We start from the raw sequence: 115,343 nt of genomic DNA on the forward strand, positions 1-115,343 counted from the left end.
CCCCTGCGTTATTCTTTCCAACATCCATCCACTTTGCCCCTCCTGGTCCATCAGAGATTAATGTTGCTAAACCAGAATTAGCATGTACACTATCACCTTCTCTTGTCCAGCCAATCACATCTGGATGATCAAAATAATCACGCTGCGTACCATATGCAAAGTTTTTTCGTGCCGTCAAAATCGGATCAATTTTGTCCTTTAACGCTGGAATTTCATAGTTACTATTTCCTTTTGTACCATAGTAATCACCATAGAAAACAGAAGGATACCCCTCTGCACGCGTTAAAATAAATGCATATGCCAGCGGCTTGAACCAAGGGCTCACTACAGATTCCAATGACTGACCAGGCTGTGAATCATGATTTTCAACTAGAGTAACCGCAAGTGTAGGATGATTCGCAACTACCGTTCCTTTTAAAATATTTCTCATATCATAATTTCCATTTCCTGTTGAAGCATAATGAAAATTATAATGAAGTGGTGCATCGAACACAGATTGATTATAATTAACCTTCGCTAAATAATTATTTAAAGTCTGGATATCATTTTGCCAATATTCAGCTACTGTAAACATTTCTTTCCCTGTTTGCTGTCTAACGTGATTTACCCAATCGCGCAAATATTCATGATCAATATGTTTAACAGCATCTAAACGAAAACCATCTAAATTTAATTCATTCGCATACCACGTTCCCCATTTTTTCATTTCATTCGCAACATCTGGATGACCAAAATCAAGATCCGCATACATCAAATAATCATAATTCCCATTCTCGCTAGACACTTCCCAGTCCCATGCTTTACCTATGCCCCTAAATTTATAAATTCGGTTTAATTTCCTTCCTTCATCCCAATCCGTTCCGTCAAAATGATACCATTTCCATTTGAAATTAGAATAAGAATCTCCACGCCCTGGAAAGTTAAATCCCGTCCACGCACTAATTTCATAATCACCTGATACTTCAATATTCCGATTGCTCGGGTCTACCTCAACTGCTGTGACAGTTTCTGTATAATCAGCCCCACCTTTATGATTCATAACTACATCACCGTATACATCGATGTTTTTCTTATGTAAAGCGTCAATTGCAGATTTCAATTGTGCTTTCGTCCCATATTTCGTCCGCACTGTGCCCTTTTGATTGAATTCCCCCAGATCATATAAATCATATGCTCCATATCCTACGTCATTTTGCGTAGTTCCTTTATATGCAGGTGGTATCCAAACAGATGTAATTCCTTTTTCCGCTAAATTTTCAGCATCAGTACGCAAACGATTCCAATGATTCCCATCATTCGGAGCATACCACTCAAAATACTGCATTAACGTTCCATTGTTAACTGTGTCTGCATATGCTTTACTCCCCTCATATATACTAGGTAAAAACATAAAAACTGACAATCCGACTATTGTTATTCTTTTAAACATCTGTACACCATCCCCTTCCAAGAAAGCGTTTGCATAGTTTATCAGAATTATTATAATATTCGTCCCACCGTTAGTAAAGTAGCAATCTCTCACTCTCCCATATTATTTTTAGTCTAATTTCAAATATTCAACGTAGTTTTAATTTCACATCCTATTCAAGATTGTTTACAATTTACCTATAAAAGCATAACGGAGGGATTTCGATGACAGACTTTCAAAAACAATTTTTCGCACGATTACATATAGAAGAAAAAGACACAGTTTCATTTGAAGATTTATCTAACATTATGTACGCAATGGCACAAACTGTTCCTTTTGAAAACTTAAATATTCTCGAAAAGAATTTTAAAGAAATATCAAAAGAAAATTTGAAAGAGAAAATTTTAGTAAATAACCGTGGCGGTCTTTGTTATGAACTCAATCCTACTATGTATTACTTCCTGAAAGATTCTGGATTCGATGTTCATCTCGTTTCAGGAACAGTTTATAACGCTGCAAACTCCATATGGGCTGTTGATTCTGGCCATATCGCAATCGTTTTAACACATCATAATGAACTTTATTTAATTGAAGTAGGATTCGGATCATACTTACCTCTTGCCCCTGTCCCTTTCTCAGGTGAAGTCATTCACTCTGTTACAGGAGATTATCGTATTCGTAAAGAAATGACCGAAAAGGGAAACTACATTTTAGAGATGCGGAAAAACAATGAGTTCTTGGATCAATCTTCTGCTGATGATTGGACGTTAGGCTATGCATTTTATATAGAAGAAGTGGATGAAGAAAAAGCAAATACAGCACAAAAAATTATCGTTGAACATGAAGGATCACCCTTTAATAAAGTACCTCTTATTGTAAAACTAACTGAAGATGGGCATGCCTCTTTAACGAAAGATAGCCTTACAGTAGCGAAAAATGGTAAAAAAACGAAAGAAACCGTTACAAACATGCAATATACAAACCTTTTACATTCAAAATTCGGAATTACACTATAAGTAAGTAAGCCTTGTTATTTTAGCAGGGCTTTTCAATTTTCAGCAGGGATTTTTTGCAATTTGTTGTATTTCATAGTTATATAGAAATATAACTACATGTTTAGAAAGGAAATGATTATGACAGAACTTAAAGATCGATTACAAGTAGCTGATATAGAAAAATGGGATTTAACAGACATTTACCATACAATTGAAGATTGGGAAAGTGATTTTCATAAAATTGAAGTATTAACGAAGGAATTACACGAGTTTAATGGAAATATTCACGACGGCAATAGTTTATTAGCTTATTTAACGAAGAGTGAAGAAATTTCTAGCATAATATCTTTAATGTTCGCTTATGCACGATTACAATCTGACCTTGATACACGCGATACTGACGCGCAATCTCTTGTCGATAAAGTATCACAATTACACGTGAAAGTAAGTGCAGCAAAATCTTTCTTTTCCCCCTTCTTACTTAGCATAGACGAAAACACATTACATTCTTACATAGAAGAAACAGAAGGCTTACAATATTATAAAGAAGACTTATTTGAATTATACCGTTATAAAAAACACGTATTAAATAAGGACCAAGAAGAAATTTTATCACAAATGGGTGAAGCTCTTTCTTCTCCACAGCACACATTTGGTATGTTAAATAATGCAGATATATTATTTGGTGAAGTGACGACTGACGATGGAGAGAAAGTGAACTTAACACGCGGAATGTATGCAAAGTTAATAGAAGATACGAATCGTGAAAAGCGTAAAGAAGCTTATAAAGCATATTACAAACCATATGTTCAGTTAAAGAATTCCATCGCATCTACTTTATCCGCTGCTATTAAAAATAATGTTACTGTTTCGAAATTAAGAAACTATCCATCAGCGCTAGAGAAATCATTATTTGGCGATATGGTTCCGAAAGAAGTATATGAAAACCTAATTGATACAACGAAAAAAAACATTCAAACATTACATACATACAATGAAATTCGAAAAGAAAAATTAAACGTAGATGAACTAAGACAATACGACTTAGGCGTCGATTTAGTAGAAGGTGCAAAACAAGACATCCCATATAGTGAAGCATTTGACATTATGATTGCATCACTAGCTCCTTTAGGAGAAGAATATATTGAGACATTAAAAAGTTTTAAAGATAAAAGATATATAGACGTAAGAGAAACACCAGGGAAACGTTCTGGTGCTTATAACTTTGGTGTATACGGCGTTCATCCTTTCATTCTTTTAAATCATCACGATGATTTAAACAGCCTGTTCACTCTTACTCATGAATGCGGTCACGGTATGCATACGCACTATTCACATGGATACCAACCAAGAATTTCTGCACATTATTCTATCTTTGTCGCAGAAGTCGCTTCTACAGTAAATGAAGTCTTATTAATTCACTATTTATTAAAAGAAGCAAAAGATACGAACGTGCGTAACCATTTAGTTAACCATTTTATTGAGAAATTTAAAGGTACTTTCTTTACACAAATTATGTTTGCAGAATTTGAAAAAATCACACATGAAATGGCTGAACAAGGTAAACCATTACATGCACAAGTCTTCAGTGAAATTTATGAAAAGCTATTTAAAGAATATAACGGTGATTCACTTGTATTTGATGAAGAAGTAAAATACGGATGGGCTAGAATCCCTCATTTCTATCGCCCGTTTTACGTATACAAATATGCAACTGGATTCGCATCTGCCATTCAAATCGCTGATAAACTATTAAGCGGTGATCCGAATGCTCAGAAAAATTATATTGAATTCCTTAAAGGCGGAAGTTCAGACTACCCATTAAACTTATTGAAAAAAGCTGGCGTCGATTTAACAACGCCAGAACCGATTGAAAGTGCATTGAAACAATTCACTCAACTTGTTGAGGAGTTTTCAGCTCTATAAAAAAGAGCCTCTCGCTAGAGGCTCTTTTTTATATTCCCTTTCCTTCTATTAAATCATTCGCCATTTTCCTAAATTCTTGATTAAATGCATCATTCATACCATTTTGGACGTTAGAAAATAATATGACAAACGTTCGTTTATCCCAGTTAAAATTATTAAAAGTGTTCCAGCCAGCTAATACACCGTGGTTATGATAATAATCTGGATAAATATAGAAACTAAATCCATATTTTCTTGCAGGTGATGCAGAAAACATATCTGATACACTTTGTTTAGAAAGTAGTTTACCATCCATAATAGCTTCATCTAACTTTTTCATATCTTCAACAGTCGTATACATTTCACCACAACCATACAGCCAGTTCATTTTTAAGCGAGGTGTGGCTATTAACTTATTATCTTTTTTCGTATACCCTTCTGCTAAGAAAATATCTTCTGGGAGTGTTGCGCCCATTCCAGATTCATTCATTCCAACAGGAGTCAAAATATTTTCTTTCACATATTCAGCAAGTGGTTTATTTGATATTTTTTCTACAATATATGCAAGCACCATATAATTATAATCTGTATATTTCCATCCTGTCCCTGCTGGAAATTGTAACGTTTGTGCCCCAATCCACGTTACTAATTTTAACCGTGATGCTGCGTCAACACTACCTTGTCCCTGTTCTGGTAATCCAGACGTATGTGTTAACAAGTTTCGTAACGTAATGTTTTTATCTGCTGGAAACGATGGGATATATTTATTTACATTGTCTTCAATGTTCAACTTCCCTTTTTCTTTTAGTTGCATAATAGATATTGCAACAACTGTTTTCGTAATAGAGCCAATGCGATATTTCGTTCTTGGCGTTGTTAATACTTGATCTTTCACATTCGCATAACCGTAGCCTTTTCGTAAAATGACATGACCTTTACTTGCTACAAGAACACTCCCATTAAATCCTTTATCTTTTAAGTACTGATCTAGTTTTCCAGCTGCAATTTCATAACGCTTTTTCTCATTCGCATCAATTTCCTGCTTAACATCTTTTTGCTTACTATTTACATTAGAAAATGCCTTTGCATCATATTTTTTTCCTTTATTTGCATGTATTAGTGTAACAACACTTCCACAAAAAACAGCAAAAATAAAGAAAATGATTAACCATTTCTTTAACATACTAGGAACCCTCTTTTATCTAGTTTCACTTAACGTATATCCATTCTATTTTATATCTTTTAATTATCAAGTATATTATAATATTATTTAATATTCACTCTGTTAAAACTAGATTCCTTTTTCTCATTTTCAATTTTGACTACTCTCTATTGTATTTCTTTCTTGCAAAATTTCCAACATACAATCGGATGCATTACACTATAATTTCAAATTCTTTTGTAACATTTGTTACATACTAAAAAGAATGGAGATGTACTATGAAAAACACCGATAAACGCAATCGTTTAGATGATAAGATGTTTCATTATCGGATAACAAAAAATAACATGTTATTAATTGAATATTACGGAAAATAGATTGTGATATTAAAAGGAAATGATGCTGAAAAATTTTTAAATAAAATAAATCATGCAAATAACGATAAAGAAAAACAGGTAATTATGGCTAAAATTACAGGTAATTTCAAAAGAGGCAATGAACGAAATTGAAAACGAATCTCATTTACATTTTGATTATACAACAAATAAAAAAAGAAATGTCGCTCATTCAACATTTCTTTAGACTTTCTTCATAAAAAATTTACATTGCTACCATTCCTTCATTTTCTATACTTCCTATATAAGCTGACCGCTGAAATAGTTAGTAATACAACTATGCATAACCACGCATACGTATATCCCTTCTTATCTACAATATAACCAAATAAAGCAGGCGCAACAATAATGGCAATTTGATTTAATGTAAGTGCAAAACTCACTGTCATCCCTACTGATTCTTCACTTGCTGATTCCGCAACTTCAGCTATATAAAGACTAAACCATCCAATTGAAAAGAAACCTAACAATGCACTTACACCATACAATACATTCGTTATTGTATGTATGCTCATTACTAATATTAGAATGAAGAAAATAGAAATACAAACAGTTATAAATAAGGGGATACGCCGATTTCCCTTATAAAACAAATCACTAGTAGCTGCTAATATAACCCTACCAACCATTCCAGAAAAGAACATAACGGAAAATACTTTTCCAGCTAAAATTGGCGTGATTGATTGTTTCAATACTAAAAATTTTATAAAGTGTGCAACTAACACCATTTGCAATGAAATCATACAAATGCCAGTTATATAAATTGCATACAACTCTTTTTTACACATCACTTCTTTTAACTGCATCCAAAAAGAAAGTTTACTACGTTCTTGTTTAACTTTCTCTTGAATATATGGTTCCTTATAAAATATAAAAAATAAAAACCCTCCAATTATACAAATACATGCAATGCTATTTACCGCGTAAGCCATATTATATTTTATTGTAAGAAACGGGATCAACACTCCCGCTAATGTACCACCAATCGGTATACCGGCTTGTCTAATTCCCATCGCTAACCCGCGATTTTCTTTTGAGAACCACTTCATTATCACCTTACTTCCTCCTGGCTGCGAAACACTATAAAACGTTCCTACTAATAAAAGTACAAAAAGTAACCCATTAAATCCATTGACCATATTAGTCAGTAAAAACGAACCTCCTAATAAAAATGAACTTATCGAAATTAACAACTTTTCATTGTATTGATCAAGTAGCCGCCCGACAAAAAGCATACAAAATAGCGGCCCTATATTTACAACACTTACTAACAATCCGATCTCCGTATTCGTAAGTGCATATTCTTCTTTCCAAAATAAAGCAAACGCTCCAACACCATACGTTATAAGTGTTGCTGTTGTTTGAGCAACCGTCGCAAAAATTAACATAACCCACTTATAAGTACTATTCACCCTTTCTTCCATTAACACAATGATCCCTCCATCCCCTTCCATTGTATGAAAGTTCTGATATTATATAAAATAAAGATTTATCATGTAATCCATCAAAAAAAATGATACCTTTTCTGGAGGGATGATACTTGGATATAAAAGATTTAACTGTATTTTTCGAAGTTGCGAAAGAAAAAAACATATCTCACGCAGCTCAAAATTTAAACTATGTACAGTCTGGCGTAACAATGCGTATGAAACAACTAGAAAACGAATTAGGTGTGCCTTTATTTTACCGAAACGGAAAAGGTGTAACTTTAACTTCTAACGGTGAGATTTTATTAACATACGCCAAACAAATTATCCACTTAATGGATCAATCTGTTAAAGCAGTTCAAAGTAATGGGATTGAACCAAGAGGCACTTTAAAAATTGGATGTACAGAATCTACAACCGCTGTAAGACTTCCATCTATATTAACGGCCTATTATGAAAAATATCCAAAAATCGAATTGATTTTAGAATCAAATACGACAGAACAATTGATTAGGCTTGTACTAGAACGAAAACTGGATGGAGCGTTTATAGCTGGCTCTACTCAGCATGCCGAACTTCATACAAATATATTTCGTGAAGAAGAATTAGTTCTCATTAGCAAAAAGCCTTTATCTTCCTTTAAAGACATAGGAGACATGAATTTACTTGCATTTAGTCACGGGTGCTATTATAGAAATTTATTAGAAGATTGGCTTCAAGAAGAAGGAATTTCACCTAAGCGAGTATTTGAGTTTGGAACAATTGAAGCGATACTCGCATGTGTAAAATCAGGTATGGGCATAGCAATTATGATGAAGTCTATTTTAAATGGTCATCAACATGACGTATCATTCAACCCTTTACCAAATAGCTTCAAAAAAGTTCCTACTACTTTTATTACTAGAAAAGATATATATCACTCTGCTGCATTACAAAAATTTATGGAGATGACTCACAATGCGTGAAAAGAAAATACGTGGTATGAAACGAAAAACAAACACTATGATAAAGCGAATTGAGGAACATACAAAAACGTTCCCTTCTACTTTCTATAACGATGAATATTGGAATATGCTATTGCCAGTTTCGCAAGCTTTTATTGACTCTCGTAAAACACCTAGAAAAGTAAAACGGTTATGTATTCAAACCTTATTAAATCAAGCAAATCATTTAATAAATATGAAACCAAGCGATACACATACATATCGAGTTGTTGTTTTAATTTCTATAAATAATTTGTGGGATTCGCAAATCATTATATTTAAAAATGAGGACTACTTTCATAATTTCTTTAATAGAAATAGTGAATTTCAAAAATGGATTCTTCTTTCAAATGAAATTGATTTTTGGGAGACATGGGAAATGTCAGTTTGTCATTCCTTCAAAACGCTTCACTCTCAAGAAATTATTTATGATGTAGATGAATGCTATGAAAAAGAGATTACATTTATCGGGGAGTTAAATTAAAAAGGGTATACCTAAAACACTGGTATACCCTTTTCCACTTATTTTCCCTTCAATACACTATGTAATCGATCCGGATAATTTGTAAACATTCCTGTAGCACCCCATTTGATTAACAGTCTCATATCTGGTTTCTCATTAATTGTATAAGGGTGAATTAACAGTCCATTTTTTCTAGCCATTTTCATATATGACTCATCAATAATTAGTTCTCCGTTATCATTACGTAAGTTTGGTCCAATACCAGCTGCATACTTTTTAATTTCTTGAAAATCATCATTCGTTACACTTTTCGGTTCATGTGTAATGCCAGACCATTCAACAATTTCATTGTTTTCATTTGGATAATACCAAAGCAATTGAACTAACGGAATATTTTCATTCATACTATGAATCTTTTTCAAACTATCTTTACTAAATGATTGAATCATAACACGGCTAGAAGACATGTTTTGGCCTACTAAATTATATTTTTGTAACAGCGCCAACAATTTCTCTTCCATTCCTGGATACACATCTGGTGATTTTGTTTCAATATAATACTTCATACTTCTTCCATACTTTTGGAAGATTTCTTCAAGAGTTGGAACCTTTTGCCCAACATACTCTTGCTTAGCCTTTTCTGGATACGCTTTATTAAACCATGATCCAGCATCTAAACTCTTTATTTCGCTTAACGTTTTATCGCGTACTTCGCCTGTTCCATTTGTAGTGCGATCAACTGCTGTATCATGCATTGCAATTAATTGGCCATCCTTTGTTAATTGAATATCTAACTCTAAATAATCCGCTTTCATTTTTTTCACTAAATCATAAGAAGCAAAAGTATGCTCAGGTGCATGTCCACTTGCTCCGCGATGTGCAATATTTAAAAACTTATTCGTATTCCATTCATGCTTTCCTTCTGCTTTCGCATGAACAGCTCCCCCAGCAAAGATGCTTCCCGTCATAAAGAAAATAACTAAAACGCTAATAATCTTTCTCATCCTTCAAACCCTTCCTACGTTGTAAATTTCAACAAGCTAATGAGATTTACACGAAATAGAAGACACACTTTCATTATTTTTATAAACCTATATTAAAATTCCAATCTTACAAATATACTTTCTCTATATTATTAATATAGAAAACTAGTATTATCCTATTTAATTCCTATAGCCCTCCTTTTCACATGTAACTCCCTATTTTGTACGGTTCATTCAATAAAAAAAGCCATAAATTATTTAGAATACACTCCTGTGTCCCTAAATAAATTTATGGCTTTTCTCAAATATCTCCGGCCTCTATTAACTTGTCGAATTTAATCATATCAAACCTATTGAAATTTGTGAATATTTTTTTCAGTACAGTGAAGCACATAAAACAATATTTCTGTAGTTACTTAAAAATCACATAATAAATTTCTCATTACCTCTTCCAATACTATATCTGGATTTACTACCGTTTTTTCCGAACGCCATCCTATAAAGCCATCTGGTCTAATTAATACAGCACCTCCATTCTCTATACCATATAATTTACTAAAAATATCTTCTGGAACAACAAAGTCTCCACTTAAGCCAACACGATACCCTTTTATATTTATTCCTAATTTAGCTGAAACAGTATGTGCTGCCTCAGCCCAAGAACTATTTTCTACTCCTGTAAGTAATACAAAACTGTTACCGAATAAGTCTAATGTAGAAACTTTCTTCCCTTCATACGTTCCCCATAAATGTGGCGCTCGCGTTCCAGGTCTTCCGTTCAACTCTATGCTATCCATTCTATGCGGAGTGACTGAATCATCTATAATCGCCTCTGAACAATACTGATATCCAACTGTAACAGCTAAACCATCCATATTATTCAAACTGCCTTCCTCTCTATTCGCAGCACGAAACAGTAAACTACTTGCATAAGCGGTCGTTAATTTTGCAACAGAGTGTCTCTCCTCATGATATGTTTCTAACAATTTTGGTTTTGCCTTCCCTTTTATAACAGCCGCTAATTTCCAAGCTAGATTATGCGCATCTTGTATTCCTGTATTTGAACCAAATCCTCCTGTTGGCGGCATAATATGTGCAGAATCGCCAACTAAAAAGGTTCGATTTCCTTGAAATTTCACCGCTGTACTTTCGGCTGCTTCCCACGGTAAAACACTTAATATTTTTGATTCAACATTTGTACTTCCAATTGCTATTTGAATAATTTGTTTACAACGTTCTATAGTGAAGTCCTCTAGCCCCTCTCCTTTTAATGGATCGTAGGCTACATGATAAATCCATTTTTTTACGTTATCAACCGGGATAAGTGCACCAAGAACCTCCGGATGAAGTACCATCGAAAAACCGAATGCATCTCCTTGTATAAACTCACTTAAATCAGCTTCAAAATAAATATTCATATAATAGCCACCAATGGTTCCACGACCCTCAGTTTTAATCCCTAACTGCTCACGTATTTTACTTTTCGCTCCATCCGCTGCAATTACATAGTCACAATGTATGACACTTTCTTTTTCTGTTTCACGATTTCGAATCGTTGCTTTTACCCCGTTTTCATTTTGTTCAAATGAAACTAATTCATGATAAAAAGATAGTTGCTCGCCTAATGTTTTCACTTCTTGTAACATCATCTCTTCTAAAATAATTTGATAACACGCAGTTTGTTTTGATGGACTAATCTTTTCTATTTTTTGAAGTAACTCTTCATCGTTTCCGTATTGCGTCGCTCTCATTTGTTCCAATTCTTCTTTATTCGCCTCAGCTATTGTATGAACCGCTATTCTTCCTCTGCAGTTCTCTAATGCTTTACCTGCCAATTTAATTCTTTTTTCCAAGCCTAATTCTCGAAATAACTCCATTGTACGTAAAGTAAGACCGCCTGCTTTCGGATGAATGGCAGTAGACGGATGCCTTTCAATAAGTAAGTACTCAATATTATGTTTTGCAAGAAATAACGCAGACGCTAACCCAGATAATCCCCCTCCAACAATTAAAACTGGTACATAATTCGATTTCATATATTTACCCTCCACATCATTGTTCTGAGCTCAGTGACATAAATATAATCAAAAAAAACATTAAAATATAGACTTATATTTCATTTTGAATTATCATATAGATAGATTACGCCCCAAAATTCCTTTTACCTTTTCATACATCTATAATCCACCTGAATTGTGTCTGTATGAAAGTGTAAAACAAAAGAATGTACTTTACGTTGAACCATGTTCTATCGTAAAAATCAAAAATAATACAAACATTATAAGCGGTCGTAACCTTATGGATTATACAAGGTTACGACCGCTTATTTTATTGTTACATCATTTTTTGTTTTTAAAACTTCATCTATTGTGTTATGTAATCCTTCCAATCCCTTTTCTATCTCCCTATAATTTTCAACAATAAAAAATTCATTCGTCTCGATTTTCTTTCTCAATATTGCACCTCATGCAACAATCATGTAGCATTACCGTATCGAAGTAATGGTTCATCATCTTAAACCTTTCGACTAATTACCTGGAGGCAAAGTGATTGAAATGAATAAACAAGAACAATTAAATATTATAAAAAAAGATTTTATTGATTCTCAAAAAGTATTATTGGCAATTGGTGATGAAACACGTCAAGCTATTTTATTAGTGCTAATGGAAACGGAATGTCAAACAGGATTACGTGTAGGAGAAATTACGAAGCAAACACACCTTTCCCGTCCAGCAGTATCACATCACCTTAAGATTTTACGAGAAGCTGGCATTATTTTAATGAGAAAAGAAGGTACAAAGAATTTTTATTATATTGATATATGTACAAAATTAGGTTTATTAAAAAATCTTGTATTAGATATTGAGAAGCTATTGCAAAACTTTTATTAAAACTTGGAGGTATAAGAAATGAAAGCAATGATAATTGATAGATATGGAAAAGTCCCAATGCGTATGGCAGAGGTACCTACTCCTGAAATTAATGAGTATGAAGTGCTCGCAGAAATTCATGCAGCTAGTATTAACCCAATTGATTTTAAAATACGTGATGGAAAAGTTAAAATGTTACTGAAATATGAAATGCCTCTAATCCTTGGGAATGACTTTTCCGGTGTCATCACGAAGGTTGGATCAAAAGTGACTCGTTTTAAAGTCGGTGATGAAATATATGCTCGTCCAAGAAAAAATAAGATTGGTACTTTTGCGGAGTATATAGCCATTCATGAAGATGATATTGCTTTAAAACCAAAAAATCTAAGTTTTGAGGAAGCGGCTTCGATTCCACTTGTTGGCTTAACATCATATCAAGCATTACATGACATCATGCAATTACAAAAAGGACAAAAGATTTTAATTCACGCTGGATCCGGTGGTGTTGGTACTTTCGCAATTCAGTTAGCAAAAATAATGGGTGCTACTGTTACAACGACTGCTAGTGAAGCTGGTAAAAATTTAGTAACGTCTCTTGGCGCAGATGAAATTATTAATTACAAAACAGAAAAATTTGAAGATATACTAAAAAATTATGATGCGGTATTTGATACAATCGGCGGTGCAACACTTGAAAAATCATTCAATATTATAAAAAGCGGAGGAAACATTGTTTCAGTTTCAGGTATGCCGAATGCTCGCTTCGGTAAAGAATTTGGTTCAGGCTTCTTTAAAACTCTCTTATTTTCATTAGCCAGCAAAAAACTTACTGCACTTGAAAAAAAGCATAATGCTCAATATTCATTTTTATTTATGAAGCCAAGCGGGGATCAATTACGTACTATTGCAAACTATATTGAAGCCGGAAAAATCAAACCGGTAATCGATCGAGTTTTCCCTTTTGAAGATGCTCAAAAAGCAATGGAATATTCAGAGTCTGGAAGAGCAAAAGGAAAAATAATTGTAAAAATTAAATAATAATAAAAACCTCCATTTTCTTAAAATGGAGGTTTTAAATTTGCTGTTAAATAGACATAGTGCAATGAAGTCCTTACAATAGATTGCAAGGGGAAATATTATATTATACTTTTAGTTAACTTTACAAAGAATACATACGTACAAATACATAACTTAAAATACAAAAAGGAGGAGATACAATGACTAAAAATAATGAAACAGGTTGGAATTTAGATAATAGTTATACGACTTTACCACAATCATTTTATACAGAAATCCCCCCTACTCCCGTAAGTTCACCGGAGTTAGTTAAACTAAACCATTCATTAGCGATATCTCTTGGCTTGACCCCATCGCTATCAAGCTAAGCCCTTACAACGTCAAGTATAGTAGAACTTGTTTCTTTTTTCTAAAAACTAGGTGTAGAGAATTTAAAGAGTTGCATGCGAAATAAACCCTATCGGGTTTCATTTTTTGAATTAGGCCGCTTGATCATCAGACATGGTACAATTGTAAACGACACCTAATATATCAAAGACGGTTTTTTTCTCATATCTATGGGATTTTCGCCCGTTCTGCTGTAGGAGGTTGAACAGGCGAATGAGAATCTTTGATAGTTCTTGGGTGTCTTTCTGTGTAGCTTGATAAATAAGAAGAAAATAATCTTTAATCATATATATGGCTTTATATTCACTCAGTTCTCGTTTCTTTTTCATAAGAAGTAAGTGTCGCATTTGAAACATAGTAGACGAACAGAGTAGAATGGCAATCAGTTGCCCATACAAATGACATTCCAATCTTTCTCGTTTTATCTTTTTACAATGCTGAATATGAAAGAATGATTTCCATGTTTTAAATAAAATCTCGATTTGCCAACGTAAAGAGTACCAATCATGTACTTGTCCCATCGGGACAATATCTGTAGAGGTATTGGTCATGTATACATTGATACCGCTAAGTCTTTTACTACGAGCAGAGTACTTCATTCCTTTCTTTTTTTCTCTTACAGTTTGATCTTGTAATCGTTTTTGTTGTTGTTCTTTTGTTAGCCGATGAACGATCACACGAGTTGGGATTTTATCAGTCATTCCTACATAAGCATCGGATATTTCATAGGTTTTTCCTGGTTGGAGAGAGTTCATTAATACCTCCATATCTATCTGTATATACTCTGTACCTTTCTTGATGCTTCCATCCTGAAAATAATCAGGTGTGAGATTTTTTTGATAAATACGTGTATTGGATTTAATACGAGAGATATAGTAAGCCTTTTTATCTTGTATATGTTGAAGATCTTTTAAATGAAAATACCCTAAATCACGGATACATAAATCATTTGGTGCTACAGTTGGAACACACAGAGAACCGTAGGTTCGATCATGTTGTTTCCCTGGACCTGTATGGATATGCAGGAATTGTCCGCTTAATAGGTCATATTCAAGTTGAATTTTCATCCCAGCAGTATGGCTACATCCTCCAGCCCCAGGATAAATGGTTGAAAATATATCTGGAAGCTGAAATGCAGTGGAATCTAAAATGCGAATACGCTTGAAAACAGAGGTGTATGGAGAAGAAAGTGGCATAGATGAAGTTAATTTTTTATTTAGAAGGTTAGTCAATATATGTTGTAAAAACTGAACGGCTGATGTATTAAACCGTTGATTCAGTCCTTCTGGACTGATAAGTACTTCTGTGGATGCTTCTAAACAGCTAGATAACTGAGCTAAAGAGGTTGTAGCGATATTTTGACTCATCCATATACATAAAGCGACTAAATCTTTTGCTTGGTATTTACTAGTTCGTTGTACAAAACCAACATCTCTAGCAAGATCCCGTAAGGTATTTGGAGATAAAAAACTTTGAATCTCTTGAGCAAATAGTTGTAATTCATCAGACACAGAAACAGACATAAAAAACGCCATCCTTTCCTATAATTCTACAGAAAGGATAACGCCTTTTTTGCTTTATGGATAGTGCAAAACCTTAGTTTTATATCGATGTAACGGTACCAAATAGCCGTTTAATAATTATTTATATCACCTTTATATATCTATATAATCAAACGTTATTAATTATTTTTAATTGCTCTAAAAGATAATCACAGACATTCACAAAAATACATTGTTTTTTTAAACTTAATAATAAGTATTTCAATTCAAATTCTTGATAAAAAATCTTAGTGATATATAGTTTAAACTCATCTAAATTAGGCTTTTCTGGGCTGTATAGCATATCTAAAGGAAGTTTAAATTTAGAAAATAAATGATCGTTTTGGGCAAAAATCGAAACTTCTTCTCTAGTTAATCGATCATGAAATGCAATTAAAATTTTTCTTAAGGCATTTACTTGTTCTTCTTCAAATTCATGATCTATAACAAATCTATAAAATGGGAATTCATCTGACTGAATCATACTTTGCATAAGTCTAAATTGATATCTTAATAAAGTCACTTCTTTGATTAAATCCATATTTCCCCTCCTTTATTTCCCTAAATTAACCAGTTTATCATAACAATTTATAACTCGAAATACAAATACTTATGATATATCACCCATACAATTTTTATTAACATAACCTATCATTATCAATAGTTAACGATGCATAAAATTTTCGTTATGGGGGTAATTAAAACTATTAGCTTGATGGGGATGTGGCTTGACCCCTGAAGAACTGAAAAAGGAAGCTGAAATTGCTATTTTCGCTGGTAATGCACTCCCAGAAGGAGCTCATCCATTAGCTCAAGCATATGCTGGCCATCAATTCGGACATTTTAATATGTTAGGCGACGGTCGTGCTCTTTTAATTGGCGAACAAATTACTCCTTCAGGTGAGCGTTTCGATATTCAACTGAAAGGTTCTGGCCCTACTCCCTATTCACGCCGAGGAGATGGCCGTGCTGCACTCGGTCCGATGCTACGTGAATATATCATTAGTGAGGCAATGTATGCACTTGATATTCCGACTACTCGTAGTTTAGCAGTTGTCACAACTGGTGAAGCAACATATCGTGAAACAAAGTTACCTGGAGCAATTTTAACTAGAGTAGCTAGTAGCCATATACGCGTCGGTACATTTCAATATGCTGCAGCTCGTGGTTCAATAGAGGACCTGAAATCACTAGCTGACTATACGATAAAAAGGCATTACCCAGAAATTGAATCCCATGAAAACCGATATACTGCATTACTACAAGCAGTCATTAAAAGACAAGCTAGTCTTATCGCAAAATGGCAACTTGTTGGATTTATTCACGGTGTAATGAACACTGACAATATAACGATTAGTGGCGAAACAATTGATTACGGTCCTTGTGCATTTATGGACAATTACGATCAAGGAACCGTATTTAGCTCTATTGACACACAAGGCCGTTATGCATATGGAAATCAACCATATATGGCCGCATGGGACCTCGCTCGATTAGCAGAATCTTTAATACCAATTCTGCACGAAGATGAAGAAGAAGCATTAAAAATCGCCCAAGACGAAATTTCGAAATTTAGCGTACAGTATGAAAACCAATGGTTCCTTGGAATGAAAAAGAAATTAGGACTATTTAGTAACGAAGAACAAGATCAATCACTTATTGAGCAACTTTTAAAAATGATGGAGAAATATAAAGCGGATTACACAAATACATTCCGTTCATTAACTCTTGATGCTATCGAAAATACAGCTCTATTTGAAAGTCCTGAATATAAAGATTGGTACAAACTGTGGCAATCTCGATTAAAAAGACAAGAACAATCGAAAGAAAACGCCTACGAAATGATGAAAAATAATAACCCATCAATCATCCCGAGGAACCATCGTGTAGAAGAAGCACTAGAAGCAGCTGTTACAAATGGAGACTATAGCGTAATGGAGAAACTTCTTGAAGCTTTATCAAACCCTTATGCGTATTCTACAGATCAAGAAGAATACTGCATTCCGCCTGCACCGACGAATCGCCCTTATCGTACTTTTTGTGGGACTTGATTGTTTAATATGTAAAAAGGTGCGTTCATATAAATTGTGTGAACGCACCCTTTTTATATCCCCCACTCAACTAAAACTTTAAAATGCACATCCCCCGATGCCATTTCTTTAATCCAAAACAAATTCTACACTATTCCAATAGACTTACTCGTAAGCTTGTTAAACAAATATTGAGAAATATAAAACATCATTTCTAAATATTTTTATTTTTGATACTATATTTTATAAGAATATTCAAAAAGTGAGGGGATTTCATGAACGTTCAACTACAAGGTAATGAACAAATTACAAAATTATTTAATGACTGGTATAGAGCTATGTTACAGCATCAAACTACCCATGCAACAAAAATAAAAAAAGATATTGAAAATATCATCTCTAATTCAGAAGAAGATACAAACCTACAATTGTATTATTCACTTTTTAATTTCAGATACAAAATTTTAACAGATGGTTTAAATATTAATAAAGATGATTTTAATAAAATTGATTCTTTCCCACTTCCAGAGAATGGGCTATTTTCTTATTATTATCATTTTTTTAAGGCTATTCACAATACAATTATTGGAAAATACAATACAGCAAAACACCTTTTCGAGAACGCTAAAAAGCTGCTAATACACGTATCTGACGAACTAGAGAATGCTGAATTTAACTACCGCTTAGCTTCCTATTATTATCAAACATATCAACCATTAGTAGCAATCCAATCTGCAAATGAAGCTAAAGCGATTTTTTCAAAACATATAAACTGTGAAATTAATGTTGCTTTGTGTGATAACATCTTTGGTTTATCTTGTATTGATTTAAAACAGTTTGAACAAGCTGAAATTAGACTTGATTCAGCATTAAATATTCTACAGAAGTATTCAGAGGAGACTTTATCATTAAGAGTACGACATAATTTAGCTTGGCTATATGCAAGTCAAAACCTTTCAGAGTTAGCAATGCGTCATATTTCAGAGGTTACAACTAAGCAACCAAATCACTTTAAAGCACTTTTTGTTGAAGCACGTGAATACTACAAGCTTGGAGAATATACCCAGGCTAAAGAACTTATAAAAAAAGGATTAAACATTTCAAATAAACTAGAAAACAAAGAGTTTCAATATCGTTTCATGATTTTAAGAGAACTAAATAATAAAACTTCTATAAATGATTTAGAAATGATAATTTTGGAAGGAATTTCTTACTTTAAAACAGAAAACCTTTGGGAATGTATACAAGAGTACACTGATGTTCTAGCAAATATGTTTTATGAAAAAGAAGACCATATAAAAGCTAGTCAATACTTTTACATGGCCAATCAAGCAAGAAAAAAACATGAAGAAAAGGGAGCTTTGATATAATGAAAAAGATTAAATTGAGCATCATTGGCTTAGCTGTTATTAGCATCACAACTCTTGGATTAAGCTTCACCTCAGAAACACCGAAAACACAGTTAGGATATGTAGCATTAAACATTGGGGACACCCCTGCACCACAAAGACCTGACCTTGTTCAATCCGTTGACGTAAGTAAAGACTACAACTCAACAACAACTGAAAAAGCACTTTAAAAAACGGAAGACCTTCAATTAAGAAGGTCTTTTTAAATACGCTTATTTAGAATATTTCCCTTTCATGTAGGCTTTATTTTCTCATCAACTCCGCAATCCTCTTACTCTCCTCACTACCAACTTTCTCAAGTTTCTCCACAACTAAATTCTGTCTCTCTACAGAATGATTTTGACTTAACTTCGCTTTTCCTTCTATTTTATTTATCTTTATTTTGAATCCAACTATTCCCTTACTTAATCCTCCCATATAATTCGGATCTACATCATTAAGTGAGTAGGTGCTCTCTGGATCTTCATATTTATTTACTAAATCTTGAAGAGAATCTACTAATGTCTTCTCATCTTCAACAATTTCTAATTCACCATATACATGCACTGCAACGTAATTCCATGTTGGTACTGCATTGTTTGTTTCATACCATGACGGAGAGATGTAACTATGTGGTCCTTGAAATATAGCTAGTACTTGCTGAGTCCCAATATCTTTCCACTGTTCATTCGGCCGTGCGAAGTGACCATGTAAAGTAAGGGTCTCCCTATTTAATAACAACGGCAAGTGCGTTGCATATGGTTCTCCGTTATGTTGAGAAAATAATGTCGCAAAGCTATTTTGTTCCATTATTTCGTACTTCATCTCTTCATCTTGTATTGCGAAATATTTTGGTATGTACATAAGCTCCCTCTTTTCCGCTCTTTTCTATTTTATTTCCTATTATATTTAGTAACCGCATCAATCAACAGGGCCAGTTTGTATTTGTTTTATAATGGCAGCTTTCTATTTCAAAACAATAGGCAGCATGTATTCCATGCTGCTTTAGTTTATTTTTTCTAATATATTTGTAATAAATACGGTCTTACCCTCAATATAACTAGATCGATTTTTCGACTCTCTTGCTAACTCTTCCTTCAAGTTTCCATACTCATTAGCTACTTCAGTATGTTCACGAAGGTAATCTCGAAACACTATATGCCTTCTCAACTCTTCACTATTTTTATCACACACATATAAATGATGTTCCATCCAAACTGTATTTCCCTCGTTCCATGGAACGAACGTATCCTTTCTTCCAAACGCCTCTCTTCCTTTAAAGCTCCATTCTAACTGATGATAGTACCCTATCTTCTCAAGTTTTTTTACTACCTCATGAAAAATTTCGTACTCTTCTATTACAACATCAATATCTAGTATTGGTTTTGATGCAAGCCCTTTAACAGATGTACTCCCAACATGTTCAATAGATACAATACTGTCTTCCATCACATCGTTAATGAGAGTTTGTAGCTTATTAAATTCACTTTCCCATTTGACATTATATTCTTCGATAGCAATTCTCTGCTTCAACGTACCCCTCTTCTCAAAACAAATTATAACCTCTGAATATGAGTATCCTTAAAATCCGTCTCATATTTCAATCCATATCCAAACATTCGATCCATTCCAATATGTGCTGTCCATATTAAGCCAATCATTATAACGGTATCTATCTTAAAATAGACACCTATTAGAACAATTAATATGGATATGATATATGTGTGACATACATTATATATTTTCGCACCAACGTGATTATTAATCCCATATGCTAACATTGATAGATCCGGCGCTAAAAGGAATACAAAAAATATAATCCAACTAAACTCATATATCGAATACATATAAATCGTGGCTAAAAATACAACCATTCCTTCAAAATGTACAATACGTTTTTGCATTATTTATCATTCCTATTTTTCTATATTTATTGATACATTTTCATCGCTGAAAGTATCCTTTGTATTTTTTGACCAGATGGTTGCTAATATTGGCCCTGCAATGTTATGCCATACTGCCGCTAATACACTTGGGAGTGCAGCAACCGGTCCAAAATGTGCTGTCGCCAGCGCAACACCTAAACCTGAATTTTGCATTCCTACTTCTATTGAAATAGCCCTTCTTGTCCCTTCGTCTAGTCCAAGTACGAACGCAGTTATATATCCGAGCAAAAAACCGAAAGCATTATGGAGCATCACCGCAATAAAGATAAGAAGTCCTGAAGAAGTAATGCTACTTACATTTGCTGAAACAACTGCAGAAACAATTATGATAATTGCTACAACTGATATTAAAGGAATAACAGTCATTCCTTTATTAACGATATGAGGGAAAAACTTTTTCACTACTAGTCCTAAAATAATAGGCACAATAATGACTTGTACGATAGAAAGAAACATGGACATAGCATTTACTGGCATCCATTGCCCTGCAAGTAATAGTAGAATGAGCGGTGTAGCAATTGGTGCTAGTAACGTTGATACTGAAGTCATTGCAATAGACAACGCTAAGTTCCCTTTTGCTAAATAAACCATAACATTTGATGCAGTGCCACCCGGTACTGAACCGAGCAACACTAACCCAGCTGCTAATTCCGCTGGCAGATTCATAACGTAGGCTAGTACGTATGCGACAAGTGGCATAATAATAAACTGAGCACATACACCGATAATAACTGGTAATGGTTTTGTAGCTATGATTTTGAAATCAACAGCCTTCAATGTTAATCCCATCCCAAACATGACAACCCCAAGTAAAATCGTTATGTAACTAGTTAACCCGAGAAATGGCGCGGGAATGAAATATGCAATAGCTGCAATACAAATAACCCAAAATGCAAAATACTTTCCAGCTATATTACTTATCGCTTCTAGTACTTTCATCCACTCAGCCCCTATCTTTTAATTGAAACACCTTTTTCGGATTCAAAATATTTTGCGGATCAAGAACTTTCTTTATTTTCTCCATTACAAATAATGCCGCCCCATGTTCTTCTTCTTGATACTTTCGTTTTCCGATTCCAACGCCATGTTCTCCTGTACACGTTCCTCCTCGTTTAAGAGCATACTGAACGATACTTTCATTTATTTCGTCTGCCTTCTTCACTTCCTCCTTATCATTTGTGTCAATCATTAAGAGTACATGGAAATTCCCATCCCCAACATGACCGAGAATACCGCCAATAAGCCCTACTTTATGTAATACCTCTTTCGCATGTTGAATCGCTCCAGCTAATTCCGAAATTGGTACACATACGTCTGTACTCATTAGCTTTTTACCAGGATAACTATGCACGTAAGAGTACGCTAAGTTATGTCTTGCATCCCACAGCTTATTTCTCGCTGCTGTTTCCGTCTCAAACGCAATTTCTATACATTTATGATCAAGAACGATTTCTTTCGTAAATTCAATATCTTGCTTTAACCCTGCTTCATTGCCGTGAAACTCTAAAAACAGTGTCGGTTCTTCTCTGTAACTTGTTTCATTGTAATAATTTACTTGTTTCATAGATAATTCATCAACGAGTTCAATTCTCGCGATTGGAATACCTGCTTGTAATATGTTAATTACAGCTTCTACTGCATCATTTATAGTTGGAAACGATGCCCTCGCAGCCATAACATGTTCTGGTATACCGTATACTTTTAAAGTTAACTCCGTGAAACATCCAAGTGTTCCTTCTGAGCCTATGAAAATACCATTTAAATGATAACCTGATGATGACTTCGCCGCTAAATTCCCGGTATGTATTACTCCTCCATCAGCAAGAACGACTTCTAAATCTCGAACTTGATCACGCATTACCCCATACTTTACCGCTGTCGTTCCGCTCGCATTTGTAGCAGCCATTCCTCCTAACGTTGCATCAGCTCCTGGGTCTACACTAAAAAATAATCCATACTTTTTCAATTCTTTATTAAGCTGAGAGCGCGTCACCCCTGGCTGTACTCTCACAAGAAAATCCTTTTCTCTTATTTCAAGTATTTTGTTCATAAGAGAAAAGTCCATTGTAATTCCTTTTTCGTAAGGAATTACATGTCCCTCTAAACTGGACCCTACTCCAAATGGAACGACAGCTGTTCCGTGCTGAATCGCTATTTTCATTATCGCGCTAACTTCTTCGGTCGTTTTTGGAAAAACAACTACATCAGGCAAACTACTACTATGGTAAGATTCATCTTTACTATGTAACTCTCGTACTGTCATATTTATTACTACTCGATCTTCAGGAAGTATGCCTTTTAATTCATTTACTACATGTTCAATTGTTATTTCCATAATCAACTCTCCTTTTTAATTTTAAAACAAGTATACCATCTTTATACGAAATAATTAGAAAAATAAGATTATTAAACCTGAACATACAAAAAAGAACCTGCAGCACACGCTACAAGTTCTTTTTCACTACATTTTAAACGATTTCTTTATTAACAACATAAACCAAATTAAAGTAACTGCCATCAACGAATGAGAAAATCCTACAATATAAGTTAACCCTTTAAAGTCAGCTCCATTTAACTGAAGAAGCCCTCTCGCTGCTAGCGAACCTAACATTAATGTTAATGCAATATTATGTAAAACAAACCACTTATTAAACCCTTGCACTTCATGAAACGCGAATACTTTTGCTAATCCTAAAGCAATTAAAAAGAAGAAAAAGCCAAGTACAAGTGTATGCGTATGCAAAAGATTTAACAAAGTAGATCCTAAAATCCCTTTATACTTACCATACTCCCTAGCGAAAATCCCTGATAATAAACCGATAATCAAATACGTAAACGATGCATTATATAATTTCTTCATTATGTACCTCCTTGAGTAGAATGTATAGTGTGTCATATTTAGTAATAATGATAGTTATATAGTAAAAACTCCTAGTCACCTAGGAGTCATTGTATAAGCATCTCACTCTTTACAATCAATCCTAATTATAAGATATCTCTCTATACAAAACAAACGAACTTTATGTGAACAAACACCCCCATTAAAATATGTTGCACTTTTGTTTTACACAATCCATACTAATTGTTATAACTTTTTAAAGGTGGTGTAATTATTGATAGTTCTTGAAACTGAACGTCTTAATCTTCGCTGGTTTGATATAAAAGACGCTCCTTTTATTCTTGAGTTAGTAAACGATCCTGCATGGATTCAGTTTATCGGTGACAAAGGAGTTAGTAACTTAGAAGATGCAAAAAATTATATTGTAAACGGTCCCATCGATATGTATAACAAACTTGGATTCGGCCTTTACTTAGTAGAACGAAAAAAAGATCTCACTCCACTTGGTATGTGTGGCCTTATTAAAAGAGATTCATTAGAAGACGTTGATATCGGGTTTGCCTTTTTAGAGACATTCCGTTCAAAAGGATATGGCTACGAGTCAGCTTCTGCGATAATCGAATACGGTGTACAAAAGCTCGGCATGAAACGAATTGTAGCAATTACTTCTGTAGATAACATCGCCTCAGGAAAGCTTTTAGAAAAAGTAGGATTACGATTTGAGAAAATCATTTCAGATTCAGGAGAAGATTTAAAATTATTTGGGTATAACGCATAGTAAAGAAGGTCGCCGTGAATGGTGACCTTCTTTACTATTTTACTGATCTCGTCATAATACTTTTAGTTCCATTTATAGTTTTGCAGTAATTCTTGTGATTACTACTATGCCTTTCATATCACATTTTTTGGAAATTCATAGAAATAAAACTTTCACATTTAAATAAATTATATTAATATATCAAATAAAGGAAGTGAGAATAAATGGAACAACCGCTATTTTTATTAGTTCTTCAATTCATTGCATTCATATTAATCATTTGTATCGTATATGGAATGTTGTACAATACCGTATTAAATTTAAATATGCCTAAATGGACTGCACATATAGTAGCTACGGTCTTTTCCCTTGGTATTACCTATCAAGCTTTTATAAATTTTATTTGAAAAACTTTTGTAGCAATTACTTCTATTGTTGATGCAGTAAAGCTTTTAGAAAAAGCAGGATTGCAATTTGAGAGGGTTATTTCAAGATCAGAAAACGTAACCATTTTTTATAAAGTCTTTCCAGCGCAAAATAGTGAAGAAGTTAGTTCCGCTGAAAGTGTGTTTGCATAAAAAGAAATGAATTTAATTGATGCTACAAAAATTTCATTTTAATTCTGGTTCTATTGTTTGGAATCGTTCTAGGGTACCATTTGTGTGGACTTTAAAAATTTTCATTTGCGCACCAAAATGTTGCGTTAAGTAAAATGTATCACCAGTTATTAAATTTCCAATCTTCCAATCAGGTTGATATGTACTTTCCATGGAACTTTCTAAATCCCCATTCATTATTAAATTGATATATAATGAAGATGAACTACTCAACATTTTCGTTAAAGATAGTCTATCAACCTCTAACTACCTAATGAACTCAAGTAAACACATCTTCAGTCATTTTAAGAGGTACAAAAGGCACCCTTTCGGGTGATTTTTGTATAAAAATTCTTTTTTTTATATTCGATACCAACCACGAACCTTTTTAAAATAATAGTATCATTATGTCTCCTTTTTAGAGATTATTTTTAATTACCTTTAATTTTTTGCACCAGAACCGGAAAATCCCTGACTACTCGAAATATCAACTATCAGGTGCTAATATTCAATAACGCGTACTGAAAATGATTAAACATTTTTATAAACCCGTGGAACATTTAAGAAATCAATTTTTCTCTTATCGAAATTTAATTAGCTTACAGTAATACAGTGGTCATATATTTTTAAGAATAACGGAAGAATATATAGAAATTGCTACAGAAATGTGAAGTTTAATTAATTTAGGAGGAACAAACTTGTTTAATCAGCTTGTAAAAGTTATACCGAATTTATTTACGATTGGAAATTTATTGTGCGGTGTTTTCTCAATCACCTTGAATATGAGTGAATATTTAGAAACAGCCTCCATTCTCATTTTCTTTTCAGCTGTTTTAGATTTTCTTGATGGAAGAATTGCGAGAAAATTAAAAGTGAACAGTGAGTTTGGCGTAGAATTGGATTCCTTGGCTGATATTGTTAGTTTCGGCGTCGCTCCTGCGCTTTTATTTCATACGATAGCAACACCTTCTATTTTAACTTCTTTGGCATTTATCCTATTCCCAACAATGGGTGCTTTAAGATTAGCTAAATTTAGTATTAAACCAACTATTGGATATTTTAAGGGATTACCTATTCCAGCTGCAGGATTATCATTGGCTGGTATGGCATTGTTTTCATATAGTAATGCATGGATTACTTTAATCCTCGCCCTCTTAATGGTAAGTCCCATTAGGTTTAAAAAATTTTAATGAAGGTCACGCCCAACGCCATTAAGGAGCATTTCAAATGGATTTAACGCGTCAATACGTATAAAAAAGCGGGACAATAATATTAAATTAGGTGCCCTTCGTAAAAATTAAAACCTTGTATTTATGGCTATTGGGTTAATCCATCGATATGTTATTCTGAAACGTCAGTCCACTTTTAACAGGAGCTCCCTTTATCAAGAGAGCTCCTGTTCTTATTTCTTCTTCTTTTCTGTCGGTTGGCTTTGTTTAGCAAAATTAGATGAATCATCAAAATTCGGTTGCTTTTTACCAGCATTATTACTTCTACCTTTTCCCATATGTAATGCACCTCCCCTCCCCCTTACTATTCCCAATAAAAAAATTCTCTTGCATCCAAGAGAATTTTAAATTGGGTTCTTATTGATAATACCTAAGTACTTCCAACACTGCCATTCCATAAAAGATGGATCCAATGTTAAATTATTTAATGCTAAAACAAATATTACATTTTCATATTTAACTGGATAATCAATTAATAATCCTAATGTATTTCCTGAATCTGCGACAATTATGATTCCCTTTTCTAACACGTCATCTATAACTTCTTTTAATTATTCTTACCTAGCATATAATATTTTCCTACACATTGAGATTGCATGTTGTATAAGGAAGCCCTTCTTCTTTCCATGCAAGAAATCCTCCCTTTAAATTCACTACTTCCTTTATACCAGCTCTTTGTAAAATACTAGCTGCTATAGCGGAACGTAATCCGGTTCGACATTGCAAAACTATTGGAAAATCTTTCGGTATATAATCTAGTTGTTCAAATAGATTACCTAAAGTGATATGTATTGCATCATGAAGGTGTCCTTCCTCCCACTCTTTTTTACTACGCACATCGATAACCTTAACGCTTCCAACTTTTATATGCGGATATAATTCAATCGATGTTTTTTCTTTGTAACTTTCAAATCTATCAAGTCTTTGTATTACTTTTAAGGGTGCAAAAGCAATAATATTATCTAACCCAATAGATTCAAATTCTCTAATAACCGCCTCTACTTTAACCTTTTCCTCATCTAGAATTATTAAAGTTTCTTTTTTATAATCTAATAACCATCCACACCAAGTTGTGAAAGAATTGTTATAAGGTATGTTAATTGACTTCTCGATATGACCTGCAGCAAAACTCTCTACATCCCTTATATCAACTATTTGATGAACGCTCTTCAAAATTTCTTGAAGTTCTTCTACTGTATTAATAGCAGTACTTTTTCTCTTCTTACGAATTGGCGGACCATACTTATTTAAATTCTTCATTAATGAAAAATACTTTGGAGGCTCTGGCTGTCCTGTCAATAAAGTCGATATAAAATCACTTTCTTCATTACACTGAAATGCCCAATTGAACATCTTTTCATAACCTAATGTAGAAGTTGGAATTGCTCCTAATGCTTTTCCACATGCGCTTCCCGCACCATGTGATGGCCATATTTGCAAATAATCAGGAAGTATTTTTATTTTTTGTATAGAATCAAATAATTGTTTCGCTCCTATTTTTGCAGTATCTTTCATACCGACAGCAGTTTCTAATAAATCCGGCCTTCCTATATCTCCTACAAATATAAAATCACCTGTGAATATCCCTATCGGCTTATCATTCGTATAATTATTTTGACTTGTATCCGTTACTAAAAAAGAAATACTTTCAGGCGTATGCCCTGGGGTGTGAATTACATCAAATTTTATATGACCTACTTTAAACTCTGTGCCCTCTCTAACCAATTTGTATCGACCTTCGTTAAGATATTGATATTTCCAATCACAATCTCCTTCATCAGATACATATAAATTTGCATGGTAAAGATTAGAAAGTTCTCTAGACCCAGAAAGAAAATCAGCATGAATATGAGTCTCAGCCGCAGCAATTACTTCCATCCCCTCTTTCTTAGCAAATTCTATATATTGTTCTATATAGCGACTAGGATCAATAACGATTGCTACGCCTTCTTTCTGACAACCGACTAAATAGGAAGCATGTGCTAATTTTTCATCATAAAAATATTTTAAAAGCATAGCTATTCCCTCCAATTAGTTATTTCAAATTAATTTTCAATTTTTGTAACCACTTTTTATCTTCTCCTATAGAATCCCTTTCAACATTAAATTCCAATACATATATGGCAACATATATCTTTTAAGTAAAAACATACTATACCGTTCTTTCGCTTGATTAAATGGAAACGTTTCTTGAGGCTCATGTTCATAGTTAAATTCAGCAAGTATAAGACTTTTATATCCTGTAACAATCGGACATGATGTATATCCATCATATTTAGCCTGTAAATCTCTTCCGCTAAGTACGTCCATAATATTTTGTTTTAAGACGGGGATTTGTTTTCGAATTGCTGCTCCAGTTTTAGAGGTAGGTAAATTGGTACAATCTCCAAGTCCAAAAATATTTTTATATTGCACATGCTGCAAAGTATAAGGGCTTATATCTACCCATCCCTGATGATTACTTATCTCACTCTCTTTAATAAAATTAGGTGGCCCCATTGGTGGAACAACATGTATCATACTATATGGTACGGTTTCTCTTTTTAGTGTTTGCGTATCTTCAAAAATTGCCTCTCTCTTTTCGGCGATAATTTCCACTAAATTTTTATTATAATTCGTTATAATTTGCTTTCTTTCTAGTACTTGTTCTAAAGTATTTGCATATCGTGGAACCTGAAATATGTTATTGTTTGCAGAATAAAACATTACTTCACTTCTGTTTCTTACACCACTATTACAAAAATACTCCTCTGCTAAGTACATAATTTTTTGTGGAGCACCACCGCATTTAATAGGAGTATTAGGGTGGGTAAAAAGCGCATTTCCTCCTTTAAATTTTTCGATTTCTCTCCAAGTAGAATCAACATATGTATAAGAATAATTACTACATACCCCATTAGTGCCAATAGACTCTTTTAAGCCTTTAATACTGTCCCAATTTATTTGTATACCAGCTGCTACAATAAGAATTTCATACTCAAGTAGCAGTCCGTCATCTAAAAGTATCTTATTTTCAGATGGAAATAACTTAACAACACTTTTAGGGATCCACGTTGCCCCTTTTGGAATAAGCGATTCCTGATTACGCATCGTACTTTCCTTTGAAACAATTCCTCCCCCCACTAAACTCCATAGTGGCTGAAAGTAATGTTTTTTTGATGGATCAATAATTGCTATACTTTCTTTCAATAGGGGTACATTTCGTAATAAATGTGCAGTAGAAGATAGTCCTGCTGTCCCAGCACCAATTACAATAATTTTATAACTATCTCTGGTCTTCATTATCCTCTTCCTATCTAAAATTGATTTTTAAATTAACTAATTAGTAGCCATTTTTTCATCGTAGTAACATTATTATAAGTTAAAAACATCATAGTTTTATCTGATTTAAATGAAAATTTTGTTAATTTTATCATTAACATTACTATATGCGTGAATCCCCTATGTTACTTCCATATTTTAGTTTTAATATTAAAACTAAATATTGTTATATAAAATAATACATTAAAATACTTTTCATGAATCCGGATAAGTAATGTTTAAAAAACAACAATTTTACTACAGTAATCAAGAACAGTTTTCTAAATTAAGTTACTGCAGAAAATATAACTCTGGCGCAATATCCCTACCAGCTTTCATTCCAATAGTAACTCCATGATATAACATCAAAGATGAAATCCCTCAACTTAGGTATTTGACTTTTTAAATTTATACAAATGTCTTAGCTCTATGTACTGTGATATATAGGTCCACATCAATATGTTATTGCATCATATACTGAACAGATAATTTAAATTACTTTTATAAAGGATGATGAGGATGAACCTAGAAGATATACAAAAATCCTATGGCGTAATTGTAAGTTTAGGAGGATTGTGTCAAGTCACCAACCAAATCAAAAGACACAATTTAAGAACATTTTCTGGACCTTTAGATTGGTTTTATTATCCATCACTTTCAGATGTAAACAGATTACTTCAAAATCGATTTAAAAAATTTATGAAGTTGGAAAATATGATTATAGAAGGTTCAGAAAGTTACGGTCTTATTGAATCAGAATTTGATAATCAAATTAAATGGGCAGAACGAATTACCTACTGTATAAAGGACACTTATTATAATTGTTTTTCAATGCATGATTTTCCTATTAATTCAGAAAAGGATTTGAAATCAACCTATCCTTCTTTTAAAGCTAAATTAGACACTAGAATTAATCAATTCCTTGAAAAAATAAATAGTAGTGAATCCATTTTATTCATTAGAATTTGGGGAAATCGAGATGAAGCGGTTGAATTACAAAACGTATTATCTAAAATTACAAATAAGGATTTTAATATCCTTATTGTTAATTTCAAGGAGGGTATATCTAATATTGTTGAACAAAATTGGGGAATATCGCGGGTTTGTTCAATTGAACTCCCACGTTATCAGGATAGATGGGAAGGTGATGATTCCGATTGGGATGTTATTTTAAACAAAATAACATTAACTTAATAATTTTCTTCTTACTTTTAACATGATTTGGCCCGTAAAATCAAATAGGTGTAGAGAAATAAAATTCCTGTCTAATTGATACACACTTAATTAACAAAACGTTCATATAATAATTCGTAAGTCCTTCTTTATTGAATAAATAGTTCTTTACAAAATTAGTTCTATCACTAGAGCACCTTTATGCGGTGCTCTTTTTTGAATTTATAAAATGTAAAAATAGTTGTTCCATTTTCCTTCAAATGGCTAATTCCCTTTGTTATTCTTCTGTTGATTTCTGTATAATCATTTATGCGATCAGCATATTCTGCTTATGTAGTGCATTCACGACTACTTACTTCCATACTTTATCTTATATTTTGTCTTCTTGGATATTTCATTATAAGCTTCTTCAATTCCCTTGATTTCCTTCCCCTTCTTTTATCTTAAGAACAAGCAATTTCTTTCATTAATATTAAATAAACTAAAGCATAGATTTTAAAAGAACCTAATTTACATATAATTAATGATAAACTACAATGTGTATTCTCCACGTTTAATCAGCATCTGAATTATAAATCTAACATATTTTTTTTAGTTGATTATCATTATGGTACAACCGTGTATACATTTACCAAACAAACTACATAGTTTAAATTAGTAAAATATATAGAGAGGAAGGAAATAAATCTATGAAAGTCATAATTTTGTGTGGCGGAAAAGGGCTTCGGATGCAAGGAATTTTAGAGGACATTCCCAAACCATTAGTTCGAGTTCAAGGAAAGCCTCTCCTCTTGCATATAATGAATTGGTATAGAAAATATGGACATTCTGATTTCATTTTGCCCTTAGGATATAAAGGTGAGAAAATTAAGGAATATTTTATGGACTTTAGCTGGAAAGAGAATGACTTTAGTTTGAATTTTAAAACCAGTCAATATACGCTACTTCAGAAATTAGAAAATTGGAATATACACTTTATAGATACAGGAATTGATACAATGACCGGGGCAAGACTAAAAAAACTTGAATCCTTTGTACAGGGTGAAACCTTTTTATTAACTTATGGTGACGGATTAGCCAATATAGATATTGATCAACTAATAGCATTCCATAAAGAAAAAGGAAAAATTGCTACATTAACTGGAATTAAAAAAAATAGTCAATACGGCCTATTGGCGGTCGAAGATGGAATTGCTATTGATTTTAAAGAAAAACCATTACTTGATGAAGTAATTAATGGCGGTTTTTTTGTATTTAACAAAGAAATATTCGATTATTTAAGTAATAATGATGATTGTGTTCTAGAAGAAGATCCTCTTCGAAATTTAATAAAAGACAATGAGCTCGCAGTCTATGAACACAATGACTTTTGGGCTAGTGTCGATACACCTAAAGATTTAAAAACTGTAAATGAAAGTTGGAATCTAAATAAATTTTAGTGGAGAGGACTGAATAAGCATTGAACTCTAATGATAAAAAAATAAGTTTACCTCGATTGTATATCCCCTCTAATGAGAAAATAGTTAACCCACTTTCAACAGGAATTAAAGCTTCAAATCTCTCCAAAAAAAATACTCAAAAAAGAATTGATCCCCAATTCTATAATCAACAACATGATCTAAATAATCATTTCTGCGTCATTGTAGGTAGTGAGTATGTCTTGAAAATTATTGCTTTACAGCAATCATTAATGCAGTACTCAGAAAAATTCACATTGTGGATTTGTTGTATAGATCCTTTTGTATATTCACTATTAAAAGAAATGAGTTTAATTAATGTAAACCTTTTACAAGTTGAAGAATTGGAAGATCGTGAATTAAAAGCAATTAAGAGAAAAAGAAAAGTAAATGAATATTGTTGGACTTTAAAATCTGTCTTGATAGAATATTTATTGGTCAATTATGATTTACCATCTATTCTATATTGTGATGGTGATTTATGCTTTTTCTCTGACCCTAATATTATTTTTGAGGAATGGGGTGACCATTCTATTTTCCTAACCCCCCAAAGAGATCGTGATTGGGTAGAAAAAATGTATGGAAAATATCAGGCTGGTCTAATTGGATTTAAGAATGATCTCTATGGACTAAAAAGTGTAAGATGGTGGAAAAATAAATGTATAGATTGGTGCAGTGCCGAGGCTGAGGAGGGGAAATTTGGAGACCAAAAGTATTTAGATTATATCCCTATATATTTTCCAAAAGTAAAAATTTCAAATAACTTAGGTATAAATGCTGCGCCTTGGAACTGTATATATAATAACGATTATAAAATTGACAAGACTAAAAACGATATATTTATTGAAAACGACAAACTAGTTGTTTACCATTTTGCATGTATTACTATCTTTACTGAAAATGATTTTGATCTTTGGTCTTTGGGAGAAATTTCAATACCCAATAATATATTAAACCATATTTACACTCCATATTTAGAGAGAATTCAATTTGTTTTAAAGCAATTAAAGGATAAATTCAATAAAGATACTAAACAATTTTTAAGTAAAAAAGATATAAATAAAGCTCAAACTTTATATAAAGATTCACAATTAAGAAGAAAAATGAATCAATCCAATCATTTTATGAACTTTTCCATGATTATAAGTAAAGAACGATTAATCCAAGGATTGACTTCTTATTATTCCTTAGAAAATTTCAACGCTAAATTTACTGTATGGATTTGTTGTATGGATGATCTAACGTATCAAATATTAGAGAAATTAAAATTAAAGCACGCCATACTAATTCCGGTAAAGGATATTGAAAATCATGAACTCCTCAGTATAAAAAATGATAGAAGTTTACAAGAATATTGTTGGACATTAAAAGCGCCCCTATGTCTACATGTCCTTAGTCTTTATCCGGAAGTTGATCACATTATATATTGTGATGCTGATATGTATTTCTTTACAGCACCTAATATCATTCTTGATGAATGGTGGAAGTACTCTGTATTCCTTTGCCCTCAAAGAAGCTCTACTGAAATTGAAAGCATACACGGTATATACCAAGCTGGTTTAGTAGGCTTCAAAAACGATCAAAATAGTAAAGAAATTTTAACATGGTGGAAAGATAAATGCCTAGAATATTGCAATAATCAATATGATGTTGAAATGAATAGATGGGGTGACCAAAAATATTTAAATCACATTCCTAACATCTTTTCTAATATAAAAATCATGACTCATAAAGGTATTGATGCAGCACCTTGGAATGTCATTTTAAATAGCAGTTCTATATCCAAAACAGATAATAAAGTTTTTATTGATCAAGATGAATTAATAGCTTTTCATTTTGGAAGTATGCAAATTATTAATCCAAATGAGTTCGATTTATGGAAACAAGAAACTTTAGAATTACCTCCAGCAGTTTTAGATTATATATACATTCCTTATATTGAACAATTGAACAAGACATGTCATACCCTTCATAATACTTTTCAAAAATCTCCCTCCTCTTTATTTGCTGACCAAATTGATACAACAACAATAAAAAATTATTTTAAATACCCCTCCCCTCATCACAATTAAGACTGATACTTTCCTTATTTAAAAATAAATCTATTTATTTCAGCAACTAAAAATACATCTTAATAAAGGATAGATTATCACTATGATTGCTTCATTTAAAAATAAAACTTTCCTTATTACTGGTGGATACGGTTTTATTGGTTCTCACTTGGCACGAAGACTTTTAAATTTACAAGCAAAAATTGTTCTTTTCATAAGAACACCATCAAACTCTTGGAGACTAAAGGATATTCTAAAATATATTGAAACCTATGAAATAGATATACGAGATAAAAAACAAGTACAAGATGCAATAAAGAAAATTAATCCCGATTATATCTTTCACCTGGCAGCCTATGGTGTAAATTCTGCCCATACAGATTACATCCATGCTATAGAAACAAATGTTATAGGGACTTGTAACATTATTCAAGCAGCAAAATTGGTGAATTGTAAAAAAATCATCAATTTTGGGAGTAGTTCTGAATACGGTAACAAGATGGAACCTATTCATGAAAATATGTTACTAACTCCTGTGGACATCTATGGAAGTACCAAAGCTGCTGCTACTATACTCGCCCATCAAATTGCTAGCGAAAACAATATTAATCTTATAACATTAAGACCTTTTGGCATATTCGGAGAAGGCGAAGAGCCGCATAAAATTTTTAGCTATATAATCTTGCGAGTATTACAAAACAAAGATGTAAATTTAACTTTATGTAATCAATTAAGAGATTATTGTTATATAGAAAATGTAATAGATGCCTGTATCCTAGCAGTAGAAAATACTACTGTACAAAATGAAATCTTTAATATTGGGAGCGGCACTATTCACCCCTTGAAACATTATGTAGAATTATTATTCAAACATTTGAAAACCAATTCCAGACCAAATTACGGTGCAATTTCCTCTAGAACAAATGAAAGATGGGTTCCTGAAGCGGATGTGCAAAAAATAAAAAACTCTCTTTCCTGGGAACCTAGAATTAATATTGAAGAAGGAATTATAAAAACTGTTAATTGGTATAAAAATAATAAACATTTATACCTAACTCCCTAAAAATAGGGTACTAAAGGAGGTGGACTAATTGTTAAACCAAAACTTTAATAATGCTTTTTACGGAAAAAGAATTTTAATTACTGGACATACTGGTTTTAAAGGTTCTTGGTTATCCCTATGGTTGAATGAATTAGGTGCTGCTGTAATCGGATATTCATTAGATCCTAAAAATAAAAATGATAACTTTAACATTACTAACCTTCAAAATAATATAATTGATATTCGTGGAGACATTAGAGATTTTAATAAATTAAATAAGGTTTTTACAGATTATAAACCTGAAATTGTATTCCATTTAGCTGCCCAACCTCTAGTTAAGTATTCATATGAATATCCTAGAGAAACATACGAGGTAAACGTTGTAGGAACTATGAATGTACTAGAGGTAATTCGATTACATGAATCAGCTAAAATAGGAATTATGGTGACAAGTGACAAGTGCTATGAAAATAAAGAATGGCCTTGGGGTTATCGTGAAATTGACCCTATGGGCGGCCATGACATATATAGCTCAAGCAAAGGATGCTGCGAACTTTTAATTTCTTCCTATCGTAATTCTTACTTTTCAGAAGAAAAATTTTCTCAACACAAGAAAATAATTGCAAGTGTTCGAGCTGGTAATGTAATTGGTGGTGGTGATTGGTCAATAGATAGAATTATTCCCGATTGTATACGAGCATTAGAATCAAACAAAAAGATTATTATTAGAAATCCTACTGCTATTAGACCCTGGCAACATGTACTAGAACCTTTAAGCGGGTATTTACTCCTTACAGAAAAAATTATAAATAATGGTATCCTTTTTTCAGGAGCATGGAACTTCGGGCCATCCCTAAGCAATATTGTTTCAGTAGAAAAATTAGTGACCAGTTTACTAGATATTTGGGGCTGCGGGGATTGGACAGCAGAAAATATAAGTCCAATAAATTTTCATGAAGCAAATTTACTAAACCTTGACATTAGCAAAGCAAAATTCAATCTTAATTGGCAGCCAAAATGGTCCCTACAACAGACTTTAGAAAATACAATAGAATGGTATAAACATTATAATTCTTACACCAGTTCTGAGATGAGAAATCTATGTATTAGCCAAATCAAACAATATTGCATGCTTTGAACTACTCCCACTTACCCATACTTGCTGTGAGTTCCTTATGGAGGGAGTCTTCTTGGTTAAAATAATAAAAGATACATTAATTTTTATAGTCTAAATTATAAACCTACTATACCTAAAATTATGTGATTGTCCATTAACAAAGATTTTATTTCTGCGGTTATTTCAAATCAACTATTGACATTATACTTAAGAATAAAGGAATCACATATTTTTCTAGTGATTTCCCTGTTCTGAGAAAATAATGTCTTGCTTTAACGACAATACAGTATATGCGATTATTAATTTATTTGTTCTAGTTATGAAAAAATCTATTCCTGTCAAAAGAGCTTTCTTCAAAGAAAAACTTCCTATTTTCTTCTACTTATCCTACCTGAAAAGTAACTAAGATGAAAATTTTGATAATTATATCTACTATTATAGAATTATCCCCTTCTTGTAGCTATTCCACTAAACTTCATGCTTATATATTGATTCTCTAATTTACTATCACCAATGTTGATGAATTCATGCATTGCTTATTCTATACACAAATTGCTTTTTGAATTATCTTTTCAGAATAAGTAAAGAAGGATTTCTCTTTTATGCACTTCTTCCCTATCAGTCTTTAATTTGCCTTTAATCAACAATAAGAACAGATCTTCAATATAGTACATCTTCTATAAAACAAAACCATAAGTAAGATAATTTCACTATTACAAATAATGAGATGTTCTGTTTCACCTTTTTACATTATCTAAAAAAAGAACTTGTAGGAATTCTTACAAGTTCTTTTTTTGTTTTCTTTATTCTCTTCTTATTTACATACGCAAGATTTATATATTTGGTGTTGATACATACTATATGTATCCGATAAAATAATTTGAAAATTAATACGTAATTAATCCGTTTTAAGAAAAGGAAATTTCATAAATCTTCAATCACAGTTTCTAAGTTCACCTGATAGAACGTATAAAGACTCATATCATCTTTTGATAATTTTTGGATGCTTTATTCTAAGCATATTCGACACGAATTGATTATTTTTTATGAATTTTCTTGAAAAATATTGTAATATCACTCCATTTTTTCTTCTATTTTGTTATGATGTTTATAATTAAATTGGATTAGGATTTTTTTAGAAAATGGGGGCGTATATTATGAGTGTCTCAGTAAAAGGAAATGAGCAATTAACCTCTCTATTGAACGACTGGTATCGATCTATGCTATCTCAGCAAGTTATAAAAGCTACTAATCTAAAAAAGAAAATTGATGAAAAAATTAATAAGTTAAGCATTGAACCGGATCAAGAGCATCAGGATCAAAATTTGTTACTATACTATTCACTACTCGAATTTCGTTACAAGGTCTTAACAGATAGCCTTGGTATTCAACAAAATAGTTTTGATACTATTAGCGATTATGATATGCCTACAGATCAATTTCTACAATTCTATTATCATTTTTTCAAATCCATTCATTCCACTTTTATATCAAATTATACTGAGGCAGAGGAACATTATAAACTAGCAGAAAAAATATTGGTAGCTATACCAGATGAAATTGAACACGCCGAATTTTACTATAGAATTGCTACTTTCTATCACCATACCTATAACAATCTCGCTTCTATCGAATACGCAAATAAATCGAGAGCAATCTTTTCAAAGTACGAAGGTTATGAAGTAAAAACAGCCTTTTGTAATAGTTTGCTAGGTGGTTGCTGCATCTATTTAAAACAGTACGAACAAGCAGAAGAATATCTACATTGTGCAATTGATTTACTACAAAAAAATAGGGAAGAAGATTCCTTGTTATACGTAAAAAATACTATGGGGTGGCTGTATTCTGATCAAAGTATGTCTACTTTAGCTATTCGTCACCTTTCAGAAGTAACAGAGAAAATCCCTACACACTTCAAGGCCATCTTCCTACAAGCTAAGGAACATTATAAGTTAGGAGAACAATCAACGGCCAGCCAACTCATTGATAAGGGACTACAGATTTGCAGAGAAATTCATAACGAAGAATACACACACCACTTCTCTATTTTAAAAAAATTAAACGAAAATATTCCATTGGAAGAATTAGAAAAAATCATTCAAGAAGGAATCTTATACTTTGAGGAAGAAGAATTATGGGAATATGTTGTCGAATACGCCGAATTATTTGCCACAAAATGTAGACAATTAGAGAACCACCAAAAAGTAAGTGACTATTTCCATATTTGTTATCAAGCAAGACAAAAATCAATCGCAAAAGGAGTGTTAAAATAATGAAAAAAATTAGTTTATTATTATCAGGCATTGCTTTTATTGGGGTATTAACGGTGGGAATTTTTCAGTTTTCTAAAACAGATCAGCTTGCTACTCATGGGCATTATCCTGCTCCTTCATATAGTGTTGGCGATTATAGTGGTGCACCACCACAAATTTAATGTAAATGTATTTAAAAACCCTCCAAATGGAGGGTTTTTAAATGGCTTATCTGCCTGTTCAATAAGCATAGAGAGTACATATTATACTTATTTACTATGTTATAAGATTTTTCATTTCCACTCTGTAACAAGATTCTAGCATTCTCTCCTAGAATCTCAACTTAAATCTTAAATCCACCAATTAACTCTTGAAGTTCTTCCGCCATCTGTGCTAATTGTATTGCTGAAGAATTTATCTCTTCCATAGAAGCATGTTGTTCCTCAGATGAACCAGCTATCGTTTGCATACTTGAAGAATTTTCTTTTACAGCCATAGCTATTTGATCAATCGATGTATCAACTTTCATTGCATCAGTTGTCATTTTATTTGATAGTTCTACCATACCATGCACTTTTGATACAATATCATTTGCAGATTTTGAAATCTCATAAAAACTTTGTTTTGTATCATTCGCAACCTTAATTCCCGACTGTACTTCTACGCCTACTTCATTCATAGCTTTTACAGTCTCATGTACGTCTGCTTGTATTTCCTTAATTAAACTTCCAATTTCCATTGAAGATTCGGATGATTGCTCCGCCAACTTTCTAACTTCATCAGCAACAATTGCAAACCCTCTCCCCTGTTCCCCAGCTCTAGCTGCTTCAATCGCTGCATTTAATGCTAATAAATTTGTTTGTTCCGCAATATTTTGAATCGCTTCTAATATACTGCCAATTTGCTGTGATTTCTTATCTAATAATTTTATGACATTATCGGATTGAGAAACAGAGTGATGGATAGACTGCATTTGTGTTACAGTTTGTTCTACTAATTGTTCACCTTCATTGGCTTTTTGTTTAGTGTATATGGATGAAGCCGATACTTCAGAAGCATTCTCAGCTACGTATTGAATATTTCGTGTTACCTCACCAATTAATTCAGCTCCAGACTCAACTTCATTATTTTGAACCTCTGCACTGTTCGAGATTTCTTCCATCTCTTTTGTAATTTGTTCTGTCGCAACACTTGCTTGCTCTACACTAGCAGTTAGTTCCTCAGAAGACGCAGCTACATGTCCTGCAGATGTGTTAATTTGAGAAATAATATTACGTAACGACTCTGCCATTGTATTGAAACTACCACCTAATTGACCAAGTTCATCCTTTGAACGAATATCTATTTTCTCGGTTAAATCTCCTTGACTAATTCTTTGAGCTGAAATGACTAATTGTCTTAGTGGAGTAATTATAGATTTGAGTATGAATAGAATTACAATTCCACCTAACAATAATGAAGCACCTATTATAGTGAGCGTTTTATAAAAAATAGGATTGGTAGCTTCTTCAATTTCTTTCGTAGGCATTACGCCAGCTATTTTCCAACCTGTTTTTTTATTTGTCTTAAAGCTTATGTTTCGATCTTCACCATTGAGGCTATAAGTAATTACTCCATCTTCTGTCTTGTACAATTCATCCACTAAAGTTTTATCTAATTTCTCTCCAGGTTTTAGTGATGGATGAACAACTATAGTTTTATCTTGACTAACTATAGATACAAATCCTTGCTTCCCAATTTTTATCATTTTGGATGTTTTTACGATATCTTTAATATTCAAATCTACGCCAATGACACCACTTTTATCTGCATTCTGCTTTGCAATTGCAATTACCATATTTCCTGTAGACTTTGATTTATAGGGAGATGAAACAATAATCTCTCCATCTGCTTTTACTGCATCCTTATACCAACTGCTTTCTAGCGGATTAAACCCTTCTGGTATTTTTCCAACAGGTGCATGAATAAATTGATTGTTACTGGATGCCGTATAAATCGTTTCTATCTCTGGATGTAACTGTATATATTGATCAAATTTATTCTGTACATTTTGCGATTGTTCAGGATTATAATCCCCTTGTGTGAGTACCTTTGCAAAATGAGTGATATCTGTATGCTTATTTTCTAATTCATCATCAACAATCTTATCTAAAATACTTATATTATCTTTTGCAGATTGTAGAATTGTTTCATTAAGATCTGTTTTTGCTTTATTATAAGATGATACTCCTACGATAAGGCTTGGTATAATTAATATTGCTATAAATGCCATAGACAACTTCGTTTTAAGCTTTATTTGCCCCAATCTTTCTTTTATATTAAACACTAGCTACTTCTCCTTTTCATTTTTACTACTTATATAGTTTATTTAAATTTTTCTCCTTTACTTTTCCACATTCATTTATGGTACCATTCGAAATGAAACCACAATTACATCCTATTATCCATACTTTATAATTTAAAGATTTAATTTTCACAGACAGAGTTTTATCTGTTCTCCTTTCGAATATGTTATTTTTCTAGATTCAGCAATTATTAGACTACGAATTATTCCAAATAAACTTGATGCAACAAATACTTCATTTAAAAAATAATTATTGGATTTGTTTGGATAAAAATCTAGTTTAGCGCTAATCCAATCGGATGAAATTCTTACCATAATACATTCACTAAACATAAATAAGTAAATTTATTTCTTTTAATACTTATATTTAACTGCCTTTTAACCATTCTAACTGTATTATTTCATCGTTTTATCTATTTATTACAACCACTTTTGTTTTATTAAATCACTAAACTATAAATTCTAAATAGGAAAATAAAATAAATTAGAGAATTACATTGTAACATATATATATAAGTTGTTAATATTAAAATTTAAAACTTTACTATTTTTCATATGCAATATTACACGCGAAAAGCCATAATTTTTTTGTTATACTATGCATGTGGATTTTTCATCCAAAATCCACCCAAACGCATATTTATGTATATGCCACCCTAATTGATGAAAGTGAGAAGAGTGTTTATCATTTTTCTCACTTTTTTATTTAGGCTCTGTTAATATTGATTATTGATAAAAAGTATTAAATAAGGGAAGACACCTTAGAGTTGGTGCTTCCCTTATTTGTTGATTATTCAAATCTAAAATAGGTATTTTCTAAACCTATTCTTTGCTTTAATGTTCTGCCCAAAGCATAATTATTTGGTAATTCTTTTTCAATGACACAAATAATATAACCTGCTTTTCCTGTTGTTAAATTAGTTAGTTGTAAGTAGTTAGTGTTGTCGTAGATATAAGAAATAATATATTCATAGAAATTATTTTCTTTATCTTCTCTATTCATACCAACATTGTACAACCTAACTCTTGCTCCTACCCAAATTTCCTCATCATCATCAACATTACTTAAAGGCATCCATTTCGAGTTATCCAATATTTCACCCTTTTCTTAATTCATTCGTTTATACACGAATGTTGCTAGACACAAACTATCATAAGCATCCGTCATTTCATTGATTAGACGACCACCGACAGAGAAAAAAGACTCAACATAGCTTTTTACCCATTGAAACACTTGCTCTTTTAGTTATTTTTACATTTTGAATCTAAGAAAATGAATTCCCTTATAAAAACTCTAACAGAGAATCTTCCTTCCAAATTTCACCTAGGGAATTATTTGTTTTCCAAAAAAACTACCAACATCTTTATCAACTCATTTTAGAATATTTAAACAATAATTCCATATACATTACCTGCATAAATTATTCATTTTCTTTTATATAAGACCTACCTTTTTACTTTTAATAGATTATTAGACATTGGATTATTATACATAAATCCCAAAAACATGCGGTATTTTGTAGAATTTTGTCTATCAATATGTATGTACACCCTTTTGTAGTGGATATAGACTGTGAGGTGTAAGGAGATACCTTACAAAATAATAAAAAGGAGATTATAGAATGAGTAGATTAACAAAATTCTCAAAGTTAGTATTTGCAACTTTAATCGCGGGAAGTAGTCTAAGCACCTTTGTTTCGTCACACAGTGTACAAGCTGACACCTTAGATCCTAATTACCAAGACAATATAAAATTCATACCACCTTCTAGTGCTAGGCCAAAATTGGAACAAAAAAACACTATTGTTCCAGAAGCAAAAGTTGTTAAAGACCATTATGTAAAGTACTCTAAAGCACATTTCCAAACTAAAGAAAGTATACCAAAAGAGATTTATTATTCTTCAGAAGGCTTTAAGGGCTATATACAGGCAAGTACCGTTTGGGATATGGGAGATCATTTCGCAACACTATATTCCAGAACCGTTATTCGATGTTAGACTTTTAATCCATTCTCCCCTAATGCTTAAAATGGTTAATAACTCACTGCCAATACTGTAATATCTATTGTTCATAAAATAAACCACAAAATCTTTCGATTTCATGGTTTATCAAATATAAAGATAATGCTAAACGAATACTCTAACATTACCTTCCCCAAAGTTAATTATAGAGTATTTTCAAAAAAAAGACACTCTTGTAGTGTCTTTTTTATAGTATTTTAAAAAGAATTCCACCTACTAACACCTTTTTGTTGCGCCTATTCGTTTATTTCAATATGATACTTTTCCATCTCGTATATGCAATAGACAATGATAGCTAAACTCCAACTGACACTATAATAATTATGTGTGTAGAAGTCATAGCCCGCTTTAATACCTTTCTCTATTACAACTAATGTAAATCCTAAAGCCACCCATCTGTTAATTTTCATCTTTATAAACGTTAAAGAGATAATTATTAAAAATAAAATATTTGTAAGATGATTTATCATTAGCTCATATTTTTGAATGTATACTGCCATTATACAAGCAACGATATTAGTCGCAATGCCAAAGGCAATCACCGCTCCCCAAACCCTGTCCGAAAGTCCCACTCCTGAGTCAGTCCCTTCCTAAACAAATATCCCTTTCTTTAATTCGTTCCTACACCCTATTCAAGATATGCTAAATTATCCTTGTCTGATGAATATCTATTTATCTTTTCATATAGAGCAAACAAAATCTTTACTCATAATTTTTTCTTTATTAGACAAACTATGTCTAAGCCGTTTGAACTAGCGGCTTCACTCTTCTGGTAATGGGATAGCACAATTTATTGAATTGACTAACTCATTCAACCCACTGGCACCGGCAGGCAACAAAATAGTTGTCTGCCATTTTCATGTATACTTTTTCTAATTTCATTTCAAACCAAGTGTGTGCTGTACTGATTTCAAAAGGACAGAATTTCATTTTTTAAAATGTAAAAAGATGAGGTCCTGTCTACTTTTGGTATAGGACTTTTTCTTTTCACACATACTATTTTTGAACCTGTTTACCAATACGTGTCCTAATGGTGTCTTGAATTCCTCCTAAAAAGGGCTGCAGATACGACTGCATGCCCTTTTATTTACGTTGTTTCTCTATATTGAATAAAATAATTAAAAACTAAAAATGTAATATTACATATTTTTTCTGTTCAGATTATGTTAGGATTTACTTCGTAGTCGAATTATGGTTTCGTATCTAATTCAGCAATATCTGAGCTGTATCTATTATAATTAACAACATAACAATTGAAGTACCAAGGCTCACACTCCCTTCTACTGTAAAAAAAGGTGATGTTCTTATTATTGAGTTTAGTAAATATGCAATTGATAAAAAGGAAACAGAAAAAAGCAGACGTGAAATTCAAAATTTATTGGATAAACTATTTGAATAGTAATATTAATTCATCAAACAAGAAGAGCTATCCAATAGGACGGCTCCTCTTTATTTCACATACACATAGGCTTTGTTCGCAATAATATAGCATGTTTTTCTTTTGCTGTTGTGAAATATACAATTAAAAAAGTGAGCAATATAGTTATATTGTTCACTTTTTTGATACATTTATGAAACATTCATGTGTTATCTTCATTACGTTTTTTCTTTTTATAAAACCATGTGCACTAGAAGCCCTAGAGCCCTAAACTCTAGGGCTTCTTCATTTACAATGAGTATATTTTGTCTTATTTACTATTCATTACCTTTATAAATAATTTCTAGCACTCCTTTGTGATTTCCATTTTAACATTAGAATAATTATGAGCAACTCAGAGTAGTCATTGAGCACTTTTTATGGCGCTTTTTATTTCTAACTAGATTAGGACTTTGTTAAAGAACTAAATAAAATCCAATATTCTACTAATAATCACAATACAATCTGTTTGTTACTCAAGTTTTATTAAAAAGAGCAGTTATTACAACTAACTGCTCTTTTTTATTTTGGTTTCTTGCATTTCTATATAAATTTTTTAATCCTATTCGTACTATTTTTGCAACTTAAAATATCACTAATACGTAAACCTGTATTGTATAACAATTTTACTACATTGTTTGGGACAAATTTTAATTTAAACCATATATTATCTATATTTATTAAACCTTTTCTGTTTTTGGAAAAGAGATACCAAAAACTGTTTTATTCCATGGACTACTTTCAACCCATATCCTGCCCTGATTTTTTTCTACTAAGGATTTAGCAATAGCAAGCCCTAATCCACTACCTCCATTAATAGAATTTCTTGATTGGTCACCACGATACATTCGTTCAAATACATGATCTAAATCATGTTCCGCGATTCCCTGTCCTTTATCCCAAACAAGCAATTGGAATTCTTGATTTGATTCCATGAGTTCTATCCCAAGTACTTTTCCTTCTTTCCCATATATAATAGCATTTTTTATTAGGTTATCTATAATTCTTATAATACTTAGATAATCAGCCGTGATAAAACATTTTGTTTTTGGTAAACTAAGCTTTAACTCCAAATTATTCTTCTTGATTTCAGGCAAATACTCAATTAATACTTCTCTGGTAATTTCAGTTAACTCTAGAAATTCAGGATTTATTAAAACTTCATCTGCATCTAACTTTGCCATATTAAATATTTCATTGATTAATTGCTTTAAGTTGCTGGATTTTTTTGAAATAATTTCAAGATACTCTTTTTTTTCTTCTCGAGAAACAGCTATATCATCTTTTAAAGCATCAATATATCCTATAATAGATGTAAGAGGAGTTCTGATATCATGAGAAATACTTGATAAGAGCCTTTTTCTCGCATTTTGAGATTTAATGGATTCGATTTGAACTCTCTCTAACTGTTCAATTAATTCATTCACAGAAAATATCATTTTATTAAATACATTATCTTCATTTACAATTAACCTTGTTGTTAAATTCCCTTTAATTACACGTTGTAACCCCTCAATCATTATTTTCAAACGATTAACGAAGTGAAACCTTATCAGTAAGAGAAAAGTCGTAAAGAAAAATAGTACTATGTACAAAACAAGTTTATTTATTCCTAATAGCTGATTATTTAAATCTGTAAAAAAAAGTCCTATAATACATAATAATTGAAGAATATTAAGTAAGATAATTTTATCGCTATACATTTTGGTCACCTACAAACTTATATCCTATTCCCCAAACTGTTTGTATTAATTGAGGATTAGAGGGATCCACTTCTATTTTTTTTCTAAGTTTTCGAATATGGACCATGACAGTATTATCATCTTCTAAATAGTTGTCCCCCCAAACATTACGGAATAACTGAGATTTAGTAAACACTTGCTCCGGATTTGAAGCAAAAAACCTTAGTAGTTCCATCTCTTTTGCAGTCAAAGGAATCTCTTTCCCCTCTTTGAAAACAGTATATTTTTTCATATCAATTGAGATTTCTTTAAACTCTATACGTGTTTGTTCTCTATCCCCTGCCTCACTTCCTAAAACTAAAAATCTCCTCATAAGAGCTTTAACTCTAGCTACTACCTCATTTATACTAAAAGGTTTTGTAATATAATCATCTGCGCCCATACTTAAACCTAATATCTTATCAGTTTCATGATTTTTAGCAGTGAGCATTAGAATAGGAACATTCGTTTTTTCTCTTAACTTTCTGCAGACCTCAATCCCATCAATTTTTGGCATCATAAGATCTAATATAAACAGATCATATTTGTTTTTATTAAATAACGAAAGAGCGTGCTCGCCATCTATAGCAACATCAACCTTATATAATTCTCGCTCCATATATTTTTTTAATAAATCTCTAATTTCTTTTTCATCATCCGCTATAAGAATTCTAATTTCTCGCAAAATAACACCTGCTTTCATAATTTCTATTATACATGTCCAAAATTATTGCGCTTATTCTCTTTAATTTACAAGTCATCAAAATAAGAAAATTGGCATTTCTTTAAAGAAATGCCAATTCTCAAAAATTAAACTGTTTCAAACGCCAATATGTCGTTTATTATATTAGCATTCTTTTTAAGAATATCTAGCTTTGAATTTGATAACATTTCCATATGGGTTCCGTACCCTTGAATTATCCTGAAATTCTTCGTAGTAGCATTCTCCCACAGTAAATTATTTTCATCTTCTTTTTCTTTTACTGATTTTATATAACTTATATTTCCATCAATACTGCCATTTGTTGTTGTACTCTGTACATACATATAAGACTTCATAATTAATTCTATCAAATAATCACTAGCTAATTTTTCTAAATCTTTATATTTTTTCAGATTGAATTTTTCATGAAGTTCTCTCTTACACTCTTCCTCTGTATAAAGATTCTGTTCTACAATCGTACGGTATTTTGAATCAATAAGAATAAGATTTTCTACTTCAAAACCTTGTCTATTCAATTCTTTTGCCACATCGAATGCAAGAATTCCACCAGCTGAATATCCCACTAATGTGTACGGTCCTTCTGATTGAATATCTTTTATTATTTTAACATATTGTGCAATTCTATTTTCAGATTTAATAAAATTAAAACTGTAAACCGAATATGACTCAATATGCTTTGCTAGCCCCATATATGCTATTCCTATTGAAGCAGCAGGTGGGAAACAAAATAGTTTTTTATTGGTGCTTGTTGAGCTACTAAGTTGAATACAATCCTCTGTATAATCCTTTAACATTTCTTTTGCACCTTCTAAGAACGCTGAAAAACTTCGGACTGTAGGTTTATCAAATACATCTTTAAACGGTACTCTAAAGTTTAACTCTGCAACTATCCTTGAAACAAATGTCATAACGTTTAAAGAATTCGCTCCGATATCAAATAAATTAGTATTCATACCTATTTTTTTGATATTTAAAATTTCTTCCCATATGCTAACAATTTTTTCTTCTAAATCATTTCTTGGCGGTTCGTATTCTAATCCATATTGGACATTTCCATCTGGTGCTGGTAATGAATTTATATCTATTTTACCATTTGTTGTCAACGGCAATTCCTTAAGCTGTGTAAAAAATGCCGGTATCATATAATTTGGAAGTTCTTTTGATAAATATCTTCTCATCTCTGTAACAGTAATTGCTTTTTCTTTATTCTCTAAAACAACATATGCACAAAGATACTGACTATTCTCACCGTCTATTCTTGCAACAACTTTTGTTTCTTTTATATTATCTAATTTTAGAATTTGATTCTCTATTTCTCCTAATTCAATTCTATAACCACGAATTTTGACTTGATGGTCAGTTCTGCCTATAAATTCGATATTTCCACTAGGCAACCATCTTGCAAGATCCCCTGTTCGATACATCTTTGCTCCAGGTACATATGGATTTGATATAAATTTTTCTGCTGTCAATTCAGGTCTATTTAAATAACCTGTAGCAACACCATCTCCACTTATATAAAGTTCTCCTTCTATTCCTACTGGTAATATCTTTTGATTATCATCCAATATATAAATTTGAACATTATCAATTGGCTTCCCAATAGGTACCGATATGTGTTTATCGTCATTAAGGCTATATTTATAAATCATACAGCCAATTGTTGTTTCTGTTGGACCATACTCATTATAGATTTCAACATTATGATTGAAACTTTTTAAAATCTCTCTTGCTAACTCAGTCTTTAAATCTTCTCCACCCACTATTAATCGTTTTATACTTGAATTGCTGTTATCAATATCTCTTATCAACCTTAAATGGGATGGTGTCAATTTTACTATACCTACTCTATTATCCTTAAAGATTTTTCTTATAATTGGTTCATCCCCATCATTATTGTAAATAACTATTTTATTTCCAGAAATTAATGGTGTGAATAATGATGTAATTGTAAGGTCAAATGAGAAAGATGAATACAAGGCAAAATCTAAGGCCTCTCCTTTGACATATTCCTTATTCGCCCATGTTATATAATTGACTAGGCCTCGTTGCTTAAGCATAGTTCCCTTTGGCATACCTGTAGAACCCGAAGTATAAATCATATAAGCCAGATTGTTAGTATTACTTGTTACTTTTATATTTTCAGTAGAATAATGATTATACTCTTCATCTAAAAATACTATTTCTTTGCTTAACCTCACTGCATCTTTACCTTTTGTAAGTATTATATTTGTTCCACTATCCTCTACTATATATTTAATTCGCTCTTCAGGATATTCAGGATCTATTGGTAAATATGCTGCTCCAGATTTTAAAATCCCCATAATTCCTATAATCATCTCTAGAGAACGTTCAAGCATGATACCTACAACTGTGTCTGGTTGAACTCCTTTATTCTGGAGTAGCCTAGCTATTTGGTTAGATTTTTCATTAAGTTCTTTATAAGTAAGTTGCTGCTTATCAAATACCACAGCTACCTTATTTGGAGTCCGTTCTACCTGTTCTTCAAATAAGCGATGAATTGTTTTTTCTTTTGGATACTCTGCCTTTGTTTCATTAAACTCATTCAAGAAATAATGCTTTTCTTCTTTTGAAAGGATTTCTAATTGATTCACATTTTTATTTTCATCTTGCACAACTTCGTCCATAATATTTTTTAGATGATTTGCTATGTTCTGGATGAGTTTTTCTGAATAGAGATTTCCATCATATGATATTTTGAGAACAAGCTGTTCACCTGGAACGACAACTATTGTAAATCCATAGTTGGTTTGTTCAATCCCTTTAATATCCTTAAACACGAAACTACTCTTACTTTCTTCTTCCTGAAGTAAACGTTCATCAAGTGCATAATTCTCAAAAATCATTACATGATCAATTAAATCCCTTTTCAAATCACTAAGAGACTGTATATCTGAAAGATTCATATAGTTGTATGCTTGGCTTTCTATTGCTTGTTGCTGTACCTCTTTTAAAATATTTTTAAAGCTCTTCTGTTCTTTTATATTAATTCTCGTTGGAATTGCATTAATGAATAATCCAACCATTTTTTCAATTCCAGCTACTTTGGCATCTCTACCAGAAACGACAGAACCAAATACAACATCGTCTGTATGATTATACTTGGCTAAAATAATCCCCCATAAAGTTTGTAGCACAGTGTTTAACGTAACATTATTTTGATTAGCCAATTCAGTCATTTTTTTCGTAAGTTCCCTTGAAAATTCAATGAGCGTCTCTTGTCCATGGTACTCTCTTGTACTATCAATTTTGAACGATGGAACTTTCGCAGGTTTTTGATATCCTGCTAAATATTGTTTCCAATATTGAATTCCCTCTTCTTTTTCCTGTTCTCCTAACCATCTAATATAATCACTATATGGTCTTGGCTCTTCTAAATTAGGATACTGTCCTACTTGTTTGTTTCCATAGATATGGAACAATTCTCCCAAAATAATACCTCTGCCCCATCCATCGAACAAGATGTGATGATTACTCCATATAATTGTATAAGCCTTATCATCAGTTTGAATAAGTTCCAATCTAATTAAGACATCTTTACTAAAATCAAAACCTTTTTCTCGATCTTGTTCAATGTAGGTTGTTATACTTTCTTTTTGCTGATCTATTCCTTGCTGTCTAATATCTCGATATCTAAAGCCAATCTTTCGACCTTTTATAATTACATTTTTTGGTTGTTCTGTAATTTCATATTCAATTGCTGTCCGAAGGATTTCATGTCTTTTCATAATATCGTTCAAGCTTTCCTCGAATAAGTTGACATCAATAAACCCTTTGACATCAATGACAAGTTGTTCAAAGTATGCACCTGATTGTGGATCTTCTAATGCATGGAATAGCATACCCTGTTGCATATTAGCTAATGGATAAATCTTTTCTATTTCTCCCCACCTATTTTTCGCCTTGATTTCCTCTAGTTGTTCGAAGCTTAATTCTTTGTCTCCATAGTCAAATGGTGTTTTTTCAGCCTGTTCCTTAGAAATGCAATGATGGATTACATCAAGAAGAGCAGCCTTGAAAGCTTCTGTAAACTCCACTACGACATCCTCTGCATATACTTTTGTATTATAAGTCGTATCAATAGTGAGCTTTCCATCTAAGACAATAGCATTCATTTCTATAGGTGTTTCTCTTGTATGTTTACCTCCAATCGACTCTCCTGCCGATATCCAAGAAGAAGAAAAGATTGTATTATTGAGATCTGCATCCATTTGACCTAAGTAATTAAACAAAATAGGTGGCTGTTCAATATTCCATAAATCTGGATCTCCACTCAATTGTTTTAAAACCCCATAGCCTATTCCCTTATTCGGAATTCTTCTAAGAGACTCTTTCACTGTTTTAATAGTCATTGAAAGGTCCTTTTCATCTCCTAAATTGATGTATACAGGATATTTGGTTGTAAACCATCCAACTGTTCGGCTAATATCTACATTTTTTATAATCCGTTCTCTACCATGGCCCTCTAGACTAATCCTAATTTTATTTTCACCAGTTACTCTCCTTGTAGCTATTAAAAGAGCACTAATCAGTAAATCATTGATTTCAGTATGATATGCTTGATTTGTTTCTCTTAACAATCGGCTTGTTTCCTCTATTCCGAGAGCGGTACTAAAAGTATCACTATCCTCATATCGGAATAGTCCAACTTCCTCTTTTTTCTCTAAAAAGTTAACATTATCCTTTAATGTGTTCACCCAATATTGCTTTTCTCTAAGGATTTTTGCACTCTTAGCATACTCGTTGAGCTGAGTAGCATACTCTTTATAAGAAGTCGTTTTTGGATAAAACGCTATTGGCTCGCCTTTCAGTAGCTGGCTGTATCCAAGTACAAAATCTTCAAATAGGATTCTCCAAGAGATTCCATCCACCACAAGGTGATGAATAATAAGTAACAGATGGTCTCCAACATTCGTCTTAAACTGTGCTACATTTACAAGAGGTCCTTCTTGTATATCAATTTTCTTCTGTAATATTGTCGCAAGTTCTTGAATTTTCACATCTGGATTATCTTCTCTCGAAACGTCATAAACATTAAAACCAAATTGATTTTTTTCCACTTCTCGATTGAATTGAAGTACTTCATTATTCTCCTCTTTATAAATCATTCGTAATGCGTCATGATGTACAAAAATTGCTTCCATAACTTCTTTTATCATTTCCTCACGGAATCCATCTTTTCTATACAACATAACTGCATGATTATAATGATTTACTTCTTCTTTTCCATTCATAAAATACGCTTTTTGAATTGGAGTGAGCAACACATCTCCTGTTTCAATTTCATAAGAGCCTTCTTGTATTGTCTCAATATTGACATAGTTGCTTAAAAACTTGATTTCCGGATAGGTAAATAGATCTTTCATCTCTAACGTGATACCTTCTCGTGATAAACGTGAGATAATTTGTAAAGCTTTAATAGAATCTCCACCCGAAGCAAAAAAGTTATGGCTAATCCCAATTGGCTTGACTCCTAATATATCTTCCCATACCTTCACAAGTTTTTCTTCTACCTGATTTCTTGGTTTTTCATAATCTACTCCCTTACTCACATCTGGCTCTGGTAAGGCTTTTTCGTCTACTTTTCCATTTGCCGTAAGTGGAATACGCTCCATCTGAACAAAATAAGATGGAATCATGTATTCAGGGATTTCTACTTTTAAGTACGCTCTTAATTCTTCAAATGATAGGTCCCTCTGGGACGTAATATATGCACATAGATATCTTCTTCCGTCCTGACCTTCTCGATCAATCACGAATGCTTCTTTAATTTGTTCGTGTTTAACTAAATGACGCTTAATCTCTTCTGTTTCAATTCGATAACCTCTTATTTTCACTTGACCGTCAATCCTACCTGCAAGCTCAATTCTACCATCTGATAGTCTTCGAGCAAGATCCCCTGTCCGATACATTTTTTTATTTGGTTCAAACGGATTTTGAACAAATTTTTCTTCTGTCAAATCTGCTCTGTTTAAATATCCACTTGCTACGCCATCTCCTGATAAGCATAATTCACCATAAATACCTTCTGGGACAAGTTTCATTTGTTGATCCACTACGTAAGCCTTCATATTCTGAATTGGTCTTCCAATCACAGGGCATTCTTTGAAAGCTGCCATTGTATCATATTCAATAACTTGATATACCGAACCAATTGTCGCCTCTGTAGGTCCATAGTGATTCATTACCGCATGATTTGGGTAATGTGTATAGAATTTTTCAACATCTATTGGATTGATTTTCTCTCCACCTAACGCGACTAATCTCAAAGTTTTACAGCTTTGATTATTTGAGAAACTCGGATCATTCACCAAGACGTTAAAGAGAGACGGTGTTAATTTCAAATAAGAAATCCCTTGTTCTTCTATATACTGTAATGCCTTCTGAGCATTAGTATATACTTCTTTTGTAACGAGATGCAGTTCACATCCATTTAAAAGTGATGAATATAGACTTGTATAGCCCAAGTCAAATGCATAGGAAGATACTAACATTGCCTTATCTGTTTCTTTTAGATTCGCTTTCTTTGTAAACCAAGTCATATAGTTTACAACGTTGTTGTGCTGAACACATACACCTTTAGGTGTACCAGTCGAACCTGATGTATAGATGATATACGCATTATGATTCCATTTATAATTGACTAATAAATTTGATGTATCCCTCTCTTTTATAGAATCATCTTCCATGGAGATTATTTCTCCATTAAATTGGAGAGTTTCTTTCCTTTCTCCTTTTACTATCAATAGGCTAGCATTACTATCCTTTAAAATGACATTCGTTCTTTTATCCAGTTGTTCAGGATCTATTGGTAAGTAAGTCGCTCCTGCTTTTAATACGGCCATAATTCCAATAATCATTTCAAGAGATTCTTCCACTAACATACCTACTGTTATCCCTGGATTTGCTCCTTTTTCTTGAAGCAACCTTGCCATTTGATTCGCTCTTTCATTCAGTTCCAGATACGTAAGTTTCTGATTTTTAAATATCACGGCTACATGGTGAGGTGTTCGTTTCACCTGTTCCTCAAATAATTGTGAAATTGTTTTATCTTTCGGATAATCAGCTTTTGTATCTTTATCATCCTGCAATAGCATCTGCACTTCTTCTTCTGAAAGCAACATAATATCCTGAATGCTTTGTTCTGGCTTCTCAATAATTTCTTTAAAAACCTGGATTAAATGTTTAGCTAATCTTTCTACAGTTTCCTTCTTAAATAATTTAGTTCTGTAATTTAATACACATTTGATACTACGCTCTTCTTCAACAGCGGTAAGTGTTAAATCAAATTTAGAAACATGCGCCTTCATTTGATATTGTGAGAAAGTTAAACCTTGTATTTCAAAATCATCATAGTCAAAGTTTTGTAAGACGAGCATTGTATCAAACAAAGCACTTCTGCTCATATCTCTCTTTAAATCTAATTTTTCAACTAATTCATCAAATGGATAATCCTGATTTTCATAGGCTTTTAAAGCATTCTCTTTAACTTCTTTTAAATAATCTTGGAATGAAACGTCTCGTTTTGGATAATTTCTCATCGCAAGAGTATTAACAAAAATACCCATAATCTGTTTCAAATCATCATGAGGTCTTCCTGCGATTGGAGATCCCACTACGATTTCCTCTTGCCCCGTATATTTTGAAAGCAGTGTTGTGTATCCCGCTAACAGAAGCATATACAGCGTCACACCATGTTCCTTCGCCATCTTCTTAAGATTAACATATGTGTCACTATCGATTTCAAAATGTACAAGGTCACCTTCTGTACTTTGAATTGGCGGTCTTTTATAATCTGTCGGCATATTTAGTACTGGTACTTCTTCTTTAAATACATGCATCCAATACTCTTCTTGTTTTTTCATTTCTTCTTGAGTAAACAATTCTCTTTGCCATACAGAATAATCTTTATATTGAATGCTTAATGGAGATAATTCTTTCCCGTTGTATAACTCAGCTAATTCCTGTGTAAAGATCCCCATTGATACACCATCTGATATAATATGGTGCATATCTAATACAATCACGTGCTCATCATCTGTAACATGTATGATTTCAACCCGTAAAAGAGGAGCCTTCTCCAAATCAAACGGTTTAACAAATCCATTGATCATATCATCTAGCTTATTGGTACCCATTTCTCTATACATCACTTGGAAATCTATGTCTTTTTCAATCTTTTGAACTGGTTCACCATCTACCATTACAAAAGAAGTTCTTAAAGCTTCATGTCTTTCGATTAATTTATGGAAAGCCTTCTCAAGTTGCTGAACATCCAAATCACCTTTTATCTTCATGGCGAACGGTATATTGTAAGATACTCCGCTACCCTCTATTTTGTTTAAAATATAGAGTCTTTTTTGTGCAGATGAAAGTGGATAATAATCTTGTTCTTCTACTTTTTTGATCGATGCATATACACTTTCTTTTGTAGAGTCAATAAATTCTCCAATCCCTTTTATAGTAGGTGTTTGGAAGATTTGTCGTAAAGGTATCTCCACCATAAGTTCCTTATGGATTTTAGAAACCATCGTAGTTGCTTTAAGAGAATGACCTCCTATTTCAAAAAAGTGCTGGTTGATACCGATTTTTTCCACTCCTAAAATTTCCTGCCAAATGGATACAAGTCTTTCTTCGACTTCATTCCTTGGTGCCTCATACTCTACTCCCACAACTGCACTTTCATCAGGTTCTGGTAAGGCCTTTCGGTCCACTTTTCCATTTGCTGTAAGTGGTAGTTTATCCAACTGAACGAAAAACGCAGGAATCATATACTCTGGAAGCTCTTGCGCCAAAACCTTCCGAATTTCTTGTAATATGGATTCTTTCTTACGTGTTTCAGACGTAAAATAAGCACATAAATATGGTTGACCATTATTATCCTCTCTTGCGATGACAACGGCTTCTTTAATCTCTTTCTGTTTCAAAAGTTGATTCTCTACCTCACCTAGTTCAATCCTGAAACCTCGAATTTTCACTTGATGGTCAATTCTACCTAAAAATTCGATATTCCCATTAGGCAATAACCTTGCAAGATCTCCTGTCCGGTACATCCTTTCCCCTGGAATGAATGGATTTGGAACAAACTTCTCCGCTGTGAGCTCTGGTCTGTTTAAATAACCACGTGCCAAACCTTCCCCACTTACACAAAGTTCACCTGCAACTCCTAATGGCAATAAATTATTTTCCATATCAAGGATATAAACCCTGTTATTACTTATTGGTTTACCAATAAGTACCTTCTGATCTTCCTGTTTTAATTCACATATTGTAGAACAAACACTATTTTCTGTTGGACCATATTCATTAAACAATTTTACGTGAGGCATTTTCTGAAAATGTTTTGTAATTAGATTTTCATTAAAACCTTCACCTGCAATTGTCACAAATCTCAAATCTACTAAAGGCTTATCAATAGTGTTTAATAGATTATTATAATAGCTTGGAACAGCTAACAAATTAGTTACTTTATTATTTTGAATAATATTTATAAATTTACTGAAATTCATTCTTATATCTTCTATTAAAATTAATTTACCTCCAGAAAGCAAAGTAGTAAAAATATCTTCAACAGAGCTGTCAAAAGAGAAAGAAGGCATCTGTAACGTAATATCACTTTCACTATATTGATATGATTCTATTCTCCAACATAACGTATTGAGAATAGATTTATGATTCACCATAACACCCTTTGGTTTTCCTGTTGAACCTGAAGTGTATATTATATAAGCCATGTCAGAGGACTTATTTAGACTAGGCAAGTTTTCTGTAAATCTATCCTTAATCTTTTGTACATTTATATCAATACAAGTTAAATCATAATCTACATGTTTATTTTCTTGTTTTAACAATATTTCTATACCACTGTCTTCTAACATATATCTTCTTCTATCCTCTGGATACTCAGGATCAATTGGAAGGTATGCTCCCCCGGCTTTTAATATCGCCATCATACCAACTATCATTTCAATCGAACGTTCAACCATAATACCAACCACAGTATTAGATTTCACACCTTTTTCTCTTAGCAGAGTAGCGACTTGATTAGATTTTTCGTTAAGTTCCCAATAAGTCAATTGTTGATTTTCAAACACAACTGCAATATTTTCAGGTGTCCTTTCTACCTGTTCTTGGAACAATTGATGTATCGTCTTCTCTTTTGGATAATCTACTTTTGTATCATTAAATTCATACAATAAAGTTGTTCTTTCTTCTCCTGAAATTATGTCTATTTCATTTATTTTCTTATTCTCATCTGCAATCACTTGTTCAGTTACTTTTTTAATGTGCATTTCGATATTATCTATTATTTTGTCATCATAAATATTGCCATCATAAGTTAAAACTAAATTTAACTTCTCACCTGGAGTTGCAGCAATACTAAAACTATAATTGCTCTGCTCTTCTGCATGTATATCTTCTACCTCAAAACCTATATCCATTTTTTCATTTCCGGCAATACGTTTATCAACAGCATAGTTCTCAAACACAATTATATGATCAATAAGATCATTCTTTAATTTACTCATTGCTTGAACTTCAGCTAAATTCATATAGTTATAATTATTGCTAGCTATAGCTTCACTCTGTACAACCGTTAAAACCTCTTTAAACTTCTGATTCTTTCCAAGGTTTATTCTAGTTGGAATGGCATTAATAAATAAACCAATCATCTTTTCAATTCCGTCTACTGGTGCTTCCCTTCCCGATACAATAGTTCCAAATACTACTTCGTCTGTATTATTATACTTCGCCAAAATAATACCCCAAATACTCTGGAATACTGTATTAAAGGTTACGCTATTCCTATTAGCAAGCTGTGTAATCTTATTTGTTAGTTCGTTCGAAAATTCAATTACTTTTTCTCTTCTTAAATACTCACTATTATTCTTAGTAATCTGTAATTTTGGTATTTGCGCTTTCTCTTCATAACCATCTAAATATTGCTCCCAATAACTTTTACCTTCTTCTTTATCTTGCTCTTCCAGCCATTTTATATAATCGCTATAAGGTTTCGTTTCTTCTAACTCATATTCTTCACCATTTATTAATTTTCCATATACAGTGAATAACTCACCTAATACGATTCCAAGACACCAACCGTCCAATAAAATATGGTGATGACTCCATACCAATTTATATAAGTTTTCATCTGTTCTAATCAAACATACTCTCATTAAAGTATCTTTACTTAAGTTAAATCCCTTTTCTGTATCTTCTTCTCTATAATTTTTTATGAATAACTCTTTTTCTATAGTTCCTCTTTCACTTATATCGCAATATTGAAAACCTATTTCTCTATCCGCTATTATTATTTGTCTAGGCTCCTCAACTATTTCATATTCAAATGATGCTCTTAGTATTTCGTATCTTTGCATGATTTTATTAAAACTTGTTTTTAATATCTCTACATCAACGTATCCTGTTATATCCATGACAGTTTGTTCAAAATATGCTTTTGAATTTTTGTTTTCCAAAGCATGGAACAGCATTCCTTTTTGCATATTTGCTAACGGGTAAATCTTTTCAATTTCGAAATCTTTATACTTTTCTTTAATATCCTTAAGTTCACTTAGAGTTAATTTAGTATCCCCATAGTCATAAGGCGTTTTTTCCACCTCTATTTGACTAACACAATGATCAATTATAGTTTCAAGACTTTCTTTAAACTTATCATTTAATTTCCTGATTGTTAGTTCATCAAACTCTAGCTCATTAAAGGTAGTATTTATAACCAATTCATTATTAATAATTATCGAATTGATTTCTATCGAATTATTTCTTGAAATCTTTCCTCCAATTGTTTCCCCATAAGAAAATTTTGATTCAGAAAATTCATTTCTGTTAACATCATTATCCATTTCACCTAAATAGTTAAATGAAATTGGTGCTTTTTGTTCATTTAATAGATACTTCTCTTTTGATAAATATTTTAGTATACCAAATCCGATTCCCTTGTTAGGAATTTTCCTTAAAGTTTCTTTTACCATTTTTATATTAGTAGCAAGATCGGTCTCATTGCCTAAATCTATAAGTACTGGATACATAGTTGTAAACCAACCTACAGTCCTACTAATATCTACATTTTCTAAGATATCTTCTCTTCCATGTCCCTCCATATTTATTTTTATACAATTTTCACTTGTTATCTCTCTAGCACCTAATAATAAGGAAGTTAACAATATATCATTTATTTCTGTATTGTATGCTCTATTGGATTTTCTTAATAAACTTATAGTCTTTTCCTTATTTAAAGAAATACTAACTGTTTTACTATTTTCGAATGTGTCACTTTTGAGCTCTTTTTTTCTAGGTATAAATGCAACCTCAGTATTTGCTATCTCTTGCCAATACTCTTTTTCCTTTAATAATTTATTGCTACTAGCATACTCCCTCAGCTTAGAGGAAAATTCTTTAAAGGATTCAGTCTTGAATCCAACGTCTAACTTCTCACCTCTTAAATCCTGAGAATATAGAGTTTCAAAATCTTCTAATATTATTCTCCATGATACTCCATCTACTACAAGATGATGAATGGTAATAAGCAGATGATCACCTTGATTCGTTTTAAATAAACAAAGATTAACGAGTTTACCATTTTTGATGGAAGATTTCTTTTGGATATTTGTCGCTAATTCATATATTTTCTCTTCCTTATTCTCTACTCCCTCAACATCATGAACGTATAAATCAAAGAGGTTATCCTTATAGCCTCTATTATACTGAATGATCTCTCCATCATTTTCTCTATAAATCATTCTAAGGGCATCATGCTGCTCTAATATCTTATTAAAGACTCTCTCTATTCTCTTTTGATCAAATCCATCTTCCCTAAACAGCATAAATGATTGATTAAAATAATCTAGTTCTTCTTTATTTTTCTCAAAATACCATTTTTGAATTGGAGATAATATTACTTCTCCTGTAACTATTTCATAAGGTTTTAACCGTTTGTTTTGCTTTTTTACATACTTACTAAGATCTTTAATTTTAGGGTTTGCAAATAGATCTTTCACTTCTAACTTAAGATTTATTCTAGACAATCTGGACACAATTTGCAGAGCCTTAATAGAATCTCCACCTGATACAAAGAAATGATGATTTATCCCTATATCCTCTATGCCTAGGATATCCCTCCAAATCTCAACAAGATGTGTTTCAACTTCATTTCTTGGTGCCTCATATTCTACCCCTGATTGACTACTTCTATCTGGTTCTGGAAGTGCTTTTCGATCCACTTTATCGTTTGATGTAAGTGGTAACTGGTCAAGTTGAACAAAATAAGAGGGAATCATGTAATCAGGAAGTTCCTTTTCTAAAAATTCTCTTATCTTGGCTGAAGATATTGCTTTTTCAGACACAATATAAGCACTTATATACGTATGATTTTTCTTATCCTCTTTTGCTACTACTACGACCTCTTTTATATCTTGATGTTTTAACAACTGGCTCTCTATTTCACCAAGTTCTATTCTATACCCACGTATTTTTACTTGATGGTCAATTCTTCCTATGAATTCAACATTTCCATCAGGCATCCATCTTACAAGATCACCTGTACGATACATTTTTCCCCCACTGACGAAAGGATTTCCCACAAAATTCTCGGCAGTTAAGGCTGGATTATTTAAATAACCTCTTGCCAATCCAACTCCAGATATACATAACTCTCCTGTTACTCCAATTGGACAAAGCTGATTATACTTATTTACTATATAAACTTTAGTATTATACACCGGTTTTCCAATTGGAATATTATCATCATTGTTATTCATTAAGAAACTTGTAGTTACTACTGTATTTTCGGTTGGACCGTAGGCATTTACAAGCTGATAGCGGGTATTCTTATTTAAAATTAACTTTTCACCACCGGATACTAACATTCTTAAAGAATGATTATCTTGTAATATAAATTGTTCACTTACCTTAGATGGGAATGTTGCAACTGTTATGTCTTTACTATTCATATATTCATTTAATTTATCTAGATCAAGCCTAATATCTTTGCCTAAAACGTGCAAAGTAGCTCCGGTGATTAAACAAGGGAAAATTTCTCCAATAGATGCATCAAATGAGAATTTCAAATAGTTTGTAATTCGATCTCTTTCTGTTATTTTATGAAAATCTACATACCAATTACATAAATTGACTAAGGAATGATGTTCCACTAACACCCCTTTTGGTAAACCCGTGGAACCAGACGTATAAATGACATAGGCTAAATCATTTCCATTATTACGCCTTTCCATATTAATTTGCTCTTGATTTTTTATTGTTTCATCATTAATTGAGATTTTAGTTATACATTCATTATTGATAAAATGAAGTTTATCGTATAAATGAGTCTGCGTTAATACGAATTTTGCGTTACTATCTTCTACCATATATTTAATTCGCTCTTCAGGATATTCAGGGTCTATTGGTAAATACGCTGCCCCTGATTTTAATATACCCATGATACCGACAATCATATCTAAAGAACGTTCCACCATAATTCCTACAATCATTTCTGGATGAACACCCTTATCATAAAGTACTCTAGCTACTTGATTGGATTTTTCATTGAGCTCCTTATAAGTAACTTGTTGCCCCTCAAATTCTACGGCAACCTTGTTTGGAGTTCTCTCTACCTGCTCCTCAAATAATTGATAAATGGTTTTATTCTTTGGATAATCCATATAAGTTTCATTAAATTCATTCAAAAGAATGTGCTTTTCTTCTCCCGAAAGCATATCTATTTGACCTAAACAAACTTCCTGATTATTAGTAATTTCTCTTAAAATACTAACAAAGTGCTCTGATATTTTATCTATTGTCTCTTTCTTAAACAATTTTGTACAATATTCTAAATCAAATTTTATGATGTTATTAGTTTCTACTGCTGATAATGTTAAATCAAAATTTGCTATATTAAGTTCACTATCATATGTTTCAAAACTTAACCCTTTAATCTCTTCATTAGAGGTATCTAAGTTTTGTAGCACAAACATCGTATCAAATAATGCACTTCTACTCATATCTCTTTGTAAGTCCAGCTTTTCAACCAGTTCATCCAAGGGATAATCTTGATTTTCATAAGCCTTTAATGCATTTTCTTTTACTTCTCTTAAATAATTACGAAATGTTTTATCTTCATTTGGATAATTTCTCATCGCAAGGGTATTCACAAACATTCCGACAATATTTTCAAAATCATGATGGCTTCTTCCTGCAATTGGAGATCCTACCACAATATCATCTTGACCCGTATATCTTGAAAGTAAAGTTGTATATCCAGCTAACAGAAGCATATACATGGTAACCCCATTTTCTTTTGCAATTCTATTAAGCTTCTTTGTCAACTCACTATCTATTTCAAAACTTCTTCGAGCCCCTTCAACACTTTGTGTCGGCGGCCTTTTATAATCTGTTGGCATATTTAAAATAGGTACTTCTTCTTTAAAAACATTTATCCAATATTCTTCTTGCTTCTTCATTTCCTCTTGAGTAAACAAGTCTTTTTGCCATACTGCATAATCTTTATACTGTAGGTCCAATGGGGATAACTCTTTCCCTTCATACAGTTTACAGAGCTCTCTATTTAAAATGTTCATTGAAACTCCATCTGAAATGATATGGTGCATATCTAGGACCATCACGTGCTCATCATCTGTGACATGTATAATTTCAACCCGTAAAAGAGGACCTTTCTCCAAATCAAACGGTTTAACAAATCCATTAATCATATCATCTAGCTTATTGGTACCCATTTCTCTATACGTCACTTGGAAATCTATCTCTTTTTCAATCTTTTGAACTGGTTCACCATCTACCATTACGAAAGAAGTTCTTAAGGCCTCATGTCTTTCGATTAGTTTATAGAATGCATTCTCAAGCTGATGAACATCCAAATCACCTTTTATTTTCATAGCGAAAGGCATATTATAAGATACTCCGCTACCCTCTATTTTGTTTAAAATGTAGAGTCTTCTTTGGGCAGATGAGAGCGGATAATAATCCTGTTCTTCTACTTTTTTGATCGATGCATATACACTTTCTTTCGTAGAGTCAATATATTCTCCAATTCCTTTTATAGTAGGTGTTTGGAAGATTTGTCGTAAAGGTAGCTCCACCATAAGTTCCTTATGGATTCTAGAAACCATCGTAGTCGCTTTCAGTGAATGGCCTCCAATTTCAAAAAAGTTGTGTTGAATTCCTATGTTTTCTATATCTAAAATATCTTGCCAAATGGATACAAGCTTTTCTTCGACTGTATGCCTTGGCGCCTCATACTCTACTACTCCTGCAACCGAACTTCCATCAGGACTTGGTAAAGCCTTTCGATCCACTTTCCCATTTGTAGTAAGTGGTAGCTTGTCTAGCTGAACAAAAAAAGCAGGAAGCATATACTCTGGTAACTCTTTTGCCAAAAACTTTCGAATTTCTTGAACCCTAGTCTCGCCCTTCGATGTTTCGGAAGTAAAGTACGCACATAAATATTGATGATTATTACTATCTTCTCTTGCGATAACAACAGCTTCTTTTACTTCCTTATGTTTTAGAAGTTGACTCTCTATCTCACCCAGTTCAATCCTGAAACCACGAATTTTCACTTGATGGTCAATTCTTCCTAAAAACTCAATATTTCCATCAGGTAGCATTCTCACAAGGTCTCCTGTTCGATACATTCTCTCTCCTAGAATGAACGGATTTGGAACGAATTTCTGAACTGTTAATCTCTCGTTATTTAAATACCCTGTACTTAATCCGTCTCCAGAAATACATAGTTCTCCAGGCACACCAAGTGGAAGCAGGTTAGAATTTTTATCTACTACAAAAACCGAAGTATTTGCTAACGGTTTTCCTATTGGGATAACCTCAGTTACTTCATTAACAAAATAATAAGTAGCATATACCGTGCTTTCAGTTGGACCATAAACATGAATAATTTTATCTTTGCCCAATTTCTCAAGGGCTTTGTTCACATGTGAAACTGAAACTCTTTCACCACCGAATAATATTTTTCTTATTTTATCTAAACAATCTATTTCTAAATCTACAAGCGCATTAAATAAAGCTGTGGTAATAAACATAATACTTATTTGTTCTTCCTTTATTAACTTAGCTAGTTTAACAAGACTTAATACAGTGTCCTTCTCAACCATTATTAACTTTGCACCATTTAGAAGCGCACCATAAATATCAAATATAGACCCATCAAAAGCATAATTCGAAAGTTGTAGTATCGTATCATTCTCATTAATTTCAATATAATTTGTATTCTTAACTACTCTAATTGCACTATAATGCGGAATAACTACTCCTTTTGGTGTTCCTGTTGATCCTGAAGTATAAATGATATAAGCTGTATCACTTGAATGATTTATCAAATTCAAATTATCTGTACTTAGCCTTAAAAAATTCTCTTGATCTAAATTAATTAACTCCACATTCAAATTAAGTTGATTTATACATCTATCTTGAGTCAATAAAAATTTTACATTACTATCTTGTAACATGTAGTCAATTCTCTCTTTAGGAGTCTCAGGATCAATTGGTAAATAAGCCGCTCCGGATTTTAAAATCCCCATAATTCCTATAATCATTTCTAAAGAACGGTCGACCATGATTCCTACAATTGTGTTTGATTGAACGCCTTTTTCTCGCAGTAGTCTAGCTATTTGATTTGATTTTTCATTTAATTCCCTATAAGTTAGGTTATTACTTTTAAAGCTAACTGCCACACGGTCAGGTGTCTTCTCAACCTGTTCCTCAAACAATTGATGTATCAACCTATCTTTAGGATATTCAACGGTTGTTTCATTAAATTTATAAAGAAGAATGTTTCTTTCCTCTTCTGAAATTAAATCTATATCGATCAATTTCTTAGCATCATTTTCGATAACTTGCTTCGTTACATTTTGAATATGACACTCTAGATTATTGATTAGTCTTTCTTCATATACATTTTCATCATATACAATTGTTAGTTTCAATTTCTCTCCTATTCCTACAGTAAGGCTTAGGCTATAATTACTTCTCTCTTCGTCGGTTACAGATACAACTTCGAACCCTAATCCACTTTCCTTTTCTTCCAATCCTTTTTCATCAATAGCATAATTTTCAAATACTAATATATGATCAATAAGATTACTTTTTAAGTTGCTAAGAGCTTGAACTTCGGCTAAATTAATATAATTATAATCATTACCCTCTATTGCATCATGTTGAGTTGCTTTTAAAACTTCTTTAAATGATTTTTCACTTTGCAGCTTTATTCTAGTTGGTATTGTATTTATAAATAAACCTAACATATTCTCTATACCTTCTACAGCTGCATCTCTGCCTGAGACAACTGTTCCAAAAACAACATCCTCACTATTGTTATACTTCGCTAGAATAAGCCCCCAAATACTCTGCATCACTGTATTTAAGGTGACGTTATTTTTATTTGCCAGTTGTGTAATCTTATCAGTTAACTCTTTTGAAAACTCTATCACTTTTTCTCTTCTCTGATACTTTCCAGCACTAGAGTTATTAAATTTAGGGAGGGTAGCATTTAACTCATACCCCTCCAGATACTTACTCCAATACTTCAATCCTTCTTCATTATCCTGATTATTTAGCCAATTTATATAATCACTATAGGGTCTAGGATCTTCTAATTGATGCTCTTCACCTTTCATATTATGTGAATAGATAGTAAATAACTCATCTAATATAATCCCAATACACCAACCATCAAGTAATATATGATGAAAGCTCCAAATTACTTTATATGAGTTATCATTTGTTTTGATCAAACAAATTCTCATAAGGGTTTCTTTTGTTAGGTCAAAGCCCTTCACCTTATCATCTACTATATATTTTTCCACATATAAATCTTTAGTGTTTAAATCTAAATCACTTACATCATTATAGCTAAACTTAATTTTTCTATCCCTTAATATTACATGTAATGGCTCGTCCAATTTATAATTAAATGATGCTCTTAACACTTCGTGCCGTTTCATAATCTCGTTGAAACTTTCCTCAAAAATAGTTTCATCTACATAACCTTTTATATCTAATATAATTTGTTCAAAATATGCATCTGAATTTTTATCTTCAATAGCATGAAACAGTATTCCCTTTTGCATATTTGACAATGGATAGATTTTCTCAACTTTATTAACTTTCATAAATTTATCCCCCTAAATAGTTTCCGTCGGAAAAGGCACAAAAATTATAAATATGATTTGTACAATTAAGTAGTCGCTATGATTGTGTTTTGCCTGCAGGCTTTAGTTATCGATGAATTCATATTCACCTAGTAACTCATCAAGCTCTTCTAGTGACATTTTATTGTAACCATAATCGGAAGCTGTTTTTTCTGATTCCGTTTGATTAATACAATGATCGATTATCATTTCAAGGTTCTCTTTATACTTTTGGTTAAAATCAGCGATTAAAAATTCAGAATATTCCCCTTCGTTGAAGGTAGTGTTTATTATTAATGTATCCTCTACAATTATTGAATTAATTTCTATAGAAGCATCTCTTGCATTTTCACCACCTATACTTTCGCCAGGTGATAGCCATGATGCAGAAAATTCTTCATTGGTCGCTTTTTTACTCATTTCTCCCAAATAATTAAATAATATAGGTGCCGTTTCATCATTTAACAAATCTTGATCCTTTTTTAGGTATTTTAAAACCCCATATCCTATTCCGTTATTAGGAATTTTTCTTAAAGTCTCTTTTACCAATTTTATACTCATAGAAATTTCTTTTTCTTTACCTAAATCAAAATAGACAGGGTATATTGTAGTAAACCACCCAATAGTCCTACTAACATCTATATTTTCAATGACTTCTTCTCTTCCATGACCTTCCATGAGAATTTTCAGCCTGTTTTCTCCTGTTAAATCTCTTACTGTTACTAACAAAGCCGCTAAAAGGATATCATTTATTTGAGTATTATATGTTTTGTTTGTTTCTCCCAATAACTTTTGAGTGTTCTCCTTATTTAGTGAAATGGTTAAGGTCTTGCTATTTTTATAATCGGTCACATCTATTTCTTCATTTTTCGCTAAAAAATCTACTTTCATTTTAGATATGTCTGCCCAATATTTTTTTTCTTTTAGAAGTTTATTACCTACCGCATAATCCATTAACTTTTCTGAAAACTCCTTAAATGAATCCGTTTTAAAACCTATATCAAGTTTTTCATTGAGATATGCTTGTTTGTATAACATTTCGAAATCTTCGAATAATATTCGCCATGATACTCCATCTATTACAAGATGATGGATAGTAATAAGCAAATGATCACCCTCATTTGTTCTAAAAATGCCAAGTTTTAATATTTTACCGTCAGTAATCGAAATTTCTTTTTGTATATTTGTTGCTAGTTGACCCACTATCTCCTGTTGATTATCTTGATTCTTAATATCATGGACATATAAATCAAAGAAATCCCCATTCAAATCACGATTATATTGAATAATTTCACCATTTTCCTCTTTATAAATCATTCGTAAAACATCGTGTTTTTCACAAATTTTACGAAACACCTTTTCTACAATCTGTTCTTCAAATCCATTTTTTCTATACAGCATAAATGATTGATTATAGTGATTTAGCTCTTTATTATTTAATGCTTCGTTTAATACAAAATGTCTTTTCTGTATTGGCATTAAAGGAACATTTCCCTGAATTATTTCATAGTTGTTCTTTACTCTCGATTCATTTTTTACATACTTACTAAGATTTTTAATTTTCGGGTTTTCAAATAAATCTTTAATTTTGAGTTTAAGATTCACTTTTGATAGTTTAGAAACTATTTGTAACGCTTTTATAGAATCTCCACCAACCTCAAAAAAACTATCGTTAATTCCAATTTCTTTAATACCCAAGACATCCTGCCAAGCTGATACAAGATGTTCTTCCACTTCATTTCGAGGCGCTTCATAATCTGTTCCCTTAGAAAGGTCCCCCTCTTGTACAAGAGGCAATGCTTTTCTATCTATTTTTCCATTCGGTGTAAGAGGCATTTTATCTAATTGAATAAAAAATGAAGGAATCATATAATCTGGTAAATAATTTGACAAGTAGTCTCTTAATTCACTTGTAGTTAGCGCCTCCTTAGCTATTATGTATGCACATAAATAGGTAAAACCAGCATTATCTTTCCGATCAATTACTACCGCCTGATTTATATTTTGATTACCTAATAGTTTAGCTTCAATTTCTCCTATTTCTACCCTAAACCCTCGAACCTTTACTTGATTGTCTATTCTTCCTAAAAACTCAATATTTCCATCTGAAAGCCATCTTGCCAAATCTCCTGTTTTATACATTTTTTCACCAGGTATAAAGCCATTTGAAACAAACCTTTCATGAGTAAGATCTGGCTTGTTTAAGTATCCTTTTGCAAGACCTTTTCCACCAATGTACAATTCACCATACACCCCTATAGGTTGTGGTTCTAATAAAGAGTTTAAAACATAATATTTTGTGTTATTTAACGGCTTTCCTATAGGAGTATTTACCATTTGTGGTATATAATCGTACTCTTCTTCATAATAGCTAGAATCAATAGTTGCTTCTGTAACTCCATAGCTATTAATTACTCTCATATTCTCCCCATATCTTTTAACCAAATTTTTGTACTCATGTATAGGACAGCTATCAGAACCTAATATTAATAATCGTAATGTCGTGAGATCAAAATTATTTTCATATACATAATTCATAAAAGGTATAATAAGACTTGGAGTGGATTCAAAAATATTAATCTTATACTTCTTAATTGTCTTATATAATAAATCCAGTTCTAGCTTAATATGACTCGGTACTATATACATTGTCCCACCATTTAATAAACTTCTACATAAGTCCCCTGCAAATACATCAAACGACATACTAGCCATTTGTAATAAATTCACTTCATACTTTGACAATTCATAGTGATCTCTCCAAGTGTAATGGGCATTAACCAAATTTTTATGCTCTACTAACACACCTTTAGGGTTTCCAGTTGTTCCTGATGTATATATGATATACACTAAATCATCTGGTGAATTAATATGATTCAAATTATCTTCATCGATATCATATATATCTATATGATTTATATTTACTACTTCACCGTAGGAACCATTTTTATCCATTAGATGTTCTTGGGTAATAATAATGTCCGCATTACTATCCTCAAGCATAAATTCTATTCTCTCTGTAGGGTAATCTGGATCTATCGGCAGATATGCTCCTCCAGCTTTTAGAACCCCCAATATTCCTACAATCATTTCTACTGATCTATCCACCATTATTGCAACTATACTATTTTGTACAACACCTTTTTCTCTCAAAGTTCTAGCTAGTTTATTTGCTTTTTTATTCAATTCTTCATAGGTCAACTGCTTTTCTTCGAACACTACAGCTATATGATTTGGTGTTTTTTTAACCTGCTCTTCAAAAAGTTCGTGTATAGTACCTACTGGATATTCAACAGCAGTATCATTAAACTTGTTTAATATTATTTCTCTTTCTTCTTGTGAAAGCAAATTTATTTCACTTAATTTTTGTTCAGGATTATTAACAATTTCTTTTAAGATATTAACTACATGATTTCCAATTCTTTGTATTGTTTCTTTTTTAAATAATTTTGTGCAATACTCTAAAATAAATTCTATATGATTTGTATTTTCAATTGCCGATAAACTTAAATCAAACTTTGCCGCTTTAAAATCAATGTCATACGGTTCGATTTTTAAGCCTTTTATATTCAACTCTAGATTATCTAAATTTTGAATAGAAAACATTGTATCAAACAATGCGTTTCTACTAATATCCCTTTTTAAGGCTAGCTTTTCAACTAACTCATCAAATTGATAATCTTGATTTTCATAAGCATTTAAGGTATTTTCTTTTACTTTCTTCAAATAATCAATGAATCTGCTGTCTGCTTTAGGACGATTTCTCATCACAAGGGTATTAACAAACATACCAATAGTATTTTTTAAATCATCATGTTGTCTTCCTGCAGTTGGTGAGCCAACTATAATGTCTTCTTGTCCCGTATATTTCGAAAGTAGCGTTGTATATGCTGCTAAAAGTAGCATATACATAGTAACTCCATTTTCCCTCGCAAACATTTTAAGCTTGTTTGTTAGTTCAGAATCTATTTCAAAACTTAATCTATCTCCCTCGCTACTTTGTATTTGTGGTCTTGGAAAGTCAGTTGGCATATTCAGAACTGGTATCTCATCCTCAAATACTTTAAGCCAATATTCCTCCTGTTTCTTTATACTATCACCGTTACAAAACTTTTCTTTCCATTCTGAATAGTCTTTATATTGAATTTCTAATGGTGCTAATTTTTTTTCTCCAAATATATCTGTTAACTCTTTCATTAAAATGCTCATTGATACTCCGTCTGAAATAATATGATGCATATCAAGCATCATGATATGCACATCCTGACTAACTTGTACGATTTCTACCCTTAGAAGAGGAGCTACCTCTAAATTAAAGGGTCTTATGAATTGCGCCACTCGTTCTGCTACGTTCTCTTTCCCTAATTCACTATATTCAATTTTAAAATCTATTTCTTTTTCTATCTTTTGAACTGGTTCTCCATCAATCATTACAAAAGAAGTTCTTAATGCTTCATGTCTATCAATTAATGCTTTAAAGGCTTTTTCAAAAGTGTCCAATTGAAAGCGCCCCTTCATTTGTATAACAACTGGTAGATTGTAAGTAATTCCACTATCCTCTATTTGATTTAAAATATATAGCCTTTTTTGAGCCGATGAAAGATTATAAAATTGCTTTTCCTCAGCTTTCTTTATTTTTGAGTAAGTACTCGTTTCTTTCCCTTTTATATATTCGCCAATGCCTTTGATAGTAGGAAAATTAAATATTTGTTTTAATGGTATTTCAACATCTAATTCTTTGTGTATCTTTGATACCAATGAAAAAGCTTTTAGTGAATGTCCTCCAGCTTCAAAGAAGTTATGATTTATTCCAATTTTCTCTATACCCAAAACGTCCTTCCACACTAAAGCCAACTTCTCTTCTACTAGATTTCGAGGTGCTTCATAATGATCTTCTATAAATTTATTGAAATCTGGTTCCGGTAATGCTTTCACATCCACTTTTCCATTAAGTGTAATCGGCAATTTTTCCATCTCTATGAAATGCAAAGGAATCATGTAACCAGGAAGCTCTTTGGCAAGCAACTCTCTCACTTTATCTATGTTCAGTTCTTCATTCAAATCATTAACTGTAATAAATGCGCAAAGATATCTGTTTCCATCTATCCCCTCTTTATCAATTACTTTAGCTTCTTTTATGTTCGATTGTCTTAATAAGTGATATTCAATTTCTTCCAGTTCAATTCTAAAACCGTGAATTTTTACCTGATTATCTATTCTACCTAAAAATTCAATATTTCCATCAGGTAGCCATCTTACTAAATCTCCAGTCCGATACACTCGTTCTCCTAAACTAAAAGCATTAGACTTGAATTTTTCTTCAGTTAATTCTTTTTTATTTTTGTATCCTCGCGCTACACCTTCTCCACCTATATATAATTCACCAGGTATTCCTATCGGCAGTAATTGAGCGTTATTATCCAAAACATATAATTTATAATTGCTTAGTGGTTTACCTATAGGTACACTCATTCCCATACAATCATTGAAACTGACCTTATAATATGTTGCGCAAACAGTTGTTTCTGTAGGACCATATGAATTATAAACATCGGCAATCTCAATAATATTTTTTATATATTCATACTTTAAAACATCTCCACCACTAATAAATCTCATATTTTTATTAAGTATTAAATGCTTATTTTTATCAATTTCATTGAGTAACAGTGGTGAACAGCTTACTAAAGTCACATTATATTTTTCAATATTTTTAACTAGCTCATCTATGTTCAGATCACCAATTTTTTTACCAATGATTAATTTCCCTGAATTAGCCAAAATAGGAAATATTTCTTCCGTAAAAGCATCAAATGAAAATGAAACTACTTGTAATATAGAATCTTCTTCATTTAAAGGAATTTGCTTTGAAAATGCATAAATATAGTTAATAACGTTACGATGTGTAGTCATAACCCCTTTAGGCTTTCCACTAGAACCTGACGTATATATTAAATAAGCTAAATCAGATGAATGATTTAAATTTTCTAGGTTGTCCTTATTTAAAGAACTAATTTCTTCATCATTAAATAAAATACTTGGAACTGTTCTTACTTTGAATTGTAAGTGCTCCTGAGTAACAACTAATTTTGCTTCACTATCTTTTAGCATATATTCAATTCTTTCTTCAGGATACTCAGGGTCAATTGGTAAATATGCTGCTCCAGCTTTTAAAATCGCCAATATACCTATTATCATTTCTGGGGATTTATCCGCCATAATTCCTATTACAGTATCCGGCTTTGCACCATTTTTTCTAAGCAACCTTGCCAGTCGATTTGCTTTTTCATTTAGTTGTGTATACGTTAATTGTTCCTCTTCAAATATAACTGCAATATGATTTGGTGTTTTTTTAACCTGCTCTTCAAATACATGGTTTAAGGTCTTATTTTTAGGAAATTCAGCCATAGTATCATTAAATTTGTGTAATATGATTTCCGTTTCTTCTTCTGAAAGTAAATTTATTTCTCCTAATTTAAGCCCCGGATTATTGGTAATTTCCTTTATTACATTTACTAAATGACCTGCAAGTCTTTTGATTGTTTCTTTTTTAAATAATTTTGTGCAATATTGCAAATCAAATTTCAAATGATCTGTATATTCTATCGCCGTAAGACTTAAATCAAATTTCGCCACATTAAAATCAATATCGCAAACCTCAGTGGTTACTCCATTTATATTAAACTCAAAATTATTTTGAGTTTGTATATCAAACATCGTATCAAACAATGCGCTTCTACTTGTTTCTTTTCTTAAATTTAGTTTCTCTACTAATGTATCAAATTGATATTCTTGATTCTCATAAGCATTTAATGTGTTTTCTTTTACTTGTTTTAAATAATCAATGAATTTAGTATCTGCTTTTGGATAACTTCTCATTGCAAGGGTATTGACAAACATGCCAATTGTATTTTTTAAATCATCATGTGTTCTTCCCGCAATTGGTGAACCAACTATTATGTCCTCTTGCCTTGTATATTTAGAAAGAAGCGTTTTATATACTGCTAAAAGAAGCATATACATAGTAACTCCATTTTCCCTTGCAAACATTTTAAGCTTATTTGTTAGTTCAGAATCTATTTCAAAACCAAGCCTATCTCCCTCACTACTTTGTATTTGTGGTCTTGGAAAATCAGTTGGCATATTCAGAACTGGAATGTCACCCTCAAATACCTTGAGCCAATATTCCTCCTGCTGCTTTATGTTATCTCCTTTATAGTATTCTTTTTGCCATTCCGAATAGTCTTTATACTGAACTTTTAATGGTGCTAATTCTTTTTCTCTAACTAAATCAGCTAACTCCTTCATTAAAATGCCCATTGATACTCCATCTGAAATAATATGATGCATATCAAGCATCATGATATGCTCATTCTGATTAACACGTAAAATCTCTACCCTTAGAAGCGGCGCTATCTCTAAATCAAAAGGTCTTATAAATCGTGCCACTCGTTCTGATACGCTATCTTCTCCTAATTCACTATATTCAATTTTAAAATCTATTTCTTTTTCTATCTTTTGAACTGGTTCTCCATCAATCATTACAAAGGATGTTCTTAATGCTTCATGTCTATCAATTAGTACCTTAAAAGCATTCTCAAAAACTTGCATTTGAAAATCGCCCACGATTTTGATAACTAAAGGAATATTATATGTCGTACCTTTAGATTCCAAATTATTTAAAATAAGCATCCTTTTTTGTGCCATTGATAAGGTATAACAATTATTTTCTGATTGTTTCGCTTTTGGAATTTCATTCTTTTTTTCTATATCTTCATTTTTTAAAGCTATAATAATTTTTTCTTTATATAACTTTATTTTTCCCTTTAATTCAGCTGTTATTAGTTCACGAGGTCCAATAATTTTTATCTTCCCTTGATTCTGATATAAGAAAATGTTTGATTTTTTCAAATCATTTATAAACCCTTTAATATCCATAACTAGAATCATTCCCTTCGCGGTGCCCATTCAATTTCTCACACTATTATTAAATAACTAAAACAACTATCAAATTCCATATACATCTTTGAAATTCAAACCATTGGGCCTAGCTTAACTGCACAATCTATTCCTTTTTCTCTGCTGAGAAGAAGTATAGATTGTACAGTTTTCCTAGGATAAATCCCCTTTTCTTATAATTAAATCTGAAATCTCAAAACAATCAACATTATAGAAAATCTGCCTTTTTACACCTATTACTAATATCTTTTACCTCCAAAAGAAATGAATTTCATTTTAAACCGTTATACCTCTTCCTCAACATAATCATAAGAACTATTTTGACGATCATGTTCAGTTGATAGGATATAATTTGCTAAACCCATTACACTTGGATTCTCAAAGAAATTGTGAATGCTTATATCTGTATTTAAAACTTTATTAATAGCAGAAACAGCACTCATTAACTTCAGTGAATTTCCTCCTATTTCAAAGAAGTTATGAGAAATTCCAATAGATTTGATGCCTAGGATTTCTTCCCAAATTGAAATAATAGTCTCTTCTACAAAATTACTTGGTGGTACGTACTCTACCTCAGTTGTTACATTCCCATCAGGCTTTGGTAATGACTTTCGGTCTACTTTCCCATTTGTAGTTAGCGGTAGCTTATCAAGTTGAACAAAAAATGCAGGAATCATATACTCTGGAAGCTTTTTAGTTAGATACTTTCTAATTTCTTGAATTATTAATTCATCTTTCCATGTTTCAGAAGTAAAGTAAGCGCATATATATTTTTCACCATGAATATCATCTCTTACGATAACAATAGCTTCCTTTACTTTTTTATATTTAAGTAGCTGACTCTCTATCTCACCAAGTTCAATCCTGAAACCACGAACTTTCACTTGATGATCTATTCTACCTAAGAACTCAATATTTCCATCAGGCAACATCCTAACGAGATCCCCTGTTCGATACATTTTTTCTTCTGGTATAAATGGATTTGAGACAAACTTTTCTGCTGTCAAATCTGGTCGGTTTAAATATCCATGAGCCAATCCTGCTCCACTTAAACAAAGTTCTCCAGCTACGCCGATTGGAAGTAGTCTCTGATTTCCATCTACTATAAATGCTGAAGTATTTGCTAATGGCTTCCCAATTGGTATTGTGTCGAATTCTTCATTGATTTCATTTATACAATAATACGTAGCAAAAACAGTACTTTCTGTCGGACCGTATACATGAATCAGCTTATCTTTCCCTAAATACTCCAATGCTCGTTTTGTATGTGATACTGAAATTCTTTCACCACCAAAGAGGATTTTTCTTATATTAGATAAACACTCTATTTCTAAATCAACCAATGTATTAAATAAGGCTGTAGTTATAAACATAACACTAATTTTTTCTTCTTTTATTAATTTTGTTAGCTTACTTAAATTCAATACTGTATCTATTGATACCATCACTAATTTTGCACCATTTAACAATGCACCGTAGATGTCAAATACGGATCCATCAAAAGAATAATTTGAAAGCTGTAAAATAATATCATCTGCATCAATCTTAATATAGTTTGTGTCACGAACAACCCTTACTGCATTAGAATGTGATGTAACCACACCTTTTGGTACTCCAGTAGAGCCCGATGTATATATGATATAAGCTATGTTCTGAGAATCATTTATAGGAGCTAAATTCTCTTTACTCAATTGAAAATTCTCACTCTTATCTAAACTAACCATCTCTACATCCAATGAGGAATCATTAATGAACTTCTCCTGCGTTAATAGAATTTGAATATCACTATCTTGTATCATAAATTTAATTCTATCCTGAGGAGATTTAGGATCTATCGGCAAATAAGCTGAACCTGATTTTAAGATACCCATTATTCCAATTATCATCTCAGGGGATCTCTCAACCATAATTCCCACAATTGTATTTGCAGTAATTCCTTTATCTCGTAACCATCTAGCAACTTGATTAGACCTTTCATTTAATTCTTGATACGTCATTTTAGTGCCTTCAAATTCAACGGCAATATGATTAGGCGTTTTCTCTACCTGTTCCTCAAACAGCTGATGTATAGTCTTATCCTTCGGATAATTCGTCTTTGTATCATTAAATCTATACAATAATACATCTCGCTCTTTCTCTGGGATTATGTCTATCTCATTTAATTTCTTATCCTCATTTATAACAACTTGTTCCGTTACCTTTTTAAGATGCATTTCTATATTGTCTATTATTTCCTGTGGATAAATCTTTTCGTTATAAGTTAATTTTAATACTAACTGTTCTCCAGGAATTGCTACAATGTTGAATCCATAATTGGTTTGCTCTTCTCCCCTTATATTTTGACACATAAAACCTGTATTACTTTCTGCATGATTAAAACTACTATCATCCAGTGAATAATTTTGAAATACCATTACATGATCAATTAGATTTCTTTTTAGATCATGTAAAGATTGAATTTCAGCTAAATTTATATAGTTATATTTATTATTTTCTATTGATTCATCCTGGACATTTCTTAAAACCTCTTTAAAACTACTATCTTTTTCCATTTTAACTCGAGTCGGAATTGTATTAATGAATAATCCTACCATCGCTTCAATTCCTTCTACTTTTGCCTCTCTTCCTGATACGACTGTTCCAAATACAACATCTTCTATATTATTGTACCTCGCTAAAAGAATGCCCCAAATTGCCTGCAGTACGGTATTAAAAGTAACTTGATTTCTATTTGCGAGTTGAATAATGTTACGAGTCATTTCTTTTGAAAATTCTATCATTTTTTCTTTTCTTTTATATTCATTAACTTTATTCAAGATTTTAGGAACCTGTGCTTGTTCTTCATATCCATCCAAATAGCTCTTCCAATGTGCTAATCCTTCTTCTTTATCCTGTTCTTCCAGCCATCTTATATAATCACTATATGGTGTTGGCTCCGCTAAATGGCTATCTTCACCTTTCATCTTTCTTCCATAAACATCAAATAACTCACCTAATATAATCCCAAGACACCATCCATCTAACAATATGTGATGATGACTCCATACCAATTTATATGAATCCTGATTCATTTGAATTAAGCTAATTCTCATTAATGTGTCTTCACTTAAATTAAAGCCTTTTTGTTTATCATTTTGTAAATAATTCTCTATAAACTTTGTTTTCTGCTCAATGCTTTCGTCTTGAATATCATAATATTTGAAACCTACTTTTCTATCTTGAAGTATGACGTGTCTTGGTTCCTCCACTAATTCATACTCAAATGCTGCTCTTAATATTTCGTGTCTCCTCATTATTGTATTAAATGATTTTTCTAAAATATCTACATCTACAGTCCCTTTTATATCCATTACAATTTGTTCAAAATACATACTAGAATTTTTATCTTCTAATGCGTGGAATAACATCCCTTTTTGCATATTTGCTAACGGATATATTTTCTCAATAATAAAACCATTGTATTTTTCTTTTATTTCTTCAAGTTCTTCTAATGTTATATTTATATCTCCATAATCAAAAGGTGTTTGGTCTGGTTCTACTTTATTCGCACAGTGATTAATTATCATTTCAAGACTTTCTTTATATTTCTGATTTAAGTCCTTTATCATTTTTTCACTGTATTCTAATTTATTAAATGTTGTATGAATAACCAATTCACCATTTAAAACCATTGAATTCATTTCTATAGATGTATTCCTATTAATTTTCTTACCCACTGTTTCACCTATAGACCATTTCGATGCAGAGAATTCTCTCCTGTTAATATCTTGATCCAATTCACCTAAATAGTTAAATGAAATTGGTGCCTTTTCTTCATTCATAAATCCCTTATCTTTTGCTAAATGTTTTAATACCCCATAACCTATTCCTTTATTTGGTATTTTTCTCAAAGTTTCTTTAACTGTCTTTATGTTGGTCGAAAGTTCATTTTCATTCCCTATATCTAAAAGCACTGGATACATCGTCGTGAACCAGCCAACAGTCCTATTGATTTCGAAATTCTCTATTACGTCCTCTCTTCCATGCCCTTCCATATTTACTTTTAGCTTGTATTTCCCCGTCAATTCTCTGGTTCCAACTGCTAAAGCTGTTAATAAAATATCATTTATTTCTGTGTTATATGCCCTATTTGTATTTCTTAGTAAAGATGTAGTGAGTTCTTTATCTAATGTAATACTTACTGTACTACTATTTTCAAAGTTGTTTTTTGTGATTTCTTTCTTTTTAGGGATAAACTGTACATTCTCTTTTGATATACTTGTCCAATATTCCCTTTCTTTCATTAATTCCCTACTCACGCTATAAGCTTTTAACTTTGATGCAAATTCTTTATAGGAATCTGTTTTGAATCCTATTTCTAGCTTTTCACCCTTTTCTAGTTGTGAATATAAAGTCTCCAAATCTTCGAGTAGGATTCTCCATGATACTCCATCCACTACAAGGTGATGAATCGCAATCAGAAGATGATCTCCTTCATCAGATTTAAATATACAAAGCTTTACAAGTTTACCTTCTTTAATATCCATCTCTTTTTGAATATTTGTAGCAATTTCATATACCTTCTCTTCCTTATTCTCAACACCCTTAACATCATGAATATATAAATCAAATAGGTTCTTGTCATAACCTCTATTATATTGAATTATTTCTCCCTCTTTTTCTTTATATATCATGCGTAAAGCATCATGATGTTCCATAATTTTATTAAATACTTCTTCTATCTGTTTTTCATCAAATCCATTTTCTCTAAATAGCATGAACGATTGATTAAAATGATGTATCTCTTCTTGGTTTTTCTCAAAATACCAACTTTGTATCGGCGTTAATTCTACTTCCCCATTTACTATTTCATGAACCTTTTGTTCTTTCTTTTCTCGTTTTATATATTTTCCAAGATTTTTAATTTTTGGATTTGCAAATAAATCTTTCATTTCTAGTTTAAGACCAATTCTAGATAATCTAGATATAATTTGGATTGCCTTAATGGAATCTCCTCCAGATACAAAGAAATTATGATTAATCCCTATATCCTCTATCCCAATAATACTTCTCCAAATTTCAACGAGCTTTTCTTCCACTTCATTTCTCGGTTCCTCATACTCTACCCCAGTATTAATACTTCCATCTGGTTCAGGAAGTGCTTTTCTGTCTACTTTCCCGTTCGTTGTCAACGGAAGTTTATCTAATTTCACAAAATATCCAGGAATCATATAATCCGGAAGTTTCTGTTCTAAATATTCTCGAATTTCCCTTGCATGTAATTCTTTTTGTGAAACGATATACGCACATAAATATTGATTACTTTCCTTATCTTCTCTAGCTATAACAATCGTTTCTTCGATATCTTGATGAGTTGACAGTTGACTTTCTATTTCTCCAAGTTCAATTCGATAACCACGTATTTTCACCTGATGATCTATCCGTCCTAAAAATTCTATATTCCCATCAGGTAACCACCTTGCAAGATCTCCAGTTCGATACATAGATTTACCGTTATTAAATGGATTTTCAATAAACCTTTCAGCTGTTAATTCTAGATTATTCAAATATCCTCTTGCTATCCCCTCACCTGATACACACAGTTCCCCAGCTACTCCAATTGGCTGAAGATTATTTCCCTTGTCTATTATATATATATTAGTGTTTAAAATTGGTTTTCCAATCGGAATTACCTTATCACCGCTTATTTGATCAAACTCAATTCTATAACTTGTGGAATCTACACAACACTCTGTAGGCCCATAAACATTTGTGATATTAGGTTTAAAATCAGCAAACTTTCCAAATAAACCTTTGATTAAATAAGGCGTTAATGCCTCTCCTCCTACAATAAATTCTTTAATTTCTAATTCTTGTTCTATTTTATTTACATAGCTAAGCATTGTTAAATGTGCCGGAGTAGCATCGGATACATGTATTTTATTTGTTGCATAATACTCAATTAAACTCATTGCATTCCAACTTACTTCCTTTGGCACAACAAATAAGGTATGCCCTAAAAGTAATGTTGCAAATATTTGTTTCACCGATGCATCAAATATAAATGGTGCTAGCAACGCGACATTAACATTAGTATTGAACCTTTTATAAATTACATCATTTAACCCATTGACTAAGTTATTTACACTATTTTGTTCTATCATTACCCCTTTAGGATTCCCTGTAGAACCTGATGTATATATTACATAAGCTAAATTTCGGGGACTATTTAATTTACTGATATTCGCTCTATTTTCTTTATATTCTAATTTATCTAATTGTATAATTTGTCCATGAAAAGATATATCGCTATGAACCTCATTCGTTACGCATAGTATCTCTATATGGCTATTACGTAACATATATTCTTTTCTTGTCCTAGGATAAGTTGGATCAATCGGTAAATAAGCTCCTCCAGCTTTTAAAATCCCCATTATACCTACTATCATTTCAATAGAGCGTTCCACCATTATTCCCGTTACTACGTCAGGACCAACTCCTTTTTCGCGAAGTATATGCGCAAGGCTATTTGCCCTTTCGTTTAGCTCTTTATATGTTATACTTTGATTTTCAAAAACAAGTGCCACATTATTAGGTGTCTTCTCTACCTGTTCTTCAAAAAGCTCTGGAAGTGTTTTTTCTTTAGCATATTTTCCTTTTGTATTATTAAATTCGTTTAATAACTTACTTTTTTCTTTCTCTGTTAATATATCTATTTCACTTAATTTCTGTTCTGGATTTTCTACTACTTCTCTTAAGACGTTTATAAAATGCTCTAAAAACCTCTCTATTGTTTCCTTTTTATAGAGAGCCGTACAGTATTCAATTTCTAATCCTAATCCATCCTCTAACTCACTTACATGTATAGTAATATCAAACTTAACTATTTCCCTCTGATCTTCTAACATGCTAACCTTTAGTCCATCCAAATTTAATAGCATATTATCAGTGTGTTGAAATACCAGCATCGTATCAAATAGTGGATTTCTTGAAATGTCTCTTCTCACATTTACCTTTTCTACCAATTCTTCAAATTGATAATCCTGATTTTCATATGCTTTCAATGTATTTTCTTTTACTTCTTTTAAGTACTCTCTAAAAGATCTATTGCCCTTTGGATAATTTCTCATTGCAAGGGTATTCACAAACATTCCCATTACATTATTTAAATCTACATGTTTTCTTCCTGCAATTGGTGATCCTACTACTATATCCTCTTGCCCTGAATATTTAGAAAGCAAAGTCGTGTATCCTGCTAACATCAGCATATACATAGTAACTTCATTTTCTGTAGCCAACTTGTTTAACTGATTATAAGTTTCACTATTGATTTTTAAATTGATTCTATCTCCAGCAAAACTTCTTCTTTTTGGCCTTTTATAGTCCGTTGGCATATTTAGTACTGGTACTTCTTCATTGAACACATTCATCCAATACTTTTCTTGCTTTGTGATTTCTTCTTGAGTAAACAAGCCTCTTTGCCACTCAGAATAATCTTTATATTGAATGCTTAATGGAGATAATTTTTGACCATTATATAATTCAGCTAATTCCTGCATGAAAATCCCCATTGATACACCATCTGAAATGATATGATGCATATCTAATACCATCACGTGCTCATCATCTGTAACATGTATGATTTCAACCCGTAAAAGAGGAGCCTTCTCCAAATCAAACGGTTTAACAAATCCATTGATTATATCATCTAGTTTATTGGTACCCATTTCTCTATACGTCACTTGGAAATTTATGTCTTTTTCAATCTTTTGAACTGGTTCACCATCTACCATTACAAAAGAAGTTCTTAAAGATTCATGTCTTTCGATTAATTTACGGAAAGCCTGTTCAAGCTGATGAACATCCAAATCACCTTTTATTTTCATAGCGAAAGGCATATTATAAGATACTCCGCTACCCTCTATTTTGTTTAAAATGTAGAGTCTTCTTTGGGCAGATGAAAGCGGATAATAATCTTGTTCTTCTACTTTTTTGATGGATGCATATACACTTTCTTTTGTAGAGTTAATAAATTCTCCAATCTCTTTTATAGTAGGTACTTGGAATATTTGTCCTAAAGGTATCTCCACCATAAGTTCCTTATGGATTCTAGAAACCATCGTAGTCGCTTTCAGTGAATGGCCTCCAATTTCAAAAAAGTTGTGTTGAATTCCTATGTTTTCTATATCTAAAATATCTTGCCAAATGGATACAAGCTTTTCTTCGACTGTATTCCTTGGCGCCTCATACTCTACTACTCCTGCAACCGAACTTCCATCAGGACTTGGTAAAGCCTTTCGATCCACTTTCCCATTTGTAGTAAGTGGTAGCTTGTCTAGCTGAACAAAAAAAGCAGGAATCATATACTCTGGTAACTCTTTTGTCAAAAACTTTCGAATTTCTTGAACCCTAGTCTCGCCCTTCGATGTTTCGGAAGTAAAGTACGCACATAAATATTGATGATTATTATTATCTTCTCTTGCGATAACAACAGCTTCTTTTACTTCCTTATGTTTTAGAAGTTGACTCTCTATCTCACCCAGTTCAATCCTGAAACCACGAATTTTCACTTGATGGTCAATTCTTCCTAAAAACTCAATATTTCCATCAGGTAACATTCTCACAAGGTCTCCTGTTCGATACATTCTCTCTCCTGGAATGAACGGATTTGAAATGAATTTTTCTGCTGTGAGCTCTGGTCTATTTAAATATCCACGGGCCAAACCTTCTCCGCTGATACAAAGCTCGCCTGGCACTCCCAATGGACAAAGCCCATTAGATTCGTTTAAAATAAAGACTTTTGTATTACATATTGGTTTTCCTATCGGTATATTGTCATAAGAATTTTCTATAATAAAGCTTGTTGTTACTACTGAATTCTCTGTAGGACCATAGTTATTAACAATCTGGTAACTTTTATTTTCAAAATAATTTAGTTTATCTCCACCTGTTAATAATCTTCTTAAAGATGTATTCTCAAGCATTAAAAATTGTTCACATACTTGTGTAGGTAAAAAGCTTATTGAAATCTCTTTTTCAATAAAATATTTGTTTAATTTCGTAATATCTAATTTTAAATTATCATTTATAATATGAATCTCTGAACCCGCTATGATATAAGGAAATACTTCCCAAGCAAATGCATCAAAACTTATACTTGCATAACTAGCATTTTTATCAGTTTCACTTATTTTATTGAAGGAATTATGCCAATTACATAAGTTCACCAATGAATGATGCTCCACCATAACTCCTTTTGGCTTTCCAGTAGAACCAGATGTATAAATGACATAGACTAAATCTTTACTGCTGCTATCAATACGTAAGTTCTCGGTTCCGTATTTAAACAAATGCTCATTATGAATATTAATAATGCTAATATCATCAACTTCTGTACAATCAACTAAATTAATTAATTTATCCTGGGTCAATAATATTTCAGTTTGACTATCTTGAAGTATATATTTAATTCTATCTATAGGATATGTAGGATCAATTGGTAAATACGCACCACCAGCTTTTAGAATTCCCATAATTCCCACAATCACATCAACCGAACGTTCTAATAATATTCCTACTATTTTATCAGAACCAACACCATTTTCTCTTAACGCTCTTGCCAATTGATTAGATTTTTCATTTAACTCCCTATATGTCAATTGCTTATCTTCAAAAACAACTGCAATGCTATCTGGCGTTCGTTCTACTTGTTCTTCAAATAACTTGTGTATTAACTGGTTTTTAGAGAAATCTACATTTGTATCGTTATGTTCATACAATAAAAAGCGCTTTTCTTCTTGTGGGATCATATCTATTTTATTTACACTTATCGAAAGATTTCCTGATATTTCTCTCAGAATATTAATATAATTTTCTGTCATTCTTAATATTGTGTCTCTTTTGAATAATCCAGTACTATATTCGACATTTAACACGATCTCATCGTCATAATCTAAAATATTAAAAGTGATATCGAATTTTGCATTATCTAATTCAAATATAATTGGACTAAGATTTAAAGCACCTTGCTTCTTAGTAAATAATTTAGCGTCTTCCAATACAAACATGGTATCAAATAAAGGGTTTCTATTAGAGTCTCTTTCATAGTCTATACTGCGAATTAGTTCGTCAAACTGATACTCTGAGTTTTCAAATGCTGTAATTGTATTTTCTTTTACCTGTTCCAAAATTTCTTTAAAACTTTTTGTAGCATCTATATTGTTTCTTAAAGCAATAGTGTTAACGAACACACCAAAAATATTTTGTAAATCTTGATGTAACCTACCTGATGCAGCTGTTCCGACAACAATATCAGTTTTTCCAGTATATTTGTGAAGTAATATATGATAAGCGCTAAGCATAAGCATATATAAAGTTGACCCTGTATCCTTAGCTACCCTTCTTATCTGTTCAGATAACTCTTTTTCTATATGAAAGTATGCATTTTCTCCTGCAAAGGTATCAATATTTTCTTTTCTATAATCATAAGGTAATTCTAATTTAGATGGCAGATGACTGTATAAATTCAGCCAATATTGCTCTTGTTTTTTTATAGCATTAGATTGATTATACGTATTATTCCATTCTACATAATCCTTGTATTGTATATTTATCTTAGGTAGATCAAGATTGTTATATAAATCGAGTATTTCATTCATAAATATTCCTTGTGATACCCCATCTGCTATTATGTGATGGAAGTTAACAACCAATATATGCTTCTCTACTCCGATTTTAATTAGTTTAGCTCTCATTAATGATGGTTTATTTAAATCAAAAGGCTTTGTTGATTCCTTACACATTTTGCTAGTTAAATCTCTTAAACCTTCATCATCTGTTACGACTATATCTAAACATTGGTATTCCAAATCAAAATCAACTTTATCATAAACCCTTTGAACTAATTCATTATCTAATACTTCAAATCCTGTTCTCAGGATTTCATGTCTATCTATAAATTTTCTAAATGCTTTTTCAAGTCTATTACATTCGATTTCACCTTCGACAAGTAACGCCATAGGAATATGATATGCTCCTCTATTATTTTCCATCATAGAAAGCATGTACATTCGTTTTTGAGAAGGCGATGTAGCATAATAATCCTTTTTCGATACCCTTTCAATCCTATTTCCCCTATGATTGTCTTGGCTATTTTTCAAATATTGATCTAATACCTTTATAGTGTCATTTTTAAATATTTCTCCTATCGGCACCTCTATATTCATTCTCTTTTTAATTTCAGTAACAATCGATATCGCTTTTAATGAATCTCCGCCTATTTCATAGTAATTAGTATCTATTCCTATGTTTTCTATTTCGAATACATCTTTCCATATATCTAATATTTGGGCTTGAGTTTCATTTTCTGATTCTTCACATGTAGTTGCTGCAACTTCATCTAGTTCATGATTTTTTATTAATTCCCCCAAAATACTCTTATTTACTTTTCCATTTACAGTCAATGGTATTTCATCTATTTTGAAAAATCTTGATGGAATCATATAATTCGGGAGCTGATTTTGCAAATATTGTTTTAGTTCATTTGGGTTTATGTCTTCATCTGAAACTACAAAAGCATACAGGCTTTTCATTTTATTATCGTTTGTATAGTCAATTACTACTGTTTTATTTACACCTTTATATTTGATTATACAATTTTCAATTTCCCCTAATTCTACCCTATATCCCCTTATCTTAACTTGACTGTCTTTTCTTCCTAAAAATTCGACATATCCGTCCTCTTTTAACACGCCATAATCACCGGTTTTGTAAATATATCCTAATTCTTCGTGCAAAATAAATGACATCTTAGTTTTTTCAATATCATTTATATATCCACTTGCTACTCCCACTCCACCAATGTACAATTCTCCCTCTACATCTACGGGACACAATTGCTTGTTTTGATTCAATACATAAATTTTCTGGTTAGCCAACGGCATTCCATATGGTATACTTTTCCAATCATCCTTAATTTCCTTAATAGGGTAATATATGGACCATATTGACCCCTCAGTTGCTCCACCTAAGCTAATAACTTCCGCATTTTTGAAAGTTTTCTTTATCTTCTGAGGAAGTTCCAGCGGTATCCAGTCCCCACTAAGCAATACAAGCCTTAGACTATCATCCTGTTCACTATCATTATATAAGTCCACTGTCAGTTCCATAATTGCTGGAACTGAGTTCCAAATTGTGATTCCTTCTTTCTTTACAACTTTTTTTAGGTTATATACATCCCTTTGATCATCTATAATTACAAGGGCCGCTCCACAGCTCAATGCACCAAAAACATCATAAACTGACAAATCAAAGCACAGTGAAGAAATCCCCATAATTTTATCATTTTCTGTCACACAGAATTTTTCGTTAATATCTATAATTGTATTTGTTGCTGCACCATGAGTTATTTGAACTCCTTTAGGTTTTCCTGTACTACCAGAAGTAAAAATAACATATGCCATATCTGTTTCATCTACTTTTATATTGACTTCATCACCAGAATATTCCCTAATATTTTCATCTTTATAGGTAGAAGGTGTTATAAAGAACTTACAATTACTTTTCTTTTTTATATATTCTTTTCTTTCTTCAGGATAATCAGGATCAAGCGGTATATATGCTGCTCCAGCCTTTAAGACAGCAAACAAATTTATAATGGTATCTATACATCGCTTACCTATCACACCAATGTAATCACCTTTTCTAACTCCCTTATCCATTAAGTATCTTGCAATTTGATTCGATTTTTCATTTAGTTCTTTATAAGTTATCGAATCATCATGATGAATTACAGCTACCTTATCAGGTACTAGTTTTGCTCGATTCACAAACATTTCATGTAAAGTACACTTATCAAACTTTTTGTTTGTATCATTATAGGTTTCAATAACTTTTATGCTATTCTCACTAAGGTTAATACCTGACACTTGATCATTAAATATAACCTGATTTAATACATTTATATATTGTTCAAACATTGATTTAATAACATTGATCTCAAATAATTGTTCAACGTAATCCCATGTAATATATAAACCTCCATTTAATTCATAAACTTGGTTATCTATATAAACTTGGGATGTTCTTGTACTAAAAAATTTAATTTTTTCAAAATCTATCAAATGATTAAATGAATCATCTGAGTCCTCACTCAATACACTTGTAAATACAATAGGCATTATAGCTTGATTAACCATTCTATGTTTTTTCCCAATAGCTCTTATAAAATCCACACCATCATAATGTCTATGTTCAAGGGCTTCTAACAATGTATCCTGTACCTTCGCAGCAAATTTCCAAAATGACTCAATACTATCTTTCGCATTAATATCTAATAACATTAGAGTTGTGAAATCCCCAATGATTTTTTTTACGTCTTGATGAAACGGTATCCGATTAAAAACAGTTAAATTTACTGCAAATTGACTCTGATTACTCCAATATGCTAAGACATAAGCATATGCAGCACATAAAACCGATGTAGGGGTAAGATTTTTTTCTCTTGCTTTTTGTTTTAATCTATTCCACGTTTCACGTTCTAAAAATTCCGAACATTTATTGAATGTAGGTTTTTCAATTTCTAATGGGTTGCATTTTAAAGGCAATGCTGGTGCACTTGGGAAATTATCCAATTTATTTAACCAGTACTTCTCATCTTTTTTATATCGATTAGATTGCCTAAATTCATTGGTTGCTAAAACATAGTCTCTAAAATTATACTCCAGCTCAGGCAGCTGCAGACTTGGCTGATTGTAAAACATTTTAAATTCCTTGATTAATATTTTCATGCTACTGTCATCACAAATTAGCGGATCTATATTTAAACAAAAATATTTTTGATTATTGGGTAATATAAATGCTTTTATCTCAAATAATGGCCAAGTACTTGGATCTATGATTTTAGCTATCATTTTTTGTCTTTGTTCCAATATACGTATCATTATATCTTCTTGATTTAAATGCCTTACATCTACTGTGTCTACAGAATAAAGAAGTTCTCCTTCTAAGATTCTTTGTGTTCCATTTTCAAAAACTATTGTTCTTAGTATTGGATGTCTATTAATTAATTTTTGTAATGCACTATTAAACCTATCTATATTAATATCTATTTCAAATTCAACCGTTAAATTTGTAGCTGCTCCACCAATTTCAAAAGCCGGATCTCTACCTATTAAATAGGCTAATTGTATACCTGTAAGTGGGAAAGGTTCATGTAAATTCTTTAAATCTGTAGTTTTTGTAAATTGTCGGTTCTCAATAATTTCTCCCTTGTTCGTTTCGATGTAAGCACTTATTTTCTTTATTGTGGATAATCTAAACAGTTCCTTTAATGGTAAATCAACACTTAACCTATCATTCATTTTAGATAAAAGCTCCATTGCGTTTATCGAATGCCCACCAAGAACTGCAAAACTGTCATTAATACCAACTTTATTTATATTCAAAGTTTCCTGCCACATTAAAACGAGCTGTTTTTCAATCTCACTTCTTGGTTCCTCATATTCAACCTCGGTATTAAAACTTCGATCTGGTTCAGGTAAAGACTTTTTATCTATTTTTCCATTTGCTGTTAACGGCATTTTATCTAACTTAAGAAAATAAGTAGGAATCATATAATCAGGTAACTTTTCACCTAAAAATTTTCTTAATTCTTCAACAGTAACTTCTCCTACTAATGTTAGATATGCACAAATATAATTGCTCTTGTCCTTTTCTTCTCTTGCTACAACTACAGTTTCTTTTACATTTGGATGCTTTAATAACTGACTCTCTATCTCTCCAAGTTCAATCCTAAATCCCCGAACCTTTACTTGATGGTCAATTCTTCCTATAAATTCAATATTCCCATCAGGTAACCACCTTGCCAAATCTCCTGTGCGATATAAACGCTCTCCTTCTGCAAATGGGTTTTTAACGAATTTCTCTAATGTTAGCTGCTCATTATTTAAGTACCCTTTAGTTAATCCATCACCAGAAATACAAAGTTCTCCAGGTTCACCAATAGGAAGTAAATTTTTCTTTTCATCTACTATGTAAACTGAAGTATTTGCTAACGGTTTACCTATAGGTAGAGTGTCAACATCCTCATCTATTTCATTTATAAAGTAATATGTGGCAAAAACAGTACTTTCCGTTGGTCCGTATACATGAATGAGTTTATCTTTCCCCAGAAATTCTAATGCTTTTCTTGCATGGGAGACAGAAATTCTTTCTCCACCAAATAATATTTTTCTCATATTGATTAAACAATCTATTTTGATATCTACAAGCGCATTAAATAAAGCAGTTGTAATAAACATCACGTTTATGTTTTCTTGCTTAATTATATTTCCAAGCTTATTTATATCCGTGACTGTATCTTTTTCTATCACTACTAATTTCGCCCCATTTAACAGAGCACCATATATATCAAAAATTGATCCATCAAAAGAATAATTCGAAAGCTGCAGAATGGTATCATTATTATTTATTTCTATGTAATTTGTATTTCGAACGACTCTGATAGCACTATAATGCGAAATGATAACTCCCTTTGGTATTCCAGTAGAACCCGATGTATAAATAATATAAGCTGTATCATCAAAACGATTTATATGTTTCAGATTACCTGTACTTAAGTCACTTGAATCTAGCTCGTCCAAATTGATTATTTCTAAATCATATTCGATTTTCTTAATGAATTTCTCTTGAGTCAATAAAATCATGGTATGACTATCCCGTAAAATATAATCAATTCTTGCTTTTGGAGTATCAGGATCAATTGGGAGGTAAGCTGCTCCAGATTTTAAAATACCCATTATTCCAATTATCATTTCAAGTGATCTATCAATCATTAATCCTATAATAGCATCTGTATTAACGCCCTTATTCCTTAACATCCTTGCTAATTGATTGGATTTCTCGTTAAGTTGCCTGTATGTGAGTTGTTTATCTTTAAACACAACTGCAATATTCTCAGGTGTTCTCTCCACTTGTTCTTCAAATAGCTGGTTTATGGTCTTATTTCTTGGATAATCGTTTTTTGTGGAATTGAATTTATTTAATATCATATCTTGCTCTGCTACTGTAATCTCATCGTAAGTTCTTGTCCCATCCTTGTTTATTTCACCAGAATTCTTAATAGACATGTTGGATTTCCCCTTTTTTAGTAATTATCCATTACCAAAATTATTTATTATTTTATTACTGTTAAAAATATAGAGAATGAATTAAATAAAAAATTCATCGTTCATAACAAGGTATACAATCCCCCCTATTTAGAAGTTACTAAAAGGAATTCTATAAAAAATTTAACTTACTACGAGAAAAATTTCCTTATTTTCACGCAAAAAACATATGATAAAAATTTATCTAAATAATTAAAATAATCAGATTTTTTACTGTAATTTAATTAAAGACAAATATTAAAACTCATATCAAGTTACAGATAAGGCTACTACAGCACATAATTAAGAACATGAATAAGTAAGGATAACTATTGGTATATATCTGAGGAATCTAATTTAAAACCTCAGTTAACGTATCATTTATTATTGTTGTAATTTTTTCCACATTGTTATTTATAAAGAAATGATTTCCTTCCAAATTATAAATCTTAAAATTCCCACAAGTATGCTTCTTCCAACCAATTATGCCTTTTAGACTAATTAAATCTTCTGTTCCGTTTAATACAGTAATATCGCATGTGATTTTGTCCGCTTTTTCTTTATATTCATATGTTTCAACTATTTTAAAATCATGTTTTAGTAAAGGAATGAAAAATTCGAACAATTCTTCGTTACGAATTAATTCTTCTGGTGTTCCCCCTAATTCTATAACTCTATTTTTAAACTCGTTATTTGGTAAATTATAAGTTATCTCCTTCTTTTCCCTTTCACTCGGTGCTTTGTATCCAGAAAAAAAGATATGCTTGGGTTTCTTGAATCCCATTCCTATTATTTTATAGTATAATTCATACGCTAATAGGCTCCCCATACTATGTCCATAAATTGCATAATCTTCCTCACCTATTTTATCCCGAATATTATCAAAGATGTCATCTACCGCTTCTTCTAAGCTATTATAAAATGGTTCATTGAATCTTTTCCCTCTTCCCTTTAACAGTACTGGACATAGATTTATAGATGGGGTTAGATAATCACCCCATTTATAATATAACGCTTCGGATCCTCCTGCATAAGGCAAACAAAATAACATCATTAAAATGCACCTCTATCTGATAAAAGTTTGTAAAAATCATTAATAATAATATCTTGGTTAATGACTGTTATATTACTAGAAATTTCTTCATTTAATGAACATACAGCCATTTTGTATTCTAACTCTATATCAAAAATCGCCATTGAATAAGAATTACTTTTTTCTTCATTATCGGAAAGTATACGAACAGCTTTGTGACTATCTATATTAATAGAAAATGATTTTAGTGACATTGATAATCCGCTTCCATAGCATTTAATATAACTCTCTTTCAATGTCCATACCTCATAAAACTTCCTCAATTGATAATTAACATCACCTTTTTGTATATAAGCATATTCACTATCACAGAAAAAACTTTTTGCTATTTCTTCGTATTCAATATGTTTTATTTGTTCAATGTCAATTCCAACAGGGTTATTACTAATTGCACATACTACAAATTCTCCCGAATGTGAAATGTTAAAGTAATAATTCGGATACCCCTTTAAATAAGGTTTTCCATAATGATTTTTCCCCCATACTATTCTTTCATTACCGATTTTAAGCTTTTTATTTGTTAGAGTCCTTACTAATAATTCACCAATCAAGGTTCTAATTTTATCTTTTTTATTAATAAATTTTTTTATTCTATATCTTTTCTCTTCATCTATCCACGAACAAATTTTTTCTAATTTGCGATCATTTATATCTTTAATTTTGGTAACAAAAATTTCCATAAAACCCCTCACAAATCCTAGTTAAATTAATTGATCAACTACAATTATTCGAGCGTTATGCTAACTGATTTTTCTACTTTCATTAATCGTGGAATGCTAATCATGTAAAAAACTCCTACAAATATTAAACATCCGCCAACTATCCAAAAAAGAGTTTCAACTGCAAGAATACCTGGGTAAAATCCAGCAATAAAAAGTAAGGTTAGTGACTGTGAGAGCATCATCAAAGGATTAATACACCCGTGTACTCTTCCCATCATTTTGGGATTTACTATTTTCGGAATCCAACCTCCAATAGCTACATTAATCATCGGAAGTGCTAGGGCAACTATGCCCGTACAAATAACATACAGCCAAACTGTATTGACTAATGAGCTCAAAATAGTCGCTCCTCCTCCAATAAACAAAGCTAAAATTAGTAAATGATAAAGCTTTATTTTTTGAGAAAGTATAGATGCTATAACACTACCAAGTAAAATCCCGATACCAAAGACTATACTTAATATAATTGAAACTTCTTCATAGTTTCTTGGGGCTAGTTTGTATTTTAAAATAAATACCTGCATCACTGAGAGCCCTCCATTTAAAATTCCGAAAACTATAAATCCGGAGATAAGTGTAAGTAACAAGTTGTGGTTCAAAATATAACGTATTCCCTTCACAAAATCCTTCATTACAATTGAAATGTTCAAATCCTTGATATTATGCTTTCCATTTGGCATACGAATTTCTTCTGACATTCTACAAGATTTTATTAGAAGAGCACTAATAAAAAAACTAATTGCATCAATTAAGATTGCACCATAAATACCGATTACCCAATAACAATAAATCCCGATACCACTACCAAAAAGCATAAACAAACTTGTAACCATCTGATTCAAACCAACTGCAGTAGCATAGTCATCTCTTGTTAAAACACCTTGTACAAGGGATGATTGCGCGGGTGTAAAAAAGCTCTTTACCATACTTCTTAAAAATAACAGCGCAAATGCTACTGGCATCCAGTTTAGAAAAAGAGACCATAATAATAAAAGCGATAATATAGAACAGATCCAATCACAATTTTGAGCTATTTTTTGTCGATCAATCCTATCAGTAACTACACCAACAAGAAAAAATACTACTAATGTGGGCAAAGACAACATCAACTCCGTAATAGTAGCATATGCAGGTTGGTGCGAAAAACGATTTAAAAAATAAAACATAAGTGCAGTTAAACCAATTGTACTACCCATTTGTGAAGTAAAAGATGCAAAAAATAGCCTCGAGTAATTCCCATTTTGAAATATAACTAAAATTTTCTTCATAAGGACTCCCCATTTAATTTGACTTAATTCTAATTATTCAGAATTCAATACCTTTGCTATGTTTGAAACGTATAATATCTAAATCCCTAACGTTCATCACAGTTCCTTTGGTTAGAGCCTAACACACTGCTTTAAGATATAATTTGCCATTAGGATTTCTATCGCGGATTACACGTCCAAATGTACACTACCACTCATTAAATTGTATAGTTTTTCATTCTGATATTCATAATCCAAACATAACTATCCAAAAGCATCCTCCTTTTGATATGCAGTTTATTTTCTCTAACTTTTCACGCTACATTCTAATACTACCTTATATTGTAATCAAAATAATAAACGAATTATTTTCTCAAGTTGTCAAAATCACTAATAAATCATATTTATTAGTGATTTTGACAACTTGATTTCTCCTCTAAAAACGTAATATTACTGTAAATTGTTTTCCAAAAAATAATTATGTATATCTACAATTATTACAACAAGGAATGAACACCAATGTTATCCTATCCCTTATAACTGTTTTAACTTAAGTATGAAATTCATTTTTGAAGTGAAAATGATGTGGGGTATGTCTATGAGGTTTAGTCTTCCAAAAAAAATTGTAATGAGTAAATTCTTACCAAGAAAACGTTATTCGTATTGATGATACATATATAAACCATATTTTCACTCAGTCATTCTAGGACAATTGAAGTGGCTTAAACTTGCCACTTCAATTGTCCTAGAAATGTTTCATCTTTATCTAACATCAAATTAACACTATAAGCAAAAAGCTACTTATAATTCAGATGTTTTTCCTTAAAAATTTTTTGATTTATCTTTTGCAGGTAAAATGTAGTTTTCCCCTTTTTCATATATAGAAAGTATTCTTTTCAAGAAAGTAACTTTTGGTACTAACCAATAAGCAATTATCGCTGAAACAATCCCTAATATAGCACCTGTTATAACATCGAAAGGATAATGAACTCCTACCCAGATACGAGAAATGGCTACACAGAATGCAAGTGTAATCCATAGCCAACCAATCTTTTTATGAACAAGCCAAAATGAAAAACAAATTGAAAAGAATAAAATTGTATGGTCACTTGGAAATGAATTATCAACAGCATGCTCTACCAATTTATTAACATTGGGTAACTCTGCAAATGGTTGATAATTTGAATGAAACTTTCCTGCTATTTTCCCGATAACCTCAGCAATCACAAAAGCAATCATCGCTTGAACAACCATCATTCGATTTTGGTTAGATCGAGTAAACCAATACACTACAATAATTAAAGCTAAGAAATATACCATATATTCTGCCACGAACGTCATAGTAGAATTGAGAAATGGGTACTGTTTACCTAAATCGTTAACGGCTCGAAAAGCATCAATATTGAATTGAGAAAAAGACATTTTCAAACTCCTCCTTACCATATATATAAATCAAACGCTAATTATAATTTTTTAATCTACTTTTTGTTACTACCTAATAGTTTTAGATGGTCCCATTTTATTTTTCTTAATGAATATCTACCTTTTTAAAATATGAAATCAATAATACTAATCCAATAATAGATGTTCCGAATATACCTATATAGGAGTACTCGGGAGGATAAGTGGGCTGAAGCGTATTTCTTGAGATATCACCTGCTGCTGCCCATGGAAACAATCCTCTATGTTCTGAATTTGCTGTCATTAAATTAATCATGGTTATTACAACTGTAAATACAATGGTCGGTACGTAATTCTTAAGTACAATTGTTAAAAGTATGATTGGTGTTGATAAAATAAAAAGCAATAATCCACCTATCAAAAACTGTACAAAAGATTCCCTTATTAAGGATGAACTTAGTCCATCAAATTGAAATATTATCCCTAATAATAATGTTAATCCCCATGCTACAAAAGTTAACATCATAATCCACGAAAATAGAAGTAGGAATTTACTTATAAGAAAATTCATACGTGATACAGGTATAGTTAATAAATTCTTTAATGTATCTTCTGTATATTCCCGAATAAATAGGTAGGCGGTTACTACCCCATATAGTGGTACTCCTATTATTAGAACAGTATATAAATTTACTTCACCAAACAATTGACTAAATACAATAGTAGGAGTAGGATGTTTAGTTTTTAAGCTTACAAATGATGCTACTACTACCATAAAAGGTACTACCGATGCACCGAGAATACTAATTAAGAACATATGGGATCGTTTTAGCTTTAATAATTCTGTATATAACAGATTAACCAATTGTTCCACCTCCAACTAATTTTGTGAAGTAATCTTCTAATCTGTCTTCACTCATCAAGATTTTCAAAACCTGAATATCATTTTGTACAAATATTTTATTAATATCTCCTTGTTGCCCAAGTTTAGAATACACGCGAATAATCCCCTCATTATGAACTTCATAATCAAAAATACCAAAGTTTTTCTCTAAGATTTTTGTAGCTTTATTGTCATTCGATACTTGAAACTCAATATATTTGCGATTCTTTTTTCTAAGGCTGTTAAATTCGATTTCCTCTAAGAGCTTACCTTCATGAATGATCCCCATATGATCTACTAACTGTTCTATTTCCGATAAAATGTGGCTGGATATTAATAAAGTAATTTTTCTTTCTTTAGCCAAATTTTGTATCAATCTTCTAATTTCCTTAATTCCTATTGGATCCAAACCATTAGTAGGCTCATCTAATATTAATAATTCTGGGTAATGAAGAAGAGATCTAGCAATCCCTAATCTTTGCTTCATCCCTAAAGAATATTTGCCCACAAGCTTTTTAGTTTCATGTTGCAATCCCACGATTTCTAACGCTTCATCAATTGCATTTTTTTTGTGTATCCCAATAATTTTCGCATTAATTAGTAGATTTTCCCGTGCTGTAAGATTCTCATAAAATCCAGGAACTTCAACAATAGACCCAATTCTTTTAAGGATTTCTTTTTGATTTTTTAATAAATCTTCTCCAAATATTTCAATCTTTCCATGGGTGGGCTTTATCAATCCTAATAACATTCTAATTGTAGTCGTCTTCCCTGCACCATTTCGACCTAAAAAGCCGTAAATTTCTCCTTGATTTACGGTTATATTAAGATTATCCACTGATTTCTGATTGCCATAAATCTTTGTTAAATTTGTAGTCTTTATTATTGCGCTCATGTAAGAACACCAACTTTCTTGTATGCTTATGTTTTTAGTATAGAAAGCAAATTTTAAACCGGGCTTAACTATTTCTTAACTATTTCTTAATTATGAAATTAACTATTCATCATTAACTCCATCTTGCTCCCTTGTACAATAAAGATAACCCCACTCTCCTTTGACTTTGATATAAGTCTCATCTAGATGCTAAGTATAGTGTGTAAATTTGTTTTTCTTTTTCCAAATCTGATTAACATCAGGGTATGTTACAATTACTTGACCTTTATGTAATAAGTCTTCAAACACTACTATTTCTCTTTCTTGCTGTTTAGTACCAACGAAAGTAATGGCTAGCTTTACAAAACCTTTTTTCTTTTTCAATAAACTTAGTCTCAACAGTTACTTCTTTACCCTCAATTAATAATTGAGGGTAATTAGTATACAATTGATAAAAGAAAAAAGAAAACGTGAAATTCAAAATTTAATGGATAAACTATTTGAATATTAATTCTTCAAACGAGAAGAGCCCTCCAAATAGGACGGCCCTTCTTTATTTCACATACAAATAGGCTTGCTTACAGTAATTTTTTTGTATAGGACTTTTTCTTAACACATATACTATTTTTGAACCTGTTTACCAATACGCGTCCTGTTGGTATCTTAAATTCCTCTTAAAAAGAGCTGCAGATACGACTGCATGCCCTTTTATTTACGTTGTTTCTCTATATTGAATAAAATAATTAAAAACTAAAAATGTAATATTACATATTTTTTCTGTTCAGATTATGTTAGGATTTACTTCGTAGTCGAATTATGGTTTCGTATCTAATTCAGCAATATGTGAACTGTTTACCTAAAGAAAAGACACCCAAAAGGTGTCTTTTCTTCTTTTAATCTAAAAAATATTTTTTCTTTTCAGTAAGATCCAATTATCCCTCTAACCTAGACCTCATAATTAAAGGCAATTTAATCATGGTACTCAAGAGTTTTCATCCATTTCAATATACCTATAGCTTAATTTAAAATCACATTTCCAGCACTATATTTGCTTTCCTACAGATTTTCTGTCTTGTTCTTAATTCTGTCAAAATCCTCATGTAGCTATACAAAGAATATATGCTACTATGCTACTATGATATTAAGAAACTATGCGTTCCCTTAACCCTGTATCCGGCCCTGTATTTATTACAGGGTCTTTGTTTATTTTATTTACTTTTATTGGCTTATAAGGGTTAATACACAACCAATTTCAATTAAAACCGTTTAAATGTTAGTTAAAATTTGAAATAATATATCTATTAACTTTTTTAACAAATGTAATCTAATATTAAATTTCTAAATCTATACTGTACTATACACCAGTTAAAACTATATAAATAGTATTAACTATCTTAATTGAATATTAGTAATAGTAAGTATAAACATTATCAATTTACTACATCTTACATTTATGTAAAAATAAATACATGTTAAGCTTTTTCAAAATCTTTCCCCTAATAAAGATTTGAAGTAGCATTTCATGATTCTCCTTACTGTTAATATGCCTTGAAAAAGAACCCTATAGGGTTCTTTTTCTTCTCATTATAACCTCAGTAAGTCCATGCAAAAAGGACTGCTAATTATTTGCAGCCCTTTTACACGTTAATATACACTTGTATTACATGCTTAAAACTTTATTGTATTAGGTATTTATACCAACTAAACATGCCATTATCATTTAGATATATAACACTTCAAAGTTTAGAAGTATACAATAACAAATCTTTCCCAGCTTCCAGCTACATAACTAGTAGCTGTTAATTCTCTACCACCATTTGCTGATATATATCTACCATTACTTAGTGCTTGTAATACATATATCCTATTGTCTCCACCATTATATAAGATAAACTTTCCCAGAAATATCTGGTTTATCCTCAAATAGAAAATCTTTATCTTTTGCCCATTTATCAGGTGCTAAACGTACATATTCAATATTAGCTTCTTTTGCACTTTTATAGTTTTCAGGTAATGACGTACTATTCATGAAATTAGTACCCTTTCTTTTCGAATCCCAAAAACTAATTTTTGAATCGCCCTTGTGGTATGTATCAGCTCTTACATTCATTTCCTGTACTCCAAAACTCATCATGCCTAATAACGCAACAATTGGCAAAACTTTTTTCACAACTTTTCCTTCTTTCTCTTTATATTTAACACACATAACATACCTTTGTTTTGTTACAGGAATATGGCAATTTTCCAAAAATACCTTTTAAATTTATACATTGGTAGTTCATTCATAAAAAAAGAAAGAGATAATTAGAACGTTGCTTCATTTTAAAAGAAACAAAAAAGGAATCCTTTACGGATTCCTTTTTGCAATGCACTCTTTTTCAAATGGTACATTTTGCACCTACTTTTAGTATAACTTATAATTCCTATAAAATAAATAAGATTAACTGAAATTTACTTCAAATTGTGATAAAAAACATAATTAAGAAACGCAGATAACTAAATATCATCCCTTTATTAAATAAAAAAGATTAAATAATTCCCCCTCCAAACTAGGACCCCTTTACACTTTTTACAAATATTGTTATAATTAGATAAACTAAAGCATTATCCCATTAACAAAGGGCCTCCATAATTGGAGTCCTTTTGTTAATTAGCTATTAAAAATGATAGCATGTGATTATTGTATAATTTCTTCCTTTTTTAGATCTGCATATTCTTCTACGAAATCCCATAAACCTTGCTTTTCGAAGTAAGAAATACTTTTTTCACTTCTTCTAAGAGTTTAATTGCTTCATCTTCATTAAGAGAACGTAAAATATTGAAATGATATACATACTCTTCATTTCCTAATTCCATACAAACTGCTAATCCTTTTTCAATAAGTTCTTTTACAATATTTGTTTTTCTTAGCTTATAGTGTTCACGCGCTTGTAAGAACAATGCTTTAAAATGGACAATATTCTTCTCTGTCACTTCTGATAAATGACGAATTGCTAATTTAGATAAATTTTGAGTTGCATATAATAGTCCTAGATTATGCCTTACTATTAAAATCAATTTTTCTTTATTATGTTTTTGCAAAAGGTCAATGGACCGATTGAAATGTTCTTCCGCTTTTTCAAATTGCTTTAAGAATATACGAGCTGTCCCTAATGCGGTTTCACAAGAAGCAACTTTCACCTCATATCCCATTAGCCCTAAATACAAGGAATATAGATACTTATTTTACTTTCAAAGGCTGAAACCTTGCTGCATAACTACTGAAAATAAAGTGAAAAGACGTTCAAATCCATATGGATAGATCGTCTTTTCACTTTATTTCATACATATACTGATTTTTCACTTATTCATTTTGTATTGTACTTAAAAAACCAATAAATTCATCTTCATTTACAGGTTTACTGTAGTAATAGCCCTGAATTAGATAACATGCATTACGTTGTAACACTGTTAATTGTTCCTTCGTTTCTACCCCTTCTGCTATCACTTTCATGTTTAAAGTATGAGCAAGTGAAATAATGGTTTGTATAATTTCATCTCCATCAGTAGAAGTTCCAATCCTATTAACAAATTCTCTTGGAATTTTCAAAGTATCAATTGGATAAAGAGGAAGATACGCTAATGAAGAATAACCTGTACCAAAATCGTCAATTGATAAATGTACACCATATGATTTTAATGCTTTTAACTTCGATAAGGTTTCCTTTTCATCTACCATTGCTATTCGCTCTGTTAATTCCAAATCAATCGAATTAGCAGGTACTCCTATCTCTTCTATGGTAGATATAATGGTTTGAACAAAATCTTTCTGTTCAAACTCTATAGCTGATAAATTTATCCCCATCTTTAGATTTGAAAAGCCCGCAGAATGCCATTCTTTCAGTTGTTGACACGCTTTCTGTAACGTCCACTTCCCAATTGAAATAATCTGCGCCGTTTCTTCTGCGATAGGTATAAACTCAAAAGGAGAAATCAGCCCAAGCTCTGGATGTTGCCAACGTATTAAAGCCTCTGCACCAATAACCTTACCTGCCTTACTATCAATTTGTGGTTGATACAATAAAAACAACTCATTATTTTCAATTGCATTTGGTAAATCCTGTTCTAATCGTAATCGACGAGTTACTTTTTGAGATAATGTCTCGTCATACATACAAACAGCATTGTTACCTTTTTCCTTTGCGCTATACATAGCGATATCAGCGTGTTGTAAAAGTGTAGTAGTATTTATTCCTCCAAATGGATACACTGCTATTCCTATACTAAGAGATAAGTAAAAACTATGCTGATTTACTACAAATGGTTCTTCAGTTATACGAAATAGAGTTTTACACAAATCCAATAGCTGTTGCTCTGTTTGGTTATGGACAATGATCGCAAACTCATCACCACCTATTCTTGCTAGAGGAATAGTCGGTGACAGACATGTCCTAAAACGTTTGGCAACTTCTTTTAAAACCTTGTCACCAATCGAATGACCCAATGTATCATTAATAGTCTTAAAGCGATTTAAATCAATATACAGGAGCCCAAACTTATCCTGTGTTTTTTGTGCACGCTTAATAGATCTATCTAATTCTTGTTGGAAGAATATACGATTTCCAATCTCCGTCACCGTATCATGGAATGCAAGGTAATTTATCTCTTCCTGTTGTTGTTTCATCCTTGTTATGTCTTTTACCATTACATAGCTCCCAAAGGTTTGTCCTTCTATCATAATAGGAACTATAGTGACATACCAAAAGAGTATATCTTTCTCATTGTTATTTTTCACACGTAACTGTAGTGAAGATGAACTACATCGTTTCCCTTTCTTTATAGCTGCTTCCAATTCAGATTTATCTTCATCTAAAAAAATAGAGAAGCACTCTTTCCCTATCAATGCAGCACTTTCTTTTCCTAATAACATACTTCCAGCCTGGTTTATATTTAATACGATACCGTTTGAATCAATCGTTAAAATAGGATCCGGATGATACTCATATAATGACTTAAATCTCTCTTGATTTTTTACTAAATCATTAGATTTATTTATTAAATCCCTTGTTCTTTGAGATACTGTTTGTTCTAATTGATTATTAAACACTTTTAATGTTTTAGTTAACTCTTTGTTTTGCATTCGTACGATTGTATGACGAATCAGTACAAATACAAAAGCAATACAATTTCCCGTAATTAATGTAGCTGAAGAAGTTTGCTCTTTCAAAGTAAAGCCAATTAAGACTGCAACTGCAAGATAAGGGAATATACCAAGAAGTTTCTCTCCAAATGTCGGATTAATAATAAAATAATTTCTTTTAGAAGAAGTATTCTTTGGGATTGTAGCAGCAATAGCGATAAATAATAGGAAAACTCTATACAAACACCTTAAAAATATAACTGAACGCTCTGACAAATCACCTTGTAAGTAAAAATACAAATAGTCCGTAATAGCCAATCCAGTTAATACTAGGATAAAAATAAACAATTTACTTTTTGCATTGAAAATAGCAGGTCGAAAGATCAGTGTAACTCCAAGTAATAGAAGCAATAAATCTATAATCGGAAAAATAAATGAGAGAAAAACATCTCCAATTGATAAGAATAAAATATTTGCAGATGGTTTATTAAATAGGTACCACTCTAATGTAAAAATAGCAGTAACAACAATGCATAAATCACAAAGTAAATACGTTTTCTCCCATTTGTTACATTCCATCATAATTTTATAAAAGAACGCAAAAAGAAAGAAGAATAAGAAAAACAGTAGGAATACATCAGAAATATTAAAATTTTGTATTGGTAATTCTACATTAAGTACTTGAAAAGCGGATATGAAATTCCCTATCAAAAAACACCCTATTGCAATAGTAATGCAAACCCAGAATACTCCTAACTTAATTTTTTGGGATAATATAGAATACAGTAATGAGATAAATACAGTAGTTTCAACGACTAAAGATGATAGTCGGATATTAAAATCTGATACGAAATAATGATTCGGAAAAACAAATAAAAATATAAAGCAAAAGCTTATATAAGTTATTAAAGCCAATATCAATACATAAAATTGCACATATGCATGCTTACGCAATGGACTCACCTTCTTGAGTTTTTCTATACTTTTATTAAAAAATGGCTTGATGGTAGCACAAGTCCTACTAATTAAAATGTGTGCTACCTATTATCCATATTATGACCTTTTTAAAAGATTTCTTTCTACACACAACAATCTTATTAACTTTTTGTAGATGTTTACAATTACCAATACTGAGGATTCTAAAAAGGATAAGCTGAAAAATGTAATTTTTTAAGTATTTGCGCGTCGTAAATTTGGCGGGTACAACTTATCTACTCTTTACATATGAGATAGAATCTACTCCTCTATTGGATTATAGTTGCTATCTGTCACACTTAAAAAGGAATGAAAATATACTATCATTAAAATAGAAATTCAAATTAGTTTACGAAACCAACTGTAACTATTATAGTTACACAAAAAGTTGATGTCAATTTCATATCCTCCCTTTTTAACGGACAAAAGACATGACCTATTGAACAAAAATGTGATGTTTATAAAAAGGGCGGTAAAGTTTTATCTCCTTACTCAAAGAATTATAAATGATTTAGTATTAGATGAAATTGAAGCTAATATTGCATCTCCCTAAAAAGAATGTTACTCTAAAAATAGAATTATGAAAGGAATGATGGATGAATAATGATTAACTAATTTATATTTTAAGTTGAATTTTATAACTTCAAACTACAAAATATAGGGTTAGTCTATCCATTTTTAAAATTCAGTTCATACTTTATTTGTCATGATTCAAATGATTAATAAGTACTTATTAAGTATAGACGAAAGACTAATCCTTCCGATTACAAATTGGGGGGTTTTTTTATTCCTGTTTGTCTTAGTTGAAACTTACTAATTGTTAAATGTACTTCACAAATAAAGGAGCGAGAAAAATGAGTACTTCAGATACTATTGTTACACATGTAATGCTCTATATAAGTCGTTAATATCCATCAAACTTATATAGAGGAATTAAAAAATGGATGGATGTTCCGACTTTATATGAAACGTTTCGATATATAAAGGAGGAATTATTATGTCAATGATAAAGGTCCAAGACTTAACTTTTTCATACCCAGGTAGCTTTGATAATATTTTTGAAAGTGTAAACTTCCAAATAGATACGGATTGGAAGCTGGGATTTATCGGTAGAAACGGACGAGGTAAAACGACATTCTTTAATTTATTGTTAGGGAATTATGAGTATAGCGGGAAAATCCTTGCTTCAGTAGAATTCAATTACTTCCCCTACTCTGTTTCAGATAAGAACAAATTCACTCATGAAATCCTTGAAGAAATTTGTCCCCAAGCCGCAGATTGGGAACTTCTACGTGAGATATCCTATTTAAATGTTGATGCTGAGGTCATGTACAGACCATTTAAAACATTATCAAATGGGGAACAAACAAAAGTGTTGCTTGCTGCACTGTTTTTAAATGCGGGTCAATTTCTATTAATTGATGAACCAACAAATCACTTAGATACAGATGCACGAAAGATAGTCTCCGATTATCTAAGGAAGAAAAAAGGATTTATTTTAATTTCACATGACAGAATCTTTTTAGATGGGTGCGTTGACCATATCCTATCTATTAATAGAGCAAATATTGAAGTTCAAAGTGGTAACTATTCTTCTTGGAAGTTAAATTTTGATAGACAGCAAGAACACGAGAAGGCTACAAATGAGCGTCTACAAAAAGACATAGGGCGATTAAAACAGTCTTCCAAACGTTCAGCAAGTTGGTCTCATGACGTGGAAGCTTCAAAAAATGGAACGAGGAATTCAGGCTCTAAGTTGGATAAGGGGTTTGTAGGACATAAAGCAGCCAAGATGATGAAAAGAGCAAAAAACCTTGAATCAAGGCAACAAAAAGCTATTGAGGAAAAATCAAAATTACTAAAAAATGTGGAAAAAACTGAGTCATTAAAATTGGAACAATTGCAATTTAAATCAAATGAATTGGTTACTTTAGTTGACGTGTCCGTTAAGTACAATGATCAAATTGTGAATGAGCCGATTAGCTTCATAGTTGAACAAGGTGACCGAATTGTACTTGATGGAACGAATGGGAGCGGAAAAAGTAGTATCCTAAAACTAATTCTAGGACATCCGATACAGCATACAGGCTTAGTTACTTTAGGTACAGGACTCATCATTTCCTATGTCCAACAAGATACTTCTCATTTGAAGGGATCGCTATCAGGCTTTATTGAAGAGCACAAGATTGATGAAACCTTATTTAAGTCCATCCTAAGTAAGATGGACTTTGACCGAATTCAATTTGAAAAAGATATATCTCATTATTCTGGTGGACAAAAGAAAAAACTGCTTATCGCTAAAAGTTTATGTGAAAAAGCTCATATATATATATGGGACGAACCACTAAATTTTATAGATATCTATTCCCGCATGCAGATTGAAGAACTTATTCAACAATTTAATCCCACAATGGTTATTGTTGAGCATGATAAAATATTTCAACAAACAGTTGCAACGAAAACTATATCTATGTAGCTCAAAACGAATACTTGAAAATATAATCATTAACTTGAGTCCTTGAATTATAAAAACTTTAATGAATTGATAAAAAAAGCCTAATTTCTCTACAATACATTGAGAAATTAGGCTTTAAATAGTAATAATAGAATTCATAAACACTGAATAATTTACACATTAAGTTTATCTGTTAATGCAGTAACAATCCTGTCCACTAAGTCTTCGGGTAATCCATATTCCTTATTAACTACAGCCTGTATACTAGCAAAAGAACTTTCATTGTATTTTGATTGCCTTTTTCCTCTACTATCTTTCTCTTTATTTATGAAGTTTTCACGAGATTCATAGTTCATCTTATCTGATTCTTTACCAATAGATTGATTGGTGTAAATTATAAAGATACCTAACATCATAATTACACAAATGAAAATCCCTACTAATTTAAGTCTCATTATTCATTTCCTTCCTGCAACTCTTACTGTTTCTCGTTCATAATATCTCAACCATATCAAATTCATATTAATTTGAAGTGAAATTTTGTTCTTAACATATTTCTTAATAGAAAGACTGTATATCCTTCTATTTGTTTGACATCATTAAGATGCTCACAAATAGAAATAAATTCTATTCCTATATATAGATAAATAATCTAAAAATTTATATAATAAGATTAGAAGTGTAGCATATTATTATTATTATTGAAAGGTCTTGGTATAATGCTAGGCATTAATGTAAAAAAAACAAATGAAGAGTTAATTATTTCATGGCAATTGGCGGAGATTACAATTCCATTACGTGATGTGATTGAGGTTACCGAAGATGCTACCTATGCTGGTGTTGAAGAAGTAGATGTAATACGTATTGGAACAGCTTATGGGACAACAGACCGTATTTTAATTAAAACAGTAAAACAAAATTATGTATTGTTTACTACAAATAAAGTTGCTATTTTAAATGCCATTCACGCTTAAATATAGGAGTCTTCTTGGCTAAAATGATAAAAATAAGCACATCTTGTTATAAAAACAGATGTGCTTATTTTTTAGTTTTTATGCGTTTTTACGTTTTAAGAAAATAACTCCACCAGCAATTAACAGTAATGCTCCTGCAGCCATAGAAATCCAACTTGTAAGATTAGTACCTGTTTGCGGTAACCATCCAATTTTAGATTGAATTTCTTTCTTAAGTTGTGGTTGTTCTTTTACTTGCTCGTTAGGTTGCTCTGGTGTTGGCGTATTTTCATCTGAATTTGGCTGTTCTGGTTTAGGTTGTTCCGATTTTCCCTCTTTAAATTTCACTGTTTGTCCCTTATCTTCAATTTCAGCGTGAATAGCTACTAATATATTATCTTGATACAGTTCTTCAAATACTACTACTTCTTTACCTTGTAATGCAGAAGCATTAAATGTGAAATCTAGTGTGATAGAACCATTTTTCTCTTTAGCAGTAAACTTAGATTCTACTGTTACTTCTTTACCATCAACTAATAATGGTTTGTTGGTTGCTTTATCCATTAGTTTGCCTTTTACTACGTATTCTTTACCCACGATTAAGTCTTTGTATTCCACTTTATCTTGGATTGTTACAGATTTAGAAGCATCTAACTCTTTAGAACCATCAGCTTTATTTGTTGCTGTCGTTTTAATAGAAGGTTCTACAAATCGAACTGTTTGACCTACATCGTTAATGTCAGCATGAGTTGCAATTACTTGACCTTCATGTAATAAATCTTCAAACACGACTACTTCTCTTCCTTGCTGTTCAGCACCAACAAAAGTAAAGTCTAATGTTACAAACCCATTCTTTTCTTTTGCAGTAAACTTCGTTTCAGCTGTTACTTCTTTACCATCAATTAATAATGGTTTGTTAATAGCTTTGTTCATTAGTTTACCTTTTACAGTGTACTCTTTACCTACAACTAAGTTAGTATACTCCACTTTATCTTGAATAGTGATAGAATCCTTTGAATGAATCTCTTTTCCACCATCAGCTTTATTTGTTGCTGTCGTTTTTACTGATGGCTTAACGAACTTAACTGTTTGACCTTTATCATTGATATCAGCATGTGTCGTAACAACTTTTCCGTCTTTCAGTAACTCTTCAAATACTACTACTTCTTTTTCTTCTAAACCAGTTGCATCAAATGTGAAGTCTAATGTAATAGAACCATTTGCTTCTTTTGGTGTAAACTTCGTTTCAGCTGTTACTTCTTTACCATTTACAACGAATGATTTATTAGTCTTTTTATCCATTAATTTACCTTTTAAAGTGTACTCTTTACCTACTTGTAGGTCTTTGAATTCCACTTTATCTTGGATTGTTACAGACTTAGAAGTGTGCATTTCTTTTGTACCATCTTTTTTATCAGATGCTGTTGTTTTAATTGAAGGAATCTTCTCATCTTTGACAACGTGTTTAATGATTTGACCATTCTCTTTAATTTCAAAAGAAAACGTCTCTTCATTTAAGATATAACCGTTTGGTGCAACAGTTTCTTTATATGTGTATTTTCCAAATGGTAGCTTTTCAAATTTAGCGATACCTTTATCATCTGTTTTACCTTTTACTACTTCTTTTCCTGCTTCGTTATAAATTGTAAATTCTGCATTTGGAAGCTTGTTATTTCCATCAGCTACATCTACCTTTGTAATTTCTAGATCACCTTTGATAAGATGATTAACTGCCAATAACTCAATAATCTTTCCATGTTCCTTTATTTCGAACGTAATCGGTTCTTTAACAAGAACGTAACCATTTGGAGAAGCCTTTTCTACAAATGAATATTTACCATACGCTAAATCTTTGACGTTAATCTCACCATTTTTATCTGTCTTATATTCCCCAACTACTTTTCCACTTGCATCTTTTAGCTCGAATGCTGCACCTTCTAATTTTTTACTAATATCTTCATTATCTACTTTTAGTAATTTTACACTACCTTTCACTTCGGTATTTTCCACTGTAAAAGTAAGTGTTTTATTGTGCTCTTTAATTTCAAAAGGATACTTTGTTTTATTTCCAATATATCCATTAGGTGTTTTTGTCTCTAAGAAATAATATTTACCATACGTAAGATCTTCAACGTTTGCAATTCCATTTTCTTTTGTTACTACTTTTTTCACTTCTTTTCCATCTTCAGTGAAGACTGTGAATTCAACATTTGGTAAAATCTTTCCTGAATCACTAAGCTTTTTAATTTCGATGTTACCTTTTACTTTGTTATTTACTATTTGGACAGCTCCTGTTTCCCCTGTCTTAACTTCAATAGTTTGTGGTTTATCATCTGAAACATAGCCTGTTGGTGCTTTAATTTCTTTTAATGTGTAAGTACCAATTGGTAAGTTGTTTAATTCTGCCATACCATCAGCACCAGTCGTGATTTTTCCGACTGATTCATTATTTGCATTAAAGACCTCAAATACTGCACCAGCTAAAACTTCTCCATTTTCTCCAACTTTTTTAATTTTTAAAGAACCAGCTGCTTCCCAATTTACTGCAAGATCACTACTAAGCTTTTCTTCATTTCTTTCTAATAGTACTGTAGCATTCTGAACAGTATCCGTACCACGGTAAGCAATTGCTTGAACTTTAGTTAAATTAGCAGCAACACTTAAATTAAATTCACCCGTTTTTGTATTTTTAGGAATTTGGATACGAAATTTTTCTCCAACTGAAAGCTGATCTTTCACTTCTCCATTTCCACTAACAATTCTAACTCCATTAGGTGCATTTTTCGCTACTACTTTATAAGAACCACTCTTAGCATTTGTTTGTACTGTATATAGATTCGTTTCGAAGAATTCACCTTTTAATTCTGCTTTTTGTTTTTCAGCTGGGATAACATTCATATAAATATCTTGCGTATCCCCACTATTATTAGCAGCATTAATAATTGTCTTAGCTGCTTTTTCAACATTTTTATTCTCATGTTTTAATTCATTTACATCGAGTTGACCTAATGCATTCCAAACCGCAAGTTGCGTTGCATAATGCGCTTCATTTTTATTAGCTACTCCCAGCTGTTCAGCACTTTTTTGCGGGAAACCATTTAATAAGACTCTATATACTACATTATCTGTTTTCCCCATTTCAGGAAGATCTTCACCATTTGGTGATTTTAATCCAAGGGTTAAGCAATAAGCAATTTGACCACTTGAATTTTTAATCATTTCAGTGCGAATGTACTTACCTAGACTATTACTATAACTCCAGTCCATTGAATATTTCTCATGCGTCATAACCTCTGCACTAGCCCTAGGTAAAAATACATTAAGGAATAATGCCAGTACTGATAATAATGTAAAAACTCTTATAATGACTCTCTTACCCAATTTTGTAACCTCCCTAGAATAAATTAATCCGAGTATATATCGCAATATCTAAAACATTCACGATCGACCCAATTATCATTATAAAACAATAAATTACAAATATTAAATAATTTTAATAAAATAGTCAAAAAATTTACACATTTTATTATTTATCAAGTTTTTTAACGAATTTACTATATACAAATTCTAAAACACGCCTACAATTTAAAAGACAAATATGTATGTTAAATATATAAATAGCAATTCCTTTACTCCAGTTATTAAGCTTTCCCCTATTAAAAATAGCCTTTTCATTTTCTTGTTAACCTGAGTAATTTATACACCTCTTTTAATCTATTACACTCCTCCATTTAAATATAAAGGTGACTTCTCGTTCAAATAATAAAGTGAAACTTTAATTCGCCCGATTCCCACCTAACTTCTTTGCTTTCATTGAATTTTTGGGCGGGAGTCTTACTGCCCAAAAATAACGGGATATATTATGCAATATTGCATTTGATAATCATTTTCATTGTAACTATAATGATTACAGGATTACTATTAATCTAATATTCTACATGGAGGTTTTATTATGTTTAAAAAAATTATTGTATCTTCTATGGCGCTTACTATGTTCGGTGGAGCTGCAACTATGCTAGAGGCACCTACTGCTCAAGCAGCTTCTTATAACTCAACGTCATCCTCTTACTTTGATGTCACTCCTGAAGAGGCCGTGGCTTTCTATCAATCTCAAGACTATAAAAAATTAAGAGTATTTTTGGATGACTTTGAAGCTAGAAACCCTTATACTCCAGGTGGAGGCTACGCTCAAGGGAGTGTACGTATGCAAAAATTCAACGATGCTCTTAGAGATGCCAAATTAACAAATGTCTACCAAGAATTTATTAGAATCTCATACTACAATCATTATCCAGAACCAAAATAATAACAACGGATTAAATGTTTATTATTTCTATAACTTAGCCTAATTTTAAATGTATAACCTAAAAATAATTACTAAAAACCACTCATATAAGGGTGGTTTTTCTATTTCCCCATATAATTTAGCGGAATGTTACATCATCTTTATTTTAATATCTTTTATAGTAGACATTCTCTCGTTGACACAATCTAGTAGGTTAGCAATGGGGATATCAAAATATATTTATAATTATTTTCTGTTTAATAGCAAAAAACGAACACCCTCTCACAATTAGATAAGGTGCTCGTTTTCATTTTTATCGGTAATTCTCAATTCATTTTAGCTTCTTTCCAATAAGCAAAGATTAAATTAACTTAAAAACAAAGCGTTTTAAATTTAATTCATAGATCTTACTGAAACTTGGAATTGCCCCTTAGAACCATCATCATTTGAAACGTAAATTTTATATGTTCCATTCGGTAATGGAGATAAAGCATTCCGTACATTTGTAACATTAATTTGTTGTTCTCCAGGTTTTATATAACCACCAACAATTAGCTCTGTATTTGGACCTTTTACACTATATCCCATTGTATTTTGACCATTATTTTTCATAGAGAAGCTTAAGTCAGTACTCCCATCATATACGAAAGAAGTTACAGCCTCGCCACTATAATTCATTGTTTGGGTTAATAATAAGTCTGCAGAAACATGTTCAACTACATGAATTGGATCATTCGTTTTGTGTACTTCTTCAGCATAAGTATTATTCCCTAACACACCAAGTGTTAATGCTGAAACTACTCCACAACTAAGCACTAGTTTATTTAACTTCATTTTAAGTTCCCCCTTGATGTTTGTATTCTATTACCATCATACATCCTTTTTTAAGTGCGTTTTTATGTAATAATTCATATCTATAAACCTATATATTTTAACTTTTCGCCTTAATAGTTATTGAGAAAGCCACATAGATAAAGCTACAATATTACACTTCATAAAAAACATGTAAATTTTAAAGTCTTTTTCTAACAAAGTTTTATACGAGTAAGTACCAAAATACTCAAATGAATAGCATTTCTATTTCAGATAAAATGTACTAATAAAATTTTTCTAAAATTTCACTTTGTAATTTGATATATTCCATGTTAATATAACGAAGGCTACAAAACAGGAGTCACCACGCATATCATTTTCACAGAATATTCATACTTAAAAAGACTTATTTTATCAGTAACTCAATCCAAATTTCACCTATACAAAAGTTAGTTTATAATTTCATATGTACATAAATTTAAATAGATTTTTTATCTATTATTTTTTCTATTTTCCTTATCAATTTTAATACGAGTAATATGACAGCACTTTTCAAGTACCCTTCCTTTTTTAGATAAAAAGTCTACTAATACTAAACATCTATGTCCAACTCATACATAATTCTACTTACAAACTATCGGAGATGCAAAACTATGGGAATTTCTACTCTTTTATTAAATACCTTTATTATAATAATTTGTATCCTTAGCTATCACGTATTTTGGCTAGAGTTTAAAGAAAAAATAACATGTAATAATATGTTATTTTCTATCCTTTCCTCCATTGCTATTATTTTTTGTATGACTTTTCCTTTTCATTTACATGTGGGATTTATTTATGATTTACGTTTTATTCCTATAATATTAGTTTTTCTATATGGAAATACAAAAAACATTGTTTTTATAGGAATTTTATATCTTTCTTACCGGTTTTACTTAGGCGGAAATGGCGTTCTTCCATCATTTATTATCTTTACTATCATTTCTGTTATAACAATGCTCTCTCGTTACTTATTACCTATGTATTTTAAAGAAAAAAAGATATTATTAAGCTTACTTCTTATTTTAGTATGTACAGCTTCCCTTTCTATTTGCGGTATTGTAACTCAAATAAATACAGGAGGTAAAATAGACTCTACTCTCATAGAATTTTTATTAAATTATATAGTCATTAATATTTTCACAGTATTATTATCAGTTTATTTTATAGAGGAAATGATTGAGAAATATAAAATGAAAGAAAAACTGCAACGGGCTGAAAAATTTTATATAGCTAGCGAACTAGCAGCGTCAATTGCACACGAAATCCACAATCCACTAACCACGGTACATGGATTCACTCAATTATTAAATGAAAAACATGCCTCTAAGCTATCTCAGGATCAATACTTAGAAATCATGTTAATTGAAATGCAGCAAATACAATCTACTATTAATAACTATTTATCTTTAACCAAACCACAGAACACCCTAAAAGAAAAAATAGATATTAATCACATTTTAAATCAGGTGAAAGATACTATTTCACCACTCGCTCTATCATACAAAGTTGAAATCAAACAAAATAGTACAGATTCCTTTTATATAAATGGGGACCCCGAAAAATTCAAACTCTGTCTAAACAACATCATCCAAAACGGAATTGAGGCTATGAAAAATGGTGGATTATTACAAATAAATATACAAAAAGTAAAAGGAAATATCATAATTGATATTATTGATTCAGGAATTGGGATGTCATCTCAACAAATAAAACGAATTGCTTTGCCATTCTATTCAACAACAGAAAAAGGAACTGGGCTTGGTACTATGATTGCTTATAGTATTATTAGAGAATTAAACGGAGATATAGAAATAGAGAGTGAATTAGGTAAAGGGACACGCTTTTCTATTAGTATCCCTTGCTAATGTGATAACAATTTTCTGTTTAGTTAATTACATAAATGAATTTTAAGAATCCCGCTAGCTAGCTTATTTATTAATTATCTTAAATTCATATGCGTTAATTAAATATAATAAGGATCAGAGCCTATCTATTGTTACAGATACACTCTGATCCTTTAGTTTAATTCAATTAAAAACACTTAATATTTATAACTTTTCTTACATCGTGATGAAATACTAGTTCATCAATTTTATCTTATTTACTGATTAGATTGGTTTAATATAAATATAACATCTCGCGACACTTAATTTGTTATTATCATTAGAGACATTGCCTGCAGTTGTTTTTTCATTAAAGTACAGACCTTTTTCCATTCATTGAACAAGACAACTCCCCTTTTACTACTTCACTTCCACCGTATAATTCCCTGTCCCCCCGCCATACTGATACACATGTAAATAATACTTCCCTGGATACGTATAGTAACTACCTACTAGTTTACTCCCTTGTTGCTGAGCATACGTAACATAATTATTTAAATCTGCTTCAGAATAAAGTACCCAGTTCATTCCGATATTATTTTCATTCGTTACGTTAATTTGAAGGTTTTTAGCAGTCTCCACATTAATTTCAAAGAAATCACTTGTATCGCCATTTCCTAAACTAGCACGTAAAACTTGATTTAACTGCAATTTGTTTGCTGTTTGGAATGAGTTATTCGGTTCTTTTTCTACACTGTTATCTTCTTTCTTTTGAACAGTTACAGTCGCTGTAGCAGTATTAGTTGCTCCTTTATCGTCTGTTACCGTTAATTTCGTCGTATACGTTCCTTCTTTTGTATATACGTGAGTTGGATTTTGCTCATTACTTACTGCTCCATCACCAAACTCCCATTTATACGAAGTAATTTTCCCGTCTTCATCTTTTGATCCGTCGCTTGTAAATGAAATTGCTTCATTTACATTTCCGCTATACGGACCGTTTATAACTGCAACTGGTGCTTTATTCTCTGCACCTTCTTCTGTATTAATACCGTGGAACACAACATCATATTCAAATTGTCCTGATGTATTCACGCGATAATTTACGAAGTATGCTGTTACTGTTTTATAGCCTGTCCATTCCTTTGCACTTAAACGTTTTAACGTATCATTAACGTTTTGTGTAATTGTTTTCCAATGTTCATATTCTCCTTTTGCTGCAGTTCCTGTATATGTTCCTTGTAGTGTGAATGTATTAAAGAACTGTGATTTATTTTTCTTCACTGATACATTTTTCAATTTTGCTTCCGCTGTTATTTCTGCTGCAATATCTGAAACTGGCTTCGATGCATGATTCGCTAAATAATCGTCTGATACTAATGGCACATTATATTTCTCACGATTATCAACTAGCATTTGCATATAGTCTTGATATTCTTTATTTAAATTCGCATCTTTACTTAATGTAGAGCGATATGCATCATATGCTGTTACATCATTTTTCCTAATAAGATCATGTATTTTATCGAACATATCATATCTCTTATTGTACATATATGATTGTAAAGCAAAGGAATAATTATAGAAATCCCACGTTCCATACTTTGCATTTAACGTTCGCTCTGCCGTATAACGCTCTGCTGGATTTGAAGATAATCCTCCTATAATACTCTTTCTCGGTACAACATTATCCGTTCTCGTTGCCCCTGCAAAAAATTCAGCATTTCCTTCTTCAAACCAAGATAATCTTTCATTTTCATATATTTTCCCTTGTCCCCATAACCCTGGTACTTCATATCTACCTTGTAAATAATGCGTGAACTCGTGTCTGAATAATTCTTCTAAACTATAAATACTTTCTTCTGGCGTACGCTCATAAGTAAAGAACGTACCTGTTCCTTCTATATAAAGACCACCGTTATTCGTTTCATAACCGTACAATTGACGATTAAATTGATATTCTGCTGGGCTATTATAAATAACCATCGTTAATACATCATCAGGATTTCCTTTTTCTAAAGGTTGATCACTTTCAACCGTACGATGGAATTGTGCCTTTACTTCTTTTGCCGCCCAATATAAACGTTTTACTTTTTCTTCTGTCACTTTATCTCCAGCTTTTAAAACAATTGCCCCATCATCAAACGTATACGTTTTTGGCAAATATTTTTTCTTTCCATCTTCTCTTATTTGATCTAAATTCACCACTTTACCATTTGCATCTTTTCCGCCATAATTTGTTGCAATTTGCTCAGCAGCTACGAAATATTGCTCCCCTAAATACGGATACATTTTCATCGCATCTGTTACAACTTGTAACCCTTTCGTTCCTGTACTATAGAACGTACCGAGTCTACCTGTATAATAAATGCCATTATTAATAAGCCAACCGTTTTTTGCTGTAATCGTTCCCATTAATGCAAAACGACTTAATTC

Annotated in this window: 62 protein-coding genes and 6 pseudogenes (2 of these 68 running past the window's edge); 27 read left to right on the plus strand and 41 right to left on the minus strand. The window is 31.8% G+C overall.

Features of this window, described 5'->3' with window-relative positions; translation table 11 throughout:
• Window positions 1-1,429, minus strand: the 5' portion of a protein-coding gene (gene amyS, locus NST86_RS17525) for an alpha-amylase (protein WP_016118392.1). It extends 113 nt beyond the left edge of the window; 1,429 of the gene's 1,542 nt are visible here — the first part of the coding sequence; its start codon is at window positions 1,427-1,429; its stop codon lies beyond the left edge, outside the window.
• Between the two features lie 203 nt (window positions 1,430-1,632).
• On the opposite strand from amyS, the gene NST86_RS17530 reads away from it, so the two are divergent.
• Together NST86_RS17530 and pepF are read left to right on the plus strand one after the other, a co-directional pair.
• Window positions 1,633-2,424: an arylamine N-acetyltransferase family protein gene (locus NST86_RS17530; protein WP_016118393.1), complete on the plus strand. Its 792-nt coding sequence runs from the start codon at window positions 1,633-1,635 to the stop codon at window positions 2,422-2,424.
• 117 nt (window positions 2,425-2,541) lie between these two features.
• The gene (gene pepF / locus NST86_RS17535) at window positions 2,542-4,329 is read left to right on the plus strand and encodes an oligoendopeptidase F (protein WP_061663928.1); all 1,788 of its coding nucleotides are present in this window, start codon (window positions 2,542-2,544) and stop codon (window positions 4,327-4,329) included.
• 28 nt (window positions 4,330-4,357) lie between these two features.
• Here pepF and NST86_RS17540 read toward each other — a convergent pair whose 3' ends face one another.
• Window positions 4,358-5,491 (minus strand): serine hydrolase domain-containing protein, encoded by a 1,134-nt coding sequence (locus NST86_RS17540; RefSeq protein WP_061663929.1) that lies wholly within the window; start codon window positions 5,489-5,491, stop codon window positions 4,358-4,360.
• Window positions 5,492-5,847: 356 nt separating this feature from the next.
• Between NST86_RS17540 and NST86_RS17545 the strand changes: the two genes are divergently transcribed.
• The gene (locus NST86_RS17545) at window positions 5,848-5,979 is read left to right on the plus strand and encodes an ABC transporter ATP-binding protein (protein ID WP_307863089.1); all 132 of its coding nucleotides are present in this window, start codon (window positions 5,848-5,850) and stop codon (window positions 5,977-5,979) included.
• A 110-nt stretch (window positions 5,980-6,089) separates the two neighbouring features.
• On the opposite strand, the gene NST86_RS17550 is transcribed toward NST86_RS17545, so the two are convergent.
• Window positions 6,090-7,319, minus strand: coding sequence for an MFS transporter (locus NST86_RS17550; protein WP_033694186.1), 1,230 nt, complete (start codon window positions 7,317-7,319; stop codon window positions 6,090-6,092).
• Window positions 7,320-7,405: 86 nt separating this feature from the next.
• Between NST86_RS17550 and NST86_RS17555 the strand changes: the two genes are divergently transcribed.
• The gene (locus NST86_RS17555) at window positions 7,406-8,257 is read left to right on the plus strand and encodes a LysR family transcriptional regulator (protein WP_016118402.1); all 852 of its coding nucleotides are present in this window, start codon (window positions 7,406-7,408) and stop codon (window positions 8,255-8,257) included.
• Window positions 8,250-8,759, plus strand: a complete 510-nt coding sequence (locus NST86_RS17560) for a DUF3916 domain-containing protein (RefSeq protein WP_086423478.1) — start codon at window positions 8,250-8,252, stop codon at window positions 8,757-8,759. Before NST86_RS17555 ends, NST86_RS17560 begins: the two co-directional genes overlap by 8 nt.
• Window positions 8,760-8,797: 38 nt before the next feature.
• Here NST86_RS17560 and NST86_RS17565 read toward each other — a convergent pair whose 3' ends face one another.
• The 3 genes from NST86_RS17565 to NST86_RS17575 form a co-directional block, all read right to left on the minus strand.
• Complete coding sequence (locus tag NST86_RS17565) at window positions 8,798-9,742, minus strand: glycerophosphodiester phosphodiesterase (RefSeq protein WP_086423477.1); 945 nt, start codon at window positions 9,740-9,742, stop codon at window positions 8,798-8,800.
• Between the two features lie 395 nt (window positions 9,743-10,137).
• Window positions 10,138-11,757 (minus strand): FAD-dependent oxidoreductase, encoded by a 1,620-nt coding sequence (locus tag NST86_RS17570; RefSeq protein WP_061664928.1) that lies wholly within the window; start codon window positions 11,755-11,757, stop codon window positions 10,138-10,140.
• Between the two features lie 287 nt (window positions 11,758-12,044).
• A complete protein-coding gene (locus NST86_RS17575; RefSeq protein WP_001227549.1) occupies window positions 12,045-12,176 on the minus strand; it encodes a hypothetical protein in 132 nt (43 codons plus the stop codon).
• A gap of 91 nt (window positions 12,177-12,267) precedes the next feature.
• Here NST86_RS17575 and NST86_RS17580 point away from each other — a divergent pair, with 91 nt between their 5' ends.
• The 3 genes from NST86_RS17580 to NST86_RS17590 all read left to right on the plus strand — a co-directional run bounded on the left by NST86_RS17580 (window position 12,268) and on the right by NST86_RS17590 (window position 13,976).
• Entirely contained in the window at window positions 12,268-12,612 is a 345-nt protein-coding gene (locus NST86_RS17580; protein ID WP_061664927.1) for an ArsR/SmtB family transcription factor, read from the plus strand.
• A gap of 18 nt (window positions 12,613-12,630) precedes the next feature.
• Window positions 12,631-13,629, plus strand: coding sequence for an NADP-dependent oxidoreductase (locus tag NST86_RS17585; RefSeq protein WP_086423476.1), 999 nt, complete (start codon window positions 12,631-12,633; stop codon window positions 13,627-13,629).
• 179 nt (window positions 13,630-13,808) lie between these two features.
• Window positions 13,809-13,976, plus strand: coding sequence for a hypothetical protein (locus tag NST86_RS17590; RefSeq protein WP_325856994.1), 168 nt, complete (start codon window positions 13,809-13,811; stop codon window positions 13,974-13,976).
• Window positions 13,977-14,087: 111 nt separating this feature from the next.
• Here NST86_RS17590 and NST86_RS17595 read toward each other — a convergent pair whose 3' ends face one another.
• A complete protein-coding gene (locus NST86_RS17595; RefSeq protein ID WP_086423312.1) occupies window positions 14,088-15,518 on the minus strand; it encodes an IS4 family transposase in 1,431 nt (476 codons plus the stop codon).
• A gap of 148 nt (window positions 15,519-15,666) precedes the next feature.
• Window positions 15,667-16,077, minus strand: a complete 411-nt coding sequence (locus NST86_RS17600) for a DUF1878 family protein (protein WP_086423311.1) — start codon at window positions 16,075-16,077, stop codon at window positions 15,667-15,669.
• Window positions 16,078-16,261: 184 nt separating this feature from the next.
• Here NST86_RS17600 and NST86_RS17605 point away from each other — a divergent pair.
• The 3 genes and pseudogenes from NST86_RS17605 to NST86_RS17615 all read left to right on the plus strand — a co-directional run.
• Window positions 16,262-17,587 (plus strand): annotated as a pseudogene (locus tag NST86_RS17605) (protein adenylyltransferase SelO); the annotation flags it as partial.
• A 254-nt stretch (window positions 17,588-17,841) separates the two neighbouring features.
• Window positions 17,842-18,936 carry a response regulator aspartate phosphatase gene (locus NST86_RS17610; protein WP_016118408.1) on the plus strand — a complete coding sequence of 365 codons (1,095 nt, stop codon included), beginning with the start codon at window positions 17,842-17,844 and terminating at the stop codon, window positions 18,934-18,936.
• The gene (locus tag NST86_RS17615) at window positions 18,936-19,145 is read left to right on the plus strand and encodes a hypothetical protein (RefSeq protein ID WP_000721431.1); all 210 of its coding nucleotides are present in this window, start codon (window positions 18,936-18,938) and stop codon (window positions 19,143-19,145) included. Before NST86_RS17610 ends, NST86_RS17615 begins: the two co-directional genes overlap by 1 nt.
• Window positions 19,146-19,218: 73 nt before the next feature.
• Here the strand turns inward: NST86_RS17615 and NST86_RS17620 are convergent, their stop codons facing one another.
• The 6 genes from NST86_RS17620 to NST86_RS17645 form a co-directional block, all read right to left on the minus strand.
• Entirely contained in the window at window positions 19,219-19,818 is a 600-nt protein-coding gene (locus tag NST86_RS17620; RefSeq protein WP_000275795.1) for an FMN-binding negative transcriptional regulator, read from the minus strand.
• Window positions 19,819-19,959: 141 nt separating this feature from the next.
• Window positions 19,960-20,487 carry a GrpB family protein gene (locus tag NST86_RS17625; protein ID WP_016118409.1) on the minus strand — a complete coding sequence of 176 codons (528 nt, stop codon included), beginning with the start codon at window positions 20,485-20,487 and terminating at the stop codon, window positions 19,960-19,962.
• Between the two features lie 23 nt (window positions 20,488-20,510).
• The gene (locus NST86_RS17630; protein ID WP_001172063.1) at window positions 20,511-20,858 is read right to left on the minus strand and encodes a DUF4260 domain-containing protein; all 348 of its coding nucleotides are present in this window, start codon (window positions 20,856-20,858) and stop codon (window positions 20,511-20,513) included.
• 12 nt (window positions 20,859-20,870) lie between these two features.
• Entirely contained in the window at window positions 20,871-21,839 is a 969-nt protein-coding gene (locus tag NST86_RS17635; protein WP_086423475.1) for a bile acid:sodium symporter family protein, read from the minus strand.
• 4 nt (window positions 21,840-21,843) lie between these two features.
• A complete protein-coding gene (locus tag NST86_RS17640) occupies window positions 21,844-23,235 on the minus strand; it encodes an FAD-binding oxidoreductase (protein ID WP_044795245.1) in 1,392 nt (463 codons plus the stop codon).
• 126 nt (window positions 23,236-23,361) lie between these two features.
• Window positions 23,362-23,760, minus strand: coding sequence for a DUF2871 family protein (locus NST86_RS17645; protein ID WP_000737896.1), 399 nt, complete (start codon window positions 23,758-23,760; stop codon window positions 23,362-23,364).
• Window positions 23,761-24,013: 253 nt separating this feature from the next.
• Here NST86_RS17645 and NST86_RS17650 point away from each other — a divergent pair, with 253 nt between their 5' ends.
• A complete protein-coding gene (locus tag NST86_RS17650; RefSeq protein WP_000636208.1) occupies window positions 24,014-24,517 on the plus strand; it encodes a GNAT family N-acetyltransferase in 504 nt (167 codons plus the stop codon).
• A 203-nt stretch (window positions 24,518-24,720) separates the two neighbouring features.
• A complete protein-coding gene (locus NST86_RS17655) occupies window positions 24,721-24,903 on the plus strand; it encodes a hypothetical protein (RefSeq protein WP_000437513.1) in 183 nt (60 codons plus the stop codon).
• A gap of 204 nt (window positions 24,904-25,107) precedes the next feature.
• Here the strand turns inward: NST86_RS17655 and NST86_RS17660 are convergent, their stop codons facing one another.
• Window positions 25,108-25,290, minus strand: a complete 183-nt coding sequence (locus NST86_RS17660) for a DUF5065 family protein (protein ID WP_044795318.1) — start codon at window positions 25,288-25,290, stop codon at window positions 25,108-25,110.
• 500 nt (window positions 25,291-25,790) lie between these two features.
• Between NST86_RS17660 and pssA the strand changes: the two genes are divergently transcribed.
• Window positions 25,791-26,282, plus strand: a complete 492-nt coding sequence (pssA, locus tag NST86_RS17665) for a CDP-diacylglycerol--serine O-phosphatidyltransferase (protein WP_227593258.1) — start codon at window positions 25,791-25,793, stop codon at window positions 26,280-26,282.
• 618 nt (window positions 26,283-26,900) lie between these two features.
• Here pssA and NST86_RS17670 read toward each other — a convergent pair.
• The gene (locus NST86_RS17670; protein ID WP_086423512.1) at window positions 26,901-28,337 is read right to left on the minus strand and encodes an MBL fold metallo-hydrolase; all 1,437 of its coding nucleotides are present in this window, start codon (window positions 28,335-28,337) and stop codon (window positions 26,901-26,903) included.
• A 66-nt stretch (window positions 28,338-28,403) separates the two neighbouring features.
• Entirely contained in the window at window positions 28,404-29,603 is a 1,200-nt protein-coding gene (locus NST86_RS17675; RefSeq protein WP_086423513.1) for an FAD/NAD(P)-binding oxidoreductase, read from the minus strand.
• A 537-nt stretch (window positions 29,604-30,140) separates the two neighbouring features.
• Between NST86_RS17675 and NST86_RS17680 the strand changes: the two genes are divergently transcribed.
• The 7 genes from NST86_RS17680 (at window position 30,141) to NST86_RS17710 (ending at window position 38,895) form a co-directional block, all read left to right on the plus strand.
• On the plus strand, window positions 30,141-30,815 hold the full coding sequence (locus NST86_RS17680) for a papain-like cysteine peptidase (RefSeq protein ID WP_001047148.1): 675 nt from the start codon (window positions 30,141-30,143) through the stop codon (window positions 30,813-30,815).
• Between the two features lie 668 nt (window positions 30,816-31,483).
• Entirely contained in the window at window positions 31,484-32,233 is a 750-nt protein-coding gene (locus tag NST86_RS17685; protein ID WP_086423514.1) for a sugar phosphate nucleotidyltransferase, read from the plus strand.
• A 20-nt stretch (window positions 32,234-32,253) separates the two neighbouring features.
• A complete protein-coding gene (locus NST86_RS17690; RefSeq protein WP_086423515.1) occupies window positions 32,254-34,323 on the plus strand; it encodes a glycosyl transferase in 2,070 nt (689 codons plus the stop codon).
• Window positions 34,324-34,405: 82 nt separating this feature from the next.
• Window positions 34,406-35,365 carry an NAD-dependent epimerase/dehydratase family protein gene (locus NST86_RS17695; RefSeq protein WP_000561952.1) on the plus strand — a complete coding sequence of 320 codons (960 nt, stop codon included), beginning with the start codon at window positions 34,406-34,408 and terminating at the stop codon, window positions 35,363-35,365.
• Between the two features lie 28 nt (window positions 35,366-35,393).
• Window positions 35,394-36,482, plus strand: coding sequence for a CDP-glucose 4,6-dehydratase (gene rfbG / locus NST86_RS17700; protein ID WP_086423516.1), 1,089 nt, complete (start codon window positions 35,394-35,396; stop codon window positions 36,480-36,482).
• Window positions 36,483-37,618: 1,136 nt separating this feature from the next.
• Window positions 37,619-38,734 (plus strand): Rap family tetratricopeptide repeat protein, encoded by a 1,116-nt coding sequence (locus NST86_RS17705; RefSeq protein WP_048538659.1) that lies wholly within the window; start codon window positions 37,619-37,621, stop codon window positions 38,732-38,734.
• Window positions 38,734-38,895, plus strand: coding sequence for a hypothetical protein (locus tag NST86_RS17710; protein ID WP_000724109.1), 162 nt, complete (start codon window positions 38,734-38,736; stop codon window positions 38,893-38,895). The genes NST86_RS17705 and NST86_RS17710 overlap by 1 nt, the downstream gene beginning before the upstream one ends.
• Window positions 38,896-39,056: 161 nt before the next feature.
• Here the strand turns inward: NST86_RS17710 and NST86_RS17715 are convergent, their stop codons facing one another.
• Both NST86_RS17715 and NST86_RS17720 read right to left on the minus strand, forming a co-directional pair.
• Window positions 39,057-41,039, minus strand: coding sequence for a methyl-accepting chemotaxis protein (locus NST86_RS17715; RefSeq protein ID WP_140159054.1), 1,983 nt, complete (start codon window positions 41,037-41,039; stop codon window positions 39,057-39,059).
• Window positions 41,040-41,847: 808 nt separating this feature from the next.
• Window positions 41,848-42,132, minus strand: coding sequence for a hypothetical protein (locus NST86_RS17720; protein WP_002024558.1), 285 nt, complete (start codon window positions 42,130-42,132; stop codon window positions 41,848-41,850).
• A gap of 547 nt (window positions 42,133-42,679) precedes the next feature.
• On the opposite strand from NST86_RS17720, the gene NST86_RS17725 reads away from it, so the two are divergent.
• Complete coding sequence (locus NST86_RS17725) at window positions 42,680-43,054, plus strand: hypothetical protein (protein ID WP_086423517.1); 375 nt, start codon at window positions 42,680-42,682, stop codon at window positions 43,052-43,054.
• A 260-nt stretch (window positions 43,055-43,314) separates the two neighbouring features.
• On the opposite strand, the gene NST86_RS17730 is transcribed toward NST86_RS17725, so the two are convergent.
• A complete protein-coding gene (locus tag NST86_RS17730; protein WP_000524431.1) occupies window positions 43,315-43,650 on the minus strand; it encodes a hypothetical protein in 336 nt (111 codons plus the stop codon).
• Window positions 43,651-44,309: 659 nt separating this feature from the next.
• Between NST86_RS17730 and NST86_RS17735 the strand changes: the two genes are divergently transcribed.
• Window positions 44,310-44,477 carry a DUF3006 domain-containing protein gene (locus tag NST86_RS17735; protein WP_086423520.1) on the plus strand — a complete coding sequence of 56 codons (168 nt, stop codon included), beginning with the start codon at window positions 44,310-44,312 and terminating at the stop codon, window positions 44,475-44,477.
• 698 nt (window positions 44,478-45,175) lie between these two features.
• Here NST86_RS17735 and NST86_RS17740 read toward each other — a convergent pair.
• From NST86_RS17740 to NST86_RS17810, 17 genes and pseudogenes are all read right to left on the minus strand, one after another.
• A complete protein-coding gene (locus NST86_RS17740; RefSeq protein ID WP_000286658.1) occupies window positions 45,176-46,198 on the minus strand; it encodes a sensor histidine kinase in 1,023 nt (340 codons plus the stop codon).
• The gene (locus NST86_RS17745) at window positions 46,191-46,901 is read right to left on the minus strand and encodes a response regulator transcription factor (RefSeq protein ID WP_001206989.1); all 711 of its coding nucleotides are present in this window, start codon (window positions 46,899-46,901) and stop codon (window positions 46,191-46,193) included. The genes NST86_RS17740 and NST86_RS17745 overlap by 8 nt, the downstream gene beginning before the upstream one ends.
• 125 nt (window positions 46,902-47,026) lie before the next feature.
• Entirely contained in the window at window positions 47,027-66,121 is a 19,095-nt protein-coding gene (locus NST86_RS17750; RefSeq protein WP_227593256.1) for a non-ribosomal peptide synthetase, read from the minus strand.
• 102 nt (window positions 66,122-66,223) lie between these two features.
• The gene (locus NST86_RS17755) at window positions 66,224-74,077 is read right to left on the minus strand and encodes a non-ribosomal peptide synthetase (RefSeq protein ID WP_140159079.1); all 7,854 of its coding nucleotides are present in this window, start codon (window positions 74,075-74,077) and stop codon (window positions 66,224-66,226) included.
• 305 nt (window positions 74,078-74,382) lie between these two features.
• Complete coding sequence (locus NST86_RS17760) at window positions 74,383-90,204, minus strand: non-ribosomal peptide synthetase (protein WP_227593255.1); 15,822 nt, start codon at window positions 90,202-90,204, stop codon at window positions 74,383-74,385.
• A 370-nt stretch (window positions 90,205-90,574) separates the two neighbouring features.
• On the minus strand, window positions 90,575-91,276 hold the full coding sequence (locus NST86_RS17765; protein ID WP_000979068.1) for a thioesterase II family protein: 702 nt from the start codon (window positions 91,274-91,276) through the stop codon (window positions 90,575-90,577).
• Complete coding sequence (locus NST86_RS17770; protein WP_061663256.1) at window positions 91,276-91,995, minus strand: 4'-phosphopantetheinyl transferase family protein; 720 nt, start codon at window positions 91,993-91,995, stop codon at window positions 91,276-91,278. Before NST86_RS17770 ends, NST86_RS17765 begins: the two co-directional genes overlap by 1 nt.
• A 44-nt stretch (window positions 91,996-92,039) precedes the next feature.
• Entirely contained in the window at window positions 92,040-93,305 is a 1,266-nt protein-coding gene (locus NST86_RS17775; RefSeq protein ID WP_016118422.1) for an MFS transporter, read from the minus strand.
• 801 nt (window positions 93,306-94,106) lie between these two features.
• Entirely contained in the window at window positions 94,107-94,706 is a 600-nt protein-coding gene (locus NST86_RS17780) for an undecaprenyl-diphosphatase (RefSeq protein ID WP_000010574.1), read from the minus strand.
• A gap of 106 nt (window positions 94,707-94,812) precedes the next feature.
• Window positions 94,813-95,550 carry an ABC transporter permease gene (locus tag NST86_RS17785; RefSeq protein WP_000247702.1) on the minus strand — a complete coding sequence of 246 codons (738 nt, stop codon included), beginning with the start codon at window positions 95,548-95,550 and terminating at the stop codon, window positions 94,813-94,815.
• A complete protein-coding gene (locus NST86_RS17790) occupies window positions 95,543-96,463 on the minus strand; it encodes an ABC transporter ATP-binding protein (RefSeq protein WP_001273092.1) in 921 nt (306 codons plus the stop codon). The genes NST86_RS17785 and NST86_RS17790 overlap by 8 nt, the downstream gene beginning before the upstream one ends.
• 117 nt (window positions 96,464-96,580) lie before the next feature.
• A pseudogene (locus NST86_RS17795) lies at window positions 96,581-96,700 on the minus strand (IS6 family transposase); the annotation flags it as partial.
• Window positions 96,689-96,869, minus strand: a pseudogene (locus tag NST86_RS34895) (VaFE repeat-containing surface-anchored protein); the annotation flags it as partial. The pseudogenes NST86_RS34895 and NST86_RS17795, both read right to left, overlap by 12 nt.
• A gap of 1,316 nt (window positions 96,870-98,185) precedes the next feature.
• Window positions 98,186-98,338, minus strand: a pseudogene (locus tag NST86_RS34900) (fascin domain-containing protein); the annotation flags it as partial.
• A pseudogene (locus NST86_RS17800) lies at window positions 98,325-98,648 on the minus strand (cellulase); the annotation flags it as partial. The pseudogenes NST86_RS17800 and NST86_RS34900, both read right to left, overlap by 14 nt.
• Before the next feature lie 512 nt (window positions 98,649-99,160).
• Entirely contained in the window at window positions 99,161-99,634 is a 474-nt protein-coding gene (locus NST86_RS17805; RefSeq protein ID WP_103572787.1) for a tetratricopeptide repeat protein, read from the minus strand.
• A gap of 151 nt (window positions 99,635-99,785) precedes the next feature.
• A complete protein-coding gene (locus tag NST86_RS17810; RefSeq protein WP_227593252.1) occupies window positions 99,786-102,515 on the minus strand; it encodes a sensor domain-containing protein in 2,730 nt (909 codons plus the stop codon).
• 1,018 nt (window positions 102,516-103,533) lie between these two features.
• On the opposite strand from NST86_RS17810, the gene NST86_RS17815 reads away from it, so the two are divergent.
• Entirely contained in the window at window positions 103,534-105,012 is a 1,479-nt protein-coding gene (locus tag NST86_RS17815; RefSeq protein WP_000061795.1) for an Lsa family ABC-F type ribosomal protection protein, read from the plus strand.
• A gap of 200 nt (window positions 105,013-105,212) precedes the next feature.
• Here the strand turns inward: NST86_RS17815 and NST86_RS17820 are convergent.
• A pseudogene (locus tag NST86_RS17820) lies at window positions 105,213-105,446 on the minus strand (hypothetical protein); the annotation flags it as partial.
• 264 nt (window positions 105,447-105,710) lie between these two features.
• On the opposite strand from NST86_RS17820, the gene NST86_RS17825 reads away from it, so the two are divergent.
• Window positions 105,711-105,965: a SunI/YnzG family protein gene (locus tag NST86_RS17825; RefSeq protein ID WP_000900695.1), complete on the plus strand. Its 255-nt coding sequence runs from the start codon at window positions 105,711-105,713 to the stop codon at window positions 105,963-105,965.
• 78 nt (window positions 105,966-106,043) lie between these two features.
• Here the strand turns inward: NST86_RS17825 and NST86_RS17830 are convergent, their stop codons facing one another.
• A complete protein-coding gene (locus tag NST86_RS17830) occupies window positions 106,044-109,325 on the minus strand; it encodes a VaFE repeat-containing surface-anchored protein (RefSeq protein ID WP_227593251.1) in 3,282 nt (1,093 codons plus the stop codon).
• A 571-nt stretch (window positions 109,326-109,896) separates the two neighbouring features.
• Between NST86_RS17830 and NST86_RS17835 the strand changes: the two genes are divergently transcribed.
• A complete protein-coding gene (locus NST86_RS17835; RefSeq protein WP_227593250.1) occupies window positions 109,897-110,250 on the plus strand; it encodes a hypothetical protein in 354 nt (117 codons plus the stop codon).
• A gap of 372 nt (window positions 110,251-110,622) precedes the next feature.
• Here the strand turns inward: NST86_RS17835 and NST86_RS17840 are convergent, their stop codons facing one another.
• Window positions 110,623-111,063 carry a hypothetical protein gene (locus tag NST86_RS17840; protein ID WP_000773525.1) on the minus strand — a complete coding sequence of 147 codons (441 nt, stop codon included), beginning with the start codon at window positions 111,061-111,063 and terminating at the stop codon, window positions 110,623-110,625.
• A 632-nt stretch (window positions 111,064-111,695) separates the two neighbouring features.
• Between NST86_RS17840 and NST86_RS17845 the strand changes: the two genes are divergently transcribed.
• Window positions 111,696-112,949: a sensor histidine kinase gene (locus NST86_RS17845; protein WP_000513019.1), complete on the plus strand. Its 1,254-nt coding sequence runs from the start codon at window positions 111,696-111,698 to the stop codon at window positions 112,947-112,949.
• A gap of 378 nt (window positions 112,950-113,327) precedes the next feature.
• On the opposite strand, the gene colA is transcribed toward NST86_RS17845, so the two are convergent.
• Window positions 113,328-115,343: the 3' portion of a collagenase ColA gene (colA, locus tag NST86_RS17850; RefSeq protein WP_340934151.1), read on the minus strand. 900 nt of this gene lie beyond the right edge of the window; 2,016 of the gene's 2,916 nt are visible here — the last part of the coding sequence; its start codon lies beyond the right edge, outside the window — the gene reads right to left on this strand; it ends in the stop codon at window positions 113,328-113,330.

It is taken from the genome of Bacillus sp. FSL L8-0199, assembly GCF_038005705.1.
GTDB lineage: Bacteria > Bacillota > Bacilli > Bacillales > Bacillaceae_G > Bacillus_A > Bacillus_A cereus.

Excerpts from the sequence above, each read along its gene's own strand:
- pepF (WP_061663928.1), top strand. The coding sequence starts at position 2,542 with ATGACAGAACTTAAAGATCGATTACAAGTAGCTGATATAGAAAAATGG.
- NST86_RS17710 (WP_000724109.1), top strand. The coding sequence starts at position 38,734 with ATGAAAAAAATTAGTTTATTATTATCAGGCATTGCTTTTATTGGGGTA.
- NST86_RS17815 (WP_000061795.1), top strand. The coding sequence starts at position 103,534 with ATGTCAATGATAAAGGTCCAAGACTTAACTTTTTCATACCCAGGTAGC.
- NST86_RS17655 (WP_000437513.1), top strand. The coding sequence starts at position 24,721 with ATGGAACAACCGCTATTTTTATTAGTTCTTCAATTCATTGCATTCATA.
- NST86_RS17775 (WP_016118422.1), bottom strand. The coding sequence starts at position 93,305 with ATGAAGAAAATTTTAGTTATATTTCAAAATGGGAATTACTCGAGGCTA.
- NST86_RS17590 (WP_325856994.1), top strand. The coding sequence starts at position 13,809 with ATGACTAAAAATAATGAAACAGGTTGGAATTTAGATAATAGTTATACG.
- NST86_RS17645 (WP_000737896.1), bottom strand. The coding sequence starts at position 23,760 with ATGAAGAAATTATATAATGCATCGTTTACGTATTTGATTATCGGTTTA.
- NST86_RS17755 (WP_140159079.1), bottom strand. The coding sequence starts at position 74,077 with ATGGATATTAAAGGGTTTATAAATGATTTGAAAAAATCAAACATTTTC.
- NST86_RS17685 (WP_086423514.1), top strand. The coding sequence starts at position 31,484 with ATGAAAGTCATAATTTTGTGTGGCGGAAAAGGGCTTCGGATGCAAGGA.
- NST86_RS17570 (WP_061664928.1), bottom strand. The coding sequence starts at position 11,757 with ATGAAATCGAATTATGTACCAGTTTTAATTGTTGGAGGGGGATTATCT.
- NST86_RS17610 (WP_016118408.1), top strand. The coding sequence starts at position 17,842 with ATGAACGTTCAACTACAAGGTAATGAACAAATTACAAAATTATTTAAT.
- NST86_RS17840 (WP_000773525.1), bottom strand. The coding sequence starts at position 111,063 with ATGAAGTTAAATAAACTAGTGCTTAGTTGTGGAGTAGTTTCAGCATTA.
- NST86_RS17595 (WP_086423312.1), bottom strand. The coding sequence starts at position 15,518 with ATGTCTGTTTCTGTGTCTGATGAATTACAACTATTTGCTCAAGAGATT.
- NST86_RS17835 (WP_227593250.1), top strand. The coding sequence starts at position 109,897 with ATGTTTAAAAAAATTATTGTATCTTCTATGGCGCTTACTATGTTCGGT.
- NST86_RS17530 (WP_016118393.1), top strand. The coding sequence starts at position 1,633 with ATGACAGACTTTCAAAAACAATTTTTCGCACGATTACATATAGAAGAA.
- NST86_RS17780 (WP_000010574.1), bottom strand. The coding sequence starts at position 94,706 with ATGTCTTTTTCTCAATTCAATATTGATGCTTTTCGAGCCGTTAACGAT.
- NST86_RS17675 (WP_086423513.1), bottom strand. The coding sequence starts at position 29,603 with ATGAAGACCAGAGATAGTTATAAAATTATTGTAATTGGTGCTGGGACA.
- NST86_RS17615 (WP_000721431.1), top strand. The coding sequence starts at position 18,936 with ATGAAAAAGATTAAATTGAGCATCATTGGCTTAGCTGTTATTAGCATC.
- NST86_RS17585 (WP_086423476.1), top strand. The coding sequence starts at position 12,631 with ATGAAAGCAATGATAATTGATAGATATGGAAAAGTCCCAATGCGTATG.
- NST86_RS17565 (WP_086423477.1), bottom strand. The coding sequence starts at position 9,742 with ATGAGAAAGATTATTAGCGTTTTAGTTATTTTCTTTATGACGGGAAGC.
- NST86_RS17540 (WP_061663929.1), bottom strand. The coding sequence starts at position 5,491 with ATGTTAAAGAAATGGTTAATCATTTTCTTTATTTTTGCTGTTTTTTGT.
- NST86_RS17640 (WP_044795245.1), bottom strand. The coding sequence starts at position 23,235 with ATGGAAATAACAATTGAACATGTAGTAAATGAATTAAAAGGCATACTT.
- NST86_RS17560 (WP_086423478.1), top strand. The coding sequence starts at position 8,250 with ATGCGTGAAAAGAAAATACGTGGTATGAAACGAAAAACAAACACTATG.
- NST86_RS17660 (WP_044795318.1), bottom strand. The coding sequence starts at position 25,290 with ATGAATGGGGATTTAGAAAGTTCCATGGAAAGTACATATCAACCTGAT.
- NST86_RS17680 (WP_001047148.1), top strand. The coding sequence starts at position 30,141 with ATGAACCTAGAAGATATACAAAAATCCTATGGCGTAATTGTAAGTTTA.
- NST86_RS17790 (WP_001273092.1), bottom strand. The coding sequence starts at position 96,463 with ATGAGCGCAATAATAAAGACTACAAATTTAACAAAGATTTATGGCAAT.
- NST86_RS17705 (WP_048538659.1), top strand. The coding sequence starts at position 37,619 with ATGAGTGTCTCAGTAAAAGGAAATGAGCAATTAACCTCTCTATTGAAC.
- NST86_RS17635 (WP_086423475.1), bottom strand. The coding sequence starts at position 21,839 with ATGAAAGTACTAGAAGCGATAAGTAATATAGCTGGAAAGTATTTTGCA.
- NST86_RS17620 (WP_000275795.1), bottom strand. The coding sequence starts at position 19,818 with ATGTACATACCAAAATATTTCGCAATACAAGATGAAGAGATGAAGTAC.
- NST86_RS17725 (WP_086423517.1), top strand. The coding sequence starts at position 42,680 with ATGAGTAGATTAACAAAATTCTCAAAGTTAGTATTTGCAACTTTAATC.
- NST86_RS17670 (WP_086423512.1), bottom strand. The coding sequence starts at position 28,337 with ATGCTTTTAAAATATTTTTATGATGAAAAATTAGCACATGCTTCCTAT.
- NST86_RS17550 (WP_033694186.1), bottom strand. The coding sequence starts at position 7,319 with ATGGAAGGGGATGGAGGGATCATTGTGTTAATGGAAGAAAGGGTGAAT.
- NST86_RS17825 (WP_000900695.1), top strand. The coding sequence starts at position 105,711 with ATGCTAGGCATTAATGTAAAAAAAACAAATGAAGAGTTAATTATTTCA.
- NST86_RS17750 (WP_227593256.1), bottom strand. The coding sequence starts at position 66,121 with ATGAAAGTTAATAAAGTTGAGAAAATCTATCCATTGTCAAATATGCAA.
- NST86_RS17770 (WP_061663256.1), bottom strand. The coding sequence starts at position 91,995 with ATGGAAATTTTTGTTACCAAAATTAAAGATATAAATGATCGCAAATTA.
- NST86_RS17765 (WP_000979068.1), bottom strand. The coding sequence starts at position 91,276 with ATGATGTTATTTTGTTTGCCTTATGCAGGAGGATCCGAAGCGTTATAT.
- NST86_RS17695 (WP_000561952.1), top strand. The coding sequence starts at position 34,406 with ATGATTGCTTCATTTAAAAATAAAACTTTCCTTATTACTGGTGGATAC.
- NST86_RS17760 (WP_227593255.1), bottom strand. The coding sequence starts at position 90,204 with ATGTCTATTAAGAATTCTGGTGAAATAAACAAGGATGGGACAAGAACT.
- NST86_RS17600 (WP_086423311.1), bottom strand. The coding sequence starts at position 16,077 with ATGGATTTAATCAAAGAAGTGACTTTATTAAGATATCAATTTAGACTT.
- NST86_RS17720 (WP_002024558.1), bottom strand. The coding sequence starts at position 42,132 with ATGCCTTTAAGTAATGTTGATGATGATGAGGAAATTTGGGTAGGAGCA.
- NST86_RS17630 (WP_001172063.1), bottom strand. The coding sequence starts at position 20,858 with ATGCAAAAACGTATTGTACATTTTGAAGGAATGGTTGTATTTTTAGCC.
- NST86_RS17740 (WP_000286658.1), bottom strand. The coding sequence starts at position 46,198 with ATGTATAGCGATAAAATTATCTTACTTAATATTCTTCAATTATTATGT.
- NST86_RS17805 (WP_103572787.1), bottom strand. The coding sequence starts at position 99,634 with ATGGGATATGAGGTGAAAGTTGCTTCTTGTGAAACCGCATTAGGGACA.
- NST86_RS17845 (WP_000513019.1), top strand. The coding sequence starts at position 111,696 with ATGGGAATTTCTACTCTTTTATTAAATACCTTTATTATAATAATTTGT.